The sequence below is a fragment of the Bifidobacterium saimiriisciurei genome (assembly GCF_010667655.1).
In the GTDB taxonomy this organism is placed as follows: Bacteria; Actinomycetota; Actinomycetes; order Actinomycetales; family Bifidobacteriaceae; genus Galliscardovia; species Galliscardovia saimiriisciurei.
This window is the reverse complement of record NZ_WHZU01000008.1, coordinates 1-115,343: the sequence shown is the minus strand read 5'-3', so window position 1 is coordinate 115,343 and position 115,343 is coordinate 1. Positions and strand designations below refer to the sequence as shown.

The window sequence follows — 115,343 nt, the reverse complement described above, 5'->3', positions numbered from 1 at the left end:
GCGGGGATGTCGAGCGATTCGCGGTCGAAGCCTTCGGACTCGGCCGCCTCGGGCAGGCCGAGGAACAGCAGCACGACGTCGTTGGACTTCGCGGCGGCCACGGCCTCGTCGGTGAGGGCCTGGTCCTGCGGCTCGTCGGCGAAGGTGAAGCCGGGCGCGAAGGTGGCGTCGATGCCGCGCTGCGCGAGGGTATCGAGGAAGCCGGTCATCTTCGTGGGGGTGATGTGCGAGGAGCCGCCGCCCTGATAGCGCGGGGTGCGGGCGAATTCGCCGATCACGGCGACCTTGGCGTCGGCGGCGAGGGGGAGGATGGCGCCGTCGTTCTTGAGCATGACGATGGATTCGACGGCGGCCTGATGGGCGACCTCGTCGTGGGCGTCGACGTCGTAGCGGTAGTCGTTCTGGCTCATGGCCGGGCGGGCCTTGTTGACGAGGTCGATCATGCCCTGTGCCATGCGGTCGAGCTGGGCGGGCTGGATACGGCCGTCGCGGGCGGCATAGACGATCTCGTCGTCGGTGAAGCTCGGCGGCATTTCGAGGTTGAGTCCGGCGTTGAGCGAGGCCACGCGGTCGTGGTCGGCGCCCCAGTCGCTCATCACGATGCCCTTGAAGCCCCATTCGTCGCGCAGCACGTCGGTGAGCAGCCAGCGGTTCTGTGCGGAATGCACGCCGTTGATCTGGTTGTAGGAGCACATGATGGTCCACGGCTGCGCGGTCCTGACGATGTGCTCGAACGCGGGGAAGTAGATCTCACGCAGGGCGCGCGGCGAGATGCGCGCGGAGATGCGCAGACGGTCGGTCTCCTGGTTGTTGGCGGCGAAATGCTTGAGCGAGGTGCCCACGCCCTTGGACTGCACGCCCTCGACGATGCCGACGGCCTCGTGGCCGGCCAGGTACGGGTCCTCCGACCAGTATTCGAAGCAGCGGCCTCCGAGCGGGTTGCGCTTGATGTTCACGCCGGGGCCGAGGATGACGGCCACCTTCTCCTGCACGCATTCCTCGCCCATGGCCTCGCCGACCCTGACGGCCAGCGCCGGGTTCCACGAGCTGGCGAGGCCGGCGGCGGGCGGGAAGCAGGTGGCGGGCACGGAGTCGTCGAGGTTGGTGTCGCCGGTGTCGGTGGCGAGGGATTTGCGCAGGCCGTGCGGGCCGTCGGTGATCATGTAGCCGGGGATGCCCTTGGCCTCGACGCCCTGCAGATGCCAGGCGTCGCCGCCCGAGGTGAGGCTGGCCTTCTCCTCGACGGTGAGGTCCCTCACGCTGGGGTAGGAGGGCTTCGCGGCGCCGGTCGTGGAAGTGCCAGGGGCTGCGGCGCTGGTGTTCTCGCTCATTGGTTCTCGCTTTCCGACGTCGCCGCCGCGGTTCGTTCCGTACGGCAGGGGCTTCCGTGCCCCACGTCATGGTCGTGTTCGTATTGGCTGGATGACGATGTTGCGAGCGGATGTGATGTTCATCGACGAAATCACAACCGACCGGTTGGTAAATAACATACCACCACTTTTGGCCCGACACACACAGGTGTCGAATATCGTTCGAATACCAAGGATCGCAAACCCGACCCAACGCCTACCGACCGGACGGTATTGACTATGATGGATGAGATGACGCCTACGGCAAGGCCCAGGACGAGAAGCGCTAGGGAAGGATGAGAGACATCATGGCCACAACCACTCGAACCACACGCGGCACGCGTTCACGCGGTTCCGTTCGCGACCCGGAACGACGCGAACGGATTCTTGACGCGGCCATCGAGTACTTCGGCACGTTGGGCTATTACGGCACCTCCATCCAGAAGATCGCGACCGAGGTCGACCTGACCAAGGCCGGCGTGCTGCATTATGTCGGCAGCAAGGAGGGCCTGCTGAAGATGGTGCTGGCGGATATGTACGACCAGGAGACCAACGAACTGCTGCGCTCGTGCGCCTCGAGGCCGCGACCGCTGCTCGCCGAGATGTTCCGGGAGAACGTGGCCATTAACGTCCGTCGACCGAAGCTGGTGCATATGTTCTCCACGCTGAGCGCGGAGGCGCTGGACCCGAATCATCCGGCGCACGACTACTTCGCGCAGCGCGAGCGCGATGGGGTGGAGCAGGCGCTGAACATCCAGTGGGCGGTTCCCGACGGCGTCGATCCGGCGGAGGTGCTGCTGGCCGGATTCAGCATGATGGATGGCGCCCAGCTTCGCTGGCTGCGCACCCCCGGCCAGGACTTCGAGAAGATGTGGGCCCGCTGCGAGGATGTGCTGTTCCCGCTGCCGATGTGGGAGGGATACCGGTAGAGACCTCCTGTCGCGAAGGTCATTTCCGTTCATGACATGGTGGAATCGCACTGCAATTTTGTTCAGTTTGCGCAGGAGCAGCGTTTCACAAAAGCTCACGCCACCTACAATGGGCATGAATCGGCGATGACCATATGATTCGGCCATCGCGGCCCTGCCGCAGCATATCAACGATGTTTCACGTGAAACATCGCATGCGCGGCGGCACCGCAACGAATCCGCAAAGGAGCATGACATGAGCACGATTTCCACCGAGGAACTCATCACCAAGGCCATCGAGGCACGCGAAGGTTCCTATTCGCCGTATTCGCACTTCTGCGTAGGCGCCGCGCTTGAGGCGACCGACGGCACGGTATACACCGGCTGCAACATCGAGAACATGGGCTTCGCGCCGACCATCTGCGCCGAGCGCACCGCCTGCGCCAAGGCCGTTTCCGAAGGCCATCACGAGTTCACCCGAATCGCGGTGGTCGGGGGAGCGAAGGGACCGCTGACGTCGTTCTGCTCGCCGTGTGGCATGTGTCGAGAATTCCTCTGCGAATTCTGCGAACGAGACTTCGAGATCATTCTCGCCAAGAGCCCGACCGAATACAAGTCCTACACGCTTGACGAACTGTATCCGCTCACCGAGAAGCCGGTCTTCGACACCGACGACCCCTTCGGCGGTGCATTCGGCGGCAAGTGAGATCACGCCGCGTGATGCCGACGCCATGACGCACACCACATACGTGCCATATGAAAGACGGCTCGGAGGTTTTTCTCCGAGCCGTCTTGTTATGTGTTGACGTATTGGACTAACACATATCGATTCGAAATGGCATCGCCGCCGGTATCGAGCCGACGTCGACTAGAGCCTGCTCTTCACCACATCGGCGATGGTCACTCCGCCGAGCACCGCCATGATGGCGCCGGAAATCAGGCCGAGGATGCGCTGCGACCGTTCGTTGCGCAGCCGACCGGCAAAGAACGCGGCGGCATAGGACACGGTCGTGAGCACCAGGATGCTTTCGACGAAATGGATGAGGCCGAGGGAGACTCCCATCTGCAGGTTGCCGACGCCCGGCACCAGGAACTGGGGGATGATGGCGATATAGAACACACCGATCTTCGGATTGAAGAAGTCGGTGAGGAAGCCGCGGAAGAACGACTGCGCGCAGTCGCCGAACGTCGGCGACTCGCGCAATGACGTTTCACGTGAAACATTCGTTTGACGGCCGGCGTCGGTGTCGACCTCCTTGACGGTCATGTCATCGGCGTTCGATTTCTTCTTACGCGCCATGCTGAACGCCAGATAGAACAGGTACAGTCCGCCCACCACACGAATCGCGTCATAAGCCATGGGGAACGCGTTGATGAGCGCCGCCAGGCCGACGGCGGCGGCGACCGCCCATACCAGCACACCGAACGATATGCCCCACGCGGCGGCGATGCCACGGCGCCGCGAGGTATTGATGGTCTCGTGCAGCACCATCATCATGTCAAGCCCCGGCACCAGGGCCATCGACCCCGCCACCAGCGCGAATCCCAGCAACGCCTGCATATAGGTCATCGTCTTCTCCCGTTCCGAACGACATAAACGGCATCAGTCTATTACGTCGCCCATTACGACCGAACGCCCGTCTCGCGTATGCTCCGGCACGGCAGGCCCGCGAATGAACACCGCGGCCTACGATCGGCAAAGGCCGGCCTACGAGCGGAAGAAGTCCTCACGGGCGCGCGAGATGCGCAGATATCCTTCGCGAGTATTGTCCAGGTGCTCGCGGATGGCCGCGGCCGCAGCGGCCTCGTCACCGGCGAGCACGGCGTCGATGATCGCCACATGCTCGCGATACGAGTCGAGCGTACGCTGCGGCGCCACCGCGGAGAAGAAGCGGATGCGCTGGCTCTGCGTCATTATCATGTTCATCAGCGAAATGAGATAACGGCTGCCGGAACGCTCGGCGAAATACATATGGAAACGGTAGTCGAAGTCGTCGTCGGGGGAGTCAGTCTCCAATTCCGGATTATCAAGCCGTTCCGTCATCACCGCACGGAACTCCCGGAGATCACCGGCGGCCACCGCCGGCCAGGCGCGATGCAGCAGATACGGTTCGATAAGCGACCGGATGTCGAGCATCTCCTGATAGTCGGACGACGAGATCGGACTGACGATGACGCCGCGCGAGGGGAACACGGTGACCAGATGTTCTTCGGCCAGCTTGTTCACGGCCTCGCGCACCGGCATGCGGCTGAATCCCAGCTTCTCGGCGGCCTGCTTTTCATCAAGGGGATCGCCCGGCTTGATACGGCACGACACGATCTGTTCGCGCAGATACCGATACGCCTGATCTCGTTTGCTTAGCATGCCGCCACCTTTATCCGAGGAAGATTTCGGCTTCCCAGTATACGGACCGCCATTCCGAACCCGGTCGGCTCAGTGGTCGGTGGCTCAGTGGTCGAGCACGCCGACGTAGGAGATGCCGAGCTTGTCGCAGATGCCGCGCAGTTCCTCGACGGTCTTGCGGTACAGCGGCACTCCGTTGGCGATGCGGTCCTCGTATGCCTCGGCCTCCTTGTCGCCGTGCACGTAGATGCGTTTGCCGGGCACGGCGTGCAGATTGCGGATCTCGTCGAGGTAGTCGGAGAAGTTCCTGAGGATGGTGTCGGCGTCACCGAAGATCCGCGGGTCGATGGCCATGAATCCGTGGCTGATGCCTTCGACCGGATCGCCGACTGCGGTGCGGTCGGTGGTGGCGCCCTGCGAGACGATGCCGGAGAAGAACTCCACAAGCACCGAGAATCCGTAGCCCTTGTGGCCGCCCGTGTATTCGCTGTTGCCGCCGGTGGCGAGCAGACCGGCCTCGTTGTCGTATCGCATGAGTCGGCCGAGGGCGTCCGTGGAGTCGTAGATCGGCTCGTTGTTCGGATCGACGACCCATGCGGCCGGGGTGTCCTTGCGCTGCTTGGAATACAGCTCGACCTTGCCGTAGGCCACGACCGACGTGCTGGCGTCGAAGAAGAACGTGTGCGGTTTCGTCGGTATCGCGCAGGCGATGGGGTTGGTGCCCAGCCACACATCATTGGCGTACAGCGGGTAGACGGCCGGCTCGGTGTTCGTGACCGAGAATCCGATGAGCCCCTGCTCGGCGGCGAGGTTGGCGTAGTATCCGGCGGCGCCGTAATGGCAGGAGTGGCGGACGGCGGCGATGGCCATGCCGGTCTTCTTTGCCTTGGCGATGGTCATGTCCATCGCCTGACGGCCGGTGACCTGGCCCATGCGCCGATGACCGTCGATGACCGTGCTCACCGGCGTATCGACGACGACCTCGGCCTCGGCGGTCGGGTCGATCTTGTTGCCCATCTGGGCATCGTAGAGCTGGAAGCGCTGCAGGCCATGCGAGTCGATGCCGTGGGTGTCGGCGAACGAAAGCACATCGGCCACGATGTCGCCGTCGTGTTCGCTCAGCCCGTAGCCCTGGGCGATCCTGCTGGTGAGTTCCCTGAGCGCCGCCGCGTCATAGCGATGGCGGTCGGCGGCGGCCTCGGCCGGCCCGTCGCCGATATTCGACTGCACGGTGACGTTCATTCTTGGCTTCGTGACTTCGGCCGGCATCGCCGCCGCATCCAACTCCGTGACTGCATCCTGCTTCACATCCATGACCGTGGCGACCATTGCCTTCCTCCTTGAAAGCGCGAATCATCGATTGATCCATTACCATATCCAACCGATATATCGGTTGGATATGACTATAGGGCGACGGACCAACCATGTCCAGCAATGTTGCCGGCGGTTTCACGGTTCGCTCTTTCAAAGGCGCCAAAAAAGCGGACGGCCCGGATGCCATCGGCGGTACATACGACGGGAGCCCCGACTCGCAGTCGCGAAGTCGGGGCTCCCGATACCGACCTTGTGTGCGGCACAGGCCGCACACGGTCATACGGAAATCACGTCGATCAGACGAACAGGTCGATGACCAGCACGGCCAGCAGGCCGACCACGGAGTTGATGAGCTCCAGCAGACCCCAAGTCTTGAACGTGTCCTTCATCGAAATGCCGAACGTCTCCTTGAACAGCAGGAAGCCGCCGTCGTACATCAGCGTGATGGTGTTCGAACCGCAGGCCACGCAGATGACCATCAGGGCCGGGTCGAGACCGAACTGGGTGACCAGCGGCGCGACCATGCCGGCCGCGGTGATGGCGGCCACGGCGCCCTGGCCGGTGAGCACACGAATGATGGCGGTGATGATCCACGCGATGATGAACGGCGAGACCGGGATGGAGGAGACCAGCTGCACGATGTGGTCGGCGGCGCCGGACTCGATGATGACCTCCTTGATGATGCCACCGGAGCAGATCACGATCAGCACGTTGCCCACCTGGCCGATGGCCTCCTCCATCTTGTGGGTGAGGTCGGCGACGGTCTGGCCCTTGCTGTGCATGAGCAGGAAGAACGCGGCGAAGAGGGCGAGCAGCATCGAGATCTCGGCGGAGCCGATGAATCCGAACACCTTGTACACGGTGGTCTTCTCGCCGAAGAACTCCTTGATGACCGACGAGGCGATCATCACCACGGCCGGGGTGAGCGGGATGGAGATGGAGGCGGCGAACGACGGCAGCTGGTCCTCGGGCATGGTGGGCGCGGGCTTGAGCATGGAGTTCAGCGGAATCTCCTTGATGCCGGGCAGGAACTTCGGCAGGAGCAGGCCGGCGCACAGCAGTGCGGGGATGATGGCGAGGATGCCGTAGATGTACACCTTGGAGATGTCGGCGTCGAACGCGGCGACCAGCGCGACCGGACCGGGCTGCGGCGGGAAGAGCGAATGGCCCATGGTGCAGCCGACGACGATCGGGATGACGAGCTTCATGTACGGCACCTTGGCTTTCTTGGCCACGGCGAGCACGAGCGGCACGGAGATCAGGAAGGCGACCTCGTAGAACATGGCGATGCCGAAGATCACGCCGATGAACATCAGGCCGATCGGCAGGAACTTGGTGCCGCACTTGTCGATGACGGTGTCGGCGATGCGCTGGCTGGCGCCGGTGTCGGTCATGATCTTGCCGATGATGGCGCCGAACAGGATGATGATGGCCAGTTTGCCGAAGATGCCGCCGACGCCGGTCTCCACCGCCGTGATGATCTTGTCGATCGGGATGCCGGCGGTGAGCGCGATGAACAGACCTACCAGCAGCAGCGACAGCATGTTGTGCATCTTGAATTTCAGATTCAGGATCACCAGCAGGCAGATGCCGACCAGTACCCATACAAGCTGAATCATGGATGATTCCCCTCTGTATCCAGACGCCGTTCGCCCACGATGACCGGCAATTCGGCAACGTCGCCGAACAAGCGCACTGTTTCTTTCCTCATGTGCGGTTGCGCACGGTCTTGTATTACTCCGGTCGAGTCCCCGCCCGCAACTCGATTGCCATTTTTTGTCCTGCAATCAGGGGGAATATTCGCCAAAAGTCCCACTGTCGTCTATCGATGCAAGGCAAAATATGGCAAATCACATCCCGCCACGAGGCTGCGCAACAACGTCGAGCGCCCGCTCGATGGCGGCGGGGCGCAGCGGCCTGTGCGGCGACCTGCCGCTCCACGCGTATTGGTTCGCCCATGCGGCCACCGTGCCGAAGTACCGACGTCGCGCCTCGCCGCCCGACATCGACAGGTCGTGCAGTCCGTCACGGATGCGTGCCAATGAGACGAAATCGCCGAGATTCAGCGCGTTCTGACGGATCGCCACCACGTCGAGCACGGTGTCGGCCCCATGCATGGCCTCGTCCCATTTGCCGAGGATCATCGACTTGTCGGATGTGCACACCAGCACCGGCACGGCGATGTCGAGCCCGCGCGAGACTTCGTCCTGCCCGCGATAGATGGCGTCGAACCATCTGGCGCGCGTCTGGAAATCGGCTTTCGGCCACGGATAGGCGGTGTTGTAGTCCCATTCGCCGTCCTCGTCGGCCCATAGCGTGCGGCCGTAGAAGCCGGGATCGCGGATGGGGATGACGCTTTTCGCGCCGGCGAGGCCGAACCCCTTGACGACCGGCGTGGTCATGATGCGGGTGATGCGGTTGCCCTGCAGTTCCAGCCACGGCGAATTCAACGCCAGCGCCTTCACATGATGCGGATGCTCATTGGCCAGCCACAGCGACGAGGTGAGTCCGCCGCACGAGTGCGCCACCACGAGGATGCGCACGTCGTCGCCGAGCTCGTCGACGATGAGGTCGCGCAGGGCGTTGAGTTCCGTGAAGTACTCATGCAGGTCGTCGATGAATCCGGCGGTCTGGCCGTCATGGAACGAACGGCCGTATTTGCGCAGGTCGACCGCGTAGAACGCGATGCCCAACGACTCCCAGAATTCGGAGGCGTGCCGGCGGTAGAAGAAGTCGTTCCAGCCGTGCACGTACAGGATGGCCAGCGGTACATGTCTTGGCACGGCGTGCTTCCAACGGAAGAACCGATGTCGCCAGGTGAGCGTCGACGGGTCCTTGCGCACGAATGTGGCGGTCAGCTCGCCCTCGTCGTCCTCGCCGAGATGCAACGTGCGCTGCTGATAGCCGGGGATGATGGTGTCGGGAACCCATTCGGGGTCGAGCGAGCCGGGGAGCGCGGCGCCGTTTACGGAACCGACGTCATTGGCCGTTGACGCGGCATCGTTTCGCCGGCTGGGTTCCGTGCCGCTGCCGCCGGACGAACCGGGAACGCCGGCGTTCACGCGCGTCGCCGTATCATCGGCCGCGGATGGTTCCGTTGCGTCGCCGACCTGTGCGTCTGATGTTCCTGTCATGACAGCCTCCCAGCCCCAACGATAATCGCAGAACCCACGTTTGTGCATCGACACGGATGCACGGTCTGTTGTGTTTCGTCCGTGGCCGGCACGATTCGTCAACGAACAGGAATGCAAACGGCGATTCGGTTCCCATCCGTCGCACGAACCACAACAAACAGGAACCCAACGACCCGTACGGTTCCCATCCGTCGCATAAGACATGACGAACGGGAATGAAAAAGGCGCTCCCGAAGGAGCGCCGTAACGATTGGAGACCGTCCGTCAGTCGTCGCCGAGCGTCACATGGACGCCGCCGACCAGTGCGCTGACGACGTTGTAGAGGAACGCGCCGATGGTGGCGAGCACGGTGACCAGCACGATCTCGAAGATGGAGAAGATGGTGGTCACGCTCAGCACCTTGCCGATGCTCAGCACGCTGGCGATGTCGATGCCGCCGCTGTCGAGACCGGTGGTGGAGACGATCTGCGTGATGTTGTCGAACAGGCCGATGGCGTTCAGCAGCATCCACAGCATGCCCACGGCGACCACCTGGATGATGGCGCCGGCGATGGCCAGCAGGAAGGAGACCTTGGTTACCGACCAGGGGTCGACCTTCGTCAGGGACAGCTTCATGCGGCGTGCGCGCGGGACGCTGGACTTGCGTGCGGCCTTCGCCGCCTTGCCGGACTGCGGCTGGAATGCGGCCGGGGCCTCCTCGGCGCCGTTGGGCACGTTGGCGTTGTCTTCGGGAATCAACGGCTTGGGGGAGGACGCCGTCGAACGGGACTTGCGTCCCTCGCGGGCTCCCGACTGCGGCATGGGAACCGACTCAGGCACTGACTGTTCGTCGCTCATGGAATCTCCTTCGGATATCACTCAGCGCTGTCTTCTGCTGCACTGAGGTTACCAGCATTTTCGGACGTGGAGGCGGCCTCGGCGGGCGTTTCCACGGTATCGCCATCGTTCGCGGCGGGGGCGTCGTTCTGCTCCTCGTCGTCCTTCTCCGCGTTGCGGGCGATGGAGAGGATCTCGTCGCCCTTGTCGGGCTTGGCGAGCGTGACGCCCTGCGTGGTGCGGCCGGTGCGCTTGACCTCGGCCACGTCGGAGCGGATGACCTTGCCGGACTTCATGATGGCCATGACCTGATCGTCCTCGTTCACCACGAGCGCGCCGACCAGGGAGCCGCGGCCCTCGGCCAGCTGCACGGCCTTCACGCCGTAGCCGTTGCGGCCCTGGAGGCGGTATTCGCTGATGGCGGTGCGCTTGGCGAAGCCCTCGTCGGTGACGACCAGCAGGTCGTCCTCGGACTGTTCGGGCACCACGTCCATGGCGAGCAGCTCGTCGCCGTCGCGGAACTTCATGCCCTGCACGCCGGCGGTCTGGCGGCCCATCGGTCGCAGCTGCTCGTCGTTGGCGGAGAACTTGAGGCTCATGCCGTGGCGGGAGACGAGGATGATGTCGTCGTCGGCGTTGCACAATGCGGCGCCCACGAGCTCGTCGCTCGCGCCGTCCTCGGATTCCATGAGTCGCACGGCGATGAGGCCGCCCTGACGCGGGGAATCGTATTCGGCGAGCTTCGTCTTCTTGACCTTGCCGCTCTTCGTGGCGAGCACCAGGTAGTCGGCGACCTCGTAGTTCGGGATCGACAGCACCTGCTGGATCTTCTCCTCGGGGGCGAGCTGCAGCAGGTTCGCCACATGCTGTCCCTTGGAATCGCGCGAGCCTTCCGGCAGTTCATAGCCCTTGAGACGGTACACGCGGCCCTTGTTGGTGAAGAACAGCAGCCAGTTGTGCGTGCTGGTGAGGAAGAAGTGGTCCACCACGTCGTTCTCGCGCAGGCGCGCGCCCTTGATGCCCTTGCCGCCGCGATGCTGCGCGCGGTACTCGTCGGCCTTGGTGCGCTTGATGTAGCCGGAGTGCGTGACGGTGACGACCACGTTCTCCTCGGCGATGAGATCCTCCATGTTGACCTCGCCGCTGAACGGCAGAATCTTCGTGCGACGCTCGTCGCCGTACTTGTCGATGATCTCGTCGAGTTCGTCGCCCACGATCTTGCGCTGGCGTTCCGGCTTGGCGAGGATGTCCTCGTAGTCGGCGATCTTGCGCATGAGCTCCTCGTGCTCGTCGAGGATCTTCTGGCGCTCGAGGGCCGCGAGTCGGCGCAGCTGCATGGCCAGGATGGCGTCGGCCTGCACCTGGTCCACGTCCAGCAGGTCCATGAGTCCGCTGCGGGCGGCCTCCACGGTGGGGGAGCGTCGGATGAGGGCGATGACCTCCTCGATCATGTCGAGGGCCTTCAGGTAGCCCTGAAGGATGTGGTCGCGTTCCTCGGCCTCGCGCTTAAGGTAGCGGGTGCGGCGTTCGATGACCTCGAGCTGGTGGTTCACCCAGTGGCGGATGAACGCGTCGAGCGAAAGCGTGCGCGGCACGCCGTCGACCAGCGCGAGCATGTTCGCGCCGAACGTCTGCTGCAGCTGCGAGTGCTTGTACAGGTTGTTGAGCACGACCTTCGGCACGGCGTCGCGCTTGAGCACGAGCACGAGACGCTGGCCGGTGCGGCCGGAGGTCTCGTCGCGCATGTCGGCGATGCCCTGGATCTTGCCGTCGCGCACGCCCTCGCGGATGGAGGCGGCCAGACGGTCCGGGTTCACCTGGTACGGCAGCTCGGTGACCACGAGGCACATGCGGCCCTTGATCTCCTCGGTGTTCACCACGGCGCGCATGGTGATCAGACCGCGGCCGGTGCGGTACGCCTGCTCGATGCCCTTGTGGCCGAGGATCGTGGCGCCGGTCGGGAAGTCCGGTCCCTTGATGATGCCGATGAGCGCGTTGAGCAGCTCCTCGCGGCTGGCGTCCGGATGGTCGAGGGCCCAATGCACGCCTTCGCCCAGCTCGCGCATGTTGTGCGGCGGGATGTTCGTGGCCATGCCGACGGCGATGCCGGAGGAGCCGTTCGCCAGCAGGTTCGGGAAGCGCGCGGGCAGCACGGTCGGCTCCTGCGTGCGGCCGTCGTAGTTGGGAACGAAGTCCACGGTGTCCTTGTCGATGTCGCGCACCATCTCCATGGCGAGCGGCATCATGCGGCACTCCGTGTAACGCATGGCGGCGGGCGGATCGTCACCGGCCGAGCCGAAGTTTCCCTGGCCGTCGACCAGCGTGTATCGCATGGACCACGGCTGGGCCATGCGCACGAGCGAATCGTAGATGGCAGCGTCGCCGTGCGGGTGGTAGTTGCCCATCACGTCGGACACAGGACGCGCGCACTTCGAGTAGCCGCGGTCGGGACGGTAGCCGCCGTCGTACATCGCGTACACGATGCGGCGGTGCACCGGCTTCATGCCGTCGCGCACGTCCGGCAGGGCTCGCTCCACGATGACGGAGATGGCGTAGTCGAGGTAGGACTGACGCATCTCCTGCTGGATGTCGGTGTGCTGCACGCGGTTCTCGTCCAGCACGAGTTTCTCGCCGGCCTGCGGGCTGGTGGGCTCCATCGAGCGTTCGGCGCGCTCGTCGTTCTGCTCAGCCTCGCTGCCGCTGTTGTTTTCGTCTGCCACTTGGTTTTCCTTTTGTCTGATTTCGGCTCCCCTCTCCGAGGGAAGCTGTCGACCGCAGGGGGACTGAGGGGAGTCGACTCCTTGACGGGGTTCCTCCCCCTCAGTCAGCTTCGCTGACAGCTCCCCTCAGCGAGGGGATCCTGAGAAGAGGTCATGCGTCGATACAGTGCCGTCTGTTCATCTCCGCTTACGCGTCGATGAAACGAACGTCCTTCGCGTTGCGCTGGATGAAGAGGCGTCGGGGTTCCACGTCGTCGCCCATCAGCATGGAGAACGTTTCGTCGGCCGCGGCCGCGTCCTCGATGTGGATCTGCTTGAGGATGCGGTGCTCGGGGTCCATGGTCGTCTCCCACAGCTCCTGGTACGTCATCTCGCCCAGGCCCTTGTAGCGCTGGATGCCTTCGCCCTTGGGCAGCTGTCGGCCTGCGGCCTTGCCCTCGGCGAGCTTGGCGTCGCGTTCGGCGTCGGTGTACACGTAGTCGTGGTCGCCGCGCGTCCACTTGAGGCGGTACAGCGGCGGCATGGCCACGTACACGTAGCCGGCGGTGATCATCGGTCGCATGTAACGGAAGAACAGCGTCAGGTTCAGCGTGGCGATGTGCGCGCCGTCGACATCGGCATCGGCCATGATGATGACCTTGTGGTAGCGCACCTTGGAGATGTCGAAGTCCTCGCCGTAGCCGCCGCCGACCGCGGTGATCAGCGATTCGATGGTGTCGGACTTCATGATGCGGTCGATGCTCGCACGCTCGGTGTTGAGGATCTTGCCCCTGAGCGGCAGGATGGCCTGCGTCTCCGGGTTGCGGCCCTGGATGGCGGAGCCGCCTGCGGAATCGCCCTCGACGATGAACAGCTCGCATTCCTCGGGGTTGCTCGACTGGCAGTCCTTGAGCTTGTCGGGCATGCCGGCCGTCTCGAAGATGGACTTGCGGCGCGTCGACTCGCGCGCCTTCTTGGCGGCGATGCGGGCGCGGGAGGCCTCGATGCCCTTCTGCACGATGAGCTTGGCTTCCTTCGGATGCTCGCCGAACCAGTCGGTCATCTTCTCGGTCATCACGCGCTGCACGAAGGTCTTGGCCTCGGAGTTGCCGAGCTTGGTCTTCGTCTGGCCTTCGAACTGCGGGGTGGTGAGCTTCACGGAGATGACGGCGGTCAGGCCTTCGCGCACGTCGTCGCCGGAGAGGTTCTCGTCCTTGTCCTTGAGGATGTTCTTCTCGCGGGCGTAGCGGTTCACCAGGCCGGTGAGCGCCGCGCGGAAGCCTTCCTCGTGGGTGCCGCCCTCGGTGGTGGAGATGGTGTTGGCGAACGTGTGCACCGATTCGGAGTATGCCCCCGTCCACTGCATGGCGATCTCGGCGGAGATGCCGAGCTTGAGGTCCTCGGCCTCGATGTCGATGATGTCGTCGACCACGGGCGCGGCCTTCTTCGCCTTCACCAGGTACTCCACGTAGTCGCGGATGCCGTTGACGTACTGGTAGGTCACGGTCTGGTGCTGGCTTTCGGCGACGTTCCCGTCGTCGCCGGCCACCTCGTCGCCGGCCTCGTCCACATGGCGCAGGTCGGTGAGCGAGATCTTCAGGCCCTTGTTGAGGAACGCCATCTGCTGGAAGCGCGAGCGCAGGGTCTCGAAGTCGTATTCGGTGGTCTCGAAAATCGCCGGATCGGCCCAGAAGGTCACGGAGGTGCCGGTGTGCTCGTCGGCGCCCATCGGTTCGCCCTGCTTGAGTCGGGACTGCGGCTTCTGGTCGATGTAGGTCTGCGTCCAGTGGAATCCCTGGCGACGCACCTCGACGTCCACGCGGGTGGAGAGGGCGTTCACCACGGAGATGCCCACGCCGTGGAGGCCGCCGGAGACGGCGTATCCGCCGCCGCCGAACTTGCCGCCGGCGTGCAGCTTGGTCATGACGGTCTCGACGCCGGAGATGCCCTCGCCCGGCACGATGTCGACCGGGATGCCTCGGCCGTCGTCGACCACGCGGATGCCGTTGTCGGGAAGAATCGTCACCTCGATGTGCGAGGCGTAGCCGGCGAGCGCCTCGTCGACGGAGTTGTCGACGATCTCGTACACGAGATGGTGCAGGCCGCGCGGGCCGGTCGATCCGATGTACATGCCCGGACGGATGCGAACGGCTTCGAGGCCTTCGAGCACCTTCAGATCGCTGGCGTCGTAGTGCTTCGGTGCAAGCGAATCGTCGAGCTGGGCGTCTTCGAGCTGGTCGTCGTTCACGGAATCGGTGTTCTGATTTTCGGATATGGATTCGGGCGGATTCTGGGTCTGGTCTGTCACCAACTATCCTTTCCAACTAGCCCGCGTCGCGGAGGCGAAAATCCGACGTTTCAGACGTCTTGCGTGGCTTCTTGCAAAGGTGCCATGCCCAAAATCTCGAAATATGGGGCCTTCCGCGCGCTTTCAATACTGGCTATAGGGTACTAGCCAACAGGGACATTATGCCGTTCTGAGCCTTTTTACGCAATACCCATCGGGACCCCGGTGCGCGACCGGCGTCAGTACCGGCCTCGCGGCCGCCACTGGCCGGTCGACCGGTCGTTGGCGCCGTGCTTGAAGCTGCCCGACCTCGGTCCGGTCACGACGATGCGGTCGAGCGGCATGCCCTGCAGTCGTTCGGCGATGGTCTTCTGCATCTGCGGAATCATGTACGTCAATTGGGTGGCCCATACCGAGGATTCGGCCTGTATCGTCAGCACGCCGTCCCGGTACGAGGCCACGCGGGAGTGCTGGGCGATGCCGGGGCCGACGACCTGGTCCCAGTGGCGGCCGAGTTGGGCGATCATGAGGTGGGGCCGCCAGTTGCCCCGGGCCGCCAGACCCGACAACACCGACGAGAGCGTGCTCGGGTCTCGTCCGGGCTTGCCGAAGTTCTGCCATGCCGCACGGGCGCGTTCCTTCCGCCGGGCGATGCCGGACGCACGGTTCGTATACCGTTCGAACACCCGCTCCTCGAGTTTGCGCGGGTCCAGGTGCAGCAGTTCGGCCGCGGGCACGTCGTGACGAGCCGGAACCTTCCCCGCGCCGCCGGCACCCCTTGCGTCTCCGCCGCGTTCAGGCCGCCGCATCGATGAGCTCCTGCACGTCGATGCGATTGGCCTCCAGACCGGCGGGCATATCGGTCTCGGCCGCCATGGTGATGAGCACCTGGCTCTGCCGGCCGGCGAAATCGACGATCTGCCGACGCCGGGATTCATCCAGCTGGGCGAACACATCGTCGAGGATGAGCAGCGGGTCGTCGCCGCGCCCGTCCTTCAGCAGTTCGAACAATGCCATCTTCAATGCGAGGGCGAGCGTCCACATCTCGCCGTTCGACGCGTATTCGCGGGCGGTCAGGCCGTTGAGCTCGAAGATGACGTCGTCGCGGTGCGGACCGATGAGGTTCTGCGCGCGGGCGACCTCGCCGGCGTAGATGCGCTGGAAATGCTGGCTGATGGCCGCATGCGCGTTCATTCGGGCGTCCGCTGCGGCATCGCCCTCGCCGATGACGCCGAGCTGCCGCATCTCCTCGAACGACGGCGCATAGACGAGTCGCGCATGATGCCGGTCGCCGGCCAACGCACGGTAGATGCGGGAGAACGGCGCATCCAGCCTCTCCACGACCTTCGCACGCAGCGAGGTCAACGCCATGCCGGTCTCGATGAACTGGCCGGTCCAGATCTCCAGGCCGCTGAGCGCCGCATCGACGGGAGCGCCGGCCATCTGACGCTGGCTGAGCTGCCGCAGCAGCGCCGAACGCTGCTTGGCGGTCTGATTGAACCGCTGCAACGCGTCGTAATAGTCCAGAAGCAGCTGAGAGGCCGCCTGGTTGAGGAACGAGCGGCGGTTCGCGGGATCGGCCGAGACAAGCCGCTGGTCCTCGGGGGAGAAGGTCACCGAGGGAATCTTGCCGACGACATCACGCATATACAGCGATTTTCCGGAGTTGATGCGCGCACGGTTCGCGCCGCGCACGGGGATGGAGACCTCATACAGCGTCGTGACGCCGGAATCCTCCACATTGGCGCGGACGGTGGCCTTCGACGTGCCGGCACGCACCAGAGGGGCCGAGGAGGTCGTGCGATGGCTCGATCCGGTCGACAACACCTCGAGCGCCTCCACGATGTTCGTCTTGCCCAGGCCGTTCGCGCCGACCAGCACGTTCAGACCGGGCTCGAAATCGACGACGAGCTGATGCCATGATCGAAAATCATCCAACGCCAATCGAGAAACGAACATCGCGAATGTTCACCTTTACAGAATAATTATGCATTGTCATGCATAAGAAAATAGTACAGGGGCTATTTTCGAGTGGGTAGATTCCTTCCGTGGAAAGCGGGGTAGGGGGTCCGAACGACGAGCCCTCCACCCCGCACCGCCGTTGCCGGCCGAAGCCGGCTCCGACGGCACGAATCGATCAGTCGTCAGTCAGTGAAACGCATCGGCACAAGCAGGTAGCGGTAGTCGAGGGACTCCTCGGAGTCGGCCTCCTGCTGCCCGTTGAATTCCACGGCCTTCACCGCGGTCGTCATCTTCATGCGAACGTACGGTTCGGCGATGGCCGAAAGACCTTCGATGAGATAGCTCGGGTTGAACGCCACGGTGATGTCCTCGCCGTCCATGTCGACCGGCAGCGATTCGGTGGCCTGCGATTCGTCGGCGGCACCGGCGGACAGCACCACCTCGTCGCCGGAGAACACCATGCGGATCGGGGCGTTGCGCTCGGCGACCAGCGCGACTCGGCGAATCGAATCAAGCAGACGCTGCCTGTCGAGCACCGCATGAATCGGATATTCGTCGGCGAACAGGCGGTCGACCGCGGGGAATTCGCCGTCGATCAGCTGCGCGGTCGACGTGCGTCCGGCATTCTCGAAGCCCATGAGCACCGGCTTGTCGGCATCGAAGTCGAGCACCACGTTCTGGCTGGTGTTCAGCGAACGGGCGACATCGCGCAGCAGCGATCCGCGAACCAGCGCAACGGTTTCGAGCTCCGGATTCTCGGGGGTCCAGGTGAAGCTGGCGCGGGAGAGACGGAAGCGGTCGGTGGCCGTCATCACCACGCGGTCTCCGGAGAACTGCATCTTCACGCCGGTGAGCACAGGTCGGTTTTCCTCGCGGGCCACCGCGACCGACGCCTGGGTGATGGCATGGGCGAAGGTGTCGGCATCGACCTGTCCGAGCTTCGCCGGCACGATCGGCAGATCCGGATATTCGTTTTCGGGCATGAGCTGCAGCGAGAACGAGGACTTTCCGGAGGAGATGATGAGCTTGGAACCCTCGGTGCTCAGGTATGCCTTCTCCGCCGGCAGCGATTTGGCGATGTCCGCCAGCAGTTTTCCGAGAACGACTGCGGTTCCCGGTTCATCGATGCCCGCTTCGATGTGATGACGTGCGGATACCTCATAGTCGAAGGCGGAAAGCTGAAGCGTTCCGTCGATCGCTTCAAGCTTCACTCCGGAGAGGATCGGAGTTGTGGGGCGGACGGGGATGACGCGTGACGTCCATGCCACGGCATCTGCAAGCGCTGCGGAGTCGATTTCTGCCTTCATTGCTGTTCCTTGCTATAGGGATTCGAAAATGCTGGTTTTCATTCTACTGGGGATATCTTTGCCTATCCCCAGAGATATCCCGGCGCTGGTTGGGGTGATGACTACCCGAAGTAGATGAATAAGTAATCGTAGTAATAAGGGCTGTGGAAAATGTGGATAACTTTTCCTTCCGTTGCTATGCCTAGCGTACGGCATCCCCACCGAATGTGGATAACTTGCGGATGGGATGTGGATAACTAGGCAGGTTTTCCACAGCTGCGGCGGAACCGCGGTTTTTCAACATTTTTAGGCCGGTTTTCAACGGCTTGCCAACAGGTTTTCCACCGGAAAAACAGGGGTTATCCACGGGTTTTCGCCCGAGACGTGGATAACTATGTGGATAACTTTCCCGAAAAATTCGCGCCTGCGGCGTGTTGAAATCCCCAGGCGCGACATCGATGTGGATAACCCGCGGTCCCGAATCAGGCCCCCGGATTGGTATGCCGTTTGATACGGCCGGTGAGCTCGTTGACGTAGTTGTACACCTCGCGTTTCTGCGCCATGCCGGCCTGGATCTTCTTGTAGGCGTGCATGACCGTGGAGTGGTCCCTGCCGCCGAATATCTCGCCGATATCGACCAATGAGAGGCTGGTGAGCTCCCTCGTCATGTACATGGCGATCTGACGGGCCAGGGCCACGTTCTTCGCGCGCCACGGGCCGACGAGATCGTCGAACGACAGCTGGAAGTACTGGGCCACCTGCGTGATGATGTCGGTCGGCTTGATCTCCACCTCGGTGGTGAAGAAGTCCTGCAGCGTCTGCTCCGCCAGTGTGCGGGTGATGGCCTGGTTGTTCAGGCTGGCCATGGCGGTCACTCGCGTCAGCGCGCCCTCCAGCTCACGGATGTTATCCGTAACCTGTTCGGCGATGAGATCGAGCACGTCGTTGGGAATCTCCAGGTTGGAGATCTGGGCCTTCATGCGCAGAATGGCGATACGGGTCTCGCGGTCCGGCGGCTTGACGTCCACGGACAGACCCGAATCGAAGCGGGAGATCAGGCGGGCCTCGAAGCCCTTGAGGTTCTTCGGTGCCACATCGGACGCGATGACGATCTGCTTGTTGGCGTCGTGCAGTGCGTTGAACGTGTGGAAGAACTGCTCGAGCGTCGCCTCCTTGCCGCCAAGGAACTGGATGTCGTCGATGAGCAGCACGTCGACCTCGCGGTAGCGGCGGTTGAATTCGGCGATCAGGCCGTTGGCCTGCGCCTCGCCCTGCAGCGACTCGATGAACTCGTTGGTGAACTCCTCGGAATTCACGTAGCGCACCTTGAGCGAGGGGTCCTCGCGCAGTGCGTAGTTGCCGATGGCGTTGAGCAGGTGGGTCTTGCCCAGACCCGATCCGCCGTACACGCACAACGGGTTGAACGCGCGTCCCGGTGCCTCGGCCACGGCCAGCGCCACGGCGCGGGCGAAGCGGTTGGAATCGCCGGGGACGAAGGTGTCGAACGTGGCGTTGCGGTTGAGATGCGTCTCCTCGTCCCGGGCCACCTTGGTGCCGCCGGCCGGCACGCCGGGAACCGCGATGGTGTTCTCCAGCGGGTTCTTGACGGCCACGTCGGAGAAGTCGTCGAGCTTCTCCTGAACGAATTTACCCCCCGAAGGCATCTTCGGCAGGTCGTTAAACGTTTTCGCATTATTCGCAAAACGACTGGCGGACTCACCACGGCCCGACGACTTCGCGCCCGGCCTGTCCGTGGCCTTTCCGGACGCCGATTTGCCGGGGAACTTGGCTGACGACCGGCCGCCTTTCGCCGATGACTGGCGCGAGGAGGCGCCCGAGCCTCCCGAACGCGAGCGGTTCGACGCCCCCCGGCCCGAACGGGACGAGGACCCGCCGTTTTCGGACTGCGACGACGGCGCATGGGGAACGATCTTGATAAGAGGAATGAGCGGCTCTCCGCCGTTCGCCGCCTGCAGCGCGTGCAGCACGGCCTCCTTGTTCTCTATGGTGATGCGCGTGATCTCGTTGGAGGCGTTGAGCACAATCATCGAATCGAACACGCTGACCGGCGTGATGTCCTCCACACAGCTCATGTCACGCGGACTGAGCGTATCGTCGTGACGAAGGCTGTCGCAGGCGACCGTCCAGATGCGATACGCATCTTCCGCCGGCGACGCGGCATCCATGGCCATCTGCTCCTCCTTTACCGTTGACGGATGCGATACAGATACACTTTTATACGCCCTTCAAAACAAGTTATCCACAAGCTAGCGTGTTGAAAACACTGGATTGTGAATAACATTTGTGTAATTTGTGGATAACAGGGGTGCAATTTGTGGATAACTTTTCTCCGCAAAGCGTTGGAAAACAAGCGTTTTGGAGAAAACACCCGAGTTATCCACAATCGTCGATGTGGATAAATGTGGATAAGGCGAATAACTTTGTGAATGTTCGGTGGCCGCGGGATGGCCGGAAGTTTGACTCAGTACAGCGCTGCGTGTAGGCTAGAACAGCTTGACTCATGAGGAGCCGTGCTTTTGCATGGCCAAAAATAACCGGGAGCAAAACTATGAAGAGGACATTCCAGCCGAACAACCGCCGTCGTCACATGAAGCACGGTTTCCGTGCCCGCATGCGCACCCGTTCCGGCCGCGCGCTCATCAACCGTCGTCGCGCCAAGGGCCGCAAGGTTCTTTCCGCCTGAGACTTCTCGACGGCAACGCAAAGTTAGTCGGTAGACCGCAGACCAAAGAATCATCGGTTACTGAAGTGGAACGGCTGAAAAGCCATCGCGACTTCGTCGGCGTATTGAAAACCAGGGCCAAAGTATCCAGCAAGGATCTTGTGGTCCATTTTCATGTTCGCCCGAAGAACGTCGCCGGGGACGCGACGACCAGGGGGAGCGGCATGGCCGACCCCGAGGCCCGGCGTCTCGGACTCGCCGTATCCAAGGCAGTAGGTAACGCGGTGACCAGGAACAGCGTCAAGCGCCGCTTCCGCGTATTGGCCCGGCAGCACGAATCGCTGCTGCCGGACTCATGCGACGTGATCATGCGCGCCAAGCCGTCCACCCCCAAGGCGGAGTTCGCTTCGCTCGACCAACAGGTGGGGATGCTGTTCGAGCGCGTGGCGCATCGGGTGGCGAAGGCCGAGGCGGCCGCCGCCGCGGGCGGGTCCTGCGGTGCCCGTGACGCCCGCGACACCGGCGACGCCCGTCCGAAGGGCGAGCCCAGGCCATGAGCGTCGTGGCCGGGGCGATGATAGGGGCGATTCGCTGGTATCAGCGCAGGATATCGCCGTTGTTCGGCCCCTGCTGCAAATATTATCCGTCGTGCTCGCACTATGCCGTGACCGCCGTCGCCCGATTCGGGGCGCTGAGGGGCGGCGTGCTCGCCGCGCTCAGACTGCTGCGTTGTCGGCCGTGGAGCCGCGGGGGAATAGATGACGTTCCCCAACAATTCTCTCTGTTCTATCGTTTTTCGTGGTCCAAGGCCCATGAGGAGCCTCGGCTGACGCCACTGAACTACGAACTGAACGACGAGGAGACATCAACGGAGCGTAGCAATTGTATCGATCATCATGATGCCTCCGTTCATTCCGCTCCGTCGAGCCTTTAAGGAGGCAAACCCGTGACACCGTTGAATCAGAACGTGTTCTATCTGGACAACGCCAGCTTCTTCGCGTTCTTCTACAAGATTCTTTACCCCATCGAATGGCTGATGACCCATCTGCTGGTCATCTTCCACAAGGCGCTGACGTTCCTGGGCTTCCAGGACGGCCCGGGCGCCGCATGGTGGATGTCCATCGTGCTGCTCGTGATCTTCGTGCACCTGTGCATCCTGCCGATCTTCGTGCGCCAGATGAAGTCCATGCAGAAGATGCAGGCCATCCAGCCCAAGCTGCAGCACATCCAGGCCAAGTACAAGGGCAAGACCGACCCGGCCAGCCGTGAGGCGCAGCAGCGCGAGACCATGAAGCTCTATCAGGACATGGGCGCCAACCCGGCCGGCTCCTGCCTGCCGCTGCTCATCCAGTCGCCCATCTTCATGACCATGTTCTACGTGCTTTCCTCCGTGAGCTACGTCGCCCGCGGCGTGAAGGCCCCGTACGGCGCGTTCACCGTCGAGGTGGCCAAGGACTTCGAGGCCACGCACGTGTTCAACGTGTCGCTCGCCAGCATGTTCTCCACCTCCGGCTCCAGCGCCCGCATCACCATCGGCGTCTTCATCGCGCTCATGTGCGGACTCATGTTCCTGCAGCAGTACTACAACCTGCGTCGCAACCTGCCGCGTGAATCCATGCAGGGCCAGCAGTACAACATGCAGCGTTCGATGATGTTCATCTTCCCGCTCATGTACATCTTCTCTGGTGCCACGTTCCCGTTCGGCGTGCTCGTGTACTGGCTCACCAACAACGTGTGCAACCTCATCCGCACCATCTGGCAGGTCGAGCACATGCCCACCCCGGGCTCGCCGGCCGCCGAGACCCGCGCCCGCCGCGTGCGCAAGCGCGAGGAGGAGCGCCGCAAGCGCAAGGGTCTGCCGAGCGTCGAGGAGGAGGCCCTCGCCAAGGCCAAGGCCGCGGCCGCCGAGCGTGCCGAGCAGGGTCATCAGCGCCAGCAGCCGAACCGCAAGAAGAACAAGAGCAAGAAGAACCGCTGAGTGAATCGCGCCGCGCCTTGGGCCGGCGCGATTCGCCCGTGTTCCCCCAGGTCGCGGGACGTTCCCCGCACCGCGGTCCCGGCCGCGTCCGGCGACGCCGGCCCGCATCCGTCATGTGGCCGTATCGGCAGTCATCCCCGCCGATACGGCCACATTGCGACCTGTTGAAATGATAAATCTACGTAACTTTTAGGCCGTCTGTCTGGAATACGGCGTGGTGTCGATATCACGGTGCGATTAGACTGGCTGGTATTGCGTGAATTTAAGGAGTTTTCAATGTCTCAATCAGACGATAGGACGGTCGATCAGCTCAATGAGGAGGCTGATATCGCCGCCGATTATCTCGAAGGACTGTTGGACATCGCCGACTACGAAGGCGATATCGAAATGGGCATTCGCAACAATCGGCCGGTCGTGCAGATCGTCGCCGACGACGACACCGACATCAAGCATCTGATCGGACGCAAGGGCGAGGTCGTCGACGCCCTGCAGCAGCTGACCCGCCTGGCCGTGCAGCAGAAGACCGGCGAGCGTTCCCACCTGATCGTGGACGTCGACGGCTACCTCAAGCGCAAGCGCCAGCGTCTGCGCAACATGGCACTGGATGCCATCGACGAGGTCCGTGAGACCGGCGAGCCGGTGTCCCTCGACCCGATGAACTCGTTTGAACGCAAGATCATCCACGACGTGGTGCGCGAGGAGGGCATGAAGTCCCGTTCCCACGGCGAGGAGCCGCACCGCTACGTGACGGTGTACCGCAAGGCCAACGCCGCCGCGGCCGACGCCGACGTGGACCCCGACGTCGAGGAGTTCGACGAGGAGTAGTTCTCGCGGGGCAGGTCGGACGGGGAGCGGGTTTCGATGAGGAGTGATTCGTCGGACCTGCGACGAGGCCTATACGAATCGTCATGGCTCGGTTGTCATGACCTGGGTGTCATGGCTCGGTTGTCTTGAATCCACCATGACTCCGTCTGACCCTGCGAAGAGGGCCGGTCCGCCTTGTTGGACCGGCCCTCTTCCGTCTCGGCCCCCTTGTTCGCCCGGCCTGAGACCGTCCCACTTTCGGATTTGCCGGCCGTCGGGGTCGGATATCATCGGACATATTGATAGGATTTCCGGCGCATTGACGGGATCGACAGAATCGTTGACGTAATCGAGGTGCATACATGACCGATCAGCTTGAAGGCTCGCCGCTTATCGCCGAAGTGCTCGGGCCGGCGGCGGAGCCGCTTGCGAAGTTCCATGCCAAGCTTGAGAAGGAGGGCGAGCCGCGGGGCCTGATCGGCCCCCGCGACGTGGACATCCTCTGGGAGAGGCACATTCTCAATTCGGCGGCCGTCGTGCCGTTCATTCTCGAGGCGCTTGGCGCCAAGGACCGTGAATCGGCCACCGGCCGGCTCGCCGACGTCGGCAGCGGCGGCGGATTCCCCGGCATCATCGTGGCGGCCTGTCTGCCGAACGTGAAGGTGTCGCTCATCGAGCCGATGGAACGCCGTGTGGACTGGCTCAGCGAGGTCGTGGTCGAGCTGGGGCTGAAGAACGTTCGCATCGTGCATGCACGCGCCGAGGACGCCGTCAAGCCCGGCGCCGGCTTCGACGTGGTGACCTGCCGCGCCATCGCCCCGATGCGCAAGCTCGCCGGCTTCACCATGCCGCTGCTGCGTCCCGGCGGGCGTCTGGTGGCCCTCAAGGGCAAAAGCGCGCAGGCGGAGATCGACAAGGGCATGAAGCTCATCCTGCGTGCCAAGGGAGTGAATCCGCGCGTCGTGGAGGCTCCGGTGGCCGATGGCCTCGAATCCACGCACGTCGTGCTTGTCGACAAGAAATAGCGGCGAACGGCGTCCTGGGACCGCTACCGTCGTCGCAGGAGCCTCAAGAAACTGCAGGAAGGGTGAACACGCCCGCGGAAGGGCCCCGGTCGTCATGACCGGGGCTTTTTCGTGCGCCGGGCTGCCTTTATGATGCCGAATGACTTGGCGACGGTGCGAAAAACGAGTGAAACCTGCGAAATTTCCTGTGGGAAGTAAAGTGATCAAAGAAGGGGGAGGGGGATGCTTGCGAACGCCGTCGGGCACCCTCCCCGATGATCGATTTTCGACCCTCGGGCAAAGGTGTTCGTGGCGCCTGAATTTGGTACGGGGAACAACATCGGTATGCATGCATTCATAACGTCATACTGTGGGGATGTCGGTTGGTGTGATGGAGGACGCCGCCGGTTCCTTCGCTGTGGTCATTCGCCGGAGGCGGGATGTCAGGCCGTATCGGTTTGGAAGTGCGAGGATGTTCACCATCGGGATCGGCCGAGACGTACCGGTTCTGACTGGGGACGACCGTAGATCGGAGGATGTCCGCTGCGGTGACTTGCGGCGCTCTGGCACCCGGCATCGGCGCATGACTCTGCCGTGCTCGTGTGCGTGAATACGTATATGGGTGTGCAATGGGCGTGTTGTGGGGGATGTCGTCGCGATGACGGGCGCCGGTCATGGATGAAAAAACTAGATATAGGGCAGGTGATTACTACATGTCGAATATTTAGTGGTTATGGACGGAAAAACACGGTTTTCCACGAGTTATCCACAACCAGTGTTGACGAAATGTGGATAACTTTTCGACCTCTCGATAGTAGCGTAACAGGGGTGAAAAACGTTGATATTTCAGCGTTTTGTTAAATGTGAACAATTGGCGCAAAAACGCTGGCTGCCGACGAAATCTCGAGTTATCCACATTTTTATCCACAATGGTCCACATTCATCCACAATACGCTGTGAACTTGCGCTATCGTTATGCAAGGACGAAAATAGTCGCTTAGTAACAAGCAAAGAAGAAAGGTGAACCATGACCAATGTTTCACATGAAACATCATCCGCGAATGGTCGTGGCGATACCATCGAGTCAGCCTCTGAAGTATTGAATCGTATTTTTCAGGGCGAATCTTCTGGATTGGGAGCTCAGATTTTTGATTTGGCGGAACGCCGCCAGTATCTCGAAGGAGAGACTTACCCCAAGCCGTCCTCGATGCGTGTGATCGCTGTCGCGAATCAGAAGGGTGGCGTCGGCAAGACGACGTCCGTCGTCAACATCGCCTCTGCGCTTGCGCAGGAGGGGGCTCGTGTGCTCGTCATCGATATGGACCCGCAGGGCAATGCGTCCACGGCGTTCGACATCGAGCATTCGTCCGGCAGCCCGTCGGTGTATGACGTGCTTGAGGGACGTCTGACCATCAGCGAGGTCAAGCAGCAGTGCCAGGACTTCCCGACGCTCGACGTGGTGCCTTCCACCATCGATTTGAGCGGCGCCGAACTGGAGATTGCCGCGCTTGAGGATCGTACGATGCTGCTGCGTGAGAGCATCGACGCATATATAGAGGAGACGGACGAGCAGTACGACTATATCTTCATCGACTGCGCCCCGAGCCTCGGTCTGCTGGTGTTGAACGCACTGTGCGCCGCACATGAGGTGATGATTCCGATCCAGGCCGAATACTACGCGCTGGAAGGTCTCGGCCAGCTGATGAAGACCATCGGTCTGGTGCAGGCCTCCCTGAACAAGGACCTCATCATCTCCACCATGCTGATCACGATGTTCGATCGCCGAACGATCCTGAGCCAGGACGTGTTCGACGAGGTGAAGAACCATTACCCGGATATCGTGCTGAACACCACCATCCCTCGTTCGGTGAAGATCGCCGAGGCTCCGAGCTTCAGCAAGCCGGTCGTCTCCTACGAGCCGAATGGTGCCGGGTCGATTTCGTACCGCGAGGCGGCGCTGGAAATCGCCAAGCGTTCCGAACAAGTGTTACAAACCATTGCATCGCGAAAGAGTGGGGACTGATCATGGCAGCACGTTCTCGTCGTTTGGGCAAGGGCCTTGGTGCCTTGTTCCCCTCGCTTCCGGGCGAAGAGCCCGAAGAGAAGAAGCCGGCAGCACCGGCTGCGGATTCCGCGGCGGCGAAGGCTCCGCGCACGGATTCCGGAACAACGGCCGCGGCCGACGCAACGAAGTCCGTCAAGCCGGTGAAGTCCACGCAGCGCAATCGTGCTGAGGCCGGGGGAGAGGCCTCCGGTTCGAAGGGCGCGGCCGGCAGGAAGGGCAAGCGGCCGAGCATGCCGTCCCTTGTGGATTCGCTGCATCCGAGCGATATGTTCTTCGGCGGGGATTCCTCTGACGGAACGTCGTCGAGCACCGGTGTGACTCCGAGCGCATTGTCGGATCTGATTGCACCGACCCGCCCGCTGTCTTCGCAGATCGCCAATGCCGCGGCGAGGCCCGAAGCCGCCGCTGCCGCAGCAGCCGGCGATCATGCCGGCAGTGGTAAAGGCGGTGGCAAGTCTGCCACGAAGGCCACCGGAGTCAAGAAGACGTCGGCGAAGTCCGCGGAACGTCACGATGCGTCCGAATCCGCGGATTCCTCGGCCGAAGGGCCCAAGCCGGTCGCCGGTGGATATCTGGCCGAACTGTCGGTTACGGACATCACGCCGAACGACCATCAGCCGCGTCAGATTTTCGACGAGGACGAACTGCTGGAGCTTTCGCGTTCGATTCAGGAAGTCGGCGTGCTGCAGCCCATCGTCGTGCGCAAGCGCACGGCGGAGGCCATTGCGGCCTCCGAGAGCAAGGCGCCGTACGAGCTCATCATGGGCGAGCGCCGCTGGCGTGCGACCCAACTGGCCAAGCTGAAGACGATTCCCGCCATCGTGAAGACCACGTCGGACACCGATATGCTTCGCGATGCGCTGCTGGAGAACCTGCATCGCGTGGCGCTCAATCCGCTGGAAGAGGCGGCTGCATACCAGCAGATGCTGAGCGAATTCGGCCTGACGCAGGAACAGCTGTCGAAGTCGGTGTCGAAGTCTCGTCCTCAGATCGCCAATACGCTGCGTCTGCTGCAGCTGCCGGCGTCGGTGCAGAAGAAGGTGTCGGCCGGTGTGCTGAGCGCCGGACATGCGCGTGCGCTGCTGGGCCTTTCGAATCCGGAACGCATGGAGGAACTGGCGAACAAGATCATCGCCGAAGGTCTTTCCGTGCGCACCACCGAGGAGATTGTGGCCACGGAGGTCCGTCAGAATCCGGATGGCAAGAAGAAGCCTCGTCGCCAGAACGTCTGGGCGGATTCGCCGGCCCTGCATTCGTTGGAGAACCGTTTCGACACCAAGGTGGCGATTCGCGGTTCGAAGAAGAAGGGCCGCATCGAGATCACCTTCGCATCGGAGGAGGATTTCGATCGCATCCTGCAGCTGCTCGGCAGCGAGCACCAGTCGGGCGAAGCCACTGACGGCAAGGATGACGGCTGGATCTGAGATATTTCGTCCGATGCAGTCGACTCGTTGGGGGACGTTTCACGTGAAACGTCCCCCAACGTCATATGGGGTCTGATTATGGGATTTGATTCCGTATGGTCTAATCGAGTCGTATCAAATCGCGGGGGGTATATTTATCGCCTTGCCGCGCAATGATATACGGGGGGTTATCCTCCGGTTCATGTTGTCTTCACCGGCGTCTCCTATCGTGAGATTGCAGGCAGATGACCGGGCGATTCGCCCGGCATAACGCTCAATGAAGGAGACTATCGTGGCCGGCAAGAAGGATAAATCCCTGATCTATTGGAATATGAACTACAAGGGGAAGCTGCGCCGCACCTGGATGATGGTTCCCATCTGCATCGTCCTTATGATCATCGCGCCGTTCTACACGGCAAACGAATACGGCAGCGTGATGGTCGGCGTCGTCTTCGACGTGGTGCTGTTCGTGGTGATGGTGCTCCAGCTGCTCTATAACATGAAGAAGGCCAAGGAGGAGGAGCGTCAGAACCGCATGAACGGTCCCTCCGCCCCACGTTTGGGTTGAGGCATCGGACAATACCCCTCCCAAAAAACGGCAGAACAGCGGCATGGTTTCCAGCCAAAATCAGGAAGCCATGCCGCTGTTTCACGTGAAACAATCATCAGGAGAGAAATCGGGTATTGGGGCGGAAATCGCATCGGCCTATAATCAGGAATCACGAGAATCGTCATGTCAATGGTGAAATGAGACAGGGGAAGCCGATGCGTCAGTTGATATACGCACGCCAGTCGTCACGCGAATGCCAGTCATCGTCTGTAAGCCGGCCGCCCACGCCAATCGCTGCCGCAAATACGACGTTGTCGATGGTGATATTCGCGATAGCCGCGATATTCGGCATGATGATTGCTCCCGCCGATTTGTCATATGCCGCGTCCTCGCCGACACCGACCTGGGAGAAGTCCATACGCATCGACGACAACGCCGATGGCGGGTCCTATCCCACAGTGAGTGTCAGTGCGAACGGTCGGTATGTCGCCGCCACCCGATTCGGCAGCATCTCGGAGAAGCTGCATACCGTGCGAATCGTCGATCTGCGGACAGGCAAGGTCAATACCATATCCGCGATCAGCACCATCATGGATCCGAAATCGTCAATGCTGTACTACAGCACGGGAACCTCCTCGTCGGACCCCGTTCGTGCCGTCGACATGAAGGAGGAGACGGAACGGCGGCTGGGTGATTGTGCGGGCGGTTTGATGGCGGTATCCCGGGATGGTTCGACGATGCTGACCACCACCGAAAACGGCTCGTCGACAAGACTGCATCAATACGATCTCACCTTGCCTGCCGAAAAGCATACTTTCGATGTCGAGGGCAGCGTCAGCCAGGTGATCCTTACCGAAGACAACACGACGATGTATGTGCTGAGCCTATTGCGGCAGAATACGTCTTCCACGTCCGCGCAATACTCATTCAGCGCATACAGCCTTACCAGCGGGAAACAAACCGCATCTCACGCCATACAGACCGATGACGATGTAAGTGCGGTATTGTTCACCACGCAATTCTCCGATACCCACAGTGTGATGGTGCAGCGCAACAACAAGATGAATGTGGCTACGCTCGACCCGGATAGTGGGAAATTGAAGACCGTTGTGCCGTCGGATTCAGGCGCGATACTGGGGTACAACCTGTGGGGTTCGATAGCCGCCATGGGCAAGTCCTCGGTCGATGACAACAGCCACGTCAGCTGGAAGAACGCAACGATGCGGACCATCGACATCGGTACGGGGAAGACGCTGACGTCCGTTGCCATGCCGGAGCGCATGCAGGAGAATCTCGCCGGGGCGGGCGAGCAGATCGTGTTGAACGCCGATGGCTCGACGGCCTACACCGTTGGGGAACATGGTGATGTTTCGGCGGTGAACACATCAACCGGCGCAATCTCGGAGGCCGCGCATCCGGATGGCGAACGGTTGGTGCGGTCCCTGACCATGACCCCGGATGATTCCCGACTGGTGATGGCCACGGATGCGGACTCGGCCAATGACCCCGTATATCTGGTGGTGATGAAGACCCATCTGCCCAAGGCATCCGCGAATGCATCCCATGGCATCGGCGGCTCCAAAGCCGGAGGAAAGAGTGCAGGCGGGGTCTTCGGTGGCCTGGCGGGCAATCCCGTTATGACGATTGCGCTTGCGGTGGCTGCTGTAGCGGGCATTGCGGTGATCGTGGTGGTGGTCATGCGGCAACGCAAGGTCAGGAACGTCGCCGTTGACGGCGCCTCGCGGCCTGATTCGGTGCCATTGCCGCCGGTGGCTCAGAACAATGCCGGGACCGGTGCCGTACGGTCGGTGCCTCGACCCGTGCCACAACCGACCGTGCCACAACCATCGCCGCAGTCCGCCTTGCCAACAGCTGCGCAGCCCACCTCTCAATGGCGCTTCTGCATGCATTGCGGCACGCGGATGCGCGTAGAAGCGCGGTTCTGCCCATCCTGCGGACGCAGTACGCAACAGCAATGACGCCACCGATTAATGACGCCACCGATGGGTGTCGGCGACACATCGCCTTTGTCGAATGATTGGCCGCCGACACGTCTCGACTATTCGCCGATGAGATACGCCTGGGCGTCGAGGGCGGCGCGGCATCCCATGCCGGCGGCGGTGATGGCCTGCTGGTACACGGCGTCGGCGTTGTCGCCGGCGGCGAACACGCCGGGCGCGGAGGTGCGGGACGACGCCCCGTCGACCTTGATGGTGCCGTCGGCGGCCGTCTCGACGGCGCCGCCGAGGAACTCCGTCTGCGGAATCTGGCCGATGGCCACGAACACTCCGTTCGCGGGAATCACGCGCGTCTCGCCGGTGGTGACGTCGGTGAGCTCGACCTCGGTGGCTCCGGACTGATCGTCGCCATGAATGGCCGAAACCGTGGCGTTGAGCTCGAAACGAATCTTCGGATTCTGCTGCGCTCGCTCCACCATGATCTTCGAGGCACGGAACTCGCCGCGACGATGCACGATCGTCACCGACGAGCCGAAGCGGGACAGGAAGTCGGCCTCCTCCATGGCGGAATCGCCGCCGCCGACCACGACGATCGGCTTGTTGCGGAAGAAGAAGCCGTCGCAGGTGGCGCAGTAGGAGACGCCGCGGCCGGCGAACTCCTCCTCGCCGGGCACGCCGAGCTTGCGGTGCTGCGACCCCGTGGCCACGATGACCGCCTTGGCCTGGTAGTCCGTGCCGGAATCCGTGTGCAGGGTCTTCTCGTCGCCGGAGAAGTCCACCGAGGTCACGTCGTCGTATTCGATTACGGCGCCGAACTTCTCGGCCTGCTCGCGCATGCGGTCCATCAGCTCCGGGCCGAGAATGCCCTCGGGGAAGCCGGGGAAGTTCTCCACCTCGGAGGTGTTGACCAGCTGGCCGCCGGGCGTCAGGGCGCCGGCGATGATCAGCGGACGGTAGCCCGCTCGTCCGAGATAGATGGCGGCCGTGTAGCCGGCCGGTCCGGAACCGATGATGATGACGTCATGTTTGCTTGTCTCTTGCGTTTCACTCATGCCTCTCACCCTACAACAGCGTCCATCGCCCTCGGCGGAAACGCCGGTGTGGAGGCCGTTCGGAATCATTATCCGAGAGCGTCATCGCCAAGCAATGCGGCCAGCGTGGAGCGTGACAGTGCATAGTACGCCGGTCGTTGTCCGGTATGGGCAACGGCTCCGTCGGTTTCAAGTCCGGCCAAGGCATTGTTCACGCGTTTCAGGCCGGCGTTCAGTGCGCTGCGCAACTGTGTTCGGGTCATGCGATGCGGAATCGCGCCGAACAGTTCCTCCTGAATAAGGAAGCCGATGATATTGAATTGGTCATCGTCCCAGTGCCGGTCATTGCGGAGCTGTTCGAGAGAGTTGAACGCATGATCCAGCATGATCTGCTTTTCCGTGAGGTCATCGATGATGCGTTGTTGCGATTCGGCGACGAATGTCATCATTCGATAGGCGAACAGACTTCCGTCCTGGCAGTTCAGAGGATGCTGTGCATCTTCGAATGCCTTGTAATACGACGCTTTGCCGTCGTATATGCATGGACTCAGTCCAATGACGGTCGGTACGCTGAGATGCTTACGCAGCTGCAGGGCGAATAGGAACCGTCCCATTCGGCCATTGCCGTCATAAAACGGATGGATGCATTCGAATGCGTAATGACACATCGCCGCTCTGATAAGCGGCGGCACACCGCCGTCATGGGATAAGCGCAACCATTGCGTGAGCAATGCAATGATGGCCGATTCCGGCGTCGCTCCGGTATGAATGCGCTTGCCCGTGGCCGCGTTATCGATATACACGGGACCATCACGGAAGATTTCGCCGTCGGGTATCCTGTCTTCGGCGAGTTCGCCTGCGATTACGCCATCATAGATGGTACGGATATCCTGCAATGACTGCGGAAAATCGAGATGGGTCGGGTCGTCGTCACTGAGGGCGAGAAAAAGCCGCGCGAATTCGGTGAATCTTTTCTTCGGCCCATTCGTCAGGGCGACTTCCAGTGCGTCGCTGATTTCACGGCGCGTGGAGCGTACGCCTTCGATGTCGTTGGTGCTCTGCATTTCGGCGCCGATGAGATCCATGATGTACGCTCGCCGTGCGATTGGCGGAAGCTTATTCCATAGTGCGACGACGGCGTCATCCTGTTCTCGAATGTGGTCGGAGAGCGTCATGAGCTCTCGAAAGCCCATGACGAACAACTCATGACCGTCCAATACGATTCCGGAACGGAACGTGCTCCATCCGGCGAGACGCTGCCGGTATTCGGTCTCGGCGATATCCTTTGGCGGCTTGGTGGATTGACTCATATGCACGGCTTGTCTGATGCTTTTGTAATCCATCGTCAATCGCACTTTCTCATCAAAGGAATCTTTAGTAGGGATACATCCTACCTTCTAATGCGTCTTTTTGGCAAAAAGACGCATTAGTGAGAGATAAATAGAGTCTCTAACGTGTCTTTTTGCCAAAAAGACACGTTAGAGCAGGTCCGGTGGGTTTCTTATGCGTCGAAATGACGTTTTGATGCATAAGGAGACGGGATACGGCGATGAATGATGACCCGTGGCGGGCGGTGGGCATCGGCTGACACCTGTGGGCGTTGCAATCCTGATTGCGCAGGGAGACACGATTATCGCGGTGTGAGCTTGCCGTCGTGACTTGCTGCGACATGGACTACGCAGCGAAATGTGCGAAATGCGACGTAGTCCATCGTCATTCGATGTCGGACCAGAGAGAAACCGCATGATTGCAACGATCTTGAAATCAAGCTATTGGATTTTCGATGGACTGCGACGCAAAATCACGAGAATGTGATGCAATCCATCAGGATTGATGGATTACGACGCGAAACAATAAAAACGTGGTGTGGTCCATCGGAACGGATGGACCACACCACGGATATTGCGATATCGAACGTTCGGCACCATCGGACGCTCAATGCCATCGAGCGTCCGATGCGCGGCTCGATGACGCTCAGTACACCTGGACGGAGTTGAAGTAGAGGCCGCCGTCAGGGGTGGTGTCGGACGGCACCCAGATGACGAGGCTCTGCGTCTTGACCGACTTGCTGAGCTTCACCTCGGTGGTGCCGCCGGCCGCGAAGGAGAACTCCGCCACCTTGGTGCCACCGGTCGGGTTGTCGCTCGTCGCGCCCGCATAGATTGCGGCCTTGCCGCCGGACTGGCGCAGCGAGACCACCACGCGGGAGACGTCCTCCTGCTGGGCGAGCTGCACATACCAGCCGCGGCCGCCGAGATTGGCGGAACCGTCGACGAAGGTCTGCGTGGACGTAGTGTACGCCGTGGTGTTCGACGGCGTGGGGGTGGCCGACGCCGTGGTCTTCTTCGGCGAGGACGACGTGGACGGTGCGGTGGATGCCGAGCTCGGGAAGCCGCCGACCTCCGACGTGTTGATGGACGGCCAGGCGTCCGCCGACTTGGTCTTGCCCTTGTCAGGCGAGAACAGGCCCAACGCCATCGCGGCGCCGGCGAAGATGACCGCCAGTACGACGACCGTGCACAGCACGGCCACGATGCGATGCATACGCTGCTTCTTGCGGACCTCCGGGGACTGCTCCTCCTCGTCGATGGCCATGGCGGCCTGCTGCTGCACGTTGCCGGTGGGCGAATACGACGGCGGGTTCATCGGCAGCTGCGGCTCGAAGCTCGCCGGCAGCGGCTCCATGACGATCGTCGCATCGCCGACGCCCTCGTTGCTCTTGGCGCCCTGGGCGGCGGTGGCGTTGGCGTTCCTGGCGTTCGGGTTCTCCGGCAGGGCCGGCTTCACGCTCACCGGCATCAGCACGGCGGGGCCGGTGGCCGAGGGGGCGGCATGCGCCGGAAGATTGTCGGCGGTGTCGGAGACGGACGGCGCCTTGCCGTGACGGATGCCGGACACATCCAGACCGAGCGTGGGCTTCGACTGCGTATTGCCGTCCTGCAGCGGCAGGTCCGGGGAGAGGGGATCGTAGTAGTCGGAGGCGAAATCCTCGGGATTGGCCTCGTCCACCTCGCGGTGGCCGGAGAACAGCAGCTGGTTGGTGCTCCACGCCTTGCCGGCGGGCTCCTGCGACAGCTGCGGCTTCTCGGGCGCCGGCCGGAACGCGGCCGGAAGCTCCACGATGTTCTCCTGCTTGGCCGGAAGCACCTGCACCAGTTCCACCGACTGGCTGGAGGCATGCGAGGCGATGGTCATATCGTCGTGGGTCAGCTCGGTGACCGGCTTCCACGTGCCCAGCAGCACCTCGAACTCGTTCAGCGTGCTGATCGGCACGGGCACGGGTTCGCCGGCCTCGTGCAGGCCCAGACCACGCATGCAGATGATGCGGAACTCGTCGGGCACATCGGCGAACTCGGCCGAATCCACCTTCGCGCCGGCCTCATAGCGGCGGCCGGTGACGGCCTCGAACAGCACGGCGGCAAGCTGGCGGATGACCACGGCCTCGGAATCGGGATTCTCGGAAGGGCCGAGCAGAGCCGGCACCAGAGCCGACGAAATCGGCGCATCGGCCAGCGTCACATGCTGCGACGTCAGACGAATCACGTCGGCGCTGATCGCGCGATGATTCAGCTTGGCGGCACGCAGCGACAGCGCGGCCTCGGCGCTTTCGCCCATGATGGTGCGAATCGCCTCGGCGCTCAGCGCATGATGCGGGGCGCCGGCGTTATGCGCCAGATAGCGGCTCAGCGAGATGCCGGGGTCGAGGTCGGTGATGATGATGCACGCGCCCTCTTCGGAACGAATCTGCTGGATCGGCGTGAACCTCGGGTTGTGGCTCAGCACCAGCGACGATGCGATCTCGTTCGCGTTGGCGGAGATCTCGACATCGGAGATAAGGAACAGCTGGCAGTCCTTGGCCATCACGCTGTCGTTCGCGCGCCACACGGAAAGACCAGGCTCCTCGCGTAATACCTGTACCAAGGTGTAGCGGTCGATCAGGGTGTCTCCAAGGCCTGGTTTCATGGTGCTGCTCTTCTCATATGCGAATAGGTTGCGCGCGGATTCGGCTGTAGCAATTCTATAGGTCGGAGTGCCCGAAGGCCTAGCTTCCCGCGCAACTAGTGACGAATCCGTTACACTTGCCGGACCGCCGGCCGACGACGACGAGACGGTGCGCGGCCTCACCGTGTTTTCGGCGGCTTCCGCGGCCTCGTCGGACGTTCCGGAATCAGTGCCGTCGGGATTGCTCCCGTCGGCGTCGGCACTGATTCCGGCATCGGTCCGGGTGGCGCCGCGACCGCGGCCCAGACGCGCCGCCACGGCATGGACGAGATCGGTGAACTCGGAGACGCGCAGCACCATGAGCAGCGCCGCATATACGGCGGCGATCACGATGGTGAGCACCACGCAGATGATGAGCGAATCAACCCAGCGCATGACGCCGTCGAACCGGTCGTAATGCACGCCGAGCAGCGCCATCAGGGGCTTGCCGACCAGCCATCCGGCCACGCCCGAGGCCACGCCGGCGACCAGCGCCTTCGCATGCATGGCGAGGATGCGCCGGCCGTCCAGACTGCCGCCCATACGTTTGCGAAGCCGCAGGAACAGGAACGGAATCGTGACCAGATACGCCACGCTCAGCGACAGGCCGACGAGCATCGCCCAATGCTGCGGCGGCAGCACCGCGATGGAGACCAGCAGGAACACCAGCTGCACGGCGTTGTTGAGCAGGGCGAAGAGGAACGGGCTCTTGCCGTCCTCATACGCGTAGAACGTGCGCTGAATCAGCAGGAACGCGCTGATCGGCACCAGGCCGACGGACAGGCTCACCAACGGTCCGGCGATCAGCAGCGCGTCATGCACGCTGACCGACGGCAGCAGCGCCCGCGTGATGGGCACGGGCATGGCGATCAGGGCCGCCGAGAAGAACATCATCGACAATCCGACGTTGCGCACCGACGAACTCAGGTCGGCGCGCGCGGAGGCGATGTCGTTGTCGCTGATGGCGCGCGAAAGCTTCGGGAACACGGCCGTCGTGATGGAGACGGCGATCAGCGAATACGGCAGGATATACAGCGAATACGCGTACTGGTAGGAGCCGTTGCCGGCGATGCCGTGCAGGTCGTGGCCGGCCAGAGGGGCGCCCGTGTTGATTTGCGAGGTCACCATGCCGACGATGAGGTTCAGCACCGTAAGCGCCAGACTCCAGATGGCCACCTTGCCCATGGAGCGCAGACCGATGCCGTGGATGCCCCATTTGATGCGGTACTTGAGACCGATGTGCAGCAGCGGCACGAACAGCACCAGCGCCTGGAACGCCACGCCCAGCGTCCATGTGCCGGCGGTGAGCAGGATCTTGTCGTTCGTCCAGAACTCCATCGGCTGGCGGCTGGCGTTGCCGAACATCATGATGAACGCGATGAAGCCGGCGCAGCTGATGACGTTCGCGCCGACGGAACTCCACGCATACGTGCCGAAACGTCCCTTCGCGGCCAGGATCTGGCCAAGCACCAGATACAGGCCGTAGAAGAAGATCTGCGGCATGCACCACAACGTGAACGCATCGACCAGCGCCCGCTGCTCGGGCGCCCAGTTCGGGTTCACATACAGTCGGGTGATGACAGGCGTGGCCAGCATCATCAGCGCGGTGATGCCCAGCAGCAGTGCGATGGCCAGCGTGATGAGCTTGCTCAGCCGTTCGTTGGCGTCCTTGTGCTTGAGCGTACGGACGATCTGCGGCACGAGCACGGCGTTGAAGATGCCGCCGGAGATCAGCGTGAAGATGACCTGCGGAATCATGGAGCCGGTCTGGTACGCGTTGGCCGCGATGCCGGTCGTGCCGATGGCGGCGGCCAGCAGAATCGAACGAATCTGGCCGGTAACGCGCGAGGCCGCCGTACCGGCGGCCATGATGAGGGAGTTACGTCCTACGGAATTGCTCATTCGTCGGGATCCTTTACACGATGGAACTGGCGCCATAGGCCAAGCACGCCAAGAAGCACGGCCAGCGCCAGAATGGCGTAGCCGCTCCAGTCATTGATCTGAAAGACGCTGGTCACACGGGCGGAGGCGGACGAGCCGAACGTCACGCCGTTGCGGTCCTGCAGCTGAACCGTCACGTTGGTGCTGCCGGAGTTCAGCACATGGATGTTGACCGTCGACTGCACCTCCGCGTGCGCGGGAATCACCAGGTCGTCATCCACGCTTGCCGTGAACAGCTCGGAATCGGTCGTGGCCGCGATATGGATGTGCACGGCGTACGGATGGTCGTTCGCGATGGTTATCGGCATCTTCGCGCTCTGGCTCACGATGTTGATGGAATCGGGCTGGGCCACGGAGATTCCCGACAACAGACCGTTGCCGAGCTGACGGGCCGCACGAATCATTGTCGTGTTCTCGGCGGGGAACGAACTGAACGACTTGCGCGCCAGATCGAGATAGGCGCTGTTCAGCGACCGCGCCCATTGGGCGGCGGTCGGCCGGTCGCCGCCGGATGTCCTCGTGCCGGCGCTCGCCGACGGCGACGCCGACGAGGACGCCGTCTTCGAATCCTTCGCCAGCACCTGGTCGACGAAACGGGTGATGCTGGTGCGGGCGCGACTCAGATCGCGCACCTGTCTGCCGAGTGTGATGGCCTCCTGGCCGCCGAGGGGCTTCACCGCGCTCGCACGCTCGGCGGCCTCCTCGGAGGAGACGTACGGTTGCGCCTTGATGAGCGATGCGAGGGAGTCGAGCTTGAGCCACGAGCAGGATTCGAGCTTGGAGACCAGCTCCTCCATGTTGGCGGTGTCGGTGGAGTCGACGTCCTGGCCGAGCGAGACCAGCAGCGTGCGTGACTCGTACGGTCCCTCCTGCTGGTAGAGCGCGGTCTGTGCGACGATGCGCGCCAGACGGCCCGATTCGGTGGTTTCGGCCAGCGCGTCGTCGCTGGTGGCCTTGCCCTGCGCGAGCGTGCTCAGGTCGCTCTGCGTGTTCAGCACGGTCACGTTGCCGGCGCTGGTGGGCACCACCATCTTCGACGTGTGCACGGCGCTCGATGTGCTCGGATCGTAGCCGGATTCCGCCACCACGATCGAATACCCCTGCGATTTCGCCGCGGCCAGCGACTTCGTGGTCCACTGCGCGTTGCTCTGCCAGGCCACGGCGGTCGGCACCGGGGCCTTCTCGTCGCCGACGGCGTCGCGGTAGAGCGTGCCGCCGCTTGCGGCGTTCCACATCGACGCCTTCAGGCCGGTCGACTGCCAGTCGTGCTGGTCGGCGGTCTGAGCCTGATAGGCGATGTCGAATCCATCGGGTTGCATGATCGCCGCCATGCTCGGCTTGGTCTCGAACGTCTGCGCATAACTCGGGTCGCCGACCACCTGAATGGATTTGTGGCGGGCGAGCACGCCCGTCAGCGCCTCCTGCTCGCTGCGCTCGGTGGAGCCCAGCGAGGTGACGGCGGAGTCGGTGTCGCCGCTCTGCGTCAGCAGCTTCTTCACGTTCGCGTTGGTGGCCTTCCATTGCGAGGTCGTCAGCGGCAGCGCGACGACCATGTTGAGACGGGGTGTCTGCTCAAGGCTCAGGCCATCCTGTGTGCGGGTAACAAATGAATGGATGCAGGCTTTTTCAACGTCTCCGACAAGGTACCGGATGCTCAGCGGCTTCGGTCCCCAGGTGCGGAACAGCTGCATCACGTCGCTGTCCGCCGAAGCGTGCACGATCACCGTCTGCTTTGCTCCCGGCTCCAGGGCGTTGACGGACGTCGAGCCGAGCGTATCGTGCAGCCAATGCAGTTCGGGGCTGACGTCGTCGGAATCGTTGGCCCATTCCTGCATGAGCAGACTCGAATCGAACGTGAACCGCGGGTTGGTGCGAATCTCGAGTTTGCCGGCGGCCAGCCTGGTCTTCGAATCGTTGGTGATGGAGATGACGGCCGTGTAGTCGTCCTTGCCGTTGATGGTCGTGCTTGTGTTGTTCTCGACGCGAAGGGTGATGTCGGACGACGAGTGCGTCGACGATGATGACGTTGATGCACTCGATGATGAGGATGACGACGATGATGAGGATGACGACGATGATGAGGATGACGACGTGGAGTCGGAGGTCGATTGCGTTCCCTCGCCGGAGTCCATCGCCCACGCCGGCGCCGAGCCCGTCAGCGTCCATGACATGCCGACGAACAGCGTGAGGACCAGACAAACGAATATGCGAAAGCGCCGCGACGCCGAGGGCGACCAGGCCCCGCCGCGGCCGGAGCGGTGTGCGGTACGGTTCAGCAAATCCTAACTACTTCCTGTGCTTTCGCGCATACAGCCATGCAATCCTACGTTCGTTAGGATAGCTCAGGACGTCGTTCAAATCATCAAACCTGACCCAGATGGCGTCTTCCGCCTCGTGGTCGGGATCGCCCTCCACCGTCAGTTCGCCGCCGATCATACGCAACGCATAGTGGTGGACCAGCTTGTGCACGCGCTGCGCGGTGCCGGTGAACCAGTAGTCGATGGTGGCGATGGAGGTGATGACCTCGCCGAGGATTCCCGTCTCCTCGTGCACCTCGCGCACCGCCGTCTGTTCGGGCGTCTCGCCCTTTTCGATATGACCCTTCGGCAGGCACCATTCCAGATGTCCGGAGCGGGAATGGCGGGCGATGATCGCCACGCGTCCCTGTTCGTCGAAGATCAGGCCGCCGGCGGAGTATTCGCGCACGACCGGCAGCTCGCGGGCGTCCAGCGAGGCGAACGTGGTGGGCTGCGTCTGCTTCTTCGCCATGATCGCCGGCGTCGGACGCGGCGGGATGGGGCTGTCCTCCACCTCGCGCGAATCGATGCGGTCCTCGGAAAATTCCACATCGCCTTCAGGCAGTCGCAATGTGGCACGCTGTCCATATTGTGGAGTCTCGGAGCTGTAGAGGGGGCGCAACGGCACCGGTTCGAGACCGTTTTCGGCACCCTCGGGAAGGGGTCCGTTTTGGGTATAATTCCCCGAAGAACTGGCGGCACGGGCCATCATGCGCGCAACATCTCCGGGAGTAGTCATACCTCTTACAATACGCAAAACATTGTGCAGGTGGGGTAACGGTAAGCTTGATTGCGCAAAGCGAAAGGAGCGAGCGTGGGATTCGAGGTGTGGCCCGAGGCCATTGAACTGGGTGAATTGTTCAACGAGCACGGCTATGAACTGGCGCTGGTGGGCGGGCCTGTGCGCGACCTGCTGCTGAACCGTCCCTCACATGATCTGGATTTCTGCACGTCGGCACGTCCCGAGGAGTTCGAGCCCATTCTGCGCAAATGGGGCCATGGATTCTGGGACATGGGCAGGAAGTTCGGCACGTTGGGGGCCATGAAGCGTCGTGAGGACGGCAGCGAGATCGGCGTCGAGGTGACGACCTACCGGTCCGACACCTATGACCCGGATTCCCGCAAGCCCGAAGTGAACTATGGCGACAGCCTCGAAGGCGATCTCTCCCGCCGCGACTTCACCGTGAACGCGATGGCATTGCGCGTGCCGCAGTGCGAGTTCGTCGACCCGTTCGGCGGCGCGAATGACCTGCAGAAGAAGATCCTGCGCACGCCGGTAGACCCGGAGCAGTCGTTCGACGACGATCCGCTGCGCATGATGCGCGCCGTGCGGTTCGTCGCGCAGCTGGGATTCTCCATCGAGCCGGCCACCGCCGAGGCCATCACCAACATGGTCGACCGCATCTCCATCGTGTCGGCGGAACGCGTGCGCGACGAACTGACCAAGCTGCTGCTCAGCGACAACCCGCACGCCGGCATCGAGGCGCTGGTGGATTCCGGTCTCGCCGACGAGGTCCTGCCCGAGATTCCCGCCCTGCAGCTGGAGATGGACGAGCATCACCGCCACAAGGACGTGTTCCAGCACACGCTCATGGTGCTCGACCGCGCCATCGCGCTGGAGACCGGTCCGGACGGTCCCGTGCCCGCGCCCGATCTGACGCTGCGCCTGGCGGCCATCATGCACGACATCGGCAAGCCCCGCACGCGCCGGTTCGAGGCCGGCGGCAAGGTGAGCTTCCACCATCACGACTACGTGGGTGCGAAGATGACGCGCAAGCGGCTCAAGGCCCTGCGCTTCGACCATCATGTGGTGGAGGACGTCACCGACCTCGTGGCCCTGCATCTGCGCTTCCACGGATACATCGACGAGCCGTGGACAGACGCCGCCGTGCGTCGCTACGTGCGCGACGCCGGCCACCTGTACCACAGGCTCAACCGTCTGACCCGTGCCGATGCGACCACGCAGAACAAGCGCAAGTCGCAGATGTTCTCCGACGCGATGGACGACATGGAGGCGCGCGTCATCGAGCTCAAGAAGCGCGAGGACATCGACGCGATCCGCCCCGACCTGGACGGCCAGCAGATCATGGAGATCCTCGGGCTCGAACCCGGCCCCGAGGTCGGCCGCGCCCGCAAGCACATGCTGGACTTCCGTCTCGACAACGGCCCGACCGATTACGACGCCGCCGTCGCCGAACTCAAGCGCTGGTACGCCGAGGAGGCATGAATCGACGAAACACGCGATTGATTCATGACGCGTGATTCGTGAACTAGGCGAATCACGCGAATCGGACGTGAATCACATATGCGAAGGGGCTCCTCGATGAGGAGCCCCTTTCGTCGTGAATGGCGTATGGATCACTTCACCGCGGCGTGGTCCACGGCCTTGGGAAGATTGGTGATCTTGTCGGCGGCCACGCAGTTCTGGAACGACGTGATCTGCTGGTCTGCGCCGGTCTTCACCTCGTTCTCGTCGGTCAGCGTGGAGAACGTGGAGCCGATGACGACGTCGATGAGCTTGTCGGAACGGTCGTCCATGCGCATGATGGCGTCGTTGAAGTGGCCGGCCACGGTGTACGCCTGGTTGACGGCGTTCTTGCCGAACCGGATCTCCGTGCGCTTCAGCGTGGTGGTGCCCGGGTAGTCGGCCACGCCCTTGGTGACGAAGCCGCGGTTCTTCAGCGCGCTGCTCACGGCGTTGGCCAGACCCGACTTGTCGGTGCCGTTCAGCACACGAATGGTGACGTTGCCATTCGCCACCGTCTTGGCGGTACCGGTGTTATCGGTCGTCGCGCACGGCGCGATGACGCCGTAGTTCGGCTTCTCCGCGGCCTTGGCCGACGAGGATTTGCCGAGCACACCGAAATAGAACAAGAAAGCCACCACAAGAATCACGGCCAACAGTGCGATCGCGATGGTGAACACGATCTTCTGCCTGTCGCGTACGAATTGCTGACGGGCCTTGCGCTCGTCGAAGGCTTCCGGAGACGTCATGACGTACCTTCCCGCTTGCTGTCTGTAATGGATACCACCTTAACGTGAATGCCTGACTCGGTTCGTCAGCATTCGGAGACGATCGGCGTCACCGGCGCCGACGTCTCGAACAGTCTGTCGACGCATCGTGCCGCCTGCCATGCGCGGCATACGGCCGCCGATGTGCGTTCGTCCGGAACGCAGGCCACGACGGACGGGCCCGATCCCGAGACGAACGCCGAGCTTGCGCCGGCGTCCAAGGCCGCGGCGATGGCCTCGCCCGACCGCGGATGCAGCGCGACCGCCGCTTTCTGCAGATGATTGGCCTCGCCGGCGTTCGTGCCGACGACGTCGAACGTGCGATAGACCTCGGGCGTGCTCAGCTGCGCGTTGTAGGCGCCGACGACCATCATGCCCAATTGCGAGGCGTTCACACCGGGGTGGGATGTGCTGATGCGCTCGATGCGCTCGCCATAGCCGGTGCCGCGGGCGAGGCCGCCGCTGAGGCAGAACGGCATATCCGCGCCGAGTGTGGCGGCGATGGGCTGCAGCCGTTCGACAGCCCAATCAAGATTCCACAGACGGTTCAATGCCAGCAGCGTGCCGGCGGCATCGCTGGAGCCGCCGCCGAGGCCGGCGCCGACGGGAATGCGCTTCTCGAGGCTGATGGCCACGTCGGTGCTTTTGCCGGCGGCCTCGGCCAGGGCGAACAATGCCATGACCGCATGGTTGCGGCGCATATCGGCCTTGTCGAACGCCAGATCGCCGAGGTATGCGCCGCTGATGTCCAGCGAGAAGCCGGTGCCCGGCTCCTTCTGCGTCACCGTGACCGTGTCGTAGATGCCCACTGCGCAGTAGATGGTGTCGAGGCGATGACGACCGCCCCATGCGGCGACCGGTTCGCCGACCTCCAACGTCAGATTGGTCTTGGCGGGGCATTCCACGCGCACGGCGGTACCCGGCCTGGTCGTCGTGGAAGCTGGCGTCGCCGTGGATGCCGGCGAATAGGCGAATGCGGTCATGCGGCATCGGCCTCCGCGGCCGCCGCCAAAGCGGCGAACCGGTCGATGGTCAGCGTCTCGCCGCGCAGTGTGGCGTCGATGCCGGCGGTCTCGAACGCCGAGGCCGGCACCGTCTTCTTCAACGCGGCGTGCAGGGTCTTGCGACGCTGCGCGAACGCGGCGTCGACCAATGCGAACGTGCGTTTGCGGGCGGCGATGTCGTCGTCCGTCAGGTCGGTGTGCGTGCGGGTGAACTTCACCAGCGCGGAGTCCACGTTCGGTGCCGGCCAGAACACGTTGCGCCCGATGACGCCGGCGCGTTCGGCCTCGCCGAACCACTGCAGCTTCACCGACGGCGTGCCGTAGATCTTCGATCCCGGCTTGGCGCACAGGCGGTCGGCGACCTCCTTCTGCACCATGACGACGAAGCTCGAAAGATTCGGATAGCGTTCCAGCAGCGTGATGATGATGGGCGTCGCCACGTTGTACGGCAGGTTGGCCACCAGCGTGAACGATTCGGCCCGCGCCAGCGCCGGCGTATCGTCGGGCGTGACCTTCAGCGCGTCCTGGTTGATGACGGCGAAACGCTCCGCCGCCTGCGGCATGCGCTCGACGATGGTGTGCGGCAGGCGTTCGGCCAGCGGCGGGTCGATCTCCACCGCGGTGACGGCCGCACCGGTCTCCAGCAGGGCGAGGGTGAGCGAGCCCAGTCCGGGACCGACCTCCATCACCTGGTCGTCGGCGCCGATTTCGGCGGTGCGTGCGATGCGGCGCACGGTTCCGGGATCGATGACGAAGTTCTGGCCGAACTTCTTGGTGGGGGTCACGCCGGCGTCTGCGGCGATGCGGCGGATGTCCGCCGCGCCGAGCAGGCCGCTGGTCTCGGCGTCCGCCTGGTCGGCGGCATCGGTCGAGGCATGGCTGGGCTTATCGGGCATAGTGGTGTCGGTCATCGATTTAGTACCATCCGGTGCTCTGCGAGTGGGCCCAGGCGCCGTTCGGGCTGCCGTAGCGCTGGGCGATGTAGGACAGTCCCCAGTTGATCTGGATGGACGCGTCGTCGCGCCAGTTGGCGCCGAACGCGGCCATCTTGCTGCCGGGCAGCGACTGCGGGATGCCGTAGGCGCCCGAATAGGGGTTCTCGGCGTTCCACTGCCAGCTGGACTCGCGGTTCCACAGGGCCACGAGGTTCGTCCAGTTGCTGCCGGTCCAGCCGCGCTGTGCGGCGGCGCCCTTGGCGTAGGTCTGCGCTGCGGCCGCGGAGGGGTGCCACAGTCCGCTGCCGGAGCTGCTGCTGCCGGTGTTGGTGCTCGGCTTCGACGTGGTGGGCTTGGACGTCGGCTTTGCGGTCGTCGGCTTCGAGGTGGGCTTTGCGGTCGTGGGCTTGGACGTCGGCTTGGCCGTCTGCGTGGGCTTGGCCGTGGCGGTGGGCTTCGAGGTCGGCTTCGCGGTCTGCGTGGGCTTGGCCGTGGCCGACTGCGAAGGCTTGGCGGAGGACGAGGCGGACGAGGATGCGCTCGAGCTTGCGCTCGGCTTCTTCGAGGAGTCGGCGTTGGAGCCGTTGCTGGAATCGTCGCTCGGCGAGGACGAGCCGGAGGCGCTTTCGCTCGGCTTCGGCGTCTCCTTGGGCTTCTCCGGTCCGACGGCGACGATCTTGTCGATGGCGATCTTCGTGGTCTGCTCCTTGAGGAGGATGGAGGATTCCTCCTTGCCGTCCACGAACGTGGTGTTATACGTGGCCTTCTTCTCGCCGGCCTGGCCTTCCTGGCGCACTACCGTCTCACCGGGTTCGAGGCTGGAATCGACGATGGTCTGCGTATCGAACGGCACGGCGATGGTCTTCGTGGTCTCGCCGTGGGTCACGCGCTGCACGCGCAGCACGGTGTTGGTGCCGCCCGTGTTCTCCACGCTCACGCGGTCTTCCTTGCCCAGCACGATGCCCTTGGAATCAAGGATGGACGCGGCGGTGAGCTTGCCGTTCGGCGCCTCGCTCGACTTGCCGTCGGCGACCACGGTGACCGGCCCCTGCTTGTTGATGATGAAGCCGCCGGTGAGCTGGTTGTATACGTTCTTGATGTCGACGGTCACCTTGGAGGCGGCCTTCTCGTTGTCCTTGAAGAATCCGAGCAGCTGGTCGGCGCTCGTCGCGACCGTCCAGAACGGCACGTCCTGGCCCTCGATGTTGATGGTGGCCTGATATGCGCTCTGCATGGTGACGACCGCGTGGTCGCTCAGCATGTCGCCGGACGTGGACCTGACGATGTCGTGCGTCTTCACGGCGATGTTCTGCTCCTGAAGCAGACGGTTGACGCTCATCGCGTTCGTCTGCACCGTGGTGGTCTTGCCGTTGATGTCCAGCGTCACCGTCTTGCGTGTGGTGACGAAGAACGCCAGTACGCATGCCACGGTCACGATAACGGCGCATGCCACCACACGAATACGACGAAGCGCCAGAAATCGTTGTGGAGTCCATCGACGTGCCATCAAAATCCTCCCAAAAACCGCTTGAACATACGGAATCAATTGTATGATGCCGGCCTTGACGACGGCGGTTCGCGGTCCGTATGCCGCCAAATTCGCACATTTGCAGGCGTGGTTGTCAAGGCGTCGAAAAAAGAAAGAGAGCGAGGAGCCGGTTTTAGAAGGGGGATGAATCCGGCCCCTCGCTCGTGGACGGAGCGGGTTGGGGGATGCTCCGTCCCATATCTCAGAAGCTGTATTGATGGGGGAAGCTCCTGAGTCCTTACTCGCGGTAAGTCTTGTATCCCCAACGTGCGTACGCCACGCACGCATATGCGCTTATGAGATGTATCTCACAAACCATACTACTCTCGCGGGGAAATCTTATCACGACGTGTGTCGTCTATGGCGTCGTGACAACCCCCGCATAGGGTGTTCTTCTTCAATTATGAGAGTTCGGTTATCGGGAGCCTCCTGTCGGGATCGAACCGACGACCTGCCGCTTACAAGGCGGCCGCTCTGGCCATCTGAGCTAAGGAGGCATGTTCATGACCGTCGCGACGATGCCGTCCGACGATATCGAACGAAGGCAAGTATAACCAAACGCGGGAATATTGTCATCTTCGACGGTCCGTTGGCCTTGCCGCCGCAGGGATTGAGGGATTATCGGGGCGCGGTTGGAAATGCATGGACCCGCAAATCCATCGACGAGGAGGGATTTGCGGGTCCATCGGGTCTTGCGGGTTCAGTCCGTCAGGCGGGGATTGGACATCACGGGTAGAGCGGGCCCTTGTCGGTGCCGACCGACGGGAGCTTGCCCTCCTTGCCCACGGCGTTCGCGTCGAGGCCGATGGCCTTGAGGAACGCGGTGCGCTGGTCGGTGTCGGACGGGATGGAGTTGCGGTTCCAGTACTGGCCGTTGACGGTGATCGTCGGCGTGCTCATCTGGCCCTTGAGCTGGCCTTCGACGTTCCACAGCTCCTGACGCAGCGGCGTGTACTTGCTGATGGCCTTCAGCCAGTCGCCATACACATGCTTGCCGTCGGTGGCCGAGGCGGCGACGGATTCGCTCACGCCGGCGTCGATGGCCTGCTGCTTGATCTGCGCGTTGGAGACCGGACTGTAGTCGCTTTCGCTCGGCTGGAAGTCCTCGGCGTACATGAGCGTGATGAACTTCAGCAGATGCTCCGGCTCCTTCTCGGCGATCTCGATGGCCGCGTTGGCGGCACGCGTGGAGTATTCATCGGTGGAGTAACGGTCCATGAAGCTCATCGGATGAATCTCGATGTTGATCTGGCCGGCATCGACCAGCTGCGAATACGTGTCGCCGAGCGCGCGTTCCATGGCGCCGCAGCCGGGGCACATGAAGTCCATGTACACGGCCACGGTGGGGACGCCCTTGACCGGCTTGTTCAGACCGTTCTTCGAAATGACGAAGCCGCCCTTCTCGGTGGTGTTCGCCGGCTTCGGCGAGGCCGCCTCGACCTGCGACCAGGCGTCGTTGAGCTCGCCGGCATCCTGCGTGGGATGGTTGGCCTTCCAGATGTTGAAGCCGATGACCGCTATCAGGGCGATGACGACGGCGACGACGACTGCGCCGATGATGGTCTGGTTGCGGCGGTCGCGCTGCGCCTGCTCGGCGCGCGCCTTGGCGGCTGCCGCCTCGGCGGCCTGCCTCGCCTTGCGGTTCGTGGGTTTCTTGGTGGTCTTGGCCATGTGCGGGTGATCTCCTCATGACGTCGCGAACGATGCGCGACAGCTCGATTACGAATCGAAAGTTTAGCGTCGGGAGGTAAATAAACGGTGATGATTCACGACTCGTGAACTGTGCCCCTCATAGGTTTTCGACGCGTCCGGCGATAAGCCGCGGTTATAGGGCGGACGGTTCCAGGGTGGTCTACTCGTTCGTCAGCAGCAGGGGCGACCAGTCGATGCTGTCGCCGGTGATGAGCAGAGCCAGACCGGCGAGGATGAGAATCGTCCATATTATGGTGAGCGTCCAGCTGCGGCGTTGCGCCTCCTGGGCCTCGCCCTGCGCCTCGTCGTCATCCGGCTGCCGGTACTGCGGATAGTCGTTGATGTCGCCATCGTGGATGTCGGCGTCGTGGGCGTTGCGGGGGGATCCGAACGTGCCGCGCATGATGCCGGCACCGAGCCGGGCGAGCCTTGAATACGGACCGAGCGCGGCGGTGAACCAGCCGGTCGCCATGCAGACGGCCAGGATCATGCCCGACGACGACAGCGGCCGGCCGGCCACCACGGGAATGCGAATCGGCAGTCCGAATACCTCGATGGCGGCCGTTGCCTGCGGCAGGCCGAGTGCGACGGCGAGGAACGCGGCGAGCGCCATGAACAATGCGGCCATCAGGGCGATGGGCGCGAGGGTGAGCGCCAGACCCTTGATGAGATGCCACGGCAGGGAGCCGACGATCAGGGCGCTGTCGGTGCCTTTGCGCATGCCGCCACGCCTGGATTCGCGGTTGAGCTGCGACTGGCAGGACAGACCGGCCGTGGTCAGCAGCCACAGCGTGGCCACGGCCACGATCAGTCCGCCGGTCGGGGCGGCCGCGGCGAACAGGCACAGCGGCACGGCGAGCAGGCACAGGAGCATGCGGCCGCGGGGGATGAGCCACGAGGTCATGGCGGCCACGTATTCATATGGGCTCATCGGCTGGGCCGGCTGCATGACGGGCTGCTGCGGCTCGGGGGTCGGCGGAATCGGAGGCGCGGTGATGTCGGGTACGCCGTCGATGGGCGGTTCGTCGATCGGGTCGCCGATAAGCGGGTCGTTGGAGGCGACGCGCGGCTGGGGCCGCTGCTGCGGCTGCCGGGCCGGTTGTTGCTGGATCTGCTGTGGATACGGCGGTTGTGTGGCGTCCGGCATGTCGGGGCCGTTGGGCGTGGAGCTGCTGACGCGGGGCATCTCTCCGGAAGGCGTCAATACGGCGGTGGCCTCCGGATCGAACGACATGGCCGTCGTTTCGGCGTCTGCGGCGCCGGCGTCGGCCACGTTGGGCATGCCGGTGTCAGGCATGCCGGCCGCGTTGAATGCGTCAGGCGTTGTCGGGTGCGATTCCACCACGCGGCCAAACGAGGGGCTGTTCGGTTGCTGTGTAGCGGCGCCGGAAAGCGTGCGTGGCTCCCTCCCGACCGGACGGATGGCCACGGCGGGCTGTGGCGGCTGCGGTGCATACGGTTGTGCTTCGTACGGCTGTGGCGTCGCTGATGGCTGTGACGGTTGTGGCAACGTCTCGGTGGCGAGGTCGGCTGCAGGCATCGCCGCCGTCGGCGCTTCGGCCGGCGAGGGGGGAGCGGGCAGCACCTGCGTCGCGGCCGCCGATGGTGCTGCGGCTGCCGACGTTGCTGCGGCTGCCGTTGGGGCGCCAAGCGTCGGCGCGGACAGTGTCGGGAAGGCATGGGCGACCATGGTCGGGATGTCTCGGGTCTGACCGGCAAGCGTGACCGGCTTGTCCAGCACGGTGTTGAGCGCAGGCGAGTCGTCGTCCGGGCCGGAGGCGATGTCTATCACCTGCGTCGCGGCCGCGCGACGTTCGTCCAATGCCTTCCACAATGAACGAGGATTGTCGATGCCGGCGTTCGGGTCGCCGTCGAATTCGGAGGCGTCAACGCCGTCAACGGCGTCAGCCGTTTCTGAAGAGCTTTTTCCAAAAGGGCGCATCACCCCGTCACCGGTTTCGGCGGTGTTCGGCGTCGGCATGCTCCCGGCTGCGGCGGTAGGCGGCAGCGGCACCGGAGGCACGTCGGCGGCCACCGGCGCACCCGTGCCGGCGAGTGGCCGGGCAAGAGGCTTCGACGCGCTGATGGGTGTATTCGCCGAGGCGGGAGTGGAAGCGGGAGCCGAGGCATTCGCAGCGGGGTCTCCGGCATTCGCGATGCCGGCGCCGGCAATGGCGGAACCGGCTGCACCGGCAGCCGTCCACAACTGTGGGGTCAATGCATCCTGCTCGATCACCTGCAACAGTTCCATGGGCGTGCAGCGGTTCTCGCGCTTGGGGTCCAAGGCGCTGCGGAACGCTGCCGTCGTACGCGGGGGCAATCCCGCAAGATTCGCATGGCCTGTCGCCGCACGCTCCAGCACGGCCATCATCGGGGTCGTGCCGAACACCGGCTGGCCGGTCGCGGCGAACGCCAGCACGGCCGCCGTGCTCCACCAATCCGTCTGCTCGTCGGATTCCGCGCCGTCGATGATTTCCGGCGCGATGAACCCGGGCGTACCCATCACCAGTCCGGTGCGGGTCACGTGGCTTTCACCCTCGCCCATGGCGATGCCGAAGTCCACCAGCACCGGGCCGGTGCGCGAGATCATCACGTTCGTCGGCTTGATGTCGCGGTGGATGATGCCCGCCCGGTGCACCGCGCTCACCGCGTCGATGAGCTTGCGGGTCAGGCGTTCGAGATCGCCGGCCACATACCGTCCGTTCGCCGCCACATCGGCGCGAAGGTTCTTGCCCTCGATGAGCTCGGTGACGATGAACGCCACCGAATCGTCAAGTTCCATATCCATGATCTGGCATACGCCGGGATGATTCACCCGACGCAGCGCCGCGGCCTCGCGACGCAGGCGCTCGCGGGCCGTCGCCGCGTTGTTCTCGGCGCCGGGCTGGAAGCCGGATTCGGCTGCGCCATCCGATTCGCCGTCTTCATTCAGCGAATCGCGCAGTATCTTCATGGCGTAGATGTTGCCGCCGTCGTCCTTGACCCGCCATACGGAACCCATGGCGCCCCCGCCAAGGCGGGATATCAGCGTATAGCCGCCGACAAGGCTACCCGATTCCAGATTCAGCGCAGTCAAATCACTCATGCCGCCCATTGTGGCACGTATGTTCGATTCCCGTGCGTGCCGCGTCGCTTTATTACGCAAGTTTCGCGCGATGTTCGATGGGTTTGCGGGTCTGCACTGTTCGGTAACCGTGGGGTCAAACCGTTCATTAGGGAGTTTGTGGGGCCGGACAGTATATATAGGCGCCGAAAATTGATTCCTCGCAATGCTGTAGGTCTACTTTTCCGATTTTGGTGATGCTGCAGACCCGCTTTTCCGTTTTTTGGGCGGCGGGTTGTTTTTTGGGCGGCTGGTTGTGTGCGGCGGTTGGGGAAGGATGCGGGGTCCGTTGTTATCGGTTCGGGCGGGGATGCGGAGTCTGCCGTGCCGGTTTGGTCGGGTACGCGGGGCCTGCCGTGCCGGTTCGATCAGGACCTGTGGAATTGGCGTAAGACCCGGAATTGATTCAAGAACTGTGCACGGTTTCAGCTCGTGACACGCCGACAGAAGTTAGCGCTCTCAATAGTTTTTGCAAAAGCTGGCAAACGCTATATACTGTAACCACTGAGAGCGTGCACAGTCTTGAAATCACGGCCGAGTTCAAGACCGCGCACACAACGCTGTATACCCACATCCACATCCCTGAAACGGACATCGACGGATGTCTTTCGGGCAATGGCTCCGGATGGCGGCGGCAGGCGCCGGGACCCGAAGAGGGGACCGGGCATGACGCAACGCATGCCAAAGCCGGCACCCGAAGGCGAGGAAAAATCAAGGAATCGAGGAAGCATGGCATTGCTGCCGAATCCGATCGTTCTGCAGCGCGCGGACCCATACGTGCTGCGAACCGACGACGGCTATCTGTTCACCGGTTCGTACCCCGTGTACGACCGCATCACGCTGCGTCGCGCCGACAGGCTCTCCGAGCTGCAGGCGGCCGAGGAGCACACCATCTGGCGCAAGCACGAAAGCGGCAGCGGCGAGATGAGCGAACTCATCTGGGCGCCGGAAATCCATCGTGTCAACGGCCAGTGGGTCATCTACTTCGCCGCCGCGCACACCACCGAAATCGACCAGAAGGCCGACACCTTCCAGCACCGTGTCTTCTGCCTCACCTGCGACGACGCCGACCCGATCGCCGGCACGTGGACGGAGCGGGGGAAGGTCGACACCGGCATGGACACCTTTGCGCTTGACGCCACCACGTTCGTGCACACCGACGGTCGCCAGTACCTCATCTGGGCGCAGCAGGACCTGGCCATCGAAGGCCACTCCAACCTGTACATCGCCCGCATGGCCAACCCGTGGACGCTCGAAACCGAGCCGGTGATGCTCTCCAAGCCCGAGCTCGACTGGGAGAAGATCCGCTTCATCGTGGAGGAAGGCCCCGCCGTCCTGAAGCATGACGACAGGATCTTCGTCACGTTCTCCGCCTCCGGCACCGGTCCCGAATACGCGATGGGCATGCTCACCGCCAGCGCCGACGCCGACCTGCTCGACCCGGCCAGCTGGACGAAGTCCCCCGAGCCGGTGTTCGCGTCCGACGAGACCGTGCGTCAGTTCGGCCCCGGCCACAACTCGTTCACCGAGACCGAAGACGGCCGCGACGTACTTATCTACCACTGCCGCAACTACGTGGAGATCCTCGGCGACCCGCTGTTCGACCCGAACCGCCACGCCTACATGGGCCTCATCGAATGGGCCGAGGACGGCACCCCGCGTTTCGGCACCCCGCAGATGGCCACCCGCTTCACGCCCGCCACCACGGACGTGCTGCCTCCGGACGGCCGTCTCGACGTGGACGAATCGCTGTAATCGGGAAGCGCGGACCTCCAATCCCGACCCAACTGTTCGCAATATCCGCATAACGATCACTCATATCGGTATCGGTCATATCAAGGAATCGAGTAAACATGGCACAGGAAAACTCGCTCGTGCAGTCGCTCAAGCGCGGCATCTTCTGGAACTTCGGCGGACTCTACTTCTTCTACTTCGCCGTCTGGCAGCTCATCTTCACCTTCCTGCCGTATTGGCTCAAGGGCCCCGCCGGCATGGACACCACCACCTCCGGACTGGTGTTCTCCATCATGTCGTTCGGCGCGCTGATCCTCCAGCCGATCTTCGGCCCGATCCAGGATCGCCTCGGCCTGAAGAAGGGGCTGTTCTACTTCGTCATCCTCTGCATCCTGTTCCTCGGACCGCTGTTCCAGTGGGTGTTCCTGCCGCTCGTCGGCGCGAACCAGATCCTCGGCGCGGTCGTCATGGGCGCGTACCTGAGCCTCTGCCTCAACGGCGGCGTCGGCGTGGTCGAGGCCTATAACGAACGTTCCTCCCGCGCCTACAGCTTCGAATACGGCCACGCCCGCCTGTTCGGTTCGCTGGCCGGCGCCACCGCCTCGTTCGTCGGCGGCATCATGTGGGCGAAGAACACCGGCTCCATCTTCTGGGCAATGACCTTCTGCGCCGCCGTGCTGTTCGTGCTGCTCACCGTCGTCAAGCTGCCCGACGACCATATGGCCGGCGAGGTCAGGGACGAGCAGGGCAACGCCGCCAAGAACGAGCCCATCACCCGCGAGGAATGGCTCTCCATCTTCAAGAACCGCAGCTTCTGGGGCTTCTGCCTGCTGATCATCGGCTCCGCCACCATGTATGACGTGTTCGACCAGCAGTTCCCGAACTACTTCGCATCCTTCTTCTCCGATGCCACGGCCGGCGCCACGTTCTTCAGCCGCGTGGTCTCCGTGCAGATTCTGCTCGAGGCCATCTGCATGCTGTTCATGCCCGCCCTCATCAACAAGATCGGCGCCAAGACCGGCCTGCTCATCTATGGCGGCATCCTGTTCGTGCGTGTGCTTGGCTGCGCGTTCATCAACACCATCCCGATGCTGGTGTTCTGGCGTCTGCTCGCTGCGCTTGAGATGCCGTTCATGCTGGTCTCCGTCATGAAGTACATCACCCGCGTGTTCGACAAGCGCCTCTCCGCCACCGTGTACATGTACGGTTTCGGCACCGCCAAGCAGATCGGTCTGACCGTGTTCTCGCTGTTCATGGGCAACATGTACACCGCGCTCGGCTTCCACCATGCGTACCTGCTGCTTGCCGCGCTCATCGCCGTGTTCGTGATCGTCGGCTCGCTGCTCATGCGCTCCGATGCCAAGACGGAGCAGATCGCCAGGTAACGCGATCGTTCCGCCACGTCGAATGGCGAACCGCACCCTGCGGGGCCTTCCCCTTCCAAAGGTCCCGCAGGGTTTTTCGTTGTCATCCCATGGTGTCCTCCCGGCCTGATGACGCGGCGGCGCATCATCAGGCAAGGGCGTCGTCCCCGTTGTCGGACCTCGGTATCATGGTCACGTATCCGCCGACCCCAAGGCTTAAAGGAAGCAGAGTGAACCAGCACAAGGCCACCATCCACGACGTCGCCCGCATCGCGGGCGTGTCCCGCGCCACCGTCTCGCGGTATCTCAACGGTGGCAAATGGGTGAGCGAGGATGCCGCCGCCAAGATCAAGGTGGCCATCGAGCAGACGCATTATGTGGCCAACACCCATGCCCGGGCGCTGGTCACCGGTCGTGCCGGGTCCGTGGCGTTTCTGCTTGGAGAGCCGCAGAAGCTCCTGTTCGAAGACCCGAACTTCGCGACGCTGCTGCGGGCCGTGGCCGACGAACTCGGCAAACGCGGCACCTCGTTTCTGTTGATGACGACCGACAACAAGGACGAGGAGCGTCGTAACATCGCCTATCTGCAGGCCGGCCACGTCGACGGCGTGATCCAGGTCGCATGGCATCAGGACTCCAGCAAGATGCTCGCCGCGCTCGTCAAGGCCGGCATCCCCACCGTCGTCGCCGAACAGCCGTCCGACGAGACGCTGCCCGTCGGATACGTGCATGTGGAGGATTACGGCAGCGCGCGCAAGGCCTGCGAATATCTGCTGTCGCGCGGCGCCCGACGGCTGGCGATGATCGCCGGCCCGGAGGGTCCGTCCGGCACCCGCGACCGCGTCCACGGTTTTCTCGACACCCTGGCGGCGGCCGGCGTCGGCTCATCCGATGCCGCGCCGATCGTCCATGGCGACTATTCCTCGGCCAGCGGCGAACGCGCGATGTCCGAACTGCTCGACTTCCATCCCGACATCGACGCGGTCTTCATCTCGTCCGATGCCATGGCCGTCGGTGCGATGAAGACGCTGCGGGCACGCGGCATCGCCGTGCCCGACGACATGCAGATCGTCGGCTTCGACGACTCGTCGGCCGCCATGCTCGCCGATCCGCCGTTGACGACCGTCCGCCAGCCGTTCGACCAGATCGGCAAGCATCTGGTCGACCAGCTTCTGCGCATCATCGCCGGGGAGCAGCCCATCGGCGTCACGCTGCCGTGCGAGCTCGTCGTTCGTGACACCACGCGCTAGGGTGCGTGATCGTTGGCCGGCCGTTAGACCGCCTCGGAGTAGTATGGCGAAGGTGTTGTCGTCGCCCCGGAGGTGAACATGGTCGACAATCGCAATCCGCTCGTTTCGGTGATCGTGCCGGTATATAAGGTCGAGAAGTTCCTCGACGCATGCGTGGCGGGCATCGTCGCGCAGACCTACCGCGATCTGGAGATCATCCTCGTCGACGACGGCTCCCCCGACGGCTGCCCGGCCATGTGCGACGCATGGGCGGCGAAGGACGCGCGAATCCGTGCGATCCACAAGCGCAACGGCGGCCTTTCCGACGCGCGCAACGCGGGGCTTGCCGTCGCGCGCGGCGACGTCGTCTACTTCGTCGATTCCGACGACACCATCGAGCCGAATCTCGTCGACGTGTGCGTCAGGGCCATGCGCGAATACGACGCCGACGTCGTCATGTTCAAATTCGACACCATCTCCGAGGCCGGCCGTCCACTGCTGTCGTCGTACAAGCACAACGAGTTCGACGATGTGCAGGTGCTTACGCCGCAGGAGGCCATCAAGGCGCAGGTGCGTTCGGAGATCGACGGGTATTTCTGGGCGTTCATGGCCGCCGCGCCCATATATAAGGACCACGATTTCTCGTTCCCCGTCGGACGGAAGATCGAGGACATGGCCCGCATCTGCAACGTGCTGGGCGAGGCGACGCGCATCGTGCGCATACCCGAGGTGCTGTACCACTACCGGATGCGCAAGGGGTCCATCACGGCCACGCTCGACCCGAACCTCTCGCGCGATTGGCGACGTGCGGCCGACGACCGCGAGGCGTACATCGCGGCGCGGTATCCCGAACTCAAACGGTTCATGACCATGCAGCAGCTCACGTTCTTCGCGAACCTCGACTACGAGACCATCCGCCAGTCGCTGATCGCCGGTCTGAAGATAGACCCCGAGGATGCGGACGCCATGCGGCGTCGCATCGAGGGGCTCGCCAAGGACGTGGAGGACAACGGCGACGTGGACGAGGTGCCGGAGTCGACGAGCGAACTGCTCGGTACGCTCAAGGGCTGGCTGGGCGAGACCGTCGACGACCTGACCGCCGAAATGAAGGCCGGCCTGCACGAGATGCGCGACGAATGGCGGCAGCTGCGCGTGGAGTTCCACGACGGATTCCGCGCATAATCCGTGGCAATCGATTGACGTCATATCGGCGGCGATGCAATATTTCCCAAGTGTTTCAAAAACCCGCCAATTTCTTGAAACCGGTTTCTTTTCGCGATTTATGGTGTATATTGGGCAGTGGCTCACAGGAGAGTGATTTCCTCGACCACAAACAACGCTGTTAGCGGTGCAACGAACCTTGGCGAATCCAAAGTAGGACGCGCGAAGCGAAGTTAATCCAAAGACGGAATAATTGAATACCCATACACACCCCTTTTACAACGGATCGTGAGGCACGTACCTGCCTCTGAAAGGAACTGATTACCATGGCAGAAGTGGTTTTTGACCATGTCACCCGCATCTACCCGGGCAACGACAAGCCCTCGGTGGACAATCTGAATCTCGACATCAAGGACGGCGAGTTCCTCGTGCTCGTCGGCCCCTCCGGCTGTGGCAAGTCCACCACGCTCCGCATGCTCGCCGGCCTCGAGGAGGTCAACAAGGGCAAGATCTTCATCGGCGATAAGAACGTCACCAACATGCAGCCGAAGGACCGTGACATCGCCATGGTCTTCCAGAACTACGCGCTGTACCCGCATATGACCGTCGCCGACAACATGGGCTTCGCCCTGAAGATCGCCGGCACCCCGAAGGAGGAGATTCGCAAGCGCGTCGAAGAGGCCGCGAAGATCCTCGACCTCACCGAATTCCTCGACCGCAAGCCGAAGGCCCTCTCCGGCGGCCAGCGTCAGCGTGTGGCCATGGGCCGCGCCATCGTGCGCAAGCCGAAGGTCTTCCTCATGGACGAGCCGCTCTCCAACCTCGACGCCAAGCTCCGCGTGCAGACCCGTACGCAGATCGCCAACCTGCAGCGCACCCTCGGCGTCACCACCCTGTACGTGACCCACGACCAGACCGAGGCTCTGACGATGGGTCATCGCATCGCCGTCATCAAGCTCGGCAAGCTGCAGCAGGTCGGCGCGCCGACCGAACTGTACGACCGTCCGGCGAACGTGTTCGTCGCCGGCTTCATCGGCTCGCCGTCCATGAACATCAACGTGCATCCGGTCGTCAACGGCCAGGCCAAGATCGGTGATGACACCGTCGACCTGCCGAAGGACGTCGTCGCCAAGCTCACCCCGGAGGACGGCGGCAAGATCGTCGTCGGTTTCCGTCCGGAGGACGCCACCCTCGCCGGCCCGGACGACGCCAACGCCTTCAAGCTGTATGTCGCCAACGTCGAGGACCTCGGTTCCGACGGCTACATCTACGGCAACATCGTGACCGACGGCTCCGCCGCCGAGCAGGCCAGCGCCGTCATGAGCGACCAGGACAAGATGACCACGGTCCGTGTGAGCCCGCGTCAGCTGCCGAAGGTCGGCGAGACGGTGCGCATCAAGATCGATCCCGAGAAGATGCACCTCTTCGCCCCGAGCACGGAGCTGCGTCTGAACTGATTCGGGTCGGTCGTTCGGCGGAGGGCCGTTCGTGCTTCCGTTCGGTCCCGTCGGCCGCCCGTCTGTCCGCTCGCGGACGCGGCGGGCCGGCCACATGATCACAGACGTCGGCGTGAAGGCTGTTGTGGGACGGCCCGATTGCCGATACGCGAGGCGAGGTCCCCTCTCTTCCTCTCTGACTCGCCTCGCGAGCAGTGTCGCCCCGCAGCCAATGCTGGTTGCGGGGCTTCCTTATGCGTTCGCGGCATGAATCGATGCTTATCGATATATCGCGTGATCCGTGCATGCGCCTATTTCGCACGAATGCGGATATGCCGATATATTCGACGATTCGTGATTTATTCATCGATAGTAATTTGATTAAAACTATCGTTTATTGCAGTCTCATCCATCGGCCGTTGTGCACGAATCGATGGATACACGTATATCGCGTGATTCATGGACGAATGAGTTGTGCATGAATCAGGAGATATAGGCATATCCGCCGATTCGTGAGTAGTGGAGATGGGGGGATGAATGAGCGTATATGGGTATATTGCATGATTCATGCGCGGCGAAAGCGGATATACGAGTGCATCGGGTGATTCGTGCACAACGAGGATGCGTATGAATCGGGATATGCGAGGGTATCAGGTGATTCATGCGTCAAATCACGCGGATTGGGTAAGTTGGTGATTATGGAAAACGTGGAATTGGATCCCAGACTTGTACAGGCCACATCGGTGAAGGCCTCCGACGAAGCGGTCGGAGGCAAACGGGCCGGCGAACCGAAGGCGCTGAAGATCACCGCCGCGAGTTCGAACCCGAAGATGTTCACGCTGCCGTGGCATAAGCCGCTCTCGCAGTGGCCGGACGACCTGCTCGCCAACCTGCCGCGCGGCATCTCCCGCCACGTCGTGCGATTCGTGCGCGTGGGCAACGACGTGTATGCGATGAAGGAGATCACGCAGTCGGTGGCGCAGCGCGAGTACGAGCTGCTGCGTCAGCTCGAGAAGATCGACGTGCCGTCCGTCAAGCCGATCGCCGTCGTTACTGGCCGGCACGACCGCGACGGCAAGCCGCTCGAGGCCATGCTCGTCACCCAGCATCTCAAGTTCTCGCTGCCGTATCGTGCACTGTTCGCGCGAAACCTGCGCGAGGATACCGCCGACCGTCTGATCGACGCGCTCGCCGTGCTGCTCGTGCGGCTGCATCTCATCGGCTTCTACTGGGGCGATGTGTCGCTGTCGAACGTGCTGTTCCTGCGCGACGCCGACTGCTTCGCCGCCGTGCTCGTGGACGCCGAGACCGGCGCGCTCTACCCGACGTTGACGGAAGGCCAGCGCGAATACGACATCGACCTGGCGCGGACGAACATCATCGGCGAACTGATGGATCTGAGCTCCGGCAAGCTGCTGCCCGACGACGTGGACGAGATCGAGGTGGGCAACCGCCTGGTCGAGCGCTACCATTCGCTGTGGAGCGCGCTGACCGACGTGGAGAGCTTCAGCCCCGACGAGATGTGGAAGATTGAGAAGCGAGTCAACAAGCTCAACCAGCTTGGATTCGACGTGGACGAGCTCGAGATGAACACGTCGGAGGACGGCAACCGCGTGCGTGTGCGTCCGCGCGTGGTCGACGCCGGCTATGCCTCGCGCAAGCTGCTGAGGCTCACCGGCCTCGACGTGCAGGAGAACCAGGCGCGCCGACTGCTCAACGACCTGGATGCCTACCGCACGTCGACATGGCGTCAGGGCGAGGATCTGGAAATCGTGGCCACCGACTGGATGCGCGAGGTGTTCGAGCCGACCGTGCGCATGATTCCGAAGGAATACCGTTCGCAGATCGAGCCGGCGCAGTTCTTCCACGAAATCCTTGACCATCGTTGGTTCCTCGCCGAAAAGGTCGGTCATGACGTGCCGATGGCGGAGGCCGTGAACAGCTACATCGAAAACGTGCTGCCGCAGTACAAGATCGATGCCAAGGTGATGGACGCCATCAACGCCGACGCCGACGCCGGCGTGATCGACGACGAATCGTCGTATGGCGACGACGGATACGATCCGGATTACGATCCCGACGCCGCCGTATGGGCGAGCTAGCACAGGCTGGTAGTGGCGTACCGATGTACTGAGGAGATGAAGACGGCCGATGCGGTTCCCGTTCGTTCGTGAATGCACGACGAACAGGAACCGTGCAGCTTTTCGGGTTCCTGTTGGTCGTCATGCGCGCGACGAACAGGAACCGTGCGGTTTCCTGGATTCCTGTCGGTCACATGGACAGGAACGGATGGGAACCGTAGCCGTCGTATGATTCCTGTTCGTTCGTGAATGCGCGACGGATGGGAACCGTATTGGCTGATGGGTTCCTGTTGGTTGTAGTGATACGACGAACAGGAACCGAATATGCCCCATGCCGCGTGATGCGACATGGGGCATATTGCGTGGTTTCCCGCACCGATGTGATCGATGTGTTTTGCGGTGGCGTTCCGCCGTTCCTTACTTCGCAGCGGCGGCTGCGGCGGCCTCGCGGCGGGCGCGGGCCACGGCGTAGAGGCTGATGCCCGCGGCCACGGAGGCGTTGAGCGATTCGACCATCGACGTGATCGGGATGCCGGCGATGGAGTCGCAGGCCTCGCGGACCAGACGGCTCAGGCCCTTGCCCTCCGAGCCGAGCACCACGATGAGAGGATCGGTCTCGAAGTTGGTCTCGCCGACGAGCGCGTCGCCGCCACCGTCCAGACCGACGGCGTAGTAGCCGCGTTCCTTCAGGCTTTCGATGGCCTTGGTGAGGTTCACGACGCGGGCGACCGGCATATGCGCGGCGGCGCCGGCGGAAACCTTCCACGCGGCGGCCGTCACCGAGGCGGAGCGACGTTCCGGCAGAATCACGCCGTTGGCGCCGAACGCGGCGGCCGAACGGATGACGGCGCCGAGGTTCTGCGGATCGGTCACGCCATCGAGCGCGATGAACAGCGGGCGGGCCTTGATCTGCGCGGCGGGACCGGCGGCCTCCATGGCACGGGCCTTCTTGTCGGCGCGGTCGGCCAGCTCCTGCAGCGAATGATACTGGTACGGCATGGCCTTGAGCACCACGCCCTGATGATTGCTCGAACGCGCGATGCGGTCGATCTCCAGACGGTCGGCCTCGAGCAGATGCAGGCCGTGGGCACCCGCCAGACGCACGATCTCGCGCGTGCGGTCGTCGTGCTCGATGCGGGCCGCGATGTACAGTTCCTTCGCGGGAACGCCTACGCGCAGCGCCTCGAGCACCGAGTTGCGGCCGATGACCAGATCATCGGAATCCGAAGTGAACTTCGCCGCGCGACGCTTCGCCGCCAGACGAGGATCGGCCATCTTGCGGCGGTCGGCCGCCTTCTTGGCCCGGTATGCCTTGTGGTACACGCGGTCCTCGGCCTTGGGAGTGGGCCCATGCCCGCGCAGCTTATTACGATGTTTTCCGCCAGACCCCTTGGTCGGCCCTTTCTTCATAGCCATAGATTCCATTGTCCCACAAGGGGTTCCGTAGGATTCGGCGTTTGGCGTAGGGGTTCTGTGGGGTTTTCGCCGATCGGCGCGATGCCTTGAGCCGTTACGGGATTTCGCGGTTGCGGGCCTGCCGCCGGTTTTCCGTGCGGCCGATGGGATGTTTTGGCCGGCGTCAACGCCATTGTTGGCGCCGTGGTTTTGTTTATAATCCACGTTTTGAAGCGGCGCAATGGACAGGAATCGGCGGGTTGTCGTATTGCTTGACGCGCTGGATATGGTACGGCGGGAGCTTCTGGGCCATATGGCGCACGGCGGATGCCGCGTGATGCGGCAAAACGACAGAATCTGCATAACTGTCAGTCGTGTTGGATGTTGTCGGCCGATAGAATACCGGTAACCGCGCGTGCAGTATGGCGCGGGGAAGGTATCCGCACAATTTCGTGGGATGCGGGACGATACCGACGGAGCCGGCCGGCAACAGCGACGGCGGTCCGACGATGGTCCCGATTCCGGGGGATTGACTACTCTGCGGCGGAACCCAAAGGGGATATCATGACCGAGATCATGACGACCGAACGGACCGGCGCTCCGGCGCCGAACCAGACCGATGCGCCGAACGATGCGAAAACAACCGGGGCCAACGCCGATTTCCATGTGCCCGACGATCCGTCCTTGGCCACCGCGAACGATGTGGCCGCGGCGCTGCACACCGACATCGAACGGGGATTGGGCGCCGCCGAGGCCGCCCGACGATTGGAGAAGTTCGGGCCGAATCAGCTCGCGGGTGCGCCTCCCGTGCCCAGGTGGAGGAAGTTCCTCGCGCAGTTCAACGACCCGTTGGTGTACCTGCTGCTTGCGGCCACGGCTATTTCGCTGGTCGCATGGTTCATCGAGCGGGCGAGCAATCCCGCCGAGGCGGAGAAGCTGCCGTTCGACTGCATCGTCATCGTATTGATCCTCATCGTGAACGCCGTGCTCGGCTACGCGCAGGAGGCCAAGGCCGAGCAGGCGGTGGCCGCGCTCTCGCGCATGGCCGCCGCCCACGCCACCGTATTGCGCGACGGCGTGGCCGTGTCCGTGCCGACCTCCGACGTGGTGCCGGGCGACGTGGTGGTGCTCGCCGAAGGCGACACCGTGGCTGCGGACGGCCGGTTGTTCGCGGCCGCAGCGCTGCATGTGGCCGAGGCCTCGCTGACCGGCGAATCCGTGCCCGTGACCAAGAACGCGGGGACGTTGGCTGCGGCCGCAGCGTTAGGCGACCGGACGAACATGGTGTTCAACGGCACGTCGGTGACGCAGGGAACCGGCCGGTTCATCGTGACCGCCACCGGCATGAACACGCAGGTGGGCAAGATCGCCGGCATGCTCTCCGAACAGAAGGAGGAGCCGACGCCGCTGCAGAAGGAGATCGCGTTCGTCTCCAAGGTGCTCGGACTGGCGGTGTGCGCCATCGCCGTGCTCGTACTTGTGCTGCTGGCCGTCGTCTACGGCTTCAACTCCACGCAGGACATCATCGAATCGCTGCTGCTCGCCGTCTCACTGGCCGTGGCCGCCGTGCCCGAAGGCCTGGCGGCGATCCTCACTGTCGTGCTGGCGCTTGGCGTGCAGCGCATGGCCCGGCATCACGCCATCGTGAAGAAGCTCTCCTCGGTGGAGACGCTGGGGTCGGCGTCCGTCATCTGTTCCGACAAGACCGGTACGTTGACGCGCAACGAGATGACCGTGCAACGTGTGGTCACGCCCTCCGGCGAGGTATTGCTCACCGGCACCGGATACGAACCGGTCGGCGAGATGACCGATCTGAATGGTCGTGTTCTTTCTGCGGATGGTGCCGATGGCGCCAATGACACCGGCGACGATGCCGTGCGATTCGATGAGTCGGCGGCCGTGCTGCGTATCGGCGCCATCGCCAACAACGGGCAGCTGAACGACGATGGCAGCATCGTCGGCGACCCCACCGAGGTCGCGTTGATCGTGGGGGACAGGAAGATTCGTCGGAATGACGTGAGGGATTCCGAAAGCCTGGTTCGCGCGGCGGAGATTCCCTTCACCTCCGACCGCAAACGCATGACCGTTATCGCACCGGACGCGGATTCCGTCGGCGGCGCGAGCGGTCAGCTGACCGCATACGCCAAGGGCGCGCCGGACGTCCTGCTTTCGTACTGTTCGCGCATCGCGGTCGGGGGAGCGGTGCGGCCGCTTGCCGACGACGACCGCCGCCGAATCCTCGACGACGTCGAACGACTCTCCGGAGAGGCGTACCGCACGCTCGGCTCCGCATACCGGCCGTTGGGCGTGAACTCGCTTGAAGCCATCGACGGCGTTCAGCTGGATGGTTCCGGCGCGCTCGCCGTCGACATCGCCGACCAGGCGGACGTCATCGAACGCGACATGATATGGGCCGGTATGGTCGGCATCATCGACCCGCCGCGCACCGAGGTGCGCGACGCCGTGGCCGAAGCGCACGCGGCCGGCGTACGTACCGTCATGATCACCGGCGACCATCCGCTCACTGCGGCGCGCATCGCCAAGGACCTCGGCATCATCGACGAATCCGGCACCGCGCTGACCGGTGACGACCTCGACCGACTCGGACCGGAAGCATTCGACAAGGCCGTTCGCGACGTCTCCGTGTATGCACGAGTCGCCCCCGAACACAAGATGAAGATCGTCGACGCATTGCAGTCGCAAGGCGAGATCGTGGCCATGACCGGCGACGGCGTGAACGACGCCCCCGCCGTGAAATCCGCGGACATCGGCGTGGCCATGGGCATCACCGGCACCGAAGTGACCAAGGAATCCGCGAAGATGATCCTGACGGACGACAACTTCGCCACCATCGTGGCCGCCGTGCGGGAAGGCCGTTCCATCTTCGACAACATCCGCAAGTTCCTGCGGTACCTGCTCAGCTCCAACATGGGCGAAGTGCTCACCGTGTTCGGCGGCGTGCTGCTCGCCGGATTCCTCGGCATCAGCGAGCCGGGCGCGGAAAGCGTGACCGTGCCGCTGCTCGCCGTGCAGCTGCTGTGGATCAACCTGCTCACCGACGCCGCGCCCGCCATGGCCATGGGCGTCGACCCCTCCATCGAAAACGTGATGAACCGCAAGCCACGCAAGCCCGGCGACCGCGTGATCGACGCGCGAATGTGGAGCGACGTCATCGTCGTCGGCCTGCTCATGGCCGCCGTGACGCTCATCGGCATGGACCTGTACCTGCCCGGCGGACTGCTCACCGACGACTCGGCCATGGGCGCCACCCACGACGAGCAGATCGTGATGGCGCGCACCATAGGCTTCACCATCCTCGTGTTCGCGCAGCTGTTCAACGCGCTCGCCGCAAGGTCGGCCACGCAGACCGCGTTCAAGGGCATGTTCACGAACAAGTGGCTGTGGGGTGCGATCGCGCTGTCGGTGGCGTTGCAGCTCGTGGTCATCTATGTGCCGGCGCTGAACGTCGCCTTCGGCACCACGCCGCTCGATCCGCATCAGTGGCTCGAATGCCTCGGACTCGCCGCTTTCGTGCTCGTGGGCAGCGAACTCTACAAGCTCGTACTGCGTATGGTGTCGAGGCGTCACGTGTGAGTTTGTTGCATGTTGCGGCAACGCTACTAGAACGTTCACATCCTGTGGGATAATCGGTGGCAGTGTTAAACGGTTTCGATAGCCGCCGATAACGAAACAGAGGTGAACATATGGTCAGCATCCGTGATGTGGCGCGCAGGGCCGGTGTCTCGCACCAGACGGTATCGAACGCCATCAACTCCCCGGACATCGTCTCCGAATCCACGCGGGCCAAGATACAGGCGGCCATCAAGGAGCTTGGATACAAGCCGAACGCCTCGGCCCGGCGCCTGCGTTCCGGACGGTCGGACGTCGTGGCGGTCGGCATCGCGGCCGGCGCCCATCGCGCGCCGTCGCCGATCTTCGATGCGTTCCTGCATCTGCTTGCCGCCGAGGCCAACAACGACGGCAAGCAGATCATGCTGTACCCACGCATCGACGAGGCCGGCGAGCTCAGGCACATCGAAAGCCTGATGGAGCAGTCCGACGTCGATATGATCATCCTCAACGAGCTTGAGGTGGGCGACACCCGCCCGCAGTGGCTGATCGATCACAAGCAGCCGTTCGTGCTGTTCGGCCGCCCGTGGAACATCGACGAGGAGACCGCCGCGAAGATTCCGTGGGTGGATGTCGATGGTTATAGCGCCATCAAGGAAATGACGCATCGGCTGATCGACGCCGGGCGCCGGCGCATCGGCTACATCGGATGGAATTCCGGTACGGGCACCGCCATCAACCGTTACTCCGGCTGGCGTGACGCGCTTGACGAGGCTGGTCTGATTGCCGACGGCATGTATGAGGGTCAGCCGCTGGATTCATGGGCCATCGGCACCGTCGAGGCCATGCGTGCCGGCGAGGAGGCCGCGGCCGAGCTGTATAAGCGGCATCCGGGGCTCGACGCCATCGTCTGCCCGTCCGACAATCTTGCGGTCGGCGCGCTTTCCAGCATCAGCCACATCGTCAAGCATGCCGTGATCGACGGCAATCCCGACGTGAACATTCTTTCCCGCCCGGTATTGGTCACCGGATTCGACAATTCGGCGATCGCGAAGGCGTTCTCGTTCCCGTCGATCCAGCAGCCGCTCGACGTGGTGGCCAAGGAGTTGCTGCGCATGACCTGCGATATTCTCGACGGTCAGCCGGTGACGAGCGACGAGCGCTGGCACCGGCTGCTCAAGCCCGAGCTCTTCTGGCGCTCCTCGCCCTACGACGAGAAGTGATCAGTCGTTCACGTCCGCGCGGTAGAAGTTGATGTACGAACGGCTCGGGGTCGGGCCGCGCTGGCCCTGGTAGTGCGAGCCGAGCTTGCCGGAGCCGTACGGGTTGTCGGCGGGGGAGCTCAGCGAGAAGAAGCACATCTGGCCGATCTTCATGCCCGGCCACAGTTTCACGGGAAGCGTGCTTACATTCGAAAGCTCCAGCGTGATATGGCCCTCGAAGCCGGGGTCGATGAATCCAGCGGTGGAGTGGGTGAGGATGCCGAGGCGGCCGAGCGAGCTCTTGCCCTCAAGGCGGGCGGCGATGGAGGCGTCGAGCTTCACGTACTCCCAGGTGGAGCCGAGGATGAACTCGCCGGGGTGCAGGATCCACGGCTCGTCCGCCGGCACCTCGAACTGCTCGGTCAGGTCGCCCTGGTTCTCGGCCGGGTCCACATACGTGTACTTGTGGCTGTTGAACACGCGGAAGAAGCGGTCGAGACGCACATCCACCGACGCCGGCTGCACCATCTCCGGGGTCCACGGGTCGAGCGAGATATTGCCGTTCTCATGGGCGGCGAGGATGTCGTGGTCGCTAAGCAGCATGGTGCGTTCTCCTTACGCGTGTGTTCTTCCGTGCGCAATCATTGCGTGGCAGGCATGTTCCGTGCCCTAAGTCTAATGGACCGGCCCGAAACCTCGAAACCGCAGCGCCGTAGGTACTTCAGTCCTCCTCCGGCTCCATCTCCCAGACGGTGCTGATTACGTTCTGCGTGGCGGTGAGGTCGGCGTTGTGCTTGTGCGCGGCCATGACGAGGCACTGGATGGCCGCCAGCACATCGCATGCCAAACGCGACTGCTCGGCCACGCGCGCCTTGCGGCCGGGGCTCGTGACGATCAGGCCGTTCGCCTCCAGGTCTTCATACGCGTGCTTCACCGAATTCGCCGAAACGTCGAGGCTCTGCGCGAGCTGGCGGATGGACGGCAGCGGCGATCCCGCCTCCATCAGCCCGGAGCGAATCAGTCCCTCGAACCGCACGTATATCTGATTGAATACCGGTGTGGGGCTGCTGCGGTCTATGGCGAACGTCATCCGGTCCTCGATTCCAAACTGGCTGCTGTGGTGACTGTAACGAACTGTATCGCTTAAATAATACAGTCGAAAATCCGTTTCGTTGATATTTCAACGGTTCCGGTCGTCGATTCTCTCAGGGCAAATCGTGGGCACCCGTTGCGAGACAATGGATTCGAAACGTTATATGTCCGATTCAAATACTTATGGGTAAGTGTTTGTGAGTTCGTAGGAGGAAACATGGCCAAGATTCTGTTCATCGTCGGTTCTCTGCACAAGAACGGCTTCAACAAGCAGCTCGCCGAGGAAGCCAAGAAGCTCGTCGGCGACCGCGCCGAAGTCGAGTTCCTCGACTACACCAACGTCCCGTTCTTCAGCCAGGACGACGAGTACCCGGCCCCCGACGCCGTCTCCGCCGTGCGCCGCGAGGTCGTGCTCGCCGATGGCGTGTGGATCTTCTCCCCGGAGTACAACTACAGCTACCCGGGCGTGCTGAAGAACCTGCTCGACTGGCTGTCCCGCCCGCTGGAGCCGTTCCCGGCCGAATCCGCCTCCGTGCTCGCCGGCAAGAAGATCGCGCTGAGCTCCGTCGCCGGCCAGTCCGCCGGTGCCGGCACCCGCGGCAAGCTCACCGAGGTGCTCGGCTTCAACAAGGCCGAACTGCTTGACGACCAGGTCGGCGTCACGCTGGCTCCCGAAGCTTGGGGCACCGGCGAGCTCGGCCTCTCCGACGAGGACCGTGCCAAGCTCGGCGCTCAGGCCGACGCCTTCCTCAAGTTCATCGCCGAGTAATCCATATTCGGTGTCGAAACCACGAAAAGCCGTCCTTCGGGGCGGCTTTTCGTTTGTGGCTCTACTGCTTCATGATTTCATGATTCGAGGGATGTACTCTCCGTAGCCTTCCTCCTCCATGCGCTCCAACGGCACGAACCGCAGCGCGGCGGAATTCATGCAGTAGCGATGCCCGCCCAGTTCGGCCGGGCCATCGTCGAACACGTGGCCCAGATGGATCTGCGTTTCGGCCGTACGGATCTCGATGCGCGGCCGGCCCGGCACGCGGTCGTCCTCATGCTCGGTGACCAGATCGGCGCGCAGCGGCTTCGAGAACGCCGGCCAGCCGCAGCCGGAATCGAACTTGTCGGCCGACGAGAACAACGGCTCGCCGCTGACGACATCGACGTAGATGCCCGGCTCGAACGTATGGTCGTATTCGTTGACGAACGGCCGTTCGGTCGCCGCATGCTGCGTGACCGCGAACTGCTCCAGCGTCAGGTCCCAGATACGGTCCACATACTTCTGACGCCGGCGAACGTTGCGGATCTTCTCCAACGGGATATGGCAGTAGCCGCCCGGATTCTTCTCCAGATAATCCTGATGATGCTCCTCGGCGGGGTGGAAGTTGCGCAGCGGCTCGATGAGCACGGCCGGACGCTGCGGGATACGGTCGATGAGCTGCTCGATCGCGGCGATATACACCGTCTGCTGCGTCGAATCCGTAAAGAACATGCCCGTGCGGTACTGGCGGCCGGTGTCGTTGCCTTGCCTGTCGACGGAGAACGGGTCGATGACCTCCAAAAACAGCAGGCTCAGCGTGCGCAGCGTCACGCGGGACGGGTCGAACTCCACGCGAACCGTTTCCGCGGCGTCCGTCTCGCCCGAGCACACCTGCTCATACGTCGGATCGGGCGTATTCGACTGCGCATAGCCCACCGTCGTGGCCGTCACGCCGTCGACCTCCTGGAAATACCGTTCAAGGCCCCAGAAGCAGCCGCCGGCGAAATAGGCGGTCTGGGTGGCGGGAGCGGGCTCGGCCGAAGTGCCGCCTTCTGCGGCATGGCCCGCCATGCTTATACTGTGTTCGGTCGTACCGTGTTCGGTCATGTTCATCATGCTCACAGTGTATGACCGCAACGAGAACAATGAGCACGTCATAGAGAGACGCCGGGAAGAAGTCATGACGAATTTCAGAACACAGGCCATTCACGCCGGATACGAACCGAACGACGAACATGATCACGCGGCCGTGCCGCCGATCTACGCTTCCGCCGCCTTCAACCTCGGCGACGCCCTGCGCGGCGACGCCCTCGCCGCCGGCGAGCTCGACGGATTCGAATACTCCCGCGTGGCCAACCCCACCGTCGACGCGCTCGAACGCCGCGTCGCCGCCCTCGAGGGCGGCATCGGCGCCGTCGCCGTCGGTTCGGGCATGGCGGCCGTGACCTACGCGCTCATGTGCGCCGGCGAAGGCGGCGGACGCATCATCGCGCCCACCGATCTGTACGGCGCCAGCGTCGACGCGCTCGGCGACTTCCTGCCGCAGTTCGGCATCCACGCCGACTTCGTGAAGAACATCAACGACCTCGACGAGGTCGAATCGAAGATCGGCCCCGATACGCGCGCCATCTTCGCCGAAACCGTCGCCAACCCCTCCACCGAAGTCCTCGACATCGAGCCGCTGGCCGCGCTCGCGCACAAGCACGGCATCGCGGTGATCGTCGACAACACCGTGCCGACGCCCTACCTGCTGCGACCCATCGAATTCGGCGCCGACATCGTCGTGCACTCCACCACCAAGGGCATCACCGGCCACGGCAACGCCATCGGCGGCATCATCGTCGACGGCGGACATTTCGACTGGACGAACGGCCGCTTCCCCCAGTTCACCATGCGTCAGCAGGTCATCAGCGACGATCGTGCCGGCGAATGGCACAGCTTCGGCGAGAAATACGGTTCGGCCGCGTTCATCAAGCGCATCCGCATCAAGTATTTGCGCACGTTCGGCGCCGTGCAAAGCCCGTTCAACGCGTACCTGTCGCTCGTCGGCCTCGAAACGCTGCCGCAGCGCGTCTCGCAGCAGGTCGCCACGGCCACGCGCATCGCCGAACACCTCACGCATAACCCGCACGTGACGAAAGTCAATTACTCCGGCCTCGGCACCACGCCGCAGTATGAACTCGTGCGCAAATACTTCCCCAACGGCGTCGGCCAGATCATGTCGTTCCTCGTCGACGGCAGCCCCGACAACGTGCGACGTATCATCGACGGCACGAAACTGTTCTCCTACGTGCCCAACATCGGCGACGCGCGCTCGCTGATCGTGGACCCGGCGCACATCACCCACCGCGAGGTGCCGGCCGAGGCGCGTCGCGCCGCCGGCGTCACCGACAACATGCTGCGCCTGTCGATCGGTCTTGAGGACGTCGACGACCTGATTGCCGACCTCGATCAGGCCATCGCCGGCGCGTACTGACGTCGCGCCGGGCGGCCGGTACCGGAGGCGCGGCCGGCGCGGTTAGATCGCGAACGAATTAGGGCACGGACGATCAGGATGCGGCTGGTCAGCGCGATGCCATCAGATAATCGTGGTCATCCGCCTGACGGCCGATGATGATGGCCTTGGCATAGCCGTCGTATCGGCCGCCGGTCACGCACTTGGACGCGCCTTTCTCATCGAATTCCGCACGCTGCTCGAACGTGCGAAGAGGATCAATGCCGACGATCGACGCCTGTCCGTTCGCCACGTGAAGCACGATGTAGGCGGTATGACGGCGCTCGCCATCCGTTTTCTGGTCAAGGTGCTTGCGGAACGACGGTGAGATTTTTCCCGCCGCCTCCATCTGGTCGAGATGGTCGCTGAGCGCCTTGTCGAGGCCGGTGAGGTTGGAGTCGGTGTTATTGCCGGTGCTGCCGCCGGTGGCGTTGCGCTCGGCGATTTCGGCGCATCGCCGCCACAGTTCCACGGGAATGAACACGGGGAACCGCACGGTCGCATTCGCCGTCGGCTCGAACAATACGCGACGAATCTTGTCGTGGGCCGGATCGCCGTCCTGGTCGTAATTAGGCATCTTCAATGATTTGCCGCCGACCGCGGCGGCGATGTCCTTGCCGACCACGCCGATAAGGCCCTGATAGGGGTTCCTGGTTCTGCGCAATCCGTACCAGCGGTAGAACGATGCGCCGGCGACGACCGTGGTGATGATCGCCGGAATGCCGAAAAGCAGGGCCGGCATGATGGTGTCGAGGGCGATTCGGCCGTCATATTGCTCCAGCTGGAAGTAGAGGCCACCGATGGCGAACACCCAGCAGAACAATGCGAACTTGGTGTAGAACCAGGCCATATGCAGCTCCTCGCCCTTGGAATCCTTCTCGGCGTCGGCTCGGGGCTGGTCGGTGCCGGTCCATACGGTGGGCTGCCAGAGGGGCGGTTGCGCGGTTGCCAGCTGGGACTGGGGTTGCACTACGGCCGGTTGTGGTGGGAACGTAGCTTGGCCGGCCGGCGGCTGCGTTGCGATTGGCTGGCCGGTGGGCGGCGGACCCATATGCAGCTGTGGCTGCGGATACTGCTGAGGTTGCGGATACGGCTGTTGGGATGACTGGCCGGTGGTGATGGGCTGTGACAGGTCGGTCTGCGTCAGCTTGATGGCATCCTGCCATGAAGGGGCGGGGAATGAGGCGACGTTGTCGGTGTTGCTGTCGATGCCATCGAGGTCGCTGTCGGGAACGTTGCTTCTGGCAGCATTGATGTCGGGCCTGGCATTGTCGGCGGCGCTGTTGGCGCGGTCGAAGTCGTTGAACGGATGCGGGCTGGAATCGGTGCTCACGAGTCTCCTTCGGTCGTCATGACCTTCCTATGACCATTCTCCCGCGTGGCGTGATTTGTGATATGGCGGCTTCCCGCCGTTCCGTAATATTTCGCGTCGCGTTCATCGACCGTTCAGCATATGGGGGAGCGGTGAGGGCTTCAGGGGTGGATTCAAGGGTGTGCGTGCTCGTGGAACTTGGGCCATGGGAACTTGAATGATGGCGTTCATATACATCGAACGGAACACGATGCCGTTGCCTTTACGATTTTGTGCATGGTTGGTTGTTCGCGCATGGTCGGTTGAAAAACGAAAAAACCCGAATCGTTGGGATTCCAACGATTCGGGTTTTCAATCGTGCGATTAAAAGATAAATGAGATTTCTTTTTTTTTGGGGGGGGTCGATTATGCATTGGCGAGCAACGCATCATCGACGGCCTGACGGAGGAATTGACTGCGGGTTTCACCATTGCGCTTGGCCTTGGCGTCGATGGCGTTCACGCGTGACTTGGGCAGGCGGAACGAAATGGTCTCGAGCTCTTCGTCGTAGATGCGTGGACGCCCCGGAACAACCGGTCCCACTCCTTCCCAATTGCCGGATTCGTATTCTCCGGCCATGTGGTCGAGCTGCTCGTCGGTCACTCCGAACAGCTTGTTGATTTCCTCGCGGTTCATGATTTCCTCCTTGTGGCTCCGAGTTCCTTCATGGTCTTTTTCGTCGGTGGGGTCATTGCGTGATAGATCAGCCATTGGCCAGTGCTGTTGTGGACGGATACCATTTCCAGCAGACGTCCGTTGCCGTCCATGCCGATGGACACCCATGATCCGGTTCCGTCGTCCCGAGGCGCTGACAGCAGTACATTGTTCCAAGCCTCCAGAACGTCTTCCTCGCTAATGTCCGGATGACGTTCATGTACGCGTGGATGGACGATGGTGTTTTCCATATGCGCAGGCCTCCATGCATTTTTGTAATACAAAATTGTATTGCAAAAATATTCTTCTGTCTATACATGGAGGACGTGGGGCGGATTATAGGACAGACTTGGGCGACGTCGTAGCGGCGGGTGTGCTTAAAAACGAAAAAACCCGAATCGTTGGGATTCCAACGATTCGGGTTTTCAATCGTGCGAGCGGGGGGAGTTGAACCCCCACGAGCATACACTCACTGCCACCTGAAGACAGCGCGTCTACCATTCCGCCACGCTCGCAGACAAGTGATTAATTTAGCACTGCGGTTTTGAATATGCCAAATCAGGTGTGTCTTCGGCGTGTCGTGGAAGGGAAGCCGGACGATGAACCGGGAGCGTGTGCGGAGGGAGTTGAACCCTCCGCGAAAATCGAGCCCTGCGACTCAGCGCACGGGGTGGCCGGAGGCGGCTTCGAAGTGGTACTTGGCACATCCGAGACCGACGTGGGCGAACAGGCCCTCGGTCGCCTCGGCGCTCACCGAACCGTCCTCGTGCAGCGTGAACAGGAACGGCTGCTGGCTCAGCGACGTGGGCGCAAGCATGGCCGCCTCCATGCCGCTGCGGAACCAGTCGGGCATCTCCGTGCCCTCGGGGATGCGGCTGAGCTCCTCGATCGGCTTGGTGCGGTGCTTTCCGCCCGGGCGCGCGCCATGGCCGAACGCCAGCACCCACACGATCTTCTCGTCGGGGCCGAGCCGCCACCAGGCGTCGGGCGCCGCATCGGCGTTGTCGAGCACCGACCACGAGGTTTCCAATCCCAGCTGCACGAGCTTCAGGACCAGGCGCTCGCCGTAGTAGCCGACCTTCTCCTGCAGCGCGATCTCGCCGGGATCGGTGGCCGCCTCGTCGGCGGTGCCCTCCTTGACCCAGCCGGCGGTGGCGCCTTCGGCCGGCGGCACCGGCGCGCCGACCAGCGCGATCGCGTTGTGCACGCCCTTGAACCGGCCATAATGCGTCTTCAGCCCGAGGAACGCGTCGTCCAGATCATGGGCCATCTGGAAGTGCAGGCCGCTTTCGGCATTGCAGGCGTCGATTTCGTTCTGTACTGCGGCCAGCGTTTCGGCGTCGACCGCCTCGTCGGTGTACATGCGGATGGCGTGACGCGCCTCCATCGCTTCGAGCAGGTCCATGAGTTCTCCTTCTGTTCCCCAAAACCATACGGGTGACGAAATACGTGACGATTACGTGTGCCGGCTCCCATCGTAGGCGGTGGCTGGGAACCGGCGCTAAGCAACGGTCAGCCGCGGGAGCCGTTGGCGTAGAAGCGGGCGAGCGTCTCGCGCTTGAACTCGTCGAAATAGCCGCCGTCGATCGAGGCGCGGATGTCGTCGAGCAGCTTCACGAAGAAGCGCTCGTTGTGAATCGTGGCCAGCGTGCAGCCGCTCATCTCGCGCGCCTTGAGCAGATGATGCAGGTACGCGCGCGAATAATGCGTGCACGTGTAGCAGTCGCAGCCTTCCTCAAGCGGCCGGAAGTCGCGCTTCAGCGCGGTGCGCAGCACGTTCCAGCGGCCGTCGCGCGTGTAGATCGCGCCGTTGCGGGCCGTGCGTGCGGGCGCCACGCAGTCGAACGTGTCGCCGCCGTTCTCCACGCCCGCGAAGATGTCGTCCACCGCGGCGATGCCCAAGACGTGGCGCGGCCGCAGCTCCGGCATCTCGTCGCAGATCCACGCGCAGATGTTGCCGAGGATGTTCTTTTCGATGGCGCCGCCGATGCCGACGCCGTCGAAGTCGAGCGAGGCGATCTGCTGTGCCGCGTGACGGCGCAGGTCCTCGTAGTTCGCGCCCTGCACCACGCCGAACAGCGCCTGATACGGCTTGCCGAGACGTTCGGCCGTGAGCCGCTGGTGCTCGGCGACGCAGCGCTTCGCCCAACGGAACGTGCGCTCGACCGACTGCTCCTGGTACGAGCGCGTGTTCATCAGCGTGGTCAGCTCGTCGAACGAGAACATGATGTCGGCGCCGATCTTGTGCTGGATGCCCATCGAGATCTCGGCGGAGAAACGGTGGATGTCGCCGTTGAGCGGCGATTTGAACGTGACGCCGTCCTCGTCCACGAACGCGAGACGTTCCTTGCCCTTGGCGATGATGTCGTCGGATTTGAGCCCCGTGACGTCCATGGCCAGCGTCTTCTTGAATCCGACGCCGAGCGACATGACCTGGAAGCCGCCGGAATCGGTGAACGTGGGGCCATGCCAGTTCATGAACTTGCCGAGGCCGCCGGCCGCGTCGATGATGTCCTCGCCGGGACGTTCGAATAGATGGAACGCGTTGGCGAGTGTGCACTGCGCGCCGAGGTCCACAAGCTGTTCGGGCAGCATGGCCTTCATCGTGGCCTGCGTGGCGACCGGCACGAACGCCGGGGTTTTGATGTCGCCGTGAGGCGTATGGATGATGCCGCTGCGCCCGTGGCGGAATCCGCCTCGGCCGAGGCCGTCGGCGGTGGGGTCGAGACGGCGGGTGATCTCGAAGCCGAATGCGCCGCGGTCCCCGGGCTTGCCTTCGGCGGCGCCGCGCGGATGCTCCACAAGGTCGATGGTGGTGTTGGTGGGGTCTGTCACGTCAGTCATACGTACAACTCTAAGCGAAGGGATAATCCGCCATGTGGGAAATATGGGCGAGTCGGGAGAGTATTCGGCAATATCTTTCAAGGAACATTCAGGAAACTTCCAGAGGGGAAGTCTTAACTCTTAGATAGTTCAGGAATCATCGAGTACATGGGCGTCCAGCTCCATGTAGCGAACAAGGAGTGACAATGGCTGAAAACAACAACGTTCCCGCATGGGATCCTCAGCAGCCGGATTCGGGCCGTAGGCCCGACGCCGCATTGCACGATCCGCTGCTGGCGCAGACCGAGGCCCCGACCTCCGAGCAGGAGACGGAATCCATCACGCCGGTCGAGCGCAACAACGAGCAGCCGACCGAGGCTTTGCCGGTCGCCGACGCCGGCGCGGCAGCGGGCGCCGAGCAGGGTGCCGCCGCCTCGGGTGCCGAGACCTCCGCGCCCCCCGCCGCCGATGCCCAGCCCACGCAGGCGTTCCCCGCACCGACCTCGGCCCCGGTCACGCCGGCGGTGCCCTCGCCGTTCGGCGCCACGCCCGCCCAGCCGACGACCCCGGCACAGACTTCGCAGACCTCCTCGGCCGGCTACCAGTCCGCGCCGCAGTACGGCGCCTACGGCCAGCCGCAGCAGTCCGGCGGCGCGCAGCAGCCGACGCAGCCCAACGGCCAGCCGCTGTACCGTCCGGCGCCCGAATACGGCGCCTACGGCCCGGTGCCCACGCAGAACCAGCAGCCCAACGCCGACGCCAATGGCAACGGCGGCGCGGCAGGCAGTGGCAACGGAAACGGCGGCAATGGCGGCGGCTCCCCGTTCAACCCGTTCCGCAATCCCAACCAGCAGCCGAACGGCGGCAATAATGGCGGCAACGGCAACGGCAACGGCGGTCCGCTTCCGTCGAATCCGAACGGTGGCAACGCCCGTGGCATCTCCCCGGTCCTCACCGCCGTGGTCGCGGCGGTCGTGGCCGTGGCTGTCAGCCTCGGCCTCGGCTTCGCGGCCCTGACCGGCGGCTGGGTCTCCCTGCCCACGTCGTCGTCCATGTCGTCGCTCAGCTCCGGCTCCGGTTCCGGCAGCGCCAAGGCCGAATCCGGCCAGGCCGTCGACTGGACGTCCGTCGCCAAGAAGGTCTCCGGTTCCGTCGTCGCCATCCAGACGCAGATCCAGTCCGGCGGCCAGACCGGCACCGCCAAGGGATCGGGCGCCATCATCTCCAAGGACGGCGACATCGTGACCAACAACCACGTCGTCTCCGGCGCCACGCAGATCCAGGTCACGCTCTCCGACGGCTCGCTCTACACGGCCAAGCTCGTCGGCACCGACGTCACCACCGATCTGGCGGTCATCAGGCTGCAGAACGCCCCGAGCGACCTCACCGTCGCCGAGTTCGCCGACTCCGACGAACTGGCCGTCGGCGAGAACGTCATGGCCATCGGCAACCCGCTCGGCTACGAGAACACCGCCACCACCGGCATCGTCTCCGCACTGAACCGTCCCGTCACCGTGATGGATGACGACAACAACGAGATCGTGACCAACGCCGTGCAGCTCGACGCCGCCATCAACCCCGGCAACTCCGGCGGCCCGACGTTCAACGGCGCCGGCCAGATCATCGGCATCAACTCCTCGATCGCCACGTCGTCGTCGAGCTCCAGCTCGTCGTCGTCCAGCGGCTCCATCGGCATCGGCTTCGCCATCCCATCCAACCTCGTCAAGCGCGTGACCAACGAGATCATCAAGAACGGCAAGGTCAAGCACGTGGCGCTCGGCGTCACCGTCAAGACCGACACCGCCGAGGCGGACGGCGTCACCCGCGCCGGCAGCGCCGTGCAGAGCGTCGTCTCCGGCGGCCCGGCCGAGAAGGCCGGCGTCAAGAAGGGCGACGTGATCGTCGGATACAACGGCAAGACCGTCGGTTCCAACGCCTCGCTGCTCGGATACGTCCGCGCCACGGCCCTCAATGACACCGTCAAGCTCACGGTCGTCCGCGACGGCAAGACCATCGAACTGTCCGTCACGATGAACAAGGAGGAAAGCGCGGTCAACGGCTCGAACCGCTCCGAATCCAACGGCTACAGCAACAACAACCAGAACAACAACGGAAACTCCGACAACAACGGCAATTCCGACAACGGAAACTCCGACAACGGAGGAAGCGGCAGCGATCCGTTCAACTTCGGATGGTGATGAGCCATCGTTGATGTGAGCATCAGCTGATGCGACAACGGCCCGGCAGGCGACTGCCCGGGCCGTTTTTCGTGCCGTCGCAATCGCGTTTACGGCCGACGCCGGCGTGTCCACCGGCCGGCCGCTGGTATGGTGGCTACCGAAATAATTGAATATCGAAATCTTTACGCCGTGTATCACAACGGCGGCCAGGGCCTTCGGCCGGCCGCACGTTGGGGTGGGTTAACAAGGCGTGATTATTGCAGCGCCGACAGCGCGCAATCACGTCCTACCCGATTCGATATCCATCGAGATCATCGATACGCGGCATATCGCGGAAATCTCCGCGCATACGCTCCCGGCTGGGATGTGGCTGCGACACTGACGTCGGCCCCCTACAACCAGCATAAGGAGCATCTGATGAACATGACCATCGGGAAACTCGGTGAAAAACTCAACGAAAAACCCATCGGGGAATCCAACATCATCGTTCGTGCCGTTCGCGCGTGCGGCCGCATCTGCCGGCAGGTGCCGTTGCTGCCGATAACCATACTTTCCGCATTCGTCGTGGCCGGACTGTGGGACTGGCGGCCGTGGGGGAGGCCGTTCTGGGTGGTCGACCCGAGCGTGGGGCAGTGGCTGGTCATCGTGCTGGTCGTGTATACGGTCGTCGACACGTTGCGAGGCATGATTGACGACATTCGGCACGGTCATGTGGGCGTGGACGTGCTCGCCGTCGTCGCGATTCTTTCCACCCTGGCCGTGCAGGAGTATTGGGCGAGCTGGGCCGTGGTGCTGATGATCAGTTCCGGCGAGGCCATCGAGGAGTATGCGCAGGCCAAGGCCGAAGGGAATCTGACCGCGTTGATGGAGGCGGCGCCGCAGACCGCGCACGTGGTGAATCTGCCGGGCGTGGGCGGGGGAGCCGCGGACGGCGTGAAAGATGGCGTGGGCATTGCAGATGGCGATGGTGCTGGTGGTGCTGGTGGCGCTGATGCTGCCGGCGGAACGAATCCGGGCGGTGGCGGCGCGGCATCGCATCTGCGTACGGTGCCGGTCGAGCAGGTGCGGCGCGGCGATGTGCTGCAGGTGCTGCCGGGCGAGACCGTACCCGTCGACGGCGAACTGCTCAGCGGTTCGGCAACGCTCGACCTTTCCAACATCAACGGCGAACCGATGCCGCGCGAGGTGTTCGTCGGCGCGCGCGTGATGTCGGGCGCGGTGAACGGCGCCACCATGCTCACCATGCGTGCCACCGAGCTGTCGCGTGACTCGCAGTACCAGCGCATCCTCGAGCTCGTGCGGTCGGCGCAGAGCTCGCGCGCCACCGTGGTGAAGACCGCCGACCTGCTGGCCGTGCCGTTCACCGTGGTCTCGTTCATCATCGCGTGCGCGGCGTGGATCATCTCCGGCGTGCCCACGCGATTCGCCCAGGTGCTCGTGCTCGCCACGCCCTGTCCGCTGCTCATCGCCGCGCCCGTGGCCTACATGGCCGGTACCGGACGGCTCGCGAAGGCCGGCATCCTCATCAAGGCGCAGGAGGTGCTGGAGAATCTTGGCCGCGTCTCGCATATCTTCTTCGACAAGACCGGCACGCTGACTGTCAAGAAGCCGCAGGTCGTGCGCGTCGACAAGCCGGTCGGCGTGGTGGCCGTGCCGTCGGGTTCTGGCGCAGGGACGGAGGCTGCTGCTGAGGTGTCGGACACTGGGGACACCGGTCCATTGTCGGGCGTTGCCGAGGTGTCGGGCACATCAGGCGTGGCGCGGTCGGCGGTGTCTGCCGGGCAGGCGAAGTCCCGGCCCGCCGCACTCAACGAGGACCATATCCTCATGTTCGCCGGCGTGGTGGAAAGCTATTCGGTGCACATCCTCGCCAAGGGCATCGCCAAGGCGGGTTCGGCGGCGGTCGAGCGGCTTCACACGCAATATGCCGCCGGCCAGCGCAACTGTCCGGAGAACGGCAGGCCGGGGCATGGCCGCGCCTATCCGGTGGTGCGGCATATCGAGGAGGACGCCGGCAACGGCGTCAGCGGCGAGGTCAACGGCCACAACGTTCGCGTCGGACGATTCGGATTCGTGACCGCCGGCATGCGCGGCATGGGCGCGGTCGCCGACCAGTTCGCCGTATTGCCGGGTGTATTGGCGTCGGCTTCCGCGGCGGCGTCACCGGCACCGGTGTCGCCGGAATCCGTGGCATCAGGTCCATCGGCTTCGCCGTCATCCTCGTTGCCGGAACGGACTGGGCACGGCTTCCGCGTGGTATCCACACCGGTTTCCGAGGCTGCGGCGTCAAGGTCATCGGCCGACTTCGGCCCGCGCGGCGTCGGCGAGGCTCCGCGAAGCACCGGTTTCCGCAAGGTTCTCAAGGCGGACCGTCCTTTGTCGTCGTCCGCCGCTCTGCGCGAGCGCGCCGACAAGGCCGCCGCCCGCGCCCGGAACCATGCCATGCGCGACGCGCTCTTTCCCTCCGATCATTTCGCCGATCTCGCGCCCGACGAAATGGCCGCCTATGTGGCCGTCGACGGCAGGCTCGTCGCGCGCATCGTCCTCAAGGACGTGCCGCGCGCCAACGCCAAGGAATCGTTGGAACGACTGCGTTCACTGGGTATTCGGCGGCTTTCCATGCTCACCGGCGACAAGGCCGCGTCGGCGAACGTCATCGCAGCCGAGGTCGGCATCGACGACGTCAAATCCGAACTGTTCCCCGAAGACAAGGTGAACGCCGTGCGCGCGGCCACGCTGGAACAGCCGCGCAAGCAGCCGTGGTGGGATCGCGCGTTGCAGCGGTTCGTGGGAGAATCCACCACGAAATCCGTGACTATGATGGTGGGCGACGGCGTGAACGACGCACCCGTATTGGCCGTGGCCGACATCGGCATGGCCATCACCGACGGCACGAGCACGGCCGCGTCGCAGTCCGCGCAGGTGGTCATCATGAACGACGACATCGCCGCCGTGCCGAACGCCGTCGCCATCGCGCGGCGCACCAAGCGCGTGATGATGCAGGCCGTGCTGCTCGGTCTGGGACTGGCGCTGGTCGGCATGGTGGCGGCCGCGTTCAACCTGATTCCCGTGGTCGTCGGCGCGTTCATGCAAGAGGCCATCGACGTGGTCAGCATCCTCTGGGCGCTCACTGCGCTCATCGACCGCGACTGACGCTCGACGCTCCACGCAACCGACAGGAACCGAGAAGTACGGCGGATTCCTGTTGGTTGTAATGATTGCAGCCGACAGGAACCGGAGATCCGATACGGTTCCTGTCCGTTGCAACTTACGCAACCGATGGGAATCATGGGACGTTTCCGATTCCCATCCGTTGTGTTTTGCGTAACCAACAGGAACCGTGGGATGGGTTCGGTTCCCGTTCGTCGTAGGTGATGCAACGGACGGGAACCGAGAAGTACGGCGGGTTCCTGTTGGTTGTAGTGATTGCAACGAACAGGAACCATGGTGGTTATAACGCATATGTGCGCAAAAGCCGACGCTGGCCACTACTTAGTGGCGGCTTTTACCCACGAGTGCGTTATAACCACCGCTCAGCAGAGCATTGCGTCGGTTATAACGCAAGCGTATGCAAAAGCCGACGCTGGGATGGTGCCAGAGGAGGTTATAACGCATGGATGCGTAAAAGCCGCCTCGTGGCATCCCGACGAGGCGGCTTTTACGGATGGGTGCGTTATAACCGACGCTACGCGGTGATTTCGCCGGCGATGGGCTTGGGAATCCATTCGGCGAGCTCGCGGCCGGTCAGTCCCTGCGACAGCAGGAACACGATCTTGGCATACGCGGCCTCGAGCGTCATATCGCCCGTGCCGATCGCGCCCGCGCGGGCGATCGCGTCGCCGGCCTCGTAATGGCCGAGCAGCACCGTGGCCTGCTGGCACTGCGACGCCACGACCACGGGAATGTCCTCGGCGAGCAGCGCGGCGATCGCGTCGGTCAGGCCCGGCTCGTCGCATGGCACGTTGCCCACGCCATACGCGCGAATCAGCACGGCCTCGGGTCGCGGCGTGAACATGGCCTCCAGGCGGGCCGCCGTAATACCCGGCGCCATGTCGATGACGGCCACGTCATGACGCGTGTACGGCTTGGGATCGGCCCATCCGAGACCGCGGCTCTCATACGGCTCCCAATGCCACGGCGCGCCCGTCTGCGCGAGCAGGCCGACCGACGGCGCCGCGAATCCCTCGAACGCCCACGACGACACCTTGCTCACGCGATTGCCGGCGATGAGATGATGACCGAAGAACAGCGAGACGCCATGTGCGCGGCCGCTGAGCACGGCGTTGAGCGCGCCCGTCACGTTGGCCGTCGCGTCGGTCTCGACCATGCCGAGCGGGTACTGCGAGCCGGTGAACACCACGGGCTTGTCGAAATCCGTGAGCGCATACGAGACGGCGGCCGACGAATAGCTCATCGTATCGGTGCCGTGCAAGATGATGAACGCGTCGGCGTCGTCGTAATGCGAGCGCAGGTCGTCGACGATGGCCTGCCAGTTCGCGGGCGTGGCGTTCGACGAGTCGATGAGCGGGTCGAGCTCGGTGAACGAGACCTGGTCGGGCGCGATCTGCGTGCCGTTGATGAGGCCGTACAGCCAGCCGCGCATGTCGGCGCCGGGAACGAGTCCATGCGGCGAATCGACCATGCCGATCGTGCCGCCGGTATACGTGATATGAATGCGCATCATCGCGTCCTTTCCACGATTGAAATTCCGTATTGGGGAATTACGTATATGAATTACGTATATATAGACAGGATAGGCTCGGCAGACCCCGGCCTCGCATACGTTCGGCGGCTCCCCGCCGTTCGCGGGGGAGCCGCCGAAAGATCGGGGGCGAAAGATCAGTCCTCGTTGGTGTCGAGCATCTCGTCCATGAGGTTGCCGTCGATGCGGCCGCGCACGTAGTACCAGCCGATGACCATCGCGATGACGACGACCACGAACAGCGCGAGCGTCCAACGGCCGGACGCGCTCGTGAGGTTCGAGATCACGACGATGGCGAAGAACAGCAGTGACACGTAGTTCGTGTACGGGGCGCCGGGCATGCGGTACTCCGGACGCGTCTCCTCGCCGGCCTTGACCTTCTTGAGGAACGCAAGATGGGTGACGAGGATGGCGGCCCACGTGCCGGCGATGCCGATGCCGGCCAGGTTCATGATGATCTCGAACGCGTCGGCCGGCAGCACGGCGTTGAGGACCACGCCGATCAGACCGAGGGCGGACGTGATGATGATGCCGCCATACGGGATGTGGTGCTTGTTCATGCGGGCGGCGAACTTCGGACCCGAGCCGGCCACGGCCATCGAACGCAGCGTACGGCCCGTGGCGTACAGGCCGGCGTTCAGCGAGGAGAGGGCGGCGGTGAGCACGACCACCTGGATCACGTCGCCGGCGTGCGGGATGCCGATGCCGGAGAAGAACGTGACGAACGGCGACTCGTTCGACGAGTAGGCGGTGTACGGCAGCACCAGCGCCATGAGGATGACGGAGCCGACGTAGAAGACGAAGATTCGGATGATCATCGAGTTGATGGCCTTGGGCAGGACCTGCTTGGCCTCCTTGGCCTCGCCGGCAGCGACGCCGACCATCTCGGTGCCGCCGAACGCGAAGACGACGCCCAGCGTGAGGGCGAAGACCGGGGCGATGCCCATCGGGAAGAAGCCGCCGTGCTCGGTGATGTTGGCGATGCCGGCGTGCGTGTCGCCGACCGGGGCGCCCGTGACGATGGCCCAGATGGCGATGGCCATGAACGCGAGGATGGTGAACACCTTGATGGCGGCGAACCAGAACTCGGCCTCGCCGAACATCTTCACGCTCATCATGTTGAGGACGAACACCAGCGCCAGCGCGCCGAGGGCCAGCACCCACTGCGGCACGACCTGGAACGCCTGCCAGTAGTGGAAGTACACGGCCACGGCGGTGATGTCGGCCATGACGGTGGTGGACCAGTCGAGGAAGAACATCCAGCCGGTGATGTACGCGCCCTTCTCGCCGAGGAACTCGCGGGCGTAGGAGACGAACGCGCCGGAGGACGGGCGGCGGATGGCGAGCTCGCCGAGCGCGCGCACCATGAGGAACGCGAAGACGCCGCAGATGGCGTAGGCGATGGTCAGGCCCGCGCCGCCCTGCGACAGGCGGCCGCCGGCGCCGAGGAACAGGCCGGTGCCGATGGAGCCGCCGATGGCGATCATCTGGATGTGGCGGGGCTTGAGGTCCTTCGCGTAGCCGGCGTCGCTCTTGTCCTGCGTGACGTGGGCCTTCGTCGCGGTCTTCGCGGCCGCGGTCGTGGTTGCTGCGTCGGCGTTGGCCGGCTGATTGGCGGCGGTCGGTGATGTGGCCGTCGTCACCTCTTCTTTCTTCTCTGTCATGACATTCCTTATATCGGTTGATATATCGGGGATATCCGCGAATCCGCAGTATTGGGGACATCGACGGGATATCGTGTCGGGCATGCGCATCGGCCGCGCGCGGGGCGCGACGGCCGTCGTAAATCGATGTACGCACAAACGTCAACATCATAGGACGGCGATTGGTCAACGGAGTTAACGAGACGATTGTCATATCCTCGTGAATCCCTCTGTTCCGTAAGCCTCAAATGCGTTACGCTGTAATGCGTGACTGAAAACAATGAACTTCGTATTGCCGTGATCGGCTCCGGCCCGGCCGGCGTATATTCCTCCGACATCCTGCTCAAGCAGCTCGCCAAGCGCAGCGAGGAGCTGGGTCTGCCCGCCACCGCGCGCATCGACCTGTTCGAGAAGCTGCCCGTGCCGTTCGGCCTGGTCCGCTACGGCGTGGCCCCCGACCATCCGTCCATCAAATTCATCGCCGGCGCGCTCGAGAAGACGCTCGACAACCCGAACATCCACCTCTACTGCGACGTGGAATTCGGCAAGGACGTCACGCTCGACGAACTGCTCGCCCGCTACGACGCCGTGCTGTTCGCCACCGGCGCCGTGAAGGACAAGCCGCTCGGTCTGCCCGGCTCGGACCTCGAAGGCGTGTACGGTGCCGCCAAGTTCGTCGAATGGTACGACGGATACCCCACCGGCGCTCGCGAATGGCCGCTCGACGCCGAGAACGTGGCCGTGATCGGCGGCGGCAACGTGGCCATGGACGTGGCGCGAGAGCTCATGCGCAACGCCGACGACCTCAAGGCCAAGACCGACATCCCCGACAACGTGTACGAGGGCATCCAGAAGAACAAGGCCAAGGTGCTGCACCTGTTCATCCGCCGTGGCGTGGCCCAGGCCAAGTTCTCGGTGCAGGAGCTTCGCGAGATGGAGAAGCTGCCCGGCGTGCAGCTCATCATCAACGAGGACGACTTCGACCTCGACGAGGAGACCATCGAGGTGGCCGGCAAGGACAAGCTCGCCCGCCAGATGGTCGAGGAGCTCTTCACCATCCGCGAGATGGCCGAGGACATGGAAGACGACGGCGACGTGGACTTCGAAGGCAACCCCGCCGACCGCAAGTACTACATCCACTTCAACTCCGCGCCCACCGAGGTGCTCGGCGAGGACGGCAAGGTGACGGGCATCCGCGTCGAGGTGACCGAGACCGGCGCCGACGGCAAGATGCACCGCACCGGCGAATTCGTGGACTACCCGGTCGAGGCCGTGTACCACGCCATCGGCTACAAGCCGGCCGAGGCGCCGGGCATCGCCTACGACGAGAAGGGCGCCCACCTGGCCAACGCGAACGGCGACGGCCGCATCACGACCGAGGCCGACGGCGGCGAGGTGCGTCCGCGCCTGTACGCCACCGGTTGGGCCAAGCGCGGCCCGGTCGGCCTCATCGGCTCGACCAAGTCCGATGCGCTGATGATCGTGAACCACATGCTCGAGGACTTCGCCGCCGCCCCGGAGCACGGCCTGTTCGCCGAGGACCGCAACCCCGAGTCCATCGACGAGCTGCTCGCCGGCAAGGGCATCAAGCCCATCGACTTCGCCGGCTGGAAGCGCATCGACAAGTTCGAGCGCGCCGAAGGCGCGAAGGAAGGCCGCGAGCACAAGAAGGTCATCGAACCCGAGCAGATGCGCAAGCTCGCCGCCGGCGAGTGATGTAGTTCGGCCTTGTTTGTCCGGCTCCCCTCCTTGCCAAGGAGGGGAGCCGTCGGCCGCAGCCGACTGAGGGGAGGATGCGACCTTGCGCAGGTCCAAACCTCCCCTCATCCGTTCCCAAGCCGTTCAAGACCCAGCGGCTACACTGGAAGGCATGGCTGAACTCAATCCCCAGATGCTGGTGACCCTATGGCAGATCGAACGCTGTGGTTCGTTCTCCGCCGCCGCGAAGGCACTCGGATGGAGCCAGCCGGCGATCAGCCAGCAGATTAAGAAGCTTGAATCCCAATGCGGCATGCAGCTCGTCACCCGCACCGCGCGCGGCGTCGAACTCACGCCGGCCGGCGCCATGCTCGCCCGTCACGGCGGCGCCATGGCCGACGAGCTCGCCCAGGCGCAGCGCCAGCTCGAGGACTATCGCCGCGGCAGTTTCGCCCATCTGCGCATCGTCGCCCCGCCGTCCATCTGCTCGACCATCGTGGCGAAAACGGTCGTGCGCCTCAGCATCGCCAACGAAAAGGCCCGTCAATCCGACGAATCCGGCACGGCCGGCAGCGGCGAGAACGGGGCCTTCGCGAACGGAGCCGCAACAAACGCGGCAAACGCCGCCGGCACCACGCCGCGCCTCGAGATCAGCCTTGCGCAGATGGAGCCGCCGGAGGCCGTGGAGCAGGTGACGGGAGGCGAGGCCGACGCGGCCATCATCTTCCGCTACGATACGCTCCCGCATTTCCTGCGTATCGACGAATCCCTGCATTTCGAACCGCTCGGCGCCGATCCGCTGCGGCTTCTGGTGCGTCGTGCGAGCGACATCGGCAAGGCATACGAACGGAACCACGAACCGGTCGACCTCACCGCCGCGCACGACGAGGCATGGATCGCCGGCTGCGCCACCTGCCGCGCAAACCTGCTCAAACTCGCCGCCCGCGCCGGATTCCAGCCCGACATCCGCCACTCCACCGATGACTACTGGGCCACGCAGAATCTTGTGGAAATGGGCATGGGCGTCTCCATCGTGCCCACGCTCGACACGAAGATTCATGTGCAGGACGATCTTGTGGCCTGCACGCTGCGCGACGCCAACGCCAGCCGTCAGGTCGGCATCCTCACGCGCGCCAACGATACGCGCGAGTCCCTCGGCCTGCTGCGCAACGAGCTCGCCGAGACCGCCCGCCACTATCTCCAGCCGCTTCCGGCATTCGAACAACGATAGGGGGCGGCTGCGTGGACGGCCGGCGCCTCGCCGTCATGTGCAGCGTTAACAACCGACATTCAGCAAATCTCCAGTCTCAATAGTTACGTTTGGTCCCATGGACCGAGAAATTCGCGTGCGTGGTCATTTCAACGGTTTGAAGACCACACTGTTGTTTGCGCTGATGTGGGCGATCATCATGCTCATATGGTGGCTCACCGGCGGCAGCCGAGGAACGCTCGGCATCTACATCTGCATCGGCCTCGGCACCACATTCGTCTCGTACTGGTTCTCCGACAAGCTCGCCATCGCGTCGATGGGCGCGCGTCAGGTCTCCGAACAGGAGGCGCCGGGACTGTACCGCATCGTCCGCGAGCTCTCCGCCCGCGCCGGCAAACCCATGCCGCGCATCTACATCGCGCCCACGATGTCGCCCAACGCGTTCGCCACCGGCCGCAACGAACGCCATGCGGCGGTCTGCTGCACGCAGGGCATTCTCCAGCTGCTCAACGAACGCGAGATTCGCGGCGTGCTCGGCCACGAACTCATGCACGTCTACAATCGTGATATTCTCACCGGCGCCATCGCGTCGGCCATGTCCACCGTGATCACGTACCTCGGTTATTCGCTCATGTATTTCGGCGGCGGAAGCGACCGCGACGGCGAGAATCGCGGCGGCGGCCTCATCGGCCTGCTGGTCAGCATGATTCTCGCGCCGATCGGTGCATCGCTCATTCAGATGGCCATCAGCCGCACGCGTGAATTCGACGCCGACGAGGACGGCAGCCGTCTGACCGGCGACCCCGAGGCGCTCGCTTCGGCGCTGAGCAAGATCGACGCCGGCGTGCAGATGTCGCCGATGCGCCAGACCGCCGGCACGCAAAGCGCCGCCGCGCTGATGATCGCCAATCCGTTCTCCGCGCGCGGTTTCAGCCGGCTGTTCTCCACGCATCCGCCGACCGAGGAGCGCATTCGCCGGCTCATGCAGATGAGCCACGAACTGCGGCAGGCCGGAGCCGTGCCCGGTCAGCGCATTTCGCTGCGGTAGGCGGTCGCGGCGGCAGGCGAGAGCCGGGTGCCGCGTTGTTTTTCGCCGCGCGCTCGGCGTCTGGCACACGCTGTGCTAGACTGATGCTTTGTGCAAACGTGCGGCTGATGGTTGTGTGATTGCGCGATTCTGCGGACGTAGTTCATCGGTAGAATGAAAGCTTCCCAAGCTTTAGAGGCGGGTTCGACTCCCGTCGTCCGCTCCACTGAGGACCGTTGGAATTCCAGCGGTCTTTTTTGTTTTCCGAGGATGGGAAACGTCGGTTACGCCCATAAAAAGGCGCGAAAAAGGCACGGGAAAGGCGCGCGCGATTCATCGAAGGCGCAGGGGGGCGGCACTGCATTGCGCGGTGGGCCGGCTTTCTGTGGATGGTGCGAATCGTTGAATATTCACGGGTTCTACTTGGTGCCGAGGATTGGGTGCAGACAATATCGGGGGCATTGACGGGGTATTGTACAAAGTCTAGGGGGTGGGCACCCTATACTTTCGACTAGGACTGCATGGACGCTGATGGGGAAACCGGCATCCGTGCGGTGAGGAATTGCGAAGGAGAGTAAAGGTTATGAGCCAGATGAGGAAAACGCCAGGGGGGGGGCTTTTCGTCTGATCTCCCGTATCGCGGCCTGCTCGGTTGCGGGGGCAATGCTGCTGGCCGGTGTGCCGGCCGCGTTCGCCGCTGACGATCCGGTTTCGAGCGGAGAAACCGCGTCGACCCAGTCGCAGCAAACCCAGTCGCAGTCCCAGCAGGGGCAGACGGGCGATAGCTCGGCAACGAATTCCGAAACGTCGAAGAACACGTCGAAGAAGACCGGTTCCGACTCCACCTCCAGTGACGCCGCCTCGAAGAGCGCCACGCAGTCCAAGTCCAGCGCTGCGAAGAAGCAGGCCTCCGCCCAGAAGAGCAAGGCGGCCGACGGCAACAGTTCCAAGTCTGCCGCAAAGACGAAGTCCAGCAGTGCGGCGACATCCAACACCAATGCGACGAACGATACGCAGTCCTACGAAACGTTCAAGAGCAGTCGCGCCGCACGGGCCACCTCGGGGCTTCAGGAATGCGTTCCTGGTGATCAGCTGCAGTGGGGCGGTGCGAGCGTGCTGTCCACGGATGCCGGTGCGTCGATTTACGCGAAGGACAACTTGTACTCCGGTGTTCCCGTTCCAAATTCCGCTTCTAAGACTCAGACGCTGTACAACGGCGCCAATTCCCCCTACAACGGTGGTCTGCAAGGATATCTTTCCGAAATCGAAGGCGTTACGGTGATCGGCGGCAACCTGAGCGGTAATCAGGGTACCGTGAGCAGCCGCGATATCTGGATGGGACGTGTGTCTTGGGGCTCCGGTCACCCTGCTCCGAATCTGGGCACTTCCCTTGCCGTTGGCGGAAACGCGGATGCATCCAACAAGGTGTTCGCTCTGACCGGTTCCTACGACAGCTCCCAGAACCGTTGGTTTGGTACCAGGGGACGCATCGGTGGCTGGAACTCCTGGCCGGCCGGCGTGGTGACGGATGATAAGCGTTCGGTGAAGGACAGCGACAGCCCCGGCGTTCCTCTGGTCGATCACCGTATGGGCAAGGAAACAGCCCTGCGTGATGTGAATGGCGTCGACTACAACGGTTTCGATTCCAAGATCAAGACGCTTTCGAAGAGCCTTTCGGATACGAAGCCGGGTAACGGCATCGCCTACGATAACGTGCATTTCGCGAATGCCACCATCGATGCCACGCCCAACACCGCGAGCAAATGGGTGGTCGGCGTGGATTCGCCGCGTTACGACTGGGCGACCGACAACGATCCCCGTACCGATCAGAAGCTCGTGAATGATTCGCTGGGTAACTACTGGCGTCGTTATACGCAGCTGAACCTGAAAGAAGTACACGTCACCTTCAAGGGCGACGGCAACAAGGCGAACAAGCTGCAGGTGTTCACTCTGGACATGTCGAAGGTGAACGAACAGTTCAAGAACACCGGTGCCACCGGCGTCTACTACGACTTCCAGAACATCCCCTCCGGCGCTTCCGTGCTGGTGAACGTGACCGGCGCCGATTCCAGCGGCAACCTGACCATGAACACCGGCTGGCGATTCGGCTGGAACGGCGAGGATGTCCAGAAGGTCGCCGAGATGGACAATAGCTTCGCCGTGGCTTCCGGCTCTATCATGTGGAACTTCCCCGATGTGACCGGCACGCTCAAGATTCGCAACGGTGACAAGTGGGCGCCCTTCCCGGACAGCATGAAGAAGGACCTCAACAACTACTACAACCAGGTGGGCGGATACGACAACGATTCCGTGGGCGGCGACGCCGGTGCCGCCTTGCCGGGCAGCGTTCTCGCCGCCAATGCCAGCTCTACGGAGACATGGGTAAGCACCAATGGACGCCTGTTCGTCGGCGGTGACCTGTGGATGTCGCAGGTTTACCCGCAGAACGATCTGCGATCGGATGGCAACCACGGTCTTGGTGTGGGCATGGCCCAGGAGCACCACAACTTCCCGTGGATCGGCAACGCCATGACCTCCTGCCCCGCTGGCGGTGTGCAGTGGTCGAAGGTCGATGCCGACGATCGCGGACAGGCTCTGCCGGGCTCCAAGTGGCAGCTCTCCAAGGGCTCCACGGTCAAGAACGTGACAGACAATGACGCCTCCGACAAGGATGCACGCCCCGGCTACCTGCAGGTGACCGACCTCGAGGCAGGCACGTGGACCCTCAAGGAGACCCAGGCGCCTGACGGATACACCAAGGACAACACCACCTACACGTTCTCCGTGTCCAACGGCGGCGGCATCACCACCCTTACCGTGAACGGCAATACCGACGGCAAGGTGCCCAACACGCGCATCAAGGGCGCGGTGATGTGGAACAAGGTGGATGCGGATACGCAGACCCGTCTTGCCGGCTCCGAATGGCATATCAGCAGCAACGATGGAAACGTGCAATGGGACGTGGTCGACAACGGCGACTACGACCGCAACGACACCAACGGTGAGTTCCTGGTGTCCGGCCTGCCGACCGGCTCCTATCAGATCTGGGAGACCAAGGCGCCGGACGGCTACAACAAGTCGGACGCCATATACGGGTTCACCATCACGGCGAACACCACCGAAAGCAATCCCGCCAAGCTGCAGGGCGAGCCCTACGGCACCACCTACGAGTCCGTGCCGAACGAGAAGCAGACAGGTTCCATCAGCTGGTACAAGCGCCCCTCCGATAGCATCAGCGCTCGTCTGGCGGGATCGGAGTGGACACTCACCGGACCGTGCGCCGCCTCGACCGGTGATTGCACCGACGGCACCACAGGCGCGAAGACCATCGTGGTGAAGGACAGGACCCCGAACTCGGACGGCGAAAACGACACGAATTCGGCCGTCGGCGAGTTCAAGGTCGGGTCGCTCGCATCCGGCCGGTACACCTTGCGTGAGACGAAGGCCCCGGACGGTTATATCCTGAGCACCGAAACCTACACGGTGACGGTGGAAGGCAATAAGGACACCGAAGTGTCTACGCTCGGCTCGGGCATCGTCAACCACAAGGGCGTGCCGGTCAGCTGGCGCAAGATTGCCGACGGAGATGCGGATACTCTGCTGAAGGGCTCTGTATGGACGCTCAAGTGCGAGTCCAACTGCACGACGGACGACCCGTTCAAGAACGGCGCGGACGTGTCGGACAACGGCTCGTACGACCAGGACACGAAGGACGGCGTCTTCAAGGTGCTGATTCCCGAGACGGCATCCCCGCTTGCCAACAGTACCGTCACGACCACCTACTCTCTGACCGAGAAGACCGCGCCCGACGGATACCAGAAGGTCTCCGGTGCCTACAAGCTGCAGATCGCCACCACGAAGAGCGGCAATATGATCATGGGCAAGGTCACCCGCACCTATACGTGGCTGGCGCCGAACGGCGATACCGTGGCCGGACCGACCACCACGCCGGAAGACCTGAGCATCGATATCGCCAACCGACTGCAGCCGGGCTCGCTGGTGTGGTACAAGGTCGACAACGCGGAAAGCGGCTCGTCCACGAACTTCCTCACCGGTTCGGAATGGAAGCTCCGCGCGGTGAAGCCGGTTGCCGGCACGGGCACGGACTGGTCCGCATGCTCGTACGGCGTCGGCTGCGACATCAAGGCCGGTTCGTCGGTGCTGACGCAGGGCATGCCGGACGGCGTGTTCATGGTGCCGAACCTCAAGCCGGGCGACTACGTGCTCGAGGAGACCAAGGCCCCGACCGGGTACTACCTGCCGTCCGATCATCCGAAGTACACGGTGACCGTCAAGCCGGGAGCCAGCACCAAGGTCGGCTCGGACAACGGCAAGGTCGGTAACTCGATGCCGGTACAGCCGCTGTGGACGAAGGTCAGCTCCGCGAATACGTCGAAGCTGCTGCCCGGATCGGAATGGAAGCTGACGAACACGCGTAACTCCTACGACACGATCGTCGTCGCCGACAACGGTAGCGCGGATCTCGACAGTCGGACCGGCTGGCTGAAAGTCCAAATCAACCCGACCCGATACGCCACCAAGGACGATCCGATCCAGTACACGCTGGTCGAGACCAAGGCCCCGAACGGCTACCGGCTCGACACGACCGAACGCACGCTGAGCGTGTGGTATGACGCAAGCTCCACGTCCACCAACAAGTGGCAGTGGAAGTGGGCGGACCGTGCCAACGCAGGTCAGGTGCTTCCGGTCCCGAACCGTCCGTTCCTCTCCTTCCTGCCCCTCACCGGCGGCGATGGAACGGCCCGTGCGTGGCTGATCGTCGGCGGCGGCATCGGACTGATCGCCGTGCTCGCCGGGGCCATCTGGAACGAATGGCGTCGTCGCAAGACGGTGACGATGATCTGACATTGAAAAGAGACTTCCGTGGCATGCGTCATTGCGTGCGACGGGTGCGATTAGGCCGTTCGGCGGCGGAGTTCATTGGCGTGAGAAACGCCGCCGAACGGGTTGATTGCGGTTGGTAACCAACAACAATCAGCTCCTCATCCTACCGGTTGATCACCGGCGTCGAAGGAGTTGGAGAAAGGTATGGATTCTGATGAAGGGTTCATTGTTCAAAAAGGGCTTCGCCGCCCTTGCCTCCCTTGCGGTCGGCATCAGCGGCCTCGCTCTCGGCGTGACCGCGGCCAACGCTGCCGTGACGCTGCCGACGACCACGACCGTCACGCTGAACGCGACTGACGAGGCGCAGTTCACCGATCACACCTACAAGGTGGCCAAGGTCGCCGACTACGCGGTGACGAGCGGCGCCGCCGGCGTGAAGACCCCGGCCGGCAACGAGACCACGTACCGTGCCGCGCTGGCCGCTGCCGGCGTGACCGGCGTGCCGACGAGCGGCGATCCGCTGGAGTGGGCCGTCGAAAACAACAAGCTCGACCAGTCCGGCACCGGCAACTGGCTGGGCAACGGCACGACCCGCAAGTTCGCCGACTACCTGGCCGCCCACCTGACGCTGACCGACCTCGACGCCTCCAAGGTGGCCGGCACCGGCACCTCCCGCACCGTCGACCTCGGTTCCGTCGGCCTGTGGCTGATCGTCGACCAGGCCCCGAGCCAGTCCTCCACCAAGGCGCTGCCTATCCTCGTCGGCACCCCGTGGACCAAGGACAATGGCCTGACCGAAGACCTTTCCGCCGGCACGGTGGAGATGAAGAACCAGCTCCCCACCGTCACCAAGGACGTCGACAACGTGACCCCGTCCAAGGGCAAGGACGTCACCTACACGCTGGACTCCAAGGTGCCGAACTACGTGGGCTACCGCGTGAAGAACTACACCTACCGACTCGTCGATAAGTTCGCCGCCAAGGACGCGCCGAGCAAGGTCTACTACACCGGCGAATTCCCGTCGGTCAAGATCGGCGATGACACGCTGACCGCCGGCGACTACACGGTGACCTACTACACCAACGAAGCCATGACCACGACCACCACGGACGCCAAGAAGGCCGTCGCCTTCCGCATCGACTTCTCCGACTACATCCAGAAGCAGTTCACCGGCACCGCTGTAGACGACTCCGTGTTCTACTCCGAGGCCCTGGCCGGCAAGCCCGTGACCGTGTCCTACAAGGTTCACGTGAACGCCGATCTCAGCGCAGGCGTTGTCAACACCCCGGGCGTGGAATACTCCAACAAGCCCGGCGAGGAGAACGACAGGGACAAGCCCGGCTACAACCCCGGTCCGGAAAAGAAGATCTTCAACTTCCCGGTCAAGATCATCAAGACCGATAAGACCACCGGCGAAAAGCTTGCCGACGCCGAATTCGAGGTCACCGGCACCGACGGTTCCAAGTGGACTGGCACGACCAACGATAAGGGCGAGCTCTCCCTCGACGGCCTGGGCGGCATCTTCCTCCCCGACGCGGACGCCGGCAACTTCTCCTTCTCCCACACCTACACGGTGAAGGAGACCAAGGCCCCGGCCGGCCATGTCCTGCCTTCCGACGCGACCTTCAAGTTCACCATCAGCGGCACGATCAACGGCACCGGTGCTTCCGCCACGGTGACCAACCTGAAGTACACGCTGGCCAACGGTGGCGGCCTGCAGTCCTTCGCCACGGTTGACTCCGGCAAGGCCACCATCACCCTGCAGAACGCGAAGAACATCACCCAGCTGCCGCTCACCGGTGCCGCTGGAACCGCGATGTTCGTCACGCTGGGCCTCGTGCTCGCGGGTGCCGCCTTCGCGGTGCACACCAAGAGCCGCAGCGCCAGCCGCGCACTGCGTCGCTGACAGTGTCCTGTCGCTGACCCGGCAGTGCAATTGCTGTCGCTGGCGTGGCACGGCTGACTAATGCCGGTGCCGCGCCAACGGCATGATTTGCCTTCCTCTTTGCCTTTGCCGAAGAGGAAGGCAAATCGGTATGACGGGCATGAAGGCGAGCGTTTTGCCTTCATGCCCATTCGTTTATGTTTTCGACGGACGTGGTCTTCAGAACGTGGGAGACGACATGCATGGGCGATGACATGCGTGGGCGACGATGATTCCACCGAACCGCCGCGTTCGTAAGGATGGTCGATGAATGATGAGCGGGAACGATTCCGGGAATGATCCCAACGCGGGAATGTTCACAGTAGGGAAGGTCGCAGGGAAGCGATTCACCCCCGAACAGCAGGCGTATCTGCGAGGCCTGCCGGCCGTGCGCGAGGTGTCGGAGACGCGTATCCGATACTCGAAGGCGTTCAGGCGGCATTGCGTGGAACGGTACCGGGCCGGCGCATCGCCGACCGAACTCTTCCGCGAAGCGGGACTCGCCCCCACATTGATCGGCGCGAAACGCATCGAACGCTGCATCGCCCGCTGGAAGAACAGTCCCCTCGACGCCGAAGGGGATGACGCCTCCGGCGTTAAGGCCGCCGGTGCTTCGGTTGCTGTGCCGGCTGTTGCTTCGTCTGCTTCTGTTGCATCGGCTTCCCCGGCGGTTTCGGCGGCTTCGTCTTCGTCTGTTGCCGAGCCGGTCGCGGCTCAGGAGCGGGTGTCTGCGTGGCATATCTCATCCGAATCGGGAATGATGCCCGAACTGGTGATCTCCCAGCAGTCCCACTACATCGCCGTGCTGGAGCAGCGGGTCGCCACGCTTGAGCGCGAATTGGCCGCCAGCAAGGCGCGTCATAGGAAGAAAGCCGGCGCGTAGACCGGCCGGCGGCTCATACCGAACGGCGACTGATGAATGGTGATTGTGAAAGGGCGAGTGATCACGATGGGGCATGGGAGGCGGATTTTCCTGGATGAGGAGATCGACTACCTCAATTCGCTGTCGGCGGTGCGCCATGCCACGCGAACCCGCATCACCTACGAGGATGCGTTCAAGATCGAATGCCTGCGTCGCGATCGCAACGGCGAATCGCCCACCCGCGTATTCCGGGAGGCGGGCCTCGGTTCCGAACTGCTGGGGTCGAAGCGCATCGAACGGTGCATGAGCCGATGGCGTTCCGACCCCAATCTGCAGACGGCGCTCGAACGGTACGATGACGGCGCGGGTGTGCCGTCGACGGGCGGCACGGACCCCCGCGACGCGTTGATTCGCAGGCAGGCGGCCCGCATCGCCGCCCTCGAAATCGAGGTCCGTCGCCTCCGCGCCCTGATGCCTCAGCCCGCCAAACGCCCCTGACGCAAGCCGTCCGCCCCGCCGCGAATCGGACGCTCCGGCGCGAATCGGACGATTTGGCGCGGGCCATCCGACCTGACGTGGGGCATCCGGCCTGACGCGGGGCATCCGAATCTGGCGCGAATCGTCAATTGCCCGCATATCTCGCAATTCGCGAACCGACTCGGCATGCGCGAATTGCAAGATACACGAATATTCCACGATTCATGAAACGCGCTTATATTCACGAATCGTTATATAGGGAAGTATGTAATGATTCATGCGCGGAATTTATGTTCTTGAACCATCGAATAGTCGTGTATTCCATGATTCGTGCGTTGAAGAGGGGTGCAAGAATCACAAGATGCGGAAGTATTTGATGATTCGTGAATTGGATTGTCGTGCACGAATTGCGATATATGCAGGTACCCGATGATTCGTGAGTCGAAATAGTGCGGATGAATTATGGATTATGGGTATATCCGACGATTCGTGTAACGGCCCGTTGTACGTGAATTGGCGGATATGAGTATATCGGGGGATTCATGCAGCCGTCTGCTGTGTGTGAATCGTTGATTATGAATGTATCAGGTGATTCGTGCGTCAGGCCGTTGCGCGTGAATCGCCGATTAGGTATGTATCAGGCGATTCATGCACGAATAAATGGGCGAATGGCGGACGAATAAATAATAAATATGAATACTAAAAACGAAGGAAGGCTTCCGTCCGGAAATATTCGGACGGAAGCCTTCCCTGGTGTCGGTGATTGCCGTCAACGACGAATCGTGCCGTATCGGCGATGATTCACCACCGTGGCGACGACGAATCGACGAATCACCGAATCGACGAATCGATTGCTCGATTACTTGGTGCCGACCTTGGCGTCGGCCTCGTCGAGGAGCTTCTGGAACTCGGCGTCGGGGGCCGGGGCACCGTTCACCTTCCAGTCGGCCAGATCGCTCATGACCTTCGGGAAGATCTTGTCGATGCGGTACATGGCCATGAGCACGATGCAGATGGCGAAGAAGATGATCGGCAGCCACACGTAGATCATGTCGATGGCACCCATGGCGCCGGCGGACTGCACGGCCTTGGCGCCGTCGTAGCCGCCCGCGGCGAGCACCCAGCCGACCATTGCGGTTCCGATGCCCAGACCGATCTTCTGGCCGAGGGAGCCACCGGAGTAGAGCAGACCCTCAACGCGGATCTTGGTCTTCCAGTAGCCGTACTCGATGGTGTCGGGGAAGAACGCCCAGATGGAGCCGAGGATCGGGCCGTAGACGATGCCCTTCACGACCTGGGTGAACACGATGAAGCCGTAGCTTTCCTTGGCGAACAGCGGCAGGATGTAGGCGATGATCGACACGACCAGGCAGACGATGACGACCTTGGTCTTACCGAACTTCGGGAACAGCTTGGTGCAGGCGAGGATGCCGACCATGGCCGGAAGCAGGTAGGCGAGGGTGAGCACGCCGACCGCGTCGGGCTGGTGCAGGTAGTACTTGGCGTAGTAGACCAGCGAGCCCTGGGTGAGGGAGTAGGCGACGTGGAAGAACGCGAGGAAGCCGAAGGCCATGAACCAGTACTTGTTCTTCAGCCAGGCCTTGACCTCCACCTTGAACGGGTACTGGCTCTTCTTCTTGGTACCCTTGGCGATCTTCACGCGTTCCTTCTGGGTGCCGAACACGACCCAGAACAGGGCGCAGGCGATGATGGAGAGCACGACGTAGGCGAGCACCCAGCCCATCTGGCCGCCGCCGAAGGCGTTGACCAGCGGCATGGTGGCGTTCGTGATGATGAGGATGCCGCACTGGGCGAGGAACATACGGGAGAGGTTGAGCTTCTCGCGCTGGCCCTGGTCCTGCGTGACCAGCGAGTTCAGCGTGCCGTACGGGATGGCCATCGACGAGAACGCGATCATGAGGAGGTTGTAGGAGATGAAGATGTAGATGATCTTCACGGTGTCGGACGCGTGCTGCGGGACGGCGAACAGCGTGACGGTGAGGATGCCGAACGGGATGGCGCCGAACAGCAGCCACGGACGGGCCTTGCCCCAACGAGAATGGGTCTTGTCGACGAGCGTTCCGACGCAGACGTCGATGATGCCGTCGAACGAACGCGAGATCAGCATCAGCGTGCCGACCGCGGCCGCGGAGATGCCGACGATGTCGGTGTAGAAGTAGACCACGAACATGCCCAGAGAGCCGAACGTGAAGTTGATGGCCATATCGCCGAAGCCGTAGGCGACATAGTCCTTGAGTCCCAGCTTCTCCTTGAAGCTGGTGGTAATGGCGCTGCTCATTACGCTCCTCTTTCCTTTTCCCGGTGTTCCGTGGGCGCCATGCCCACGGAATGAAATCGCTTTCACGTAGGGGTGACGGAACTGAGGCATCAACGATGAATAACCGAAATGCCGCGCGAATAACCCTATGTGAACGCTAACGCAGTTGCTTATGCTAGGAGTCGGGGAAAACGGTGTCAATATCGGAAGATAACAATCGTGTCGGCGTGCGAAACCGCAAAAGCCGATGGTTTACGGTTGGGGAGCGTGTGGTGTGAAGACGACATTTTCCTTGTGATTGTTGGGTTTTGGCGGGGTGTTCGTCGGGGGATGCAGGGTCGTGTTTTGTGGTGATCGCACGGCGGGGATTTGATAACAACGGCGAAAACCGTTATGAATTCGCAATCGTTGTTATCGGATTGTTGCCGATTCGGGGAATTCGGGGATATATCGCAGTGGATGGCCGTGAGGATACGGGTCGGTTGTATGATGCTGGTCAACTTCCCCCAGTCAGGGGCGGAAGGAAAGGAATGTGCGATGGGGATGAATCCGCGAATCGTGCGGGCGCTGCATAATGCGGCGGTGATGTGCGTGGCCATCGCGGTCATGGTGGCGATGGCGGCGCTGGGCGGCTGTGGGTCGCCGGCAAGCTCGGGGTCGGGCGCAGGCTCGGGGCCGTCGAGCTCCTCGTCTGTGGAATCTTCGGCAGGGAAGTCGGGCGAATCGTCGGATAATGCGGATAGTTCGGATAATTCGTCGGAATCGTCGGCGAAACGCGATTGGGGAGACTCCGGCTGTTCGAAGCAGGGCGTGCGCGTGATCATGGCCCGCGGCACCAACGAAAGCGCCGACAACGGCCTGCTCAACCCCGTGGCGCAACAGATTTCGGCGGCATTCGGCGGCGACGTGCAGATCACGTCGTTGGATTATCCGGCCACCTTCGACGTCGACAGTGTGGACGCCGGCGTCGGCCGGCTTGTGGCCATGCTCAACGGCCAGGCTCAGCAGTGCCCCGCGCAGAAGACCGTGCTCATGGGGTTCTCGCAGGGCGCGATCGTCGTCGGCGATGTGCTGGTCGCGCCTCGCGACCGCTTCGACCCGAGCGGCAACAAGGACGAGCTGACCGCGGCCGCGGGGAAGAACATCGCCGCCGTGGTGATGTACGGCGACCCGCGGTTCAACTGCAAGGCCTCGTACAATCGCGGCACGTTCGATGCGACGCTGAACGGCTCGTTCTCGCCGCGCGGCGCCGGCGAGCTCGACGCCTACAAGGACCGCATCGCCGACTTCTGCGCGGCGAAGGACATCGTCTGCCAGCAGGGCGGCGAACAGCAGGAGCACGCGCGGTACTTCTCCGACGGTTCGCAGACGCAGGGCGCGCAGTTCGCCATCGCCAAGGTGCGGGCGGCGAAGTGAAATCCGCAGAGTGGGGCTCGCATGGTGAGGGCCGTGCCGCAGGGAAGTCGGCCGTGCCGTCGTGGTGAGGGCCGTGCCGTGGCGGCTCCCGAAGTCCTGCGCAAAGCGACGGGGGTGGGGTAGGCTGGGCGTAGAGAGTTCTGCGGAAGGGGAGACCTATGTTCTGTATGGAGTGCGGCACGAAAAACGCCGATACCTCGAAGTTCTGCAAGAAATGCGGTCATCCGCTGAGTGCCCCCGACACCGCGCCCAACGGCGCTGCATCCGCCGCGCCCGCGTCCGCTCCGACTGCCCCGACCCCGACCCCCGATGTGCCGGCCGTGCCGCTGCCGACGATGCCCGCCGCCGCTAACGCCTCGGCGACGTCGGGCGCCCCACTTGGCTCCGAGGGGAACATCGCTGATTCCGAGGAAGGCGCCGCCGGCTCCGGCGAGAATTCGGCCTCGACGGCCGGTCCCGCCTCCGCCTCGCCCGCAGCCCCGACCTCTGCCGCACCAGCCGCCGCCACAGCAGCCGCAACGAAAACCCTTCCCAAGAAGACGATGATGATCATCGCCGCCGTCGTGGCGGTCATACTCGTGATCTGCGGCGGAGCGTTCGCCACCTACCGCGCCGGCATCTGGGGCGCGAAGGTCGTGCCGAACGTCGAGGAGTTCCAGCCGCCGGCCGGCCAGAAGCTCACCGCCAACATCGTGGCCAAGCAGCTCAACGACAGCGGCATCAGGACTGAGGTCAAAAAGGTCTACTCCGGCAAATCCAAAGGCGAGTTCGCCGGCCTCGACGGCGTGAAATCCGGTGACCGCGTGCAATCCGGCCAGACGGTGACCGTCAACGAATCCATGGGCCCCGGCGTGCCCGAAGGCACGGTCGGCAAGCAGGCAACCGCCGTCGTCAACACCCTCAAGGACATGGGCGCCACCGTGAAATACCGTCAGATCGTCGTCAACGACACGTCGAGATATAAGGCCGGCGAGGTCGTCGCCACGTCGCCCGACGACGGCGACGCCCTGACCGACGATTATGACAACACCATCAACGTCGGCGTCGCCACCAAGGGCGACGGCGTCGGATACGACCTGCTCGGCATGGACAAGGACAAGGCGAAGTCCGCTCTGGAATCCAAGGGATATTCGGTCACGTTGAAGCCGCATTTCTCGTCGAAGCAGTATATCGGCAAGATCTCGTACGCCGAGCCTGCGTTCGGCACGCCGCTGGAATCTGGCGACAGCGTGACGCTCTACTACGGCGTCGACTCCAGCCAGGTCAGGACGCTGTTCACCACGACCATGAGCGGCCAGAAGGTCATGGCCAACCCCGGCGACTTCCTCACCGGCCGCTACTGCAAGGCCGACTCGTCCGACTGCTTCACCCTCGGTCTGGAAACCCAGGGCTCCAGCGGCTTCGAATACCTCTACAACCTCGCCGACGACTCCGACACCGACCGTATGCTCACGGCGTCGCGCAGCTACCAGAGCTTCGGCGTCGCGCCCGGCACCGAGGACGACGGACTGCTCATCAACGGCGACACCGGCGCGTTCGAACTGTTCACCCTCGCCTCGGCCATGGGCGGCCTGTACTGCGGCGACGAGCCGATGGGCGACAGCATCGGCGTCTCCTGCGTGAACGGGCAGAAGGTGATGAACTCCACTGCCACCACCCAGTCCGGGCTCACGCAGCGCATGGACAGCTTCTACACGTACTTCCCGGTCGGCTCCGACGTCAAGAGCGTGGAATCCTCCGGCTACTTCGATGCCGACGCGCTCGCCAAGGCGAAGAAGGAGAAGGCCGTCGACACCAGCCGTCCGTTCATCGTGATGCGCGACAAGTCGCTGTACAGCAAGTCGCAGACCGAGATCAGCCGCACGCAGTGGGCGGAGAACCCGTTCCTGCCGGCGAACCCGCAGGCCAGCCAGAAGACGGAATCGGTGAAGATGAAGCCGGCGCCGTCGAACGCCAGCGCCTACTATCTCGTCGAGGCCGGCGGCGCGTCCGTCGACTGGGAGTCGCTGAACGACGCCGATATCGCGCAGACGTCATCGAAGTCCTCGACTTCGTCGGATTCCGATTCCAAGAGCACGACGTCGGGAGCCGACGCGGCGTCGGCGAAGATCTTCGCCGAACTCGCCGGCTCACAGTACGCGTTCGCCGCGACCGGCGACGGCAGCGCCTACGCCACGATGACGCTGAAATCCGACGGCACGTTCAGCGGCACGACGGACGAGGCCGATCTCAGCAGCGGCACCTCCGTGGCCGAGGCTCCACGCAAGCAGACCAGGTTCAGCGGCCGGTTCTCGTCGGCGAAGGCCGGCGACAACGGCACCTACACGCTGCAATGCGACGCCTCCGCATTCAAGATCGACGACAGCGCGAAGGCCATCCAGGCCGGATTCGACCCCTGCGCCACGTTCGCCGCCTACCCGGCCGGAACCTCGGCCGGCACGTTCAGCTCCGGCGCGCAGACGGTGCTGCGCAACCGCGGCGAATGGGAAAGCGGCCCGAAGGACTGGCTCATCGTCAACATGGGCGTCGCCGACGAATCCATCCCCGGAACCTACGAGCGCATCGAGAAGTAGGCGACGGGAAGGCGGCGTCACGCGGCCCGCGCGGCGCGCGAGGCCGTCAACGTCACGGTTCGTCGAAAATTGTGGTGTTGTTATGTCATTGTTATTGCATATTCATATCTCCGCCAGTGTTCCTGACTATAACTGAGACAAGTATGTAACAGCAGGCATAGCAGCCGAACGATGGAGGACGCGATGACGGGTGCCGATCACGTGGAAATAACCGTACTGACCGATATTGTGCGCGAGGCCGCGAAACGATATATGCATGACAAGGTCGCCGCCCGCCGCATCCAGGTCAAGGGGCTCGGCGACTTCGTCACCGAGGTCGATTCCGATATCCAGAACTTCATCCACGCGGAACTGCTCAAGCGCTATCCCGACATCCAGTTCCTCGGTGAGGAGAACGGCGAGCAGAACGTCGACTTCGGCGGTACCTACTGGGTGCTCGACCCCGTCGACGGCACCAGCAACCTCATCCACGACTACCATCACAGCGCCATCTCGCTAGCGCTCATGGAAGGCGTCTACTCCGTCAAATGCGTGATCTACAACCCCTATCTTGACGAGATGTTCACTGCGGTCAAGGGCCAGGGCGCGTTCCTCAACGGCAAGCCCATCCATGTAAGCACCACGGGCGACATGGGCATGGCGCTCATCGGCGTGGGCACCTCGCCCTACCATCGCGACCTCGCCGCATCGAGCTTCACCATCATTCGCGAGGTGTTCGAGCGCTGCGCCGACATCCGCCGCTCCGGCTCCGCCGCCCTCGACATGGCCTGGGTGGCCGCCGGCCGACTCGACGCCTACTTCGAAGGCCGCGTCAAACTCTGGGACTGCGCCGCCGGACGCCTGCTCATCGCCGAAGCGGGCGGCGTCACCATGAACTGGGAGGGACAGCCGATCGGCAACGCCCTCGAAAGCAGCATCGTCACCGGCACCCCCGAAATTGTGAACCAGCTGCAGAATTACTTCCTCGAAGAACTCCACACCGCGTGATTCGACGGAGGCGGCGCGTCTTCTTCACGGCTGAAGACTCGACGTACCTTCGTACGCCTTCGCCTTCCGCCATGAAGAATCCGCACGCGTCCTGCGCCGAATCGGGCCGAAAGTCGGTGCTGCCATATTTTGCGTGGAATCGCTGCGCTAGGAAAACCCCAACAGGCATGATGCGGCGCAGGACGCGTGCGGATTAGTCGTTTTGGGAGGTGAAGGCGTATATCAATACGTCGAACCTCCCAAAACGGCAAAGACGCACCGCCTCCGCCGCATCAGCTGGCGGGCTGGTTGTTGGCGACCCACTCAGGGAACGTCCCGTCGAGCTTGATCATCTCGGAGACGGTGACGAAGGTGAATCCCTCGGCCTTCAGGCCGTCGATGATGCCGGGCAGCGCCTCGACGTCCTGGGAACGGTCGCCGCCGCCGTCGTGCATGAGCACGATGGATCCGTTGCCGGCCTGCGAAAGCACGGCCGACTTTATCTTGTCGGCGCCGGGACGCTTCCAATCCTCGGTGTCGATGGTCCACAGCACGTTCGAGCTGATGATGTCGTAGGAGTCGAGCCACTGCTGCGCCGTGAACGCGCCGTACGGGGAGCGGAACATACGGCAGTTCTGGCCGCTGTTCTTCTCGATGACGCCGAACGACTTGCCGATCTCGTTGCGCAGTTCGTCGCGCGAAAGCTTCGGCAGGTACTTGTGGCTTACGGAATGGCTGGCGATCTCGTGGCCGTCCTCGGCCAGCGACTTCTCCTGCTCGCCGTAGTTGGCGGCTTCCTCGCTGAGGTTGAAGAACGTGGCCTTGACGCCCTTCTCCTTGAGGATCTGCTGGTATTGGGCGGTGTATTCGCTCGGGCCGTCGTCGAAGGTGAGGGCGATGTACTTCTTGCCGTCCTTGGGCTGCGGGGTCTTGGTGGTGACCTTGAAGTCCTCGGGCTTCTTGACGACGCCCTTGTCGACGGTCTCCTTCGAGATCTCGCCGGTCCACTTTTCGCTGTATCCGTCGCGGCCGGGCGATTCGACGTACTGGATGGCGCCGCCGCCCATGAGGTTCACGCTGTCGAGGCTCGGGCCCTTGTGGGCGATGGTCTCGCGCTTGACGGTGTGCTTTTCGACGGTGTCCTTGCCGTTCGTGACGGTCACGACGGCGTCCTGCTGCAGGCGGGTGTTCTGCCAGTCGGCGGCCTTGACGGCAGCGCCGTTGACGACGACCGCCTGCTTGCCGCCGCCGTTGGCGTCCAGCACCTTGTTGGAGACGGACAGCAGGTTGCCCGGCTTGGTGCCGAACGAATCGTTGTCGTTCATAAGGTCGTCGATGGAAACGTTGATGTGCGTGCGCGTGGTCGTGCCGTTGACGCTGACGGTGATGGGCCTGAACCGGTTCTCCCACAGCCAGTAGCCGCCGACGCCGGAGCCGGCGAGCAACGCGATGACGAGCACGATGATGAACGCTATTTTTCCGGGGCTGCGGCGCTTGCCGTTTCCTGCGTGGCCTCCGTTACGGGGGGATTCGTCGTCCTCAAGGAAGTCGTCGAAGTTCGCGCCGCGTGCGCTTCCTCCGAAATCAAGCTCCTCGATGGACGCGTCGTCGCGTGCTGCCTTGTTCACGTTGCGGTTCCTTTCTCGGCTCTCTCCACATCAGATTGTACGAGCGTAGGGGGTACAAACGCCGTGTGCTTCCGTTTTTACCGTGAACGTTCACGCACTGTTTCGCGCACTGTCGCGTCATCGCTTTCGATGCCTTGCATCGTGGTCGCTGTCGTCGTCGCTGTCGTCGTCGTGCGCGGCGTGACGTGTGGCGACGTGCGGCAGTCATGCGGTGCGTGTCTGAAAGATGAACCGTTACCGTATGAGGTTCAGGGCGTAAGGTAATCTGTTTGCGGCGAAATCACGCGGCTTCGGAGGAGATCATGCCTGGAATTATTTTGATTGGTGCGCAGTGGGGCGACGAAGGTAAGGGTAAGGCCACCGACCTTATCGGAACCAAGGTCGACTACGTGGCCCGCTTCAACGGCGGCAACAACGCCGGTCATACGGTGGTCGTCGGCGACGAATCGTACGCGCTGCACCTGCTGCCCTCCGGCATCATCAGCCCGAACGTGACCCCGGTGATCGGCAACGGCGTCGTCGTCGACCCCGAGGTGCTGTTCCAGGAGATCGAAGGCCTCGAATCGCGCGGCGTGGACTGCTCCCGACTGCTGGTGAGCGAATCCGCGCACATCATCGCGCCGTATCACCGCACGATCGACAAGGTGACCGAACGCTTTCTCGGCAAGCACAAGATCGGCACGACCGGCCGCGGCATCGGCCCGGCCTACGCCGACAAGATCAATCGCGTGGGCATCCGCGTGCACGACCTGTTCAACGCCGAGCACCTGCACGACAAGGTGGAGGCCAGCCTGCACCAGAAGAACCAGATGCTGGTGAAGCTGTACAACCGCCGCCCGATCGACGTGGACCAGACCACCGACGAGCTGCTGGCGCTCGGCGAGAAGCTCAAGCCGTACGTCGCCAACACGTCGCTCGTGCTGAACAAGGCGCTCGACGACGGCAAGACCGTGCTGTTCGAAGGCGGCCAGGCCACCATGCTCGACGTGGACCACGGCACCTACCCGTTCGTGACGTCCTCCAACCCGACTGCCGGCGGCGCCTGCACCGGCACCGGCGTCGGCCCCACCAAGATCGACCGAGTGATCGCCGTGGCCAAGGCCTACACCACCCGCGTGGGCGAGGGCCCGTTCCCCACCGAGCTGTTCGACGAGCAGGGCGACTGGCTGCGCGCCCAGGGCCACGAATACGGCGTGACCACCGGCCGTCCGCGCCGCTGCGGCTGGTTCGACGCCGTGGTGACCCGCTACGCCTCGCAGGTCAACGGCCTGACCGACCTCGTGCTCACCAAGCTCGACGTGCTCACTGGCCTCGAGAAGATTCCGGTGTGCGTGGCCTACGACGTGGAGAACCCCGACGGCACCCACACCCGCTACCACGACATGCCCGTGGACCAGGCCGCCTTCGCCGCCGCCAAGCCGGTGTACGAGGAGCTTCCGGGCTGGACCGAGGACATCTCCAAGGTGCACAGCTTCGAGGACCTGCCGGCCACCTGCCAGGCGTACGTGAAGCGTCTCGAGGAGATCTCCAACTGCCGTATCTCCGCCATCGGCACCGGTCCGCAGCGCGACCACATCATCTCCATCAACTCGCTGATCGACTGACATCGGTTGATGCCGGCGCGGTAAGCGCCGACGAGCCTGTGATTTTACGAGACCGGCTCCTTCCGCCAAGGCGGGGGAGCCGGTTTTTCGTTGTCGTTGCTCCATGAGTAAAACGCCGATTGCCGTATGCGGGCAATCGGCGTATATTGTTGCGCGGTGATGGAACTCACCGGAGTGTTCGGCAGCGATTCCCGCAATCGCACGGCCTGAAGCCGAACATTCGAACCGCATTTCCGCTGATGGTTCCTATGATTCGACAGACGATGCTCGGGTTCCGCCCGAGGTCGTGTGCAGAACTTTCATGCGACGGGCGCATACGTGTGCAATCGTGTGGATGCTGATGTGTGTGACACGCGTGGAGCGTGGGGTACAGGCATCGTGGACGGTCGGATTTCGGCGGATTGCGCATACTCTTTAGCCGCTCTGCCTGATTCGCCTTCCACAAGGGAGAAGGAAGGACAAGGCATGGCAGAAGCAGAACCCTCGCAGCCCGGCGCCACGTCGGCCGCCGCTTCGGCACGGCCGAACGCGGCCGCGCCATCGGTTGCGGCGCATGACGGCACGAACACTCCGAAACAACGTCCGGCGCTCGCCGACTCGACGCTGTATCTCGTCGTGTTCCTCGGCGGGTGCCTCGGCACCGGCATGCGATACGGCCTGTCGCTGACCAACGCGGCGACGGTCGGCACCGGCGCCGATGCGGACGCGGCCGGGGCCGGCGGCGTATGGTCGGCCATCCATCTCGGCACGTTCACCGCGAATATCGTGGCGTGCTTCGTCTACGCCGCGCTTTCCGCCTACCTGTCGCAGGCGACGTGGATTCGCAAGCGCAGTCGCGACGTCATCTCACGCGGCTTCGGCATGGGCATGTGCGGCGGACTCTCCACCATGTCGACGCTGGCGTTCGAACAGTTCGGCGATCTGGCCCGAGGCAACATCTTCGGTGTGCTGATCTACGTCGTGCTGAGCTTCGGCGTGGGACTCATGGCCGCGTATCTCGGCGTGCGGCTGGCGCTCGCGATCGCCGGACACAAGGCGGGGCGCGCCGGTGTTGATTCTGGCGACGATGATTCTGGCGACGATGATTCCGATTCCGGCGCATCGCCGGTCGTTGCGCCTTCGGTCGGCGACACTCCAGCCGTCGACACTCCAGCCGTCGACACTTCGGGACTGCCGCCGACGATCGCCGCGAAAATGGCCGAAGCGGCAACGTCCGGCGGCGTCACATCGTCGGCGTCTGGTGCCGTGCCGGTCGATAAGGAGCGTTCCGCGGAGGCGAACGCCGATAATCCGCGTACGTTGTGGACCGACGACGATACGTCGTCCGACAAGGAGGGCCGTCGATGAGCTTCTTCATCGCCATTTTCGTGTTTCTTGGCGTCTGCATCTGCGGCGGCCTCGGCGCCGTTTCGCGGTTCGTGCTCGATACCGCCGTCAAACTCGTGTGGAAGAACGCGTTCCCGCTCTCGACGCTGATCATCAACATCATCGCGTCGTTTTTGGCCGGCATGGCTGGGGCGGCGGCCGCGTCGTCGGCGTTCCCCGACCCGTGGCATCTCATGGCCGTCACCGGCTTTCTGGGCGGTCTTTCCACGTTCTCGACGGCCATCAACGAGGTCGTGACGTTGGGGCGAAATCAACGGCTGTCGATGGCCGGCTACTATCTCATCGCCTGCATCATCGTGCCGGTGATCTGCGCCGCCCTGGGCTGGCAGCTCATCGCATAATTCAGCCGTTGCCGCGGCAGAGGCGGTTCAGCGTGATGCGGGCCTTGGGCTCGTCGTGGCCGTTGAACAGAACGACCACGTAATCGCCGGCGTGCAGCGGCGTATCGGGGCTTGGTACGAAATCGCGGCTGCCGCGACGGACCGTGATGATCATCATGCCGTCGGGCAACGGCACGTTGCGTACCAGTGTGCCGGCGATTGGACTGCCGATCTCGACCGGATGCTCGATCACGCCGCTGCGAATCGCGCTCGGCCGCGCATTGGCCGGGTCGAAGTCCCCGTCCTCGAAGTCCACGTCGTCGATTTCGGCATCGGCGCCGACTCCGATGCCGTGCGAACGCTGATAACGGTCGAGCAGCGCCTCGTAAATCGGCTTCGTGCCACACAGGTCCGAAACCAGCAGCGCAAGGAACGCGCATGTGGCGACCGGCAGCATATGCGTGATGTTCCCCGACATCTCGACGATGAGCAGCACCGACGTGACCGGCGATTTCACGGCGGCCGACAGCGTGCCGGCCATGCCCATCACCGCGAACACGGAGATATAGCGCGCGTCGAGGTGTGCGAATCCGCCGAGATATCCGCCGACGGTCGCGACGATGCCGCCGGCCAACGCGCCGACCGCCAGAATCGGCATGAAGATGCCGCCCGGACAGCCGCTGCCGAAACTCGTGGCCGTGAACGTCATCTTCACCGCCAGCAGCACGAGCAGCAGCGACAATGCCGCGCCGCCCTGCTCCACGAACGCGATGAGATTGCTGCCGCCGCCCAGCGTCAGCGGCAGAAAGACGCCGCACGGCAGGGCCACGGCAAGCGAGATGATCGGACGCACGGCGGCGGGGACGTGGTTCATCAGCGTCTGCATGCCGAGCAGCAGCCGGTTCATCGCGACGCCGACGACGCCCATCGCCAGTCCCAGCGGAATCAGCCACCAGTATTCCTCGATGGGAAGCTGCTCGACCCGCGTGAAATCAAGCACCGGCGTCATGCCGAAGCACTGCTTGGCCACGAAATCCGCAGTGAGCGACGCCGACATGGCGGTGAGCAGAATCGTGGGGGAGAAGCTGCGGTGGATCTCCTCCAACGCGAACATCACGCCGGACAGCGGGGCGCAGAACGCGGCGGACAGGCCGGCCGCGGCGCCCGCCGTCGTCAGGACGTTGCGTTCTACGTTGCTGCGGCCGAGCCGGCCGGCGGTCATCTGGCTCGTGGCCGCGCCGATCTGCACCGACGGGCCCTCGCGGCCCATCGACAGTCCGAACAGGCCGCACAGCAACCCGCCGGCGAAGCGCACGACCAGCACCGACCACGACCGCATGCGCATGCCGCATGTGACGACGCCCTCGGTCTGGGGGATGCCGCTGCCCGACGCCATAGGCTCCCAACGCACCAGCCACGCGACGAGCAGGCCCGCGATGACGGCGGCCGCGGCCCACGGCAGGATATATATCGGATGCTCGCGGAACGTGCCGTACATGACCTGCGCGAACCGCGTGCCGTATTCGATGCCCAGGCGGTACAGCACCACGAGCAGGCCGACCGCGAATCCACCGATCACGCCCTTCGCGGCGATACGCCATTTCGCGCGGTTGAAATCGGAAAGGAAGCGGTGGATCTGGGATTTCACGATATGTAAGCATAGTCTGCGGCCGGCATCGTCGGCTTGTCCGTCCATATCGCCGCTGTAACGCGTTATCGGATTTTGTTATCTCATAAACGCGGGTTTTGCGCCGGAATGTGGGCAATGCACATGAATGTAACGCAGTGTATTTAGCATTAGTGTTTGTGTGTTTGCACCTCCGGCGAACCGCACGACCGGGCATTACGGCGTCCGGTCGCGAGGCCCGGCGAAGGGAGCCAGACGAAACGACCGATTGACAGGCCGCATCGACGTATTCCGATACGCCGCATCGGTACGACGACAACAACGACAAAAGAGGAAACATGGCTGAGAATAGGTCCGAGCTGAACAAGAACCTCGCCCAGATGCTCAAGGGCGGCGTCATCATGGACGTCACCACGCCGGAGCAGGCGCGTATCGCCGAGGACGCCGGCGCTTGCGCCGTCATGGCGCTGGAGCGCATCCCCGCCGACATCCGTGCGGCCGGCGGCGTCTCCCGCATGTCCGACCCGGCGATGATCAAGGGCATCCAGGAGGCCGTCTCCATCCCGGTGATGGCGAAGGTGCGCATCGGCCACATCGCCGAGGCCCGTATTCTGCAGGCCATCGAAATCGACTACATCGACGAGTCCGAGGTGCTGTCCCCGGCCGACGACGTCTACCACATCGACAAGACCCAGTTCGACGTGCCGTTCGTCTGCGGCGCCAAGAACCTGGGCGAGGCCCTGCGCCGCATCGCCGAGGGCGCCGCGATGATCCGCACCAAGGGCGAGCCCGGCACCGGCGACGTGATCCAGGCCGTGCGCCACATGCGCACCATGAACAAGCAGATCCGCGAGCTCGTCGGCCTGCGCGACGACGAGATCTTCGAGGCCGCCAAGCAGCTGGCCGTGCCCTACGACCTGGCCAAGTACGTGCACGACAACGGCCGCCTGCCCGTCGTGAACTTCGCCGCCGGTGGCGTGGCCACCCCGGCCGACGCCGCCCTGATGATGGAGCTCGGTGCCGAAGGCGTGTTCGTCGGCTCCGGCATCTTCAAGTCCGGCGACCCGGCCAAGCGCGCCGCCGCCATCGTCAAGGCCACCGCCAACTGGCAGGACGCCGACCTGCTGGCCAAGCTCTCCGAGAACCTCGGCGAGGCCATGGTCGGCATCAACGAGGACGAGATCGAAACCATCATGGCCGCCCGCGGCGAGTGATTTCGGCTTCGGTCGATGCTTTTTCGGCTCCCCTCTTCGAGGGGAGCCATTTGGTATTCATCGTTTTTTAGGTACAAAGGACACAACATTGGTAGTAGCCGTTGAATACATCTCCAAGGAAGAGTCGGCCGACGCCGAGTCCGCCGAGCATGGCGTGACCGGCATCCTCGCCGTGCAGGGCGCGTTCGCCGAACACGCCGCCATGCTCGACCGCCTCGGCGCCCCGTGGAAGCTGCTGCGCGCGGCCGAGGACTTCGACGAGTCCATCGATCGCGTGATTCTACCCGGCGGCGAATCGACCACACAGGGCAAGCTGCTGCATTCCACCGGACTGTTCGAGAAGATCGCCGCGCACATCGCCGCCGGCAAGCCGGTCTTCGGCACCTGCGCCGGCATGATTCTGCTCGCCAGGAAGCTCGACAACGACGACAACGTGTACTTCGGCGCGCTTGACGCCGTCGTGCGCCGCAACGCGTACGGCCGCCAGCTCGGCTCGTTCGCCGCCACCGCCGACTTCGGCGACATCAAGGACTTCCCGCTGGTGTTCATCCGCGGACCGTTCGTCGTCTCCGTCGGTGACGAGGCCACGGTCGAGACCGAGGTGAACGGCAACGTGGTCGGCCTGCGTCAGGGCAGGATCATCGCCACCGCGTTCCACCCCGAACTCACCGACGACACCAGGATCCACGAGCTTTTCCTGGGGTTGTGAAAACACTCGAAGGCTCCCCTTGTCAGGGGAGCTGGCCGCCGTAGGGCGGTCTGAGGGGTAGCCGGCACCTTGAGGTGTTGCCACTTCAGGTATCAACTACCCCTCAGTCACGCGTTCGCGTGACAGCTCCCCTGACAAGGGGAGCCTGTTGGTTGGTGCGTTCAGAACGCGCCGTCGATGTCGGCCACGGCGATGACCTTCTGGTTCACGAACTCCTTAAGGCCAAGGTCGAGCAGCTCGTGGCCGTAGCCGGAGTTCTTCACGCCGCCGAACGGGATGTCGGCCGCGACGACGGTCGGATGGTTGATGGCGACCATGCCCGTGTCGAGGCGACGGGCCACTTCCTGCGCATGATGGATGTCGTTGCTGATCACCGATCCGCCCAGACCGAACGGGGAGTCGTTGGCGATGCGCACGGCGTCATCCTCGTCCTTGGCGCGATAGATCTGCGCGACCGGCCCGAAGAATTCGGTGTGGAAGGCGTCGTTGTCCTCGGTGATGCCGGTGACGATCGCCGGCGGGAAGAATGCGCCCTGATCGGGAACCTCCGCCAGATATTCGACCTCGGCGCCCTGTTCCACGGCCGATGCCACCTGCTTCTTCAACGTTTCGACGGCGCCGGCGCTGGAGAGCGGCGCCAGCGTGGTCTTCGGGTCGGCGGGGTCGCCGGCCACCAGCTTGGCGGTGCCTTCGCGGTACCGGGCGAGGAAACGATCGTATACGGCGTCGGTCACGATCAGTCGCTTCGATGAGACGCACACCTGACCGGCGTTCCAATTGCGGCCGAACACCGCCCAGTCGGCGGCCTTGTCCACGTCGGCGTCGTCGAGCACGATGAACGCGTCGGCGCCGCCGAGCTCCAGCGTGCTTTTCTTGAGATGCTTCGCGGCGAGCGAGGCCACATGCCCGCCGGCCTTCTCCGAGCCGGTGAGCGCCACGCCGCGCACGTACGGGCTGGCGATGACGTGCTCGGTGAGATCATGCGGCAGATACAGGTTGGTGAGCAGCCCTTCGGGCGCACCGGCCTCGAGGAACAGCCGCTCCATGCGGGCGGCGCTCTGCGGCACGTTCGACGCGTGCTTGAGCACGACCACGTTGCCGGCGGTCGCCTGTGGCGCGGTGATGCGCACGACCTGATAGTACGGGAAATTCCACGGTTCGACGGCGAAGATCACGCCCATCGGATCGTTGACCAGCTGCACGTCGGTGTCGCCGTACCCCTTGGCCGGAATCGGGCGCGGGGCGAGCAGCTCCTCGCCGTGCTCCACGTAGTAGCGCAGCATGCCCACGCACAGGTCGACCTCCGCTTCGGCCTCGGCCGTGATCTTGCCCATCTCCAAGGTGAGTGTGGCGGCGTAGTCGCTGCGGTTCTCCTGCAGGATCTCCGCGGCCTTGGCCAGCACGGCCACGCGGTCGGCGATGGGCCTGCTCCTCCATTCGAGGAACGTGTCGTGAGCGGTCTTCAGCGCGGCGTCCGCCTCGGCTTCGGTGGCGTCCGGAAATGTTTTGACGGTCTGCCCGGTGTATGGATTGATGGTCTGATATGTCATATTTCCCCTTTCGATCGTCTGCGTTGACTAATCGACACTTATGACGGTATCGGGGAATCCATGAGATGCACAAGAATTTGCCTATGTTTGCAGGATCCTTGTCGGCTCCCCTGACAGGGGGAGCCGACAAGGGGCGCCGGCCGGTTTGAGGGGCGTTCACCCGTTGATGACGACCTTCTGGTTGAGGAACTCCTTCAGTCCGAGGTCGATGAGCTCGTGGCCGTAGCCGGAGTTCTTCACGCCGCCGAAGGGGATGTCCGGCCCGGAGGCGCTCGCGCGGTTGATGGTCACCATGCCGGTGTCGAGCTGCCGGGCGATCTCCTGCGCATGGTGGATGTCCGACGTGAACACCGATCCGCCGAGGCCGTACGGGCAGTCGTTGGCGATGCGGATCGCGTCGGCCTCGTCCTTCGCCCGATACAGCTGCGCGACCGGTCCGAAGATCTCGGTGCGCGTGGCATCGGAGCCTTCGGGGATGTCGGTGATCAGCGCCGACGGGAAGAAGTTCCCCTCCTCCGGAACGTCGACGAGATACTCGATCTTCGCGCCCTGCGCCACGATGTCGGCCACCTGCCGCTCGACCTGCCTCTTCGCCGTCGCGCTGGAGAGCGGCGCCAGCGTGGTCTTCGGGTCGGCCGGGTCGCCGGGCACGAGTTTCGCGGCCTCCGCACGGTATCGGCGGACGAATTCGTCGTAGACGGCGTCGACCACGATGAACCGCTTCGACGAGACGCACACCTGGCCGGCGTTGCGGTTGCGGCCGCGGACGGCCCATTCGGCCGCAAGCTGGACGTCGGCGTCCTCCAGCACGATGAACGCGTCCATGCCGCCGAGTTCCAGCGTACTCTTCTTCAGATGCTTGCCGGCCAGCGACGCGATGATCGCGCCGGCCTTCTCCGACCCGGTGAGCGCCACGCCCCGCACGTACGGGCTGGCGATCACGTGCTCCGTCAGGTCGTGCGGCAGATACAGATTCGTGAACACGCCTTCGGGCGCGCCCGCCTCGCGGAACAGTCGTTCCATGAGCGCGGCGCACTGCGGCACGTTCGACGCGTGCTTGAGCATGACCACATTGCCGGCGGCCAGCTGCGGCGCCGCCACGCGAATCACCTGATAATACGGGAAGTTCCACGGTTCGACGGCGAAGATGATGCCGGTCGGGTCGTTGACGAGGTGCACGTCGGTTTCGCCGAATCCCTGCGTGAGCAGCATACGCGGGCGCAGCAGGTCCTTCGTGTGCTCCACGTAATACCGCAGGATCGCCACGCAGACGCTGACCTCCGCCTGTGCCTCCGACATGATCTTGCCCATCTCGGTGGTGAGCATCTCGGCGTATTCATTGCGTTCGGCTTCCAATATCGACGCGGCCTTGTCAAGAACGAACGTGCGTTCCTCGATCGGCTCGTTCTTCCAGACGCCGAACGCGGCGTGGGCGGTCTCGAGCGCCGCGTCCACCTCCTCGCGTGTGGCGGTGGGGAACGTCTTCAGGGTTTCTCCGGTGTAGGGATTGACTGTTGCATATGCCATCGTTGGCCTCCTCACAGGTGCCGACGCCGTGCCGTATGCGGACGGCCGCCGTTGGGGAGCCTTCCGCATGGGTGCGGTATCGATGTGGTCCTACAGGTTCCATTGTCGCGCGGAGCGGGCGTTTTGGCGAGTATTTGCCGCGACTTCCCGCGTGGTCCGGTGGTCCGGTGTCTTCGATTATGCGGCGGTCGTGTTTCGCATTGATGAAAACGGTTACATATGCCGGAACGCAACGAAACGACAACAAATGTGATAGCGCTCACATCCGCAAGATAACGACACTCCCATATAGCTGTTATCAAATGAAAAATCCATAACGGAACGGATGCGGAACGATAACATTCGCCGGCTTGCGCAATTCGCGGCGATATCGTTTTCTCCGGCGTCAAGAGGCATGCGCACGTGCGCGCCCGCGGAGCACGACGTACTCATGGTGCACCGCGGTGCACGTCGTGACGACAGCGCGCGCACGAAACCCGGATATCCCGGCGGGCGGGGCGCGCACGATGCGCATGACGCCGCAACAGAGGACAAACAAAGCAAAGGGGCGACAACCAATGTCGGCTACAACG

Annotated in this window: 80 protein-coding genes, 3 tRNA genes, 2 pseudogenes and 1 riboswitch (1 of these 86 running past the window's edge); of the genes and pseudogenes, 43 read left to right on the top strand and 42 right to left on the bottom strand. The window is 63.3% G+C overall.

Annotation, left to right across the window (positions count from 1 at the left end; genetic code table 11):
* On the bottom strand, positions 1-1,331 hold the 5' portion of the coding sequence (locus GFD18_RS06340) for an exo-alpha-(1->6)-L-arabinopyranosidase (protein WP_163198863.1). The gene continues 967 nt to the left of window position 1, outside the view; 1,331 of the gene's 2,298 nt are visible here — the first part of the coding sequence; its start codon is at positions 1,329-1,331; the stop codon falls past the left edge of the window.
* 326 nt (positions 1,332-1,657) lie between these two features.
* On the opposite strand from GFD18_RS06340, the gene GFD18_RS06335 reads away from it, so the two are divergent.
* Positions 1,658-2,278: a TetR/AcrR family transcriptional regulator gene (locus tag GFD18_RS06335; protein ID WP_163198861.1), complete on the top strand. Its 621-nt coding sequence runs from the start codon at positions 1,658-1,660 to the stop codon at positions 2,276-2,278.
* A 145-nt stretch (positions 2,279-2,423) separates the two neighbouring features.
* Positions 2,424-2,963: a cytidine deaminase gene (locus GFD18_RS06330; protein ID WP_318644388.1), complete on the top strand. Its 540-nt coding sequence runs from the start codon at positions 2,424-2,426 to the stop codon at positions 2,961-2,963.
* 162 nt (positions 2,964-3,125) lie between these two features.
* On the opposite strand, the gene GFD18_RS06325 is transcribed toward GFD18_RS06330, so the two are convergent.
* The 12 genes from GFD18_RS06325 to dnaA all read right to left on the bottom strand — a co-directional run bounded on the left by GFD18_RS06325 (position 3,126) and on the right by dnaA (position 20,291).
* Positions 3,126-3,827, bottom strand: a complete 702-nt coding sequence (locus tag GFD18_RS06325) for a LysE family translocator (RefSeq protein ID WP_163198855.1) — start codon at positions 3,825-3,827, stop codon at positions 3,126-3,128.
* A gap of 138 nt (positions 3,828-3,965) precedes the next feature.
* A complete protein-coding gene (locus GFD18_RS06320; protein ID WP_163198852.1) occupies positions 3,966-4,622 on the bottom strand; it encodes a GntR family transcriptional regulator in 657 nt (218 codons plus the stop codon).
* Between the two features lie 84 nt (positions 4,623-4,706).
* A complete protein-coding gene (locus GFD18_RS06315; RefSeq protein ID WP_163198850.1) occupies positions 4,707-5,930 on the bottom strand; it encodes an Ldh family oxidoreductase in 1,224 nt (407 codons plus the stop codon).
* Positions 5,931-6,211: 281 nt separating this feature from the next.
* Positions 6,212-7,534 (bottom strand): gluconate:H+ symporter, encoded by a 1,323-nt coding sequence (locus tag GFD18_RS06310; RefSeq protein WP_163198847.1) that lies wholly within the window; start codon positions 7,532-7,534, stop codon positions 6,212-6,214.
* 231 nt (positions 7,535-7,765) lie between these two features.
* Positions 7,766-9,049, bottom strand: a complete 1,284-nt coding sequence (locus GFD18_RS06305; RefSeq protein WP_163198844.1) for an alpha/beta hydrolase — start codon at positions 9,047-9,049, stop codon at positions 7,766-7,768.
* A 264-nt stretch (positions 9,050-9,313) separates the two neighbouring features.
* Positions 9,314-9,886 (bottom strand): DUF3566 domain-containing protein, encoded by a 573-nt coding sequence (locus tag GFD18_RS06300; protein ID WP_225432928.1) that lies wholly within the window; start codon positions 9,884-9,886, stop codon positions 9,314-9,316.
* 17 nt (positions 9,887-9,903) lie between these two features.
* A complete protein-coding gene (gene gyrA, locus GFD18_RS06295; RefSeq protein ID WP_163198841.1) occupies positions 9,904-12,585 on the bottom strand; it encodes a DNA gyrase subunit A in 2,682 nt (893 codons plus the stop codon).
* 187 nt (positions 12,586-12,772) lie between these two features.
* Positions 12,773-14,839 (bottom strand): DNA topoisomerase (ATP-hydrolyzing) subunit B, encoded by a 2,067-nt coding sequence (gene gyrB, locus GFD18_RS06290; RefSeq protein ID WP_318644386.1) that lies wholly within the window; start codon positions 14,837-14,839, stop codon positions 12,773-12,775.
* Between the two features lie 251 nt (positions 14,840-15,090).
* Positions 15,091-15,660: a DUF721 domain-containing protein gene (locus tag GFD18_RS06285; protein WP_163198838.1), complete on the bottom strand. Its 570-nt coding sequence runs from the start codon at positions 15,658-15,660 to the stop codon at positions 15,091-15,093.
* Positions 15,647-16,810: a DNA replication/repair protein RecF gene (gene recF / locus GFD18_RS06280; RefSeq protein ID WP_163198835.1), complete on the bottom strand. Its 1,164-nt coding sequence runs from the start codon at positions 16,808-16,810 to the stop codon at positions 15,647-15,649. The genes GFD18_RS06285 and recF overlap by 14 nt, the downstream gene beginning before the upstream one ends.
* A 185-nt stretch (positions 16,811-16,995) precedes the next feature.
* A complete protein-coding gene (dnaN, locus tag GFD18_RS06275; protein ID WP_163198832.1) occupies positions 16,996-18,120 on the bottom strand; it encodes a DNA polymerase III subunit beta in 1,125 nt (374 codons plus the stop codon).
* A 461-nt stretch (positions 18,121-18,581) separates the two neighbouring features.
* Positions 18,582-20,291, bottom strand: a complete 1,710-nt coding sequence (gene dnaA / locus GFD18_RS06270) for a chromosomal replication initiator protein DnaA (RefSeq protein ID WP_404801616.1) — start codon at positions 20,289-20,291, stop codon at positions 18,582-18,584.
* Between the two features lie 377 nt (positions 20,292-20,668).
* Between dnaA and rpmH the strand changes: the two genes are divergently transcribed.
* From rpmH to GFD18_RS06220, 10 genes are all read left to right on the top strand, one after another.
* Positions 20,669-20,803 carry a 50S ribosomal protein L34 gene (rpmH, locus tag GFD18_RS06265; RefSeq protein ID WP_093961566.1) on the top strand — a complete coding sequence of 45 codons (135 nt, stop codon included), beginning with the start codon at positions 20,669-20,671 and terminating at the stop codon, positions 20,801-20,803.
* 65 nt (positions 20,804-20,868) lie between these two features.
* On the top strand, positions 20,869-21,339 hold the full coding sequence (gene rnpA / locus GFD18_RS11095) for a ribonuclease P protein component (RefSeq protein WP_163198830.1): 471 nt from the start codon (positions 20,869-20,871) through the stop codon (positions 21,337-21,339).
* 17 nt (positions 21,340-21,356) lie between these two features.
* Positions 21,357-21,716: a membrane protein insertion efficiency factor YidD gene (yidD, locus tag GFD18_RS06255; RefSeq protein ID WP_204313975.1), complete on the top strand. Its 360-nt coding sequence runs from the start codon at positions 21,357-21,359 to the stop codon at positions 21,714-21,716.
* A gap of 21 nt (positions 21,717-21,737) precedes the next feature.
* The gene (gene yidC / locus GFD18_RS06250; protein ID WP_100510361.1) at positions 21,738-22,760 is read left to right on the top strand and encodes a membrane protein insertase YidC; all 1,023 of its coding nucleotides are present in this window, start codon (positions 21,738-21,740) and stop codon (positions 22,758-22,760) included.
* A 276-nt stretch (positions 22,761-23,036) separates the two neighbouring features.
* A complete protein-coding gene (locus GFD18_RS06245; RefSeq protein ID WP_163198824.1) occupies positions 23,037-23,585 on the top strand; it encodes a Jag family protein in 549 nt (182 codons plus the stop codon).
* Positions 23,586-23,926: 341 nt separating this feature from the next.
* On the top strand, positions 23,927-24,589 hold the full coding sequence (gene rsmG, locus GFD18_RS06240; RefSeq protein WP_163228265.1) for a 16S rRNA (guanine(527)-N(7))-methyltransferase RsmG: 663 nt from the start codon (positions 23,927-23,929) through the stop codon (positions 24,587-24,589).
* 1,006 nt (positions 24,590-25,595) lie between these two features.
* Positions 25,596-26,591: a ParA family protein gene (locus tag GFD18_RS06235; RefSeq protein ID WP_100510358.1), complete on the top strand. Its 996-nt coding sequence runs from the start codon at positions 25,596-25,598 to the stop codon at positions 26,589-26,591.
* A gap of 2 nt (positions 26,592-26,593) precedes the next feature.
* Positions 26,594-28,057, top strand: a complete 1,464-nt coding sequence (locus tag GFD18_RS06230) for a ParB/RepB/Spo0J family partition protein (RefSeq protein ID WP_163198818.1) — start codon at positions 26,594-26,596, stop codon at positions 28,055-28,057.
* Positions 28,058-28,328: 271 nt separating this feature from the next.
* Positions 28,329-28,604, top strand: a complete 276-nt coding sequence (locus tag GFD18_RS06225; protein WP_318644355.1) for a hypothetical protein — start codon at positions 28,329-28,331, stop codon at positions 28,602-28,604.
* A gap of 299 nt (positions 28,605-28,903) precedes the next feature.
* Positions 28,904-30,565 (top strand): zinc ribbon domain-containing protein, encoded by a 1,662-nt coding sequence (locus GFD18_RS06220; RefSeq protein WP_163198814.1) that lies wholly within the window; start codon positions 28,904-28,906, stop codon positions 30,563-30,565.
* Between the two features lie 80 nt (positions 30,566-30,645).
* Here GFD18_RS06220 and trxB read toward each other — a convergent pair whose 3' ends face one another.
* The 5 genes from trxB to GFD18_RS11280 all read right to left on the bottom strand — a co-directional run bounded on the left by trxB (position 30,646) and on the right by GFD18_RS11280 (position 40,533).
* Positions 30,646-31,596, bottom strand: coding sequence for a thioredoxin-disulfide reductase (gene trxB / locus GFD18_RS06215; protein WP_163198811.1), 951 nt, complete (start codon positions 31,594-31,596; stop codon positions 30,646-30,648).
* A 68-nt stretch (positions 31,597-31,664) separates the two neighbouring features.
* The gene (locus GFD18_RS06210) at positions 31,665-32,918 is read right to left on the bottom strand and encodes a Fic family protein (protein WP_163198808.1); all 1,254 of its coding nucleotides are present in this window, start codon (positions 32,916-32,918) and stop codon (positions 31,665-31,667) included.
* A 631-nt stretch (positions 32,919-33,549) separates the two neighbouring features.
* The gene (locus GFD18_RS06205) at positions 33,550-37,458 is read right to left on the bottom strand and encodes a murein biosynthesis integral membrane protein MurJ (protein ID WP_163198806.1); all 3,909 of its coding nucleotides are present in this window, start codon (positions 37,456-37,458) and stop codon (positions 33,550-33,552) included.
* A complete protein-coding gene (locus GFD18_RS06200) occupies positions 37,455-39,668 on the bottom strand; it encodes a DUF6049 family protein (protein ID WP_263863974.1) in 2,214 nt (737 codons plus the stop codon). The genes GFD18_RS06205 and GFD18_RS06200 overlap by 4 nt, the downstream gene beginning before the upstream one ends.
* A gap of 115 nt (positions 39,669-39,783) precedes the next feature.
* Complete coding sequence (locus tag GFD18_RS11280) at positions 39,784-40,533, bottom strand: NUDIX hydrolase (protein ID WP_191997336.1); 750 nt, start codon at positions 40,531-40,533, stop codon at positions 39,784-39,786.
* 75 nt (positions 40,534-40,608) lie between these two features.
* Here GFD18_RS11280 and GFD18_RS06190 point away from each other — a divergent pair, with 75 nt between their 5' ends.
* Positions 40,609-42,021 carry a CCA tRNA nucleotidyltransferase gene (locus tag GFD18_RS06190; RefSeq protein ID WP_163198800.1) on the top strand — a complete coding sequence of 471 codons (1,413 nt, stop codon included), beginning with the start codon at positions 40,609-40,611 and terminating at the stop codon, positions 42,019-42,021.
* A 131-nt stretch (positions 42,022-42,152) separates the two neighbouring features.
* Here the strand turns inward: GFD18_RS06190 and GFD18_RS06185 are convergent, their stop codons facing one another.
* The 7 genes from GFD18_RS06185 to GFD18_RS11440 form a co-directional block, all read right to left on the bottom strand.
* Positions 42,153-42,788, bottom strand: a complete 636-nt coding sequence (locus GFD18_RS06185; RefSeq protein WP_163198797.1) for a LytR C-terminal domain-containing protein — start codon at positions 42,786-42,788, stop codon at positions 42,153-42,155.
* 65 nt (positions 42,789-42,853) lie between these two features.
* Positions 42,854-43,789: a 4-(cytidine 5'-diphospho)-2-C-methyl-D-erythritol kinase gene (locus GFD18_RS06180; RefSeq protein WP_163198794.1), complete on the bottom strand. Its 936-nt coding sequence runs from the start codon at positions 43,787-43,789 to the stop codon at positions 42,854-42,856.
* Positions 43,786-44,706: a 16S rRNA (adenine(1518)-N(6)/adenine(1519)-N(6))-dimethyltransferase RsmA gene (gene rsmA / locus GFD18_RS06175; protein ID WP_163198986.1), complete on the bottom strand. Its 921-nt coding sequence runs from the start codon at positions 44,704-44,706 to the stop codon at positions 43,786-43,788. The genes GFD18_RS06180 and rsmA overlap by 4 nt, the downstream gene beginning before the upstream one ends.
* 19 nt (positions 44,707-44,725) lie before the next feature.
* Positions 44,726-46,252 (bottom strand): aggregation-promoting factor C-terminal-like domain-containing protein, encoded by a 1,527-nt coding sequence (locus GFD18_RS06170; RefSeq protein ID WP_163198792.1) that lies wholly within the window; start codon positions 46,250-46,252, stop codon positions 44,726-44,728.
* A gap of 444 nt (positions 46,253-46,696) precedes the next feature.
* Positions 46,697-46,770: transfer RNA gene (locus tag GFD18_RS06165), tRNA-Thr, on the bottom strand.
* Between the two features lie 229 nt (positions 46,771-46,999).
* Positions 47,000-47,944 (bottom strand): DsbA family protein, encoded by a 945-nt coding sequence (locus GFD18_RS06160; protein WP_163198790.1) that lies wholly within the window; start codon positions 47,942-47,944, stop codon positions 47,000-47,002.
* Between the two features lie 181 nt (positions 47,945-48,125).
* Entirely contained in the window at positions 48,126-51,050 is a 2,925-nt protein-coding gene (locus tag GFD18_RS11440; protein ID WP_163198787.1) for a serine/threonine-protein kinase, read from the bottom strand.
* A 747-nt stretch (positions 51,051-51,797) separates the two neighbouring features.
* Here GFD18_RS11440 and GFD18_RS06150 point away from each other — a divergent pair.
* The 6 genes from GFD18_RS06150 (at position 51,798) to GFD18_RS06125 (ending at position 60,094) form a co-directional block, all read left to right on the top strand.
* The gene (locus GFD18_RS06150) at positions 51,798-52,823 is read left to right on the top strand and encodes a glycoside hydrolase family 43 protein (RefSeq protein ID WP_163198784.1); all 1,026 of its coding nucleotides are present in this window, start codon (positions 51,798-51,800) and stop codon (positions 52,821-52,823) included.
* A gap of 98 nt (positions 52,824-52,921) precedes the next feature.
* Positions 52,922-54,187 carry an oligosaccharide MFS transporter gene (locus GFD18_RS06145; RefSeq protein WP_163198781.1) on the top strand — a complete coding sequence of 422 codons (1,266 nt, stop codon included), beginning with the start codon at positions 52,922-52,924 and terminating at the stop codon, positions 54,185-54,187.
* Positions 54,188-54,396: 209 nt separating this feature from the next.
* A complete protein-coding gene (locus GFD18_RS06140; protein WP_163198778.1) occupies positions 54,397-55,416 on the top strand; it encodes a LacI family DNA-binding transcriptional regulator in 1,020 nt (339 codons plus the stop codon).
* Positions 55,417-55,494: 78 nt separating this feature from the next.
* Positions 55,495-56,577 (top strand): glycosyltransferase, encoded by a 1,083-nt coding sequence (locus GFD18_RS06135; RefSeq protein ID WP_163198775.1) that lies wholly within the window; start codon positions 55,495-55,497, stop codon positions 56,575-56,577.
* Positions 56,578-56,882: 305 nt separating this feature from the next.
* Positions 56,883-58,013, top strand: coding sequence for an ABC transporter ATP-binding protein (locus tag GFD18_RS06130; RefSeq protein WP_163198772.1), 1,131 nt, complete (start codon positions 56,883-56,885; stop codon positions 58,011-58,013).
* 677 nt (positions 58,014-58,690) lie between these two features.
* On the top strand, positions 58,691-60,094 hold the full coding sequence (locus GFD18_RS06125) for a DUF4032 domain-containing protein (protein WP_163198984.1): 1,404 nt from the start codon (positions 58,691-58,693) through the stop codon (positions 60,092-60,094).
* 396 nt (positions 60,095-60,490) lie between these two features.
* Here GFD18_RS06125 and rlmB read toward each other — a convergent pair whose 3' ends face one another.
* Positions 60,491-61,489 (bottom strand): 23S rRNA (guanosine(2251)-2'-O)-methyltransferase RlmB, encoded by a 999-nt coding sequence (rlmB, locus tag GFD18_RS06120; protein ID WP_100510336.1) that lies wholly within the window; start codon positions 61,487-61,489, stop codon positions 60,491-60,493.
* Positions 61,490-62,032: 543 nt separating this feature from the next.
* Here rlmB and GFD18_RS06115 point away from each other — a divergent pair.
* Both GFD18_RS06115 and GFD18_RS06110 read left to right on the top strand, forming a co-directional pair.
* The gene (locus GFD18_RS06115; protein ID WP_225432927.1) at positions 62,033-65,062 is read left to right on the top strand and encodes a cation-translocating P-type ATPase; all 3,030 of its coding nucleotides are present in this window, start codon (positions 62,033-62,035) and stop codon (positions 65,060-65,062) included.
* Positions 65,063-65,172: 110 nt separating this feature from the next.
* A complete protein-coding gene (locus tag GFD18_RS06110) occupies positions 65,173-66,261 on the top strand; it encodes a LacI family DNA-binding transcriptional regulator (protein ID WP_163198769.1) in 1,089 nt (362 codons plus the stop codon).
* Here GFD18_RS06110 and dcd read toward each other — a convergent pair whose 3' ends face one another.
* Together dcd and GFD18_RS06100 are read right to left on the bottom strand one after the other, a co-directional pair.
* The gene (gene dcd / locus GFD18_RS06105) at positions 66,262-66,843 is read right to left on the bottom strand and encodes a dCTP deaminase (protein WP_100510334.1); all 582 of its coding nucleotides are present in this window, start codon (positions 66,841-66,843) and stop codon (positions 66,262-66,264) included.
* A 118-nt stretch (positions 66,844-66,961) separates the two neighbouring features.
* Positions 66,962-67,330, bottom strand: a complete 369-nt coding sequence (locus GFD18_RS06100) for a GntR family transcriptional regulator (RefSeq protein WP_163198767.1) — start codon at positions 67,328-67,330, stop codon at positions 66,962-66,964.
* 219 nt (positions 67,331-67,549) lie between these two features.
* On the opposite strand from GFD18_RS06100, the gene GFD18_RS06095 reads away from it, so the two are divergent.
* Positions 67,550-68,101 (top strand): NADPH-dependent FMN reductase, encoded by a 552-nt coding sequence (locus GFD18_RS06095; RefSeq protein ID WP_163198764.1) that lies wholly within the window; start codon positions 67,550-67,552, stop codon positions 68,099-68,101.
* 69 nt (positions 68,102-68,170) lie between these two features.
* Here the strand turns inward: GFD18_RS06095 and msrB are convergent, their stop codons facing one another.
* On the bottom strand, positions 68,171-69,154 hold the full coding sequence (msrB, locus tag GFD18_RS06090) for a peptide-methionine (R)-S-oxide reductase MsrB (protein ID WP_225432931.1): 984 nt from the start codon (positions 69,152-69,154) through the stop codon (positions 68,171-68,173).
* Between the two features lie 109 nt (positions 69,155-69,263).
* On the opposite strand from msrB, the gene GFD18_RS06085 reads away from it, so the two are divergent.
* Positions 69,264-70,559: an O-acetylhomoserine aminocarboxypropyltransferase/cysteine synthase family protein gene (locus GFD18_RS06085; protein WP_163198760.1), complete on the top strand. Its 1,296-nt coding sequence runs from the start codon at positions 69,264-69,266 to the stop codon at positions 70,557-70,559.
* Between the two features lie 88 nt (positions 70,560-70,647).
* Here GFD18_RS06085 and GFD18_RS06080 read toward each other — a convergent pair whose 3' ends face one another.
* From GFD18_RS06080 to tgt, 6 genes are all read right to left on the bottom strand, one after another.
* On the bottom strand, positions 70,648-71,910 hold the full coding sequence (locus tag GFD18_RS06080; RefSeq protein ID WP_163198758.1) for a hypothetical protein: 1,263 nt from the start codon (positions 71,908-71,910) through the stop codon (positions 70,648-70,650).
* Positions 71,911-72,294: 384 nt separating this feature from the next.
* Positions 72,295-72,564, bottom strand: a complete 270-nt coding sequence (locus GFD18_RS06075) for a ribbon-helix-helix protein, CopG family (protein WP_163198755.1) — start codon at positions 72,562-72,564, stop codon at positions 72,295-72,297.
* Positions 72,561-72,833, bottom strand: coding sequence for a hypothetical protein (locus GFD18_RS06070; protein WP_163198752.1), 273 nt, complete (start codon positions 72,831-72,833; stop codon positions 72,561-72,563). Before GFD18_RS06070 ends, GFD18_RS06075 begins: the two co-directional genes overlap by 4 nt.
* A 181-nt stretch (positions 72,834-73,014) precedes the next feature.
* A tRNA-Leu gene (locus tag GFD18_RS06065) sits at positions 73,015-73,097 on the bottom strand.
* Positions 73,098-73,240: 143 nt separating this feature from the next.
* Positions 73,241-73,987: a nitroreductase family protein gene (locus GFD18_RS06060; protein WP_163198749.1), complete on the bottom strand. Its 747-nt coding sequence runs from the start codon at positions 73,985-73,987 to the stop codon at positions 73,241-73,243.
* 107 nt (positions 73,988-74,094) lie between these two features.
* The gene (gene tgt, locus GFD18_RS06055; RefSeq protein ID WP_163198746.1) at positions 74,095-75,426 is read right to left on the bottom strand and encodes a tRNA guanosine(34) transglycosylase Tgt; all 1,332 of its coding nucleotides are present in this window, start codon (positions 75,424-75,426) and stop codon (positions 74,095-74,097) included.
* 185 nt (positions 75,427-75,611) lie between these two features.
* On the opposite strand from tgt, the gene GFD18_RS06050 reads away from it, so the two are divergent.
* The 3 genes and pseudogenes from GFD18_RS06050 to GFD18_RS06045 form a co-directional block, all read left to right on the top strand.
* Positions 75,612-77,603, top strand: a complete 1,992-nt coding sequence (locus GFD18_RS06050; RefSeq protein WP_163198743.1) for a S1C family serine protease — start codon at positions 75,612-75,614, stop codon at positions 77,601-77,603.
* Between the two features lie 465 nt (positions 77,604-78,068).
* Positions 78,069-78,500 (top strand): annotated as a pseudogene (locus GFD18_RS11400) (heavy metal translocating P-type ATPase); the annotation flags it as partial.
* 126 nt (positions 78,501-78,626) lie between these two features.
* A pseudogene (locus tag GFD18_RS06045) lies at positions 78,627-80,738 on the top strand (HAD-IC family P-type ATPase); the annotation flags it as partial.
* 532 nt (positions 80,739-81,270) lie between these two features.
* Here GFD18_RS06045 and GFD18_RS06040 read toward each other — a convergent pair.
* Entirely contained in the window at positions 81,271-82,266 is a 996-nt protein-coding gene (locus GFD18_RS06040) for an asparaginase (RefSeq protein WP_163198979.1), read from the bottom strand.
* Positions 82,267-82,424: 158 nt separating this feature from the next.
* A complete protein-coding gene (locus GFD18_RS06035; RefSeq protein WP_163198740.1) occupies positions 82,425-83,951 on the bottom strand; it encodes an amino acid permease in 1,527 nt (508 codons plus the stop codon).
* Between the two features lie 246 nt (positions 83,952-84,197).
* Between GFD18_RS06035 and GFD18_RS06030 the strand changes: the two genes are divergently transcribed.
* The 8 genes from GFD18_RS06030 to GFD18_RS05990 all read left to right on the top strand — a co-directional run bounded on the left by GFD18_RS06030 (position 84,198) and on the right by GFD18_RS05990 (position 95,994).
* Positions 84,198-85,646 (top strand): FAD-dependent oxidoreductase, encoded by a 1,449-nt coding sequence (locus tag GFD18_RS06030; protein WP_163198738.1) that lies wholly within the window; start codon positions 84,198-84,200, stop codon positions 85,644-85,646.
* Positions 85,647-85,800: 154 nt separating this feature from the next.
* On the top strand, positions 85,801-86,859 hold the full coding sequence (locus GFD18_RS11080) for a LysR family transcriptional regulator (protein WP_225432925.1): 1,059 nt from the start codon (positions 85,801-85,803) through the stop codon (positions 86,857-86,859).
* A 97-nt stretch (positions 86,860-86,956) separates the two neighbouring features.
* On the top strand, positions 86,957-87,886 hold the full coding sequence (htpX, locus tag GFD18_RS06015) for a zinc metalloprotease HtpX (protein ID WP_163198735.1): 930 nt from the start codon (positions 86,957-86,959) through the stop codon (positions 87,884-87,886).
* 131 nt (positions 87,887-88,017) lie between these two features.
* Positions 88,018-88,091, top strand: a tRNA-Gly gene (locus GFD18_RS06010).
* A gap of 437 nt (positions 88,092-88,528) precedes the next feature.
* The gene (locus GFD18_RS06005; protein ID WP_163198733.1) at positions 88,529-92,731 is read left to right on the top strand and encodes a SpaA isopeptide-forming pilin-related protein; all 4,203 of its coding nucleotides are present in this window, start codon (positions 88,529-88,531) and stop codon (positions 92,729-92,731) included.
* A gap of 193 nt (positions 92,732-92,924) precedes the next feature.
* Positions 92,925-94,616 (top strand): SpaH/EbpB family LPXTG-anchored major pilin, encoded by a 1,692-nt coding sequence (locus GFD18_RS06000; RefSeq protein WP_163198730.1) that lies wholly within the window; start codon positions 92,925-92,927, stop codon positions 94,614-94,616.
* Between the two features lie 331 nt (positions 94,617-94,947).
* Positions 94,948-95,517: an HTH domain-containing protein gene (locus tag GFD18_RS05995; RefSeq protein WP_163198727.1), complete on the top strand. Its 570-nt coding sequence runs from the start codon at positions 94,948-94,950 to the stop codon at positions 95,515-95,517.
* A gap of 45 nt (positions 95,518-95,562) precedes the next feature.
* Positions 95,563-95,994, top strand: coding sequence for a hypothetical protein (locus tag GFD18_RS05990; RefSeq protein ID WP_318644331.1), 432 nt, complete (start codon positions 95,563-95,565; stop codon positions 95,992-95,994).
* 838 nt (positions 95,995-96,832) lie between these two features.
* On the opposite strand, the gene GFD18_RS05985 is transcribed toward GFD18_RS05990, so the two are convergent.
* Positions 96,833-98,272, bottom strand: a complete 1,440-nt coding sequence (locus GFD18_RS05985; protein ID WP_163198724.1) for an MFS transporter — start codon at positions 98,270-98,272, stop codon at positions 96,833-96,835.
* Positions 98,273-98,788: 516 nt separating this feature from the next.
* On the opposite strand from GFD18_RS05985, the gene GFD18_RS05980 reads away from it, so the two are divergent.
* The 3 genes from GFD18_RS05980 (at position 98,789) to GFD18_RS05970 (ending at position 103,227) form a co-directional block, all read left to right on the top strand.
* Positions 98,789-99,667, top strand: a complete 879-nt coding sequence (locus tag GFD18_RS05980) for a cutinase family protein (RefSeq protein WP_163198721.1) — start codon at positions 98,789-98,791, stop codon at positions 99,665-99,667.
* Positions 99,668-99,825: 158 nt separating this feature from the next.
* On the top strand, positions 99,826-102,240 hold the full coding sequence (locus GFD18_RS05975; protein ID WP_163198718.1) for a PASTA domain-containing protein: 2,415 nt from the start codon (positions 99,826-99,828) through the stop codon (positions 102,238-102,240).
* 183 nt (positions 102,241-102,423) lie between these two features.
* Positions 102,424-103,227: an inositol monophosphatase family protein gene (locus GFD18_RS05970; RefSeq protein WP_163198715.1), complete on the top strand. Its 804-nt coding sequence runs from the start codon at positions 102,424-102,426 to the stop codon at positions 103,225-103,227.
* A gap of 272 nt (positions 103,228-103,499) precedes the next feature.
* Here the strand turns inward: GFD18_RS05970 and GFD18_RS11330 are convergent, their stop codons facing one another.
* Positions 103,500-104,834: a polysaccharide deacetylase family protein gene (locus GFD18_RS11330; protein WP_163198712.1), complete on the bottom strand. Its 1,335-nt coding sequence runs from the start codon at positions 104,832-104,834 to the stop codon at positions 103,500-103,502.
* 302 nt (positions 104,835-105,136) lie between these two features.
* Between GFD18_RS11330 and GFD18_RS05960 the strand changes: the two genes are divergently transcribed.
* From GFD18_RS05960 to GFD18_RS05950, 3 genes are all read left to right on the top strand, one after another.
* Positions 105,137-106,438 carry an adenylosuccinate synthase gene (locus tag GFD18_RS05960; RefSeq protein ID WP_163198709.1) on the top strand — a complete coding sequence of 434 codons (1,302 nt, stop codon included), beginning with the start codon at positions 105,137-105,139 and terminating at the stop codon, positions 106,436-106,438.
* A 146-nt stretch (positions 106,439-106,584) separates the two neighbouring features.
* Positions 106,585-106,694, top strand: a riboswitch (Fluoride riboswitch).
* Between the two features lie 209 nt (positions 106,695-106,903).
* Complete coding sequence (locus GFD18_RS05955) at positions 106,904-107,785, top strand: fluoride efflux transporter FluC (protein WP_163198707.1); 882 nt, start codon at positions 106,904-106,906, stop codon at positions 107,783-107,785.
* Positions 107,782-108,165: a fluoride efflux transporter FluC gene (locus GFD18_RS05950; RefSeq protein ID WP_163198704.1), complete on the top strand. Its 384-nt coding sequence runs from the start codon at positions 107,782-107,784 to the stop codon at positions 108,163-108,165. Before GFD18_RS05955 ends, GFD18_RS05950 begins: the two co-directional genes overlap by 4 nt.
* 1 nt (position 108,166) lies before the next feature.
* Here GFD18_RS05950 and GFD18_RS05945 read toward each other — a convergent pair whose 3' ends face one another.
* On the bottom strand, positions 108,167-109,840 hold the full coding sequence (locus GFD18_RS05945; RefSeq protein ID WP_163198700.1) for a ClC family H(+)/Cl(-) exchange transporter: 1,674 nt from the start codon (positions 109,838-109,840) through the stop codon (positions 108,167-108,169).
* 269 nt (positions 109,841-110,109) lie between these two features.
* On the opposite strand from GFD18_RS05945, the gene pdxS reads away from it, so the two are divergent.
* On the top strand, positions 110,110-110,985 hold the full coding sequence (pdxS, locus tag GFD18_RS05940; RefSeq protein WP_163198697.1) for a pyridoxal 5'-phosphate synthase lyase subunit PdxS: 876 nt from the start codon (positions 110,110-110,112) through the stop codon (positions 110,983-110,985).
* An 88-nt stretch (positions 110,986-111,073) separates the two neighbouring features.
* Complete coding sequence (pdxT, locus tag GFD18_RS05935; RefSeq protein WP_163198695.1) at positions 111,074-111,694, top strand: pyridoxal 5'-phosphate synthase glutaminase subunit PdxT; 621 nt, start codon at positions 111,074-111,076, stop codon at positions 111,692-111,694.
* 161 nt (positions 111,695-111,855) lie between these two features.
* Here pdxT and GFD18_RS05930 read toward each other — a convergent pair whose 3' ends face one another.
* Entirely contained in the window at positions 111,856-113,244 is a 1,389-nt protein-coding gene (locus GFD18_RS05930; RefSeq protein WP_163198692.1) for an NAD-dependent succinate-semialdehyde dehydrogenase, read from the bottom strand.
* Positions 113,245-113,400: 156 nt separating this feature from the next.
* Entirely contained in the window at positions 113,401-114,771 is a 1,371-nt protein-coding gene (locus GFD18_RS05925) for an NAD-dependent succinate-semialdehyde dehydrogenase (protein WP_163198689.1), read from the bottom strand.
* Positions 114,772-115,096: 325 nt separating this feature from the next.
* Between GFD18_RS05925 and GFD18_RS11070 the strand changes: the two genes are divergently transcribed.
* On the top strand, positions 115,097-115,343 hold a 247-nt coding region (locus tag GFD18_RS11070), incomplete at its 3' end, for a hypothetical protein (protein WP_225432924.1).

Bases quoted from the DNA above. Each gene is read 5' to 3' on its own strand.
- GFD18_RS06335 (WP_163198861.1), top strand. From the start codon at position 1,658: ATGGCCACAACCACTCGAACCACACGCGGCACGCGTTCACGCGGTTCC.
- GFD18_RS06325 (WP_163198855.1), bottom strand. From the start codon at position 3,827: ATGACCTATATGCAGGCGTTGCTGGGATTCGCGCTGGTGGCGGGGTCG.
- GFD18_RS06320 (WP_163198852.1), bottom strand. From the start codon at position 4,622: ATGCTAAGCAAACGAGATCAGGCGTATCGGTATCTGCGCGAACAGATC.
- GFD18_RS06315 (WP_163198850.1), bottom strand. From the start codon at position 5,930: ATGGTCGCCACGGTCATGGATGTGAAGCAGGATGCAGTCACGGAGTTG.
- GFD18_RS06310 (WP_163198847.1), bottom strand. From the start codon at position 7,534: ATGATTCAGCTTGTATGGGTACTGGTCGGCATCTGCCTGCTGGTGATC.
- GFD18_RS06305 (WP_163198844.1), bottom strand. From the start codon at position 9,049: ATGACAGGAACATCAGACGCACAGGTCGGCGACGCAACGGAACCATCC.
- GFD18_RS06300 (WP_225432928.1), bottom strand. From the start codon at position 9,886: ATGAGCGACGAACAGTCAGTGCCTGAGTCGGTTCCCATGCCGCAGTCG.
- GFD18_RS06285 (WP_163198838.1), bottom strand. From the start codon at position 15,660: ATGCGGCGGCCTGAACGCGGCGGAGACGCAAGGGGTGCCGGCGGCGCG.
- recF (WP_163198835.1), bottom strand. From the start codon at position 16,810: ATGTTCGTTTCTCGATTGGCGTTGGATGATTTTCGATCATGGCATCAG.
- dnaN (WP_163198832.1), bottom strand. From the start codon at position 18,120: ATGAAGGCAGAAATCGACTCCGCAGCGCTTGCAGATGCCGTGGCATGG.
- dnaA (WP_404801616.1), bottom strand. From the start codon at position 20,291: ATGGCCATGGATGCCGCGTCGCCGGCGGAAGATGCGTATCGCATCTGG.
- rpmH (WP_093961566.1), top strand. From the start codon at position 20,669: ATGAAGAGGACATTCCAGCCGAACAACCGCCGTCGTCACATGAAGCAC.
- yidD (WP_204313975.1), top strand. From the start codon at position 21,357: ATGATAGGGGCGATTCGCTGGTATCAGCGCAGGATATCGCCGTTGTTC.
- GFD18_RS06245 (WP_163198824.1), top strand. From the start codon at position 23,037: ATGTCTCAATCAGACGATAGGACGGTCGATCAGCTCAATGAGGAGGCT.
- rsmG (WP_163228265.1), top strand. From the start codon at position 23,927: ATGACCGATCAGCTTGAAGGCTCGCCGCTTATCGCCGAAGTGCTCGGG.
- GFD18_RS06235 (WP_100510358.1), top strand. From the start codon at position 25,596: ATGACCAATGTTTCACATGAAACATCATCCGCGAATGGTCGTGGCGAT.
- GFD18_RS06230 (WP_163198818.1), top strand. From the start codon at position 26,594: ATGGCAGCACGTTCTCGTCGTTTGGGCAAGGGCCTTGGTGCCTTGTTC.
- GFD18_RS06220 (WP_163198814.1), top strand. From the start codon at position 28,904: ATGGTGATATTCGCGATAGCCGCGATATTCGGCATGATGATTGCTCCC.
- trxB (WP_163198811.1), bottom strand. From the start codon at position 31,596: ATGAGTGAAACGCAAGAGACAAGCAAACATGACGTCATCATCATCGGT.
- GFD18_RS06210 (WP_163198808.1), bottom strand. From the start codon at position 32,918: ATGGATTACAAAAGCATCAGACAAGCCGTGCATATGAGTCAATCCACC.
- GFD18_RS06205 (WP_163198806.1), bottom strand. From the start codon at position 37,458: ATGAGCAATTCCGTAGGACGTAACTCCCTCATCATGGCCGCCGGTACG.
- GFD18_RS06200 (WP_263863974.1), bottom strand. From the start codon at position 39,668: ATGTCATGGACGCTGACGGGCTCGGCGCCGGCGTGGGCGATGGACTCC.
- GFD18_RS11280 (WP_191997336.1), bottom strand. From the start codon at position 40,533: ATGACTACTCCCGGAGATGTTGCGCGCATGATGGCCCGTGCCGCCAGT.
- GFD18_RS06185 (WP_163198797.1), bottom strand. From the start codon at position 42,788: ATGACGTCTCCGGAAGCCTTCGACGAGCGCAAGGCCCGTCAGCAATTC.
- GFD18_RS06180 (WP_163198794.1), bottom strand. From the start codon at position 43,789: ATGACCGCATTCGCCTATTCGCCGGCATCCACGGCGACGCCAGCTTCC.
- rsmA (WP_163198986.1), bottom strand. From the start codon at position 44,706: ATGCCCGATAAGCCCAGCCATGCCTCGACCGATGCCGCCGACCAGGCG.
- GFD18_RS06170 (WP_163198792.1), bottom strand. From the start codon at position 46,252: ATGGCACGTCGATGGACTCCACAACGATTTCTGGCGCTTCGTCGTATT.
- GFD18_RS06160 (WP_163198790.1), bottom strand. From the start codon at position 47,944: ATGGCCAAGACCACCAAGAAACCCACGAACCGCAAGGCGAGGCAGGCC.
- GFD18_RS11440 (WP_163198787.1), bottom strand. From the start codon at position 51,050: ATGAGTGATTTGACTGCGCTGAATCTGGAATCGGGTAGCCTTGTCGGC.
- GFD18_RS06150 (WP_163198784.1), top strand. From the start codon at position 51,798: ATGGCATTGCTGCCGAATCCGATCGTTCTGCAGCGCGCGGACCCATAC.
- GFD18_RS06145 (WP_163198781.1), top strand. From the start codon at position 52,922: ATGGCACAGGAAAACTCGCTCGTGCAGTCGCTCAAGCGCGGCATCTTC.
- GFD18_RS06135 (WP_163198775.1), top strand. From the start codon at position 55,495: ATGGTCGACAATCGCAATCCGCTCGTTTCGGTGATCGTGCCGGTATAT.
- GFD18_RS06130 (WP_163198772.1), top strand. From the start codon at position 56,883: ATGGCAGAAGTGGTTTTTGACCATGTCACCCGCATCTACCCGGGCAAC.
- GFD18_RS06125 (WP_163198984.1), top strand. From the start codon at position 58,691: ATGGAAAACGTGGAATTGGATCCCAGACTTGTACAGGCCACATCGGTG.
- rlmB (WP_100510336.1), bottom strand. From the start codon at position 61,489: ATGGCTATGAAGAAAGGGCCGACCAAGGGGTCTGGCGGAAAACATCGT.
- GFD18_RS06115 (WP_225432927.1), top strand. From the start codon at position 62,033: ATGACCGAGATCATGACGACCGAACGGACCGGCGCTCCGGCGCCGAAC.
- GFD18_RS06110 (WP_163198769.1), top strand. From the start codon at position 65,173: ATGGTCAGCATCCGTGATGTGGCGCGCAGGGCCGGTGTCTCGCACCAG.
- dcd (WP_100510334.1), bottom strand. From the start codon at position 66,843: ATGCTGCTTAGCGACCACGACATCCTCGCCGCCCATGAGAACGGCAAT.
- GFD18_RS06100 (WP_163198767.1), bottom strand. From the start codon at position 67,330: ATGACGTTCGCCATAGACCGCAGCAGCCCCACACCGGTATTCAATCAG.
- GFD18_RS06095 (WP_163198764.1), top strand. From the start codon at position 67,550: ATGGCCAAGATTCTGTTCATCGTCGGTTCTCTGCACAAGAACGGCTTC.
- msrB (WP_225432931.1), bottom strand. From the start codon at position 69,154: ATGGCGGGCCATGCCGCAGAAGGCGGCACTTCGGCCGAGCCCGCTCCC.
- GFD18_RS06085 (WP_163198760.1), top strand. From the start codon at position 69,264: ATGACGAATTTCAGAACACAGGCCATTCACGCCGGATACGAACCGAAC.
- GFD18_RS06075 (WP_163198755.1), bottom strand. From the start codon at position 72,564: ATGAACCGCGAGGAAATCAACAAGCTGTTCGGAGTGACCGACGAGCAG.
- GFD18_RS06070 (WP_163198752.1), bottom strand. From the start codon at position 72,833: ATGGAAAACACCATCGTCCATCCACGCGTACATGAACGTCATCCGGAC.
- GFD18_RS06060 (WP_163198749.1), bottom strand. From the start codon at position 73,987: ATGGACCTGCTCGAAGCGATGGAGGCGCGTCACGCCATCCGCATGTAC.
- tgt (WP_163198746.1), bottom strand. From the start codon at position 75,426: ATGACTGACGTGACAGACCCCACCAACACCACCATCGACCTTGTGGAG.
- GFD18_RS06050 (WP_163198743.1), top strand. From the start codon at position 75,612: ATGGCTGAAAACAACAACGTTCCCGCATGGGATCCTCAGCAGCCGGAT.
- GFD18_RS06040 (WP_163198979.1), bottom strand. From the start codon at position 82,266: ATGCGCATTCATATCACGTATACCGGCGGCACGATCGGCATGGTCGAT.
- GFD18_RS06035 (WP_163198740.1), bottom strand. From the start codon at position 83,951: ATGACAGAGAAGAAAGAAGAGGTGACGACGGCCACATCACCGACCGCC.
- GFD18_RS11080 (WP_225432925.1), top strand. From the start codon at position 85,801: ATGGCTGAACTCAATCCCCAGATGCTGGTGACCCTATGGCAGATCGAA.
- htpX (WP_163198735.1), top strand. From the start codon at position 86,957: ATGGACCGAGAAATTCGCGTGCGTGGTCATTTCAACGGTTTGAAGACC.
- GFD18_RS06005 (WP_163198733.1), top strand. From the start codon at position 88,529: ATGCTGCTGGCCGGTGTGCCGGCCGCGTTCGCCGCTGACGATCCGGTT.
- GFD18_RS06000 (WP_163198730.1), top strand. From the start codon at position 92,925: ATGAAGGGTTCATTGTTCAAAAAGGGCTTCGCCGCCCTTGCCTCCCTT.
- GFD18_RS05995 (WP_163198727.1), top strand. From the start codon at position 94,948: ATGTTCACAGTAGGGAAGGTCGCAGGGAAGCGATTCACCCCCGAACAG.
- GFD18_RS05985 (WP_163198724.1), bottom strand. From the start codon at position 98,272: ATGAGCAGCGCCATTACCACCAGCTTCAAGGAGAAGCTGGGACTCAAG.
- GFD18_RS05980 (WP_163198721.1), top strand. From the start codon at position 98,789: ATGGGGATGAATCCGCGAATCGTGCGGGCGCTGCATAATGCGGCGGTG.
- GFD18_RS05975 (WP_163198718.1), top strand. From the start codon at position 99,826: ATGTTCTGTATGGAGTGCGGCACGAAAAACGCCGATACCTCGAAGTTC.
- GFD18_RS05970 (WP_163198715.1), top strand. From the start codon at position 102,424: ATGACGGGTGCCGATCACGTGGAAATAACCGTACTGACCGATATTGTG.
- GFD18_RS05960 (WP_163198709.1), top strand. From the start codon at position 105,137: ATGCCTGGAATTATTTTGATTGGTGCGCAGTGGGGCGACGAAGGTAAG.
- GFD18_RS05955 (WP_163198707.1), top strand. From the start codon at position 106,904: ATGGCAGAAGCAGAACCCTCGCAGCCCGGCGCCACGTCGGCCGCCGCT.
- GFD18_RS05950 (WP_163198704.1), top strand. From the start codon at position 107,782: ATGAGCTTCTTCATCGCCATTTTCGTGTTTCTTGGCGTCTGCATCTGC.
- GFD18_RS05945 (WP_163198700.1), bottom strand. From the start codon at position 109,840: ATGGACGGACAAGCCGACGATGCCGGCCGCAGACTATGCTTACATATC.
- pdxS (WP_163198697.1), top strand. From the start codon at position 110,110: ATGGCTGAGAATAGGTCCGAGCTGAACAAGAACCTCGCCCAGATGCTC.
- GFD18_RS05930 (WP_163198692.1), bottom strand. From the start codon at position 113,244: ATGACATATCAGACCATCAATCCATACACCGGGCAGACCGTCAAAACA.
- GFD18_RS05925 (WP_163198689.1), bottom strand. From the start codon at position 114,771: ATGGCATATGCAACAGTCAATCCCTACACCGGAGAAACCCTGAAGACG.